This is a genomic window from Streptomyces sp. NPDC104226 (genome assembly GCF_055584085.1).
This window is the reverse complement of sequence record NZ_JBVJMS010000011.1, coordinates 1-111508: the sequence shown is the minus strand read 5'-3', so window position 1 is coordinate 111508 and position 111508 is coordinate 1. Positions and strand designations below refer to the sequence as shown.

General features: G+C 72.0%; 107 protein-coding genes and 1 tRNA gene (1 of these 108 cut by a window edge). 47 read left to right on the top strand and 61 right to left on the bottom strand.

The window, feature by feature from the left end; all coding sequences use genetic code 11:
- The 8 genes from ACZ60J_RS31065 to ACZ60J_RS31030 all read left to right on the top strand — a co-directional run.
- On the top strand, positions 1–3 hold the final stretch of the coding sequence (locus tag ACZ60J_RS31065) for a MarR family winged helix-turn-helix transcriptional regulator (protein ID WP_469687274.1). 435 nt of this gene lie to the left of the window's left edge; only the last 3 of its 438 coding nucleotides appear in the window; its start codon lies off the left edge, out of view; it ends in the stop codon at positions 1–3.
- Positions 4–533: 530 nt separating this feature from the next.
- Positions 534–2315: a serine/threonine-protein kinase gene (locus ACZ60J_RS31060; protein ID WP_469686946.1), complete on the top strand. Its 1782-nt coding sequence runs from the start codon at positions 534–536 to the stop codon at positions 2313–2315.
- A 233-nt stretch (positions 2316–2548) separates the two neighbouring features.
- Positions 2549–3610, top strand: a complete 1062-nt coding sequence (locus ACZ60J_RS31055; RefSeq protein ID WP_469686944.1) for an alpha/beta hydrolase — start codon at positions 2549–2551, stop codon at positions 3608–3610.
- Complete coding sequence (locus ACZ60J_RS31050; RefSeq protein WP_469686942.1) at positions 3603–4904, top strand: acyltransferase family protein; 1302 nt, start codon at positions 3603–3605, stop codon at positions 4902–4904. Before ACZ60J_RS31055 ends, ACZ60J_RS31050 begins: the two co-directional genes overlap by 8 nt.
- Entirely contained in the window at positions 4897–6318 is a 1422-nt protein-coding gene (locus tag ACZ60J_RS31045) for a sensor histidine kinase (RefSeq protein ID WP_469686940.1), read from the top strand. Before ACZ60J_RS31050 ends, ACZ60J_RS31045 begins: the two co-directional genes overlap by 8 nt.
- The gene (locus tag ACZ60J_RS31040; protein ID WP_250748785.1) at positions 6315–6989 is read left to right on the top strand and encodes a response regulator; all 675 of its coding nucleotides are present in this window, start codon (positions 6315–6317) and stop codon (positions 6987–6989) included. The genes ACZ60J_RS31045 and ACZ60J_RS31040 overlap by 4 nt, the downstream gene beginning before the upstream one ends.
- A gap of 89 nt (positions 6990–7078) precedes the next feature.
- Positions 7079–8404, top strand: coding sequence for a sensor histidine kinase (locus ACZ60J_RS31035; RefSeq protein WP_469686938.1), 1326 nt, complete (start codon positions 7079–7081; stop codon positions 8402–8404).
- Positions 8401–9069, top strand: a complete 669-nt coding sequence (locus ACZ60J_RS31030) for a response regulator (protein ID WP_469686936.1) — start codon at positions 8401–8403, stop codon at positions 9067–9069. Before ACZ60J_RS31035 ends, ACZ60J_RS31030 begins: the two co-directional genes overlap by 4 nt.
- A 70-nt stretch (positions 9070–9139) precedes the next feature.
- Here the strand turns inward: ACZ60J_RS31030 and ACZ60J_RS31025 are convergent, their stop codons facing one another.
- Positions 9140–10738 (bottom strand): ABC transporter permease, encoded by a 1599-nt coding sequence (locus tag ACZ60J_RS31025; protein ID WP_469686934.1) that lies wholly within the window; start codon positions 10736–10738, stop codon positions 9140–9142.
- Positions 10735–11661 carry an ABC transporter ATP-binding protein gene (locus tag ACZ60J_RS31020; protein WP_469686932.1) on the bottom strand — a complete coding sequence of 309 codons (927 nt, stop codon included), beginning with the start codon at positions 11659–11661 and terminating at the stop codon, positions 10735–10737. Before ACZ60J_RS31020 ends, ACZ60J_RS31025 begins: the two co-directional genes overlap by 4 nt.
- Before the next feature lie 92 nt (positions 11662–11753).
- Between ACZ60J_RS31020 and ACZ60J_RS31015 the strand changes: the two genes are divergently transcribed.
- Both ACZ60J_RS31015 and ACZ60J_RS31010 read left to right on the top strand, forming a co-directional pair.
- The gene (locus ACZ60J_RS31015) at positions 11754–12260 is read left to right on the top strand and encodes a GbsR/MarR family transcriptional regulator (protein WP_469687273.1); all 507 of its coding nucleotides are present in this window, start codon (positions 11754–11756) and stop codon (positions 12258–12260) included.
- Between the two features lie 82 nt (positions 12261–12342).
- Positions 12343–13041, top strand: a complete 699-nt coding sequence (locus tag ACZ60J_RS31010; protein ID WP_250748778.1) for an alpha/beta hydrolase — start codon at positions 12343–12345, stop codon at positions 13039–13041.
- Here ACZ60J_RS31010 and ACZ60J_RS31005 read toward each other — a convergent pair.
- Positions 13016–13612: a hypothetical protein gene (locus ACZ60J_RS31005; protein ID WP_469686930.1), complete on the bottom strand. Its 597-nt coding sequence runs from the start codon at positions 13610–13612 to the stop codon at positions 13016–13018. The genes ACZ60J_RS31010 and ACZ60J_RS31005 overlap by 26 nt on opposite strands.
- A gap of 79 nt (positions 13613–13691) precedes the next feature.
- The gene (locus ACZ60J_RS31000) at positions 13692–14645 is read right to left on the bottom strand and encodes a diacylglycerol kinase (protein WP_469687271.1); all 954 of its coding nucleotides are present in this window, start codon (positions 14643–14645) and stop codon (positions 13692–13694) included.
- A gap of 184 nt (positions 14646–14829) precedes the next feature.
- Between ACZ60J_RS31000 and ACZ60J_RS30995 the strand changes: the two genes are divergently transcribed.
- On the top strand, positions 14830–16113 hold the full coding sequence (locus ACZ60J_RS30995) for an adenylosuccinate synthase (protein ID WP_243330671.1): 1284 nt from the start codon (positions 14830–14832) through the stop codon (positions 16111–16113).
- Positions 16114–16181: 68 nt separating this feature from the next.
- Here the strand turns inward: ACZ60J_RS30995 and ACZ60J_RS30990 are convergent, their stop codons facing one another.
- Complete coding sequence (locus tag ACZ60J_RS30990; protein ID WP_469686928.1) at positions 16182–16433, bottom strand: hypothetical protein; 252 nt, start codon at positions 16431–16433, stop codon at positions 16182–16184.
- A 190-nt stretch (positions 16434–16623) separates the two neighbouring features.
- Here ACZ60J_RS30990 and ACZ60J_RS30985 point away from each other — a divergent pair, with 190 nt between their 5' ends.
- The 3 genes from ACZ60J_RS30985 (at position 16624) to ACZ60J_RS30975 (ending at position 21862) form a co-directional block, all read left to right on the top strand.
- Positions 16624–20562 (top strand): hypothetical protein, encoded by a 3939-nt coding sequence (locus ACZ60J_RS30985; RefSeq protein WP_469686926.1) that lies wholly within the window; start codon positions 16624–16626, stop codon positions 20560–20562.
- A 148-nt stretch (positions 20563–20710) separates the two neighbouring features.
- The gene (locus tag ACZ60J_RS30980; RefSeq protein ID WP_469686924.1) at positions 20711–21241 is read left to right on the top strand and encodes a GNAT family N-acetyltransferase; all 531 of its coding nucleotides are present in this window, start codon (positions 20711–20713) and stop codon (positions 21239–21241) included.
- A 123-nt stretch (positions 21242–21364) separates the two neighbouring features.
- Positions 21365–21862 carry a carboxymuconolactone decarboxylase family protein gene (locus ACZ60J_RS30975; protein ID WP_469686922.1) on the top strand — a complete coding sequence of 166 codons (498 nt, stop codon included), beginning with the start codon at positions 21365–21367 and terminating at the stop codon, positions 21860–21862.
- 12 nt (positions 21863–21874) lie between these two features.
- Here ACZ60J_RS30975 and ACZ60J_RS30970 read toward each other — a convergent pair whose 3' ends face one another.
- The 11 genes from ACZ60J_RS30970 to ACZ60J_RS30920 all read right to left on the bottom strand — a co-directional run bounded on the left by ACZ60J_RS30970 (position 21875) and on the right by ACZ60J_RS30920 (position 32501).
- A complete protein-coding gene (locus tag ACZ60J_RS30970; RefSeq protein ID WP_469686920.1) occupies positions 21875–22786 on the bottom strand; it encodes an alpha/beta hydrolase in 912 nt (303 codons plus the stop codon).
- A gap of 170 nt (positions 22787–22956) precedes the next feature.
- Complete coding sequence (kynU, locus tag ACZ60J_RS30965; RefSeq protein ID WP_469686918.1) at positions 22957–24234, bottom strand: kynureninase; 1278 nt, start codon at positions 24232–24234, stop codon at positions 22957–22959.
- Entirely contained in the window at positions 24227–25075 is an 849-nt protein-coding gene (locus ACZ60J_RS30960; protein WP_469686916.1) for a tryptophan 2,3-dioxygenase, read from the bottom strand. Before ACZ60J_RS30960 ends, kynU begins: the two co-directional genes overlap by 8 nt.
- Before the next feature lie 183 nt (positions 25076–25258).
- Positions 25259–25672, bottom strand: coding sequence for a DUF3151 domain-containing protein (locus ACZ60J_RS30955; RefSeq protein ID WP_469686914.1), 414 nt, complete (start codon positions 25670–25672; stop codon positions 25259–25261).
- A 127-nt stretch (positions 25673–25799) separates the two neighbouring features.
- On the bottom strand, positions 25800–26822 hold the full coding sequence (gene fbaA, locus ACZ60J_RS30950; protein WP_254382380.1) for a class II fructose-bisphosphate aldolase: 1023 nt from the start codon (positions 26820–26822) through the stop codon (positions 25800–25802).
- A gap of 254 nt (positions 26823–27076) precedes the next feature.
- Entirely contained in the window at positions 27077–27616 is a 540-nt protein-coding gene (pyrE, locus tag ACZ60J_RS30945; protein ID WP_250748753.1) for an orotate phosphoribosyltransferase, read from the bottom strand.
- A gap of 21 nt (positions 27617–27637) precedes the next feature.
- A complete protein-coding gene (locus ACZ60J_RS30940) occupies positions 27638–28426 on the bottom strand; it encodes an aldose epimerase family protein (RefSeq protein WP_469686912.1) in 789 nt (262 codons plus the stop codon).
- 65 nt (positions 28427–28491) lie between these two features.
- On the bottom strand, positions 28492–29364 hold the full coding sequence (locus ACZ60J_RS30935; protein WP_469686910.1) for a CoxG family protein: 873 nt from the start codon (positions 29362–29364) through the stop codon (positions 28492–28494).
- Positions 29365–29419: 55 nt separating this feature from the next.
- Positions 29420–31102 (bottom strand): polyamine aminopropyltransferase, encoded by a 1683-nt coding sequence (locus ACZ60J_RS30930; RefSeq protein ID WP_469686908.1) that lies wholly within the window; start codon positions 31100–31102, stop codon positions 29420–29422.
- A gap of 159 nt (positions 31103–31261) precedes the next feature.
- Positions 31262–31861, bottom strand: coding sequence for a DUF2617 family protein (locus ACZ60J_RS30925; RefSeq protein ID WP_469686906.1), 600 nt, complete (start codon positions 31859–31861; stop codon positions 31262–31264).
- A 376-nt stretch (positions 31862–32237) separates the two neighbouring features.
- Positions 32238–32501: a hypothetical protein gene (locus ACZ60J_RS30920; RefSeq protein ID WP_469686904.1), complete on the bottom strand. Its 264-nt coding sequence runs from the start codon at positions 32499–32501 to the stop codon at positions 32238–32240.
- Positions 32502–32638: 137 nt separating this feature from the next.
- Between ACZ60J_RS30920 and ACZ60J_RS30915 the strand changes: the two genes are divergently transcribed.
- Both ACZ60J_RS30915 and ACZ60J_RS30910 read left to right on the top strand, forming a co-directional pair.
- Positions 32639–33823 (top strand): pyridoxal phosphate-dependent aminotransferase, encoded by a 1185-nt coding sequence (locus ACZ60J_RS30915; protein ID WP_469686902.1) that lies wholly within the window; start codon positions 32639–32641, stop codon positions 33821–33823.
- A gap of 124 nt (positions 33824–33947) precedes the next feature.
- Positions 33948–35129 carry a mannosyltransferase family protein gene (locus tag ACZ60J_RS30910; protein ID WP_469686900.1) on the top strand — a complete coding sequence of 394 codons (1182 nt, stop codon included), beginning with the start codon at positions 33948–33950 and terminating at the stop codon, positions 35127–35129.
- Positions 35130–35194: 65 nt separating this feature from the next.
- Here ACZ60J_RS30910 and ACZ60J_RS30905 read toward each other — a convergent pair whose 3' ends face one another.
- Together ACZ60J_RS30905 and clpB are read right to left on the bottom strand one after the other, a co-directional pair.
- Positions 35195–35746 carry a type III secretion system chaperone family protein gene (locus ACZ60J_RS30905; RefSeq protein WP_407838025.1) on the bottom strand — a complete coding sequence of 184 codons (552 nt, stop codon included), beginning with the start codon at positions 35744–35746 and terminating at the stop codon, positions 35195–35197.
- 209 nt (positions 35747–35955) lie between these two features.
- Positions 35956–38541, bottom strand: a complete 2586-nt coding sequence (clpB, locus tag ACZ60J_RS30900) for an ATP-dependent chaperone ClpB (RefSeq protein WP_469686898.1) — start codon at positions 38539–38541, stop codon at positions 35956–35958.
- 98 nt (positions 38542–38639) lie between these two features.
- Between clpB and ACZ60J_RS30895 the strand changes: the two genes are divergently transcribed.
- On the top strand, positions 38640–39086 hold the full coding sequence (locus ACZ60J_RS30895; RefSeq protein ID WP_469686896.1) for a pyridoxamine 5'-phosphate oxidase family protein: 447 nt from the start codon (positions 38640–38642) through the stop codon (positions 39084–39086).
- A gap of 192 nt (positions 39087–39278) precedes the next feature.
- On the opposite strand, the gene ACZ60J_RS30890 is transcribed toward ACZ60J_RS30895, so the two are convergent.
- Positions 39279–39590: a Rieske (2Fe-2S) protein gene (locus ACZ60J_RS30890; RefSeq protein WP_250748726.1), complete on the bottom strand. Its 312-nt coding sequence runs from the start codon at positions 39588–39590 to the stop codon at positions 39279–39281.
- Complete coding sequence (locus tag ACZ60J_RS30885; protein WP_469686895.1) at positions 39590–39712, bottom strand: hypothetical protein; 123 nt, start codon at positions 39710–39712, stop codon at positions 39590–39592. The genes ACZ60J_RS30890 and ACZ60J_RS30885 overlap by 1 nt, the downstream gene beginning before the upstream one ends.
- Before the next feature lie 190 nt (positions 39713–39902).
- Here ACZ60J_RS30885 and ACZ60J_RS30880 point away from each other — a divergent pair, with 190 nt between their 5' ends.
- Complete coding sequence (locus ACZ60J_RS30880; protein WP_469686893.1) at positions 39903–40922, top strand: helix-turn-helix transcriptional regulator; 1020 nt, start codon at positions 39903–39905, stop codon at positions 40920–40922.
- Positions 40923–41021: 99 nt separating this feature from the next.
- On the opposite strand, the gene ACZ60J_RS30875 is transcribed toward ACZ60J_RS30880, so the two are convergent.
- The 4 genes from ACZ60J_RS30875 to dnaK are packed head-to-tail and all read right to left on the bottom strand — an operon-like array spanning position 41022 to position 45242.
- Positions 41022–41474, bottom strand: a complete 453-nt coding sequence (locus ACZ60J_RS30875; RefSeq protein WP_469686891.1) for a heat shock protein transcriptional repressor HspR — start codon at positions 41472–41474, stop codon at positions 41022–41024.
- A gap of 1 nt (position 41475) precedes the next feature.
- Complete coding sequence (gene dnaJ / locus ACZ60J_RS30870) at positions 41476–42663, bottom strand: molecular chaperone DnaJ (RefSeq protein WP_250748719.1); 1188 nt, start codon at positions 42661–42663, stop codon at positions 41476–41478.
- 39 nt (positions 42664–42702) lie between these two features.
- Positions 42703–43395, bottom strand: coding sequence for a nucleotide exchange factor GrpE (grpE, locus tag ACZ60J_RS30865; protein ID WP_469686889.1), 693 nt, complete (start codon positions 43393–43395; stop codon positions 42703–42705).
- Positions 43395–45242, bottom strand: a complete 1848-nt coding sequence (gene dnaK / locus ACZ60J_RS30860) for a molecular chaperone DnaK (RefSeq protein WP_382975180.1) — start codon at positions 45240–45242, stop codon at positions 43395–43397. Before dnaK ends, grpE begins: the two co-directional genes overlap by 1 nt.
- Before the next feature lie 183 nt (positions 45243–45425).
- Here dnaK and ACZ60J_RS30855 point away from each other — a divergent pair, with 183 nt between their 5' ends.
- Together ACZ60J_RS30855 and ACZ60J_RS30850 are read left to right on the top strand one after the other, a co-directional pair.
- Positions 45426–45992 (top strand): sugar transferase, encoded by a 567-nt coding sequence (locus ACZ60J_RS30855; protein ID WP_469686887.1) that lies wholly within the window; start codon positions 45426–45428, stop codon positions 45990–45992.
- 110 nt (positions 45993–46102) lie between these two features.
- A complete protein-coding gene (locus ACZ60J_RS30850; RefSeq protein WP_469686885.1) occupies positions 46103–48505 on the top strand; it encodes a (Fe-S)-binding protein in 2403 nt (800 codons plus the stop codon).
- Positions 48506–48598: 93 nt separating this feature from the next.
- Here the strand turns inward: ACZ60J_RS30850 and ACZ60J_RS30845 are convergent, their stop codons facing one another.
- Positions 48599–49648, bottom strand: a complete 1050-nt coding sequence (locus ACZ60J_RS30845; RefSeq protein ID WP_469686884.1) for a hypothetical protein — start codon at positions 49646–49648, stop codon at positions 48599–48601.
- A 264-nt stretch (positions 49649–49912) separates the two neighbouring features.
- Here ACZ60J_RS30845 and ACZ60J_RS30840 point away from each other — a divergent pair, with 264 nt between their 5' ends.
- Positions 49913–50839, top strand: a complete 927-nt coding sequence (locus tag ACZ60J_RS30840; RefSeq protein ID WP_469686882.1) for a Yip1 family protein — start codon at positions 49913–49915, stop codon at positions 50837–50839.
- A gap of 73 nt (positions 50840–50912) precedes the next feature.
- Here the strand turns inward: ACZ60J_RS30840 and ACZ60J_RS30835 are convergent, their stop codons facing one another.
- From ACZ60J_RS30835 to ACZ60J_RS30825, 3 genes are all read right to left on the bottom strand, one after another.
- Positions 50913–51437, bottom strand: coding sequence for a phosphoribosyltransferase (locus ACZ60J_RS30835; RefSeq protein WP_469686880.1), 525 nt, complete (start codon positions 51435–51437; stop codon positions 50913–50915).
- Positions 51434–52021, bottom strand: a complete 588-nt coding sequence (gene dcd / locus ACZ60J_RS30830; protein WP_243330723.1) for a dCTP deaminase — start codon at positions 52019–52021, stop codon at positions 51434–51436. Before dcd ends, ACZ60J_RS30835 begins: the two co-directional genes overlap by 4 nt.
- Before the next feature lie 83 nt (positions 52022–52104).
- The gene (locus ACZ60J_RS30825) at positions 52105–52317 is read right to left on the bottom strand and encodes a hypothetical protein (RefSeq protein ID WP_469686878.1); all 213 of its coding nucleotides are present in this window, start codon (positions 52315–52317) and stop codon (positions 52105–52107) included.
- Positions 52318–52496: 179 nt separating this feature from the next.
- Between ACZ60J_RS30825 and ACZ60J_RS30820 the strand changes: the two genes are divergently transcribed.
- Positions 52497–52570, top strand: a tRNA-Gly gene (locus ACZ60J_RS30820).
- Between the two features lie 583 nt (positions 52571–53153).
- Here the strand turns inward: ACZ60J_RS30820 and ACZ60J_RS30815 are convergent.
- The 13 genes from ACZ60J_RS30815 to ACZ60J_RS30755 form a co-directional block, all read right to left on the bottom strand.
- Positions 53154–53432, bottom strand: a complete 279-nt coding sequence (locus ACZ60J_RS30815) for a transposase (protein ID WP_469687270.1) — start codon at positions 53430–53432, stop codon at positions 53154–53156.
- Between the two features lie 322 nt (positions 53433–53754).
- Positions 53755–54795: a hypothetical protein gene (locus ACZ60J_RS30810; protein WP_469686877.1), complete on the bottom strand. Its 1041-nt coding sequence runs from the start codon at positions 54793–54795 to the stop codon at positions 53755–53757.
- 76 nt (positions 54796–54871) lie between these two features.
- Positions 54872–55144 carry a DNA-binding protein gene (locus ACZ60J_RS30805; RefSeq protein WP_469686876.1) on the bottom strand — a complete coding sequence of 91 codons (273 nt, stop codon included), beginning with the start codon at positions 55142–55144 and terminating at the stop codon, positions 54872–54874.
- Positions 55141–55863, bottom strand: a complete 723-nt coding sequence (locus tag ACZ60J_RS30800) for a hypothetical protein (protein WP_469686874.1) — start codon at positions 55861–55863, stop codon at positions 55141–55143. The genes ACZ60J_RS30805 and ACZ60J_RS30800 overlap by 4 nt, the downstream gene beginning before the upstream one ends.
- 14 nt (positions 55864–55877) lie before the next feature.
- On the bottom strand, positions 55878–57902 hold the full coding sequence (locus tag ACZ60J_RS30795) for a hypothetical protein (protein WP_469686872.1): 2025 nt from the start codon (positions 57900–57902) through the stop codon (positions 55878–55880).
- Complete coding sequence (locus tag ACZ60J_RS30790; RefSeq protein WP_469686870.1) at positions 57889–58134, bottom strand: S-type pyocin domain-containing protein; 246 nt, start codon at positions 58132–58134, stop codon at positions 57889–57891. The genes ACZ60J_RS30795 and ACZ60J_RS30790 overlap by 14 nt, the downstream gene beginning before the upstream one ends.
- 229 nt (positions 58135–58363) lie before the next feature.
- Positions 58364–59248: a hypothetical protein gene (locus ACZ60J_RS30785; protein WP_469686868.1), complete on the bottom strand. Its 885-nt coding sequence runs from the start codon at positions 59246–59248 to the stop codon at positions 58364–58366.
- Positions 59245–61245, bottom strand: coding sequence for a hypothetical protein (locus tag ACZ60J_RS30780; protein ID WP_469686867.1), 2001 nt, complete (start codon positions 61243–61245; stop codon positions 59245–59247). Before ACZ60J_RS30780 ends, ACZ60J_RS30785 begins: the two co-directional genes overlap by 4 nt.
- 128 nt (positions 61246–61373) lie before the next feature.
- Positions 61374–62339, bottom strand: a complete 966-nt coding sequence (locus ACZ60J_RS30775) for a hypothetical protein (protein ID WP_469686866.1) — start codon at positions 62337–62339, stop codon at positions 61374–61376.
- A 146-nt stretch (positions 62340–62485) separates the two neighbouring features.
- The gene (locus tag ACZ60J_RS30770) at positions 62486–63154 is read right to left on the bottom strand and encodes a Crp/Fnr family transcriptional regulator (protein WP_469686864.1); all 669 of its coding nucleotides are present in this window, start codon (positions 63152–63154) and stop codon (positions 62486–62488) included.
- A gap of 105 nt (positions 63155–63259) precedes the next feature.
- Positions 63260–63640 carry a hypothetical protein gene (locus ACZ60J_RS30765; protein WP_469686863.1) on the bottom strand — a complete coding sequence of 127 codons (381 nt, stop codon included), beginning with the start codon at positions 63638–63640 and terminating at the stop codon, positions 63260–63262.
- Positions 63641–63879: 239 nt separating this feature from the next.
- Positions 63880–64797 (bottom strand): DUF4396 domain-containing protein, encoded by a 918-nt coding sequence (locus ACZ60J_RS30760; protein WP_469686862.1) that lies wholly within the window; start codon positions 64795–64797, stop codon positions 63880–63882.
- An 88-nt stretch (positions 64798–64885) separates the two neighbouring features.
- Positions 64886–65737 (bottom strand): lysostaphin resistance A-like protein, encoded by an 852-nt coding sequence (locus ACZ60J_RS30755; RefSeq protein ID WP_469686860.1) that lies wholly within the window; start codon positions 65735–65737, stop codon positions 64886–64888.
- A gap of 96 nt (positions 65738–65833) precedes the next feature.
- Here ACZ60J_RS30755 and nhaA point away from each other — a divergent pair, with 96 nt between their 5' ends.
- On the top strand, positions 65834–67753 hold the full coding sequence (gene nhaA / locus ACZ60J_RS30750) for a Na+/H+ antiporter NhaA (RefSeq protein WP_469686858.1): 1920 nt from the start codon (positions 65834–65836) through the stop codon (positions 67751–67753).
- A 49-nt stretch (positions 67754–67802) separates the two neighbouring features.
- Here the strand turns inward: nhaA and ACZ60J_RS30745 are convergent, their stop codons facing one another.
- Positions 67803–69356, bottom strand: coding sequence for a carboxylesterase/lipase family protein (locus ACZ60J_RS30745; RefSeq protein ID WP_469686857.1), 1554 nt, complete (start codon positions 69354–69356; stop codon positions 67803–67805).
- A gap of 95 nt (positions 69357–69451) precedes the next feature.
- On the opposite strand from ACZ60J_RS30745, the gene ACZ60J_RS30740 reads away from it, so the two are divergent.
- Positions 69452–70024 (top strand): TetR/AcrR family transcriptional regulator, encoded by a 573-nt coding sequence (locus ACZ60J_RS30740; protein ID WP_469686855.1) that lies wholly within the window; start codon positions 69452–69454, stop codon positions 70022–70024.
- Positions 70025–70055: 31 nt separating this feature from the next.
- Here the strand turns inward: ACZ60J_RS30740 and ACZ60J_RS30735 are convergent, their stop codons facing one another.
- The 3 genes from ACZ60J_RS30735 to ACZ60J_RS30725 all read right to left on the bottom strand — a co-directional run bounded on the left by ACZ60J_RS30735 (position 70056) and on the right by ACZ60J_RS30725 (position 72575).
- Complete coding sequence (locus ACZ60J_RS30735; protein ID WP_469686853.1) at positions 70056–71351, bottom strand: multidrug effflux MFS transporter; 1296 nt, start codon at positions 71349–71351, stop codon at positions 70056–70058.
- Between the two features lie 378 nt (positions 71352–71729).
- On the bottom strand, positions 71730–72173 hold the full coding sequence (locus ACZ60J_RS30730) for an RNHCP domain-containing protein (protein ID WP_469686851.1): 444 nt from the start codon (positions 72171–72173) through the stop codon (positions 71730–71732).
- A 27-nt stretch (positions 72174–72200) separates the two neighbouring features.
- On the bottom strand, positions 72201–72575 hold the full coding sequence (locus ACZ60J_RS30725) for an RNHCP domain-containing protein (RefSeq protein ID WP_469686849.1): 375 nt from the start codon (positions 72573–72575) through the stop codon (positions 72201–72203).
- 411 nt (positions 72576–72986) lie between these two features.
- Here ACZ60J_RS30725 and ACZ60J_RS30720 point away from each other — a divergent pair, with 411 nt between their 5' ends.
- A complete protein-coding gene (locus ACZ60J_RS30720) occupies positions 72987–73976 on the top strand; it encodes a L,D-transpeptidase (RefSeq protein ID WP_469686847.1) in 990 nt (329 codons plus the stop codon).
- Positions 73977–74209: 233 nt separating this feature from the next.
- Here the strand turns inward: ACZ60J_RS30720 and ACZ60J_RS30715 are convergent, their stop codons facing one another.
- Positions 74210–74935 (bottom strand): DUF4232 domain-containing protein, encoded by a 726-nt coding sequence (locus tag ACZ60J_RS30715; protein ID WP_469686845.1) that lies wholly within the window; start codon positions 74933–74935, stop codon positions 74210–74212.
- 255 nt (positions 74936–75190) lie between these two features.
- Between ACZ60J_RS30715 and ACZ60J_RS30710 the strand changes: the two genes are divergently transcribed.
- Positions 75191–77026, top strand: a complete 1836-nt coding sequence (locus ACZ60J_RS30710) for a helix-turn-helix domain-containing protein (RefSeq protein ID WP_469686843.1) — start codon at positions 75191–75193, stop codon at positions 77024–77026.
- A 79-nt stretch (positions 77027–77105) separates the two neighbouring features.
- Here ACZ60J_RS30710 and ACZ60J_RS30705 read toward each other — a convergent pair whose 3' ends face one another.
- Positions 77106–77795, bottom strand: a complete 690-nt coding sequence (locus tag ACZ60J_RS30705) for a TetR/AcrR family transcriptional regulator C-terminal domain-containing protein (RefSeq protein ID WP_469686841.1) — start codon at positions 77793–77795, stop codon at positions 77106–77108.
- A 141-nt stretch (positions 77796–77936) separates the two neighbouring features.
- On the opposite strand from ACZ60J_RS30705, the gene ACZ60J_RS30700 reads away from it, so the two are divergent.
- Positions 77937–78461 carry a hypothetical protein gene (locus tag ACZ60J_RS30700; protein WP_469686839.1) on the top strand — a complete coding sequence of 175 codons (525 nt, stop codon included), beginning with the start codon at positions 77937–77939 and terminating at the stop codon, positions 78459–78461.
- A gap of 141 nt (positions 78462–78602) precedes the next feature.
- Positions 78603–79142: a GtrA domain-containing protein gene (locus ACZ60J_RS30695; RefSeq protein WP_469686837.1), complete on the top strand. Its 540-nt coding sequence runs from the start codon at positions 78603–78605 to the stop codon at positions 79140–79142.
- A 5-nt stretch (positions 79143–79147) separates the two neighbouring features.
- Here ACZ60J_RS30695 and ACZ60J_RS30690 read toward each other — a convergent pair whose 3' ends face one another.
- Entirely contained in the window at positions 79148–80005 is an 858-nt protein-coding gene (locus tag ACZ60J_RS30690) for a helix-turn-helix transcriptional regulator (RefSeq protein ID WP_469686835.1), read from the bottom strand.
- Positions 80006–80189: 184 nt separating this feature from the next.
- Between ACZ60J_RS30690 and ACZ60J_RS30685 the strand changes: the two genes are divergently transcribed.
- The gene (locus tag ACZ60J_RS30685; RefSeq protein WP_469686833.1) at positions 80190–81032 is read left to right on the top strand and encodes an alpha/beta fold hydrolase; all 843 of its coding nucleotides are present in this window, start codon (positions 80190–80192) and stop codon (positions 81030–81032) included.
- Positions 81033–81087: 55 nt separating this feature from the next.
- Here the strand turns inward: ACZ60J_RS30685 and ACZ60J_RS30680 are convergent, their stop codons facing one another.
- Both ACZ60J_RS30680 and ACZ60J_RS30675 read right to left on the bottom strand, forming a co-directional pair.
- The gene (locus tag ACZ60J_RS30680; protein ID WP_469686831.1) at positions 81088–81483 is read right to left on the bottom strand and encodes a hypothetical protein; all 396 of its coding nucleotides are present in this window, start codon (positions 81481–81483) and stop codon (positions 81088–81090) included.
- Between the two features lie 62 nt (positions 81484–81545).
- Positions 81546–82193, bottom strand: a complete 648-nt coding sequence (locus tag ACZ60J_RS30675; protein WP_469686829.1) for a TetR/AcrR family transcriptional regulator — start codon at positions 82191–82193, stop codon at positions 81546–81548.
- Between the two features lie 207 nt (positions 82194–82400).
- On the opposite strand from ACZ60J_RS30675, the gene ACZ60J_RS30670 reads away from it, so the two are divergent.
- Positions 82401–83390 (top strand): GlxA family transcriptional regulator, encoded by a 990-nt coding sequence (locus ACZ60J_RS30670; protein WP_469687269.1) that lies wholly within the window; start codon positions 82401–82403, stop codon positions 83388–83390.
- A 35-nt stretch (positions 83391–83425) separates the two neighbouring features.
- Here the strand turns inward: ACZ60J_RS30670 and ACZ60J_RS30665 are convergent, their stop codons facing one another.
- On the bottom strand, positions 83426–84379 hold the full coding sequence (locus tag ACZ60J_RS30665) for an alpha/beta fold hydrolase (protein WP_469686828.1): 954 nt from the start codon (positions 84377–84379) through the stop codon (positions 83426–83428).
- A 130-nt stretch (positions 84380–84509) separates the two neighbouring features.
- Here ACZ60J_RS30665 and ACZ60J_RS30660 point away from each other — a divergent pair, with 130 nt between their 5' ends.
- On the top strand, positions 84510–85148 hold the full coding sequence (locus ACZ60J_RS30660; RefSeq protein ID WP_469686827.1) for a TetR/AcrR family transcriptional regulator: 639 nt from the start codon (positions 84510–84512) through the stop codon (positions 85146–85148).
- On the opposite strand, the gene ACZ60J_RS30655 is transcribed toward ACZ60J_RS30660, so the two are convergent.
- From ACZ60J_RS30655 to ACZ60J_RS30645, 3 genes are all read right to left on the bottom strand, one after another.
- Positions 85102–86637: an alpha/beta hydrolase gene (locus ACZ60J_RS30655; RefSeq protein WP_469686826.1), complete on the bottom strand. Its 1536-nt coding sequence runs from the start codon at positions 86635–86637 to the stop codon at positions 85102–85104. The genes ACZ60J_RS30660 and ACZ60J_RS30655 overlap by 47 nt on opposite strands.
- Before the next feature lie 75 nt (positions 86638–86712).
- Positions 86713–87063: a hypothetical protein gene (locus tag ACZ60J_RS30650; RefSeq protein ID WP_469686825.1), complete on the bottom strand. Its 351-nt coding sequence runs from the start codon at positions 87061–87063 to the stop codon at positions 86713–86715.
- 168 nt (positions 87064–87231) lie between these two features.
- On the bottom strand, positions 87232–88518 hold the full coding sequence (locus ACZ60J_RS30645) for a phytase (RefSeq protein ID WP_469686823.1): 1287 nt from the start codon (positions 88516–88518) through the stop codon (positions 87232–87234).
- Between the two features lie 122 nt (positions 88519–88640).
- Between ACZ60J_RS30645 and ACZ60J_RS30640 the strand changes: the two genes are divergently transcribed.
- Entirely contained in the window at positions 88641–89102 is a 462-nt protein-coding gene (locus ACZ60J_RS30640; protein WP_469686821.1) for a histidine phosphatase family protein, read from the top strand.
- Positions 89103–89213: 111 nt separating this feature from the next.
- Here the strand turns inward: ACZ60J_RS30640 and pucL are convergent, their stop codons facing one another.
- The 3 genes from pucL to ACZ60J_RS30625 form a co-directional block, all read right to left on the bottom strand.
- On the bottom strand, positions 89214–90131 hold the full coding sequence (pucL, locus tag ACZ60J_RS30635; protein WP_469686820.1) for a factor-independent urate hydroxylase: 918 nt from the start codon (positions 90129–90131) through the stop codon (positions 89214–89216).
- Between the two features lie 256 nt (positions 90132–90387).
- The gene (locus ACZ60J_RS30630) at positions 90388–91752 is read right to left on the bottom strand and encodes an aminotransferase class III-fold pyridoxal phosphate-dependent enzyme (protein WP_469686818.1); all 1365 of its coding nucleotides are present in this window, start codon (positions 91750–91752) and stop codon (positions 90388–90390) included.
- A 71-nt stretch (positions 91753–91823) separates the two neighbouring features.
- Positions 91824–92576, bottom strand: coding sequence for an SDR family NAD(P)-dependent oxidoreductase (locus tag ACZ60J_RS30625; protein WP_469686816.1), 753 nt, complete (start codon positions 92574–92576; stop codon positions 91824–91826).
- A 297-nt stretch (positions 92577–92873) separates the two neighbouring features.
- Here ACZ60J_RS30625 and ACZ60J_RS30620 point away from each other — a divergent pair, with 297 nt between their 5' ends.
- The 5 genes from ACZ60J_RS30620 to kdpC are packed head-to-tail and all read left to right on the top strand — an operon-like array spanning position 92874 to position 97547.
- Complete coding sequence (locus ACZ60J_RS30620; RefSeq protein WP_469686814.1) at positions 92874–92996, top strand: hypothetical protein; 123 nt, start codon at positions 92874–92876, stop codon at positions 92994–92996.
- Complete coding sequence (gene kdpF, locus ACZ60J_RS30615; protein ID WP_351372351.1) at positions 92993–93082, top strand: K(+)-transporting ATPase subunit F; 90 nt, start codon at positions 92993–92995, stop codon at positions 93080–93082. Before ACZ60J_RS30620 ends, kdpF begins: the two co-directional genes overlap by 4 nt.
- Positions 93083–93087: 5 nt before the next feature.
- Entirely contained in the window at positions 93088–94752 is a 1665-nt protein-coding gene (kdpA, locus tag ACZ60J_RS30610; RefSeq protein WP_469686812.1) for a potassium-transporting ATPase subunit KdpA, read from the top strand.
- Entirely contained in the window at positions 94749–96860 is a 2112-nt protein-coding gene (gene kdpB, locus ACZ60J_RS30605; protein WP_469686810.1) for a potassium-transporting ATPase subunit KdpB, read from the top strand. The genes kdpA and kdpB overlap by 4 nt, the downstream gene beginning before the upstream one ends.
- 54 nt (positions 96861–96914) lie before the next feature.
- Positions 96915–97547, top strand: coding sequence for a potassium-transporting ATPase subunit KdpC (kdpC, locus tag ACZ60J_RS30600; RefSeq protein WP_469686808.1), 633 nt, complete (start codon positions 96915–96917; stop codon positions 97545–97547).
- On the opposite strand, the gene ACZ60J_RS30595 is transcribed toward kdpC, so the two are convergent.
- A complete protein-coding gene (locus ACZ60J_RS30595) occupies positions 97537–97932 on the bottom strand; it encodes a GPI anchored serine-threonine rich family protein (protein ID WP_469686806.1) in 396 nt (131 codons plus the stop codon). The genes kdpC and ACZ60J_RS30595 overlap by 11 nt on opposite strands.
- A 250-nt stretch (positions 97933–98182) precedes the next feature.
- On the opposite strand from ACZ60J_RS30595, the gene ACZ60J_RS30590 reads away from it, so the two are divergent.
- From ACZ60J_RS30590 to ACZ60J_RS30565, 6 genes are all read left to right on the top strand, one after another.
- Positions 98183–99124 (top strand): SMP-30/gluconolactonase/LRE family protein, encoded by a 942-nt coding sequence (locus ACZ60J_RS30590; protein ID WP_469686805.1) that lies wholly within the window; start codon positions 98183–98185, stop codon positions 99122–99124.
- A gap of 42 nt (positions 99125–99166) precedes the next feature.
- Entirely contained in the window at positions 99167–99736 is a 570-nt protein-coding gene (locus ACZ60J_RS30585; RefSeq protein ID WP_469686803.1) for a GNAT family N-acetyltransferase, read from the top strand.
- A gap of 343 nt (positions 99737–100079) precedes the next feature.
- Positions 100080–100766 (top strand): class F sortase, encoded by a 687-nt coding sequence (locus ACZ60J_RS30580; RefSeq protein ID WP_469686802.1) that lies wholly within the window; start codon positions 100080–100082, stop codon positions 100764–100766.
- Positions 100767–100972: 206 nt separating this feature from the next.
- Positions 100973–101311: a hypothetical protein gene (locus tag ACZ60J_RS30575; protein ID WP_469686800.1), complete on the top strand. Its 339-nt coding sequence runs from the start codon at positions 100973–100975 to the stop codon at positions 101309–101311.
- A gap of 123 nt (positions 101312–101434) precedes the next feature.
- Positions 101435–101593 carry a hypothetical protein gene (locus tag ACZ60J_RS30570; RefSeq protein ID WP_469686798.1) on the top strand — a complete coding sequence of 53 codons (159 nt, stop codon included), beginning with the start codon at positions 101435–101437 and terminating at the stop codon, positions 101591–101593.
- A 286-nt stretch (positions 101594–101879) separates the two neighbouring features.
- A complete protein-coding gene (locus ACZ60J_RS30565; protein WP_469686796.1) occupies positions 101880–104648 on the top strand; it encodes a PKD domain-containing protein in 2769 nt (922 codons plus the stop codon).
- Between the two features lie 66 nt (positions 104649–104714).
- On the opposite strand, the gene ACZ60J_RS30560 is transcribed toward ACZ60J_RS30565, so the two are convergent.
- The 3 genes from ACZ60J_RS30560 to ACZ60J_RS30550 all read right to left on the bottom strand — a co-directional run bounded on the left by ACZ60J_RS30560 (position 104715) and on the right by ACZ60J_RS30550 (position 106138).
- On the bottom strand, positions 104715–105131 hold the full coding sequence (locus ACZ60J_RS30560; RefSeq protein WP_469686794.1) for a hypothetical protein: 417 nt from the start codon (positions 105129–105131) through the stop codon (positions 104715–104717).
- Between the two features lie 81 nt (positions 105132–105212).
- Positions 105213–105620: a RidA family protein gene (locus ACZ60J_RS30555; RefSeq protein ID WP_469686793.1), complete on the bottom strand. Its 408-nt coding sequence runs from the start codon at positions 105618–105620 to the stop codon at positions 105213–105215.
- A gap of 14 nt (positions 105621–105634) precedes the next feature.
- Complete coding sequence (locus tag ACZ60J_RS30550; RefSeq protein WP_469687267.1) at positions 105635–106138, bottom strand: RrF2 family transcriptional regulator; 504 nt, start codon at positions 106136–106138, stop codon at positions 105635–105637.
- Positions 106139–106282: 144 nt separating this feature from the next.
- On the opposite strand from ACZ60J_RS30550, the gene ACZ60J_RS30545 reads away from it, so the two are divergent.
- The 4 genes from ACZ60J_RS30545 (at position 106283) to ACZ60J_RS30530 (ending at position 111390) form a co-directional block, all read left to right on the top strand.
- On the top strand, positions 106283–107110 hold the full coding sequence (locus ACZ60J_RS30545; RefSeq protein WP_469686791.1) for a hypothetical protein: 828 nt from the start codon (positions 106283–106285) through the stop codon (positions 107108–107110).
- 93 nt (positions 107111–107203) lie between these two features.
- A complete protein-coding gene (locus tag ACZ60J_RS30540; RefSeq protein ID WP_469686789.1) occupies positions 107204–109312 on the top strand; it encodes an FUSC family protein in 2109 nt (702 codons plus the stop codon).
- Positions 109313–109388: 76 nt separating this feature from the next.
- On the top strand, positions 109389–110117 hold the full coding sequence (locus ACZ60J_RS30535; protein ID WP_469686787.1) for a hypothetical protein: 729 nt from the start codon (positions 109389–109391) through the stop codon (positions 110115–110117).
- Between the two features lie 16 nt (positions 110118–110133).
- Positions 110134–111390, top strand: a complete 1257-nt coding sequence (locus ACZ60J_RS30530; protein ID WP_469686786.1) for a sensor histidine kinase — start codon at positions 110134–110136, stop codon at positions 111388–111390.
- Positions 111391–111508 lie beyond the last annotated feature (118 nt).

The following is a 111508-nucleotide window of genomic DNA, read 5'->3' as shown; positions in this document are numbered from 1 at the left end:
TAGGCCGTCTCCTTCGGATCTTGTCGGCCGAGTCCGCGGTGGCTGGTGCCGTGCCTGGGCGTGCTGCCGGGGCGCTCGCGTACTGGGCGTACTCGGTCGCCCCGGCAGTGCGGCCAGGCGCGGTGCCGGGCGCCGCGGGCCCGGCAAGATCCGAAAGAGACGACCCAGGCCTGTCGTCACAGTCGGTCCGCCTCGCGGGCCCCGGCACGCGCTCTCGCCGCTCCGGGCGGAAGCCTCGTACGTCCGCTTCCGCCCGGCACGCCGCGCAGCCGCCCTCCGTGTCCCGTCGGCGGAGCCCGTGGCGTCTCGGCGTGCTGTCGGGGCGCTCGCGCACGGGTCCGTGCATGGCCGCCCCGGCAGTGCGGCCGGGCCCGAGGTCCGGGCGCCGCGGGCCCGGCGAGGTCCGAACCCGACGGCCTAGGCCGTCCCCGCCGCGGCGGCCCACCTGCGACAACCCCACCCCCGCAACCCGCCGCGCGCCCGGCCGCACTATTGTCGGGCTCCGGCGAGTCCCAGGGGGAGGACCACCTGTCATGGAACAACTGCAGCCGCGCGACGCAGAGCGCATCGGCCCGTACCTCCTGCTCGCCCGCCTCGGAACCGGCGGCATGGGCCAGGTCTACCTCGGCCGCGCCGAACACCCCGCCCCCGCCACGGGCAGCGGAACCGGAGCCGGAAGCGGAACCGGCGCCCCCACCGGCACGCGGACGCGTACAGGCACCCGTACCGCCGCCGTGAAGCTGATCCACCCCCACCTCGCCGCCCACCCCGACTTCCGCACCCGGTTCCGCCGCGAGGCCGACGCCGCCCGCCTGGTCGGCGGGGACTGGACCGTCGCCGTCCTCGACGCCGACCCCGACGCGGAGATCCCCTGGCTGGCCACCGCCTACATCGCCGGGCCGAGCCTGCGCCAAGCCGTCGGCCGCGACTTCGGCCCGCTGCCGGCCGCCTCCGTACGGGTCCTGGGCGAGGGGCTCTCGTACGCCCTCCAGGACATCCACCGCGCCGGCCTCGTCCACCGGGACCTGAAGCCCGGCAACATCCTGCTCACGGCCGACGGCCCCCGCGTCATCGACTTCGGCATAGCCCGGGCCCTGGGCGCCACCGCCGACCCCGCCCTCACCCAGACCGGCGAACTCCTCGGCTCCCCCGGCTTCCTCGCCCCCGAGCAGATCAACGGCACGCCGGTGACCCCGGCCTGCGACGTGTTCGGCCTCGGCGCGGTGCTCTCCTACGCCGCCACCGGCCGGCTGCCCTTCGGGGACCCGGACCAGCCCGGAGGCATCGCCGCACTCCTGATGCGCGTCACGGAAGCGGAACCCGACCTGGCAGGCGTACCGGCCGAACTGCGTGACGTCGTACGCGATTGCCTGCACAAGGCCCCGGCCGCCCGGCCCACCCCCGCCGAGCTCCTCGAACGGCTCGCCGGGAACCGGGAGGACGCCCCGGAGCCCTGGCTGCCCGCGCCCCTCGTCGCGCGGCTCGGGCAGCACGCCATAGCCCTGCTGGACCGCGTGGACGCGGGCCCGGACCGGCCCGAGCCCGTGACCCTGCCCGCCCAGCGCACCGCGGAGCTGCCGGACGCGGACCCGTCCGCCGATGCCGCGGCGCCGGCCACTGCCACGGCCACTTCGCCTGCGCCTGATACTGCGGCCGGTCACACCGCCGTGCGCGGGGCGGACGACGGCTCCGGCTCCCTCGCCGGGACCGGCCCGGACCACGGGCCCGTCGCCGGCCCCTGGTCCGACTCCCGGCGCGGCTCCCGCTCCCGGTCCGTCTCCACGGCCCTGCTCGTCGCGGTCGCCGTGGTCGTCGCCGTGGCGGCGGGCGGCAGCGTGTACACCGTCATGAGCGGAGCCGGCGACGGTGCGCCCCGCTCCGGTTCCGCGGCCTCCCCGTCCGGCGCCTCCGCCGGCGCGCAGGCCACGGGGGGCGCGGCCGCGTCCGGCACGGTCGTCACTCCCTCCCCTTCGGCCCCTTCCGTCCCTCCCGCCACGCTCCCCGAGGCCTACGCCGGCACCTGGCGCACCGTCTACGGCGGGCAGAGCTGGCAGCTCACCCTCACCCCCGGTACGGCCGGCGCCACCGTCATGTCCCTGACCCTCCAGGCCCCCGGACTCAGCTGCGCCTGGACCGCGCCGCTGCGCTCGGCTGCCGCCGACAGCGTCGGGCTCGACCCTTCCACGGTCATCTCCGGTACGCCGCCCTCGTGTTCGCCGGGCGGCCGGAGCACGCTGCGGCTGCTCTCCAACGGGACCCTGGTGCGGGAGCTCGACGGCAGCACCGCGGCGCCGCTCACGTACCGGCGCCGCTGATCGGCCGGGAGGCCGAGAGGCCGAGAGGTCGAGAGGTCTAAGGGCCGAGAGGCCGAAGGGCCGCGGCGGGGTCAACTTGCCTTCCCCGAACCCTGAGTCGCCCCTGTCATACCTGAGAGCTACCCGGGAAGTGGGCTCTCCAGTGTGACGCCGACGAGCACCCCCGATTCCTAACTTCGTGATCAGAGAACACCGCAGCACCGCCCCTCTGGCACGAACGAAGGAACGGACCCATGAGCCGCCGACCCACCGCACGTCCCGACGGCCGCCGCAGCGGCCGTCTGCGCCGCACGCTGCTGGCCGGGCTCGTCGCCGCGGCCGTGGTGGTGCCGGTGTCCGCCGCCGCCTCCCCGAACGTCCCCGCGCCTGCTCCGGCCGTCCTCGGGGAGGGCGCCGCCCTCCCCGACCGGTTCGCCGCCAACCTCGCCAACCTCTCGGAGGCGGCCCGTACGGCCGAAAGCGCCGGCCGCACCGGCCGCGCGGCGAAGCTCCGGGCCATGGAGGCGGGCGGCAGCGCCCGGTTCCTCGTCTTCGACGGGCGCGGCAAGGGCCGGGCGATAGAGGTGTTCGGCGATCTGGAGAGCGCCGACCGGGTCGCGGTCCTGGTCCCCGGGTCGGACACGACGCTCGACACCTACCAGCGTTTCCGCGCCGGAGCCGTCGCCCTCGACCAGCGCCTCCGGGCCGAGCACCCCCGCTCCGCGGTGGTCGCCTGGCTGGGGTACGACACCCCCGGCACGGTCAGCCCGACCGTCCTGACCACGGGCCGCGCCGACGAGGCCGCGGCCGAACTCGGCGCCTTCCTTCCCCGGTTGGCCCGGATGGCCGCCCCGCAGGCCCGCCTCTCGCTGCTCTGCCACTCCTACGGCTCCGTCGTCTGCGCCCGTACCGGGACCGGTTCCGAGGTCAGCGACATGGCTTTGTTCGGCAGTCCGGGCACGGGGGTCGACTCCGCCGCCCACCTGCCGACCCGGGCTCGGGTCTGGGCCGGCCGGGGCGACGCCGACTGGATATCCCGTGTCCCGCACGTCAGCGTCGGCGGGATCGGCTTCGGCGCCGATCCCGTGGACCCCGCCTTCGGAGCCCTGCCCTTCGCGGCCGGTTCCGGCGGCCACAGCGACTACCTCAAGCCGGGCACCGAGTCCCTGAACAGCCTGGCCGGGATCGTGCTCGGCGCCTCCCCGGCGGCGCGGACCGGCTCGTCCCCCACCGCGGCGCCCGCCGCGCCGGCCGCCCCGGCCGCCGTCACCCCGTCCGCCCTCGCCGTCCCGGAGGTCTCCCGTGCGTGTGCGTGAACCGCTTGCCCGCTGGTCCGCTCTCGCGGACCGCATCGACGCCGCAACCCCCGCCCACCGCGACCGCGCCGTGGACGCGCTCCGCGCCTTCGCCATCCTCGGTGTGGTGCTGGGCCACTGGCTGGTCACCGCGCTCACCAGTGCCGACGGCGGTCTCAGAACCACCAGCCCGCTGGCCCACATGAGCGGACTGGCCCCGGTCTCCTGGGTGTTCCAGACCCTGGCGGTCTTCTTCCTGGTCGGCGGCCACGTCGCCGCCCAGGGGTACGAGGCGGCGCGCGGCCGCGGAGTCCCGTACGGGCAGTGGGTCGGGCAGCGGCTCGGCAGGCTGTTCCGGCCGGTCGCCGCCGTCCTGGTCCTCTGGAGCGTGGTGTCCGGCGCCATGCTGCTCGGAGGCGTCGGAACGGACACGGTCCGGACCCTGCTCAAGCTCGTCCTCTCCCCCCTGTGGTTCCTCCTCGTCTTCGCCGCGCTCACCGCCGCGACCCCGCTCGTCGCCCGACTGAGCCCGCTGTGGCCGCTGGCCGTGGTGGCCTCGGTCGATGTCTGGCGGTTCGGGTTCGGCGGGCCCGCATGGATCGGCTGGGTCAATGTGGCCGCGGGCTGGCTGGTGCCCTACACCCTGGGTGCCGCCTGGTCCCGGGGCGCCTTCGCCGGGCGGACTCCGGCCGCCCTGCTGCTGGGCGGTGGTGTCGCCGCCACGGCCGCGCTGATCCTCTGGGGCGGGTACCCGGCTTCCATGGTCGGCGTCCCCGGAGCCGCGATATCGAACCTGAACCCGCCGACGCTGGCCGCCGTCGCGTTCGGCCTGGCCCAGTGCGGGCTGGCGCTGCTGCTGCGGGAGCCGCTGGCCCGGGTGATGAGCCGGCCGCGGGCCTGGGCAAAGGTCGCGCTGGTGAATCTGTCCGCCATGACGATCTTCCTGTGGCACCAGACCTCGATGATGGCCGTCACCGCTGTGGGACTGCTGTTCTCCACCGATCTGCCCGGCCTGCACACCGTGCCCGCCTCCGCGCAGTGGATAGCCGTCCGGCTGCTCTGGCTGCCGGTGTTCGCGGCCGCGCTGGCCGTCTGCTGGGCCGCCTTCCACACCTACGAGCAGGCCGGCGGCCGCCCTCGCGGACGGGCCCGGCGCGGATCCTCCGGGACTCCGGTCACCCCCTCCCGGATCGTCGCCTCCTCCGCCCCGGCCCGGGGGAACGCCTCCCCCACTGCCCGCACCGCCCCAACTCCGGTCGGCGAACGCGCAGTCACCGGCCCTGCAGCCCGCTCCAAGGAGACCCTCCGTGCCTAGGCTGGACGACGTGAACGAGCAGAGCGAGCCCCCGCGTCCGGCCCCGGTCCCCGCCCCGCCACAGCGCCCGGCCGCGGCTGCGACCGCGGCCGGCGGGGAGCGGGGAGGATCTCCCGGCAGGGCGTCGGCCGTGCTGCGGAGCGTGGTCCGCGGGCTCGTGGACCTGAAGGCCGATCCCCTCCCGAAGATGTCGAAGCCGCGCTGGCTGGCCTGGCTCCCGCACGTGGTGCTGGTCTACCTTGCGGTGGCCTTCTACACCGTCACCACGGAGCAGCTCGGCAACCACTACGAGGTCCACGGTTCCGTCCGGCAGTTGCTCGCGACCCTGGTCGGCGGATCCGTCGTGATCGCGATGCGGTGGCCCATGGCCGGGTACTGGCTCGGCCTGATCGGGGCCGGACTGATCGCCGGGGAGATCCACGGCCACGTCGGCCAGGGCCAGAGCTGGCCGTGGCTGCCCGCCGGGATGTTCGCCTTCGCCCCGGTGCTGCTGCTGGTGGCCCTGCGGGTGCCGCCCCGGGTGAACGTCGGGGCGGTCACCGTCGCAGTCGCGTGCACCGGGCTGGCGGAGGGGCTGTTCAGGCCCGAGAACAGCGGTACCAGCGCCCCCGGGACCATCCTCCTGTTCGCCTTCACCGGTCTCCTCGGCTATGCCCTGCGCGCGACCCGGCTGGCCCGGACCCGGCTCGTCGAGCAGGAGACCCTCACCGAGGAGGAGCGTGCCCGCCGCACCCTGCTGGAGGAGCGCAGCCGGATCGCCCGCGAGCTGCACGACGTCGTCGCGCACCACATGTCGGTGATCTCCATCCAGGCGCAGGTGGCCCCTTACCTCGTGGAGAACCCGTCGGAGGAGCTCAAGGAGAACCTGGCCGGGATCCGCGCGAATGCCGTGGAGGCCCTGACGGAGCTGCGCCGCGTCCTGGGGGTGCTGCGTTCCGAGCATCCGGACGGGGAGGCCGAACTGCACCATCCGCAGCCCACCCTCGCCGAGCTCGGCGGCCTCGTGGACAACGTGCGGGCGGCCGGGCTGGAGGTCACCACCGAGATCGCGGGCATCCGCCGGCCGCTGTCCCCGGGCGTGGAGCTCACGGCGTACCGGATCGTGCAGGAGGCGCTGAGCAACTGCCTGCGGCACGCACCCGGCTCCCGCGTGGAGGTCGGCATCGCCTACGGGCCCCGCGATGTGCACCTGTGCGTCGCCAACACGGCTCCCACCCGGGCGGCGCCGCCGACCATGGGAGCGGGGCACGGGCTGCTGGGGATGCGGGAGCGAGCGGGCATGCTGGGGGGCGAGCTGGCCGCCGGCCACCGCCCCGACGGGGGGTACGAGGTGAGCGCCGTGCTGCCGATGGATCCCGTGGCCCCGGGCGGCGCGGCCCCCGCCGGCCTCCAGACGAACGAGAAGGACTCATGACTGCTGCCCCGATCAAGGTGATGATCGCCGACGACCAGATGATGGTCCGCCAGGGCTTCACCGTGCTCCTCGACGCCCAGCCCGACATCGAGGTCGTCGGTCAGGCCGTCGACGGCGCCGAGGCCGTGGCCAAGGTCGCCGAGCTGGTCCCGGACGTGGTGCTGATGGACATCCGGATGCCCGGGATGGGCGGTATCGAGGCGACCTCCCTGATCACCGGCGTCCCGGGCTCCGCGGTGAAGGTGCTGGTGCTGACCACCTTCGACCTCGACGAGTACGTGTACGAGGCGCTGCGCGCCGGCGCCTCGGGCTTCCTCCTCAAGGACGCCTCCGCCGATCAGCTGGCGGAGGCGGTCCGCGTGATCGCGGCCGGCGAAGCGCTCCTCGCTCCGAACATCACGAAGCGGCTGATCACCGAGTTCTCCCGGCTGGGGGCTCCCAGGGCGCCCTCGAAGGCCCGGATCGACGAGCTGACGGAGCGCGAGACGGAGGTGCTGTCCCTGGTCGCCCAGGGCATGTCGAACGCGGAGATCGCCGAGCACCTGATCCTCGCCGAGCAGACGGTCAAAACGCATGTGGGCCGGATCCTGGTGAAGCTGGGGCTGCGGGACCGCACCCAGGCCGCGGTGTTCGCCTACGAAACGGGCCTCATCCGTCCGACGGGCTACTGAAGCAGCCCCGGTAGTACTTGAGAGGGACCCCGGGAAATCCCCTTCAGCGGCGACGCGGGCCAGGCCGGGGCCCGCCTACCGTGGAGAACATGACCGAGACGACCCCCGGGGCGACCCCCCGGACCCCAGAGATCCGACTGGCTTCGGGCTTCATCCAGAGCCTGCGCGAGACTCTGGTCACCGATGCCTTCGCCTACCGCCCGCTGCCCCCGATGCGCACGGACGGGCCCGTGGTCCGGCGGCTTCCGCAGCGGATACGGACGGAGGCCGCGCACCTGCCGCATGCGACCGTCTGCACGGTGGCCTTCTTCGTCGTGCTCTTCGCCACGGTCACGAGCGGACTGCCCCAGGCGGTCTCCCTGGTGATGGGACTGCTGGCGGGCATCCCGGTGATGCTGACCCTGGTGCGGCCGGTGGCGGCGTTCTGGGCGGCCATGGCGGTCACCCTGGTCTTCTCCCTGCCCAATCAGGGCGATTCCAACTGGCCGTGGATCCCGGTGACGTTCGCCTCGTACCTGGCGACCGTGACCCTGGTGTCGATGCGGACCAGCCCGCGCACCGCCGGGTGGATGTGGTTGCTGACGGTCCTGCTCGGCAGTGGGATCTCCCTCGTGCTCGGCAGGGGCCAGACCCTCAACATCGGCCCGATGGCCTTCGCCTCGGCCCTCACCCTGCTGGCGGTGACCATCCGCAACGTCCGCAGGCAGGCCGAGCAGGAGGTGAGCGCGCAGCAGGAGGTCACGGCCGTCGAGCGGGACCGGCGGACCCTGCTGGAGGAGCGGACCACGATCGCGCGGGAGCTCCACGACGTGGTCGCCCACCACATGTCGGTGGTGGCCATCCAGGCGGAGGCCGCGCCCTACCGGGTGAAGAATCCGCCGCCGGAGCTGGAGGCCGCGTTCGTCACCATCCGGGAGAACGCGGTGGCGGCCCTGACCGAGCTGCGCCGGGTGCTGGGCGTCGTCCGCTCCGCGGACTACGAGGCGCCGGACGCCCCGCAGCCGACGCTGGCCTCGCTGGACGGGCTGCTGGCCAATGTGCGGGAGGCCGGGCTGAGTGTGGACAAGACCGTGACGGGCGCGGTCCGCGAACTGCCTCCGGGCGTGGAGCTGTCGGCCTACCGGATCATCCAGGAGGCCCTGAGCAACACCCTGCGGCACGCACCGGGCGCCGGCGCCTCGGTCGAGGTCTCGTACGTACTGGGCGGGCTGGGCCTGCGCATCGTCAACGAGGCGGGCACCGGTGACGTGCGGCCCTCTCCGGGGGCGGGGCAGGGGGTGACCGGGATGCGCGAGCGGGTGGCCATGCTGGAAGGCGAGATGACCGCCGGGGAGCTGGCCTCCGGCGGGTTCGAGGTGGCGGTGTTCATACCCGTGGCGGGCAGCCGCCCGGACCTGGCGAAGGATCCGCTGTGACGATCAGAGTGCTCATCGTCGACGACCAGATGATGGTCCGCGAGGGCTTCTCCGTCCTGCTGAACGCGATGGACGGCATCGAAGTGGCCGGGGAGGCGGTGAACGGACGGGAGGCCATCGCCCAGGTGGCGGCGCTCAAGCCGGATGTGGTGCTGATGGACATCCGGATGCCGGAGATGAACGGCCTGGAGGCGACCCGGGAGATCGTGGCCGCCGACACGGACGCGAAGGTGCTGGTCCTGACGACCTTCGACCTCGACGAGTACGTGTACCAGGCGCTGCGGGCCGGCGCGTCCGGGTTCCTCCTCAAGGACGCCTCCGCCCGCCAACTCGCGGACGGGGTCCGGGTGGTGGCCGCCGGGGAGGCACTGCTGGCGCCTTCCGTGACCAAGCGGCTGATCACGGAGTTCTCGAAGCTGTCGGAGACCCGGCCGCAGGTGGGCTCGGCGGCGGTGACGGAACTGACGGAGCTGACGGAGCGGGAGACCGAGGTGCTGGTGCTGATCGCGCAGGGGTTGTCCAACGCCGAGATAGCGGACCGGCTGATCATCGCCGAGTCCACGATCAAGACGCATGTGAGCCGGATCCTGGTCAAGCTGGGACTGCGGGACCGCACGCAGGCTGCGGTGTTCGCTTACGAGACCCGGCTGGTGACCCCCGCTTAGGACGCTCCGAAAAGTTGTCCACAGCTGTGGACAACTTTTCGGACGGGCATGGATCACGGAGTGCCGGGGCTCAGGCCGTCAGGTCCCGGCGGCGCAGGGCGGTCAGGGCGGCGGCCAGGAGAGCCGCCGCCAGCGCGGTCAGCGTCAGGAGAGGAGCCCAGGTCAGGGCCTCGGAGCCGGGGATCCGGGGCAGGTGGGCGAAGGGGGACAGGTCGAGGACCGCCCCGGGGAGGTCGAGCGCCGGGCCGATCCAGCCGAGGGCCAGCGCAGCCCCGGCCACCGCCCAGCCGGCCGACGCGTAGCCGGGGGCCACGCCGTACAGGAGGGCCGCGACGGCCCCGATCACCCACACTGCGGGGAGCTGCGCGAGCGCGCCCCCGACGGTCTGCGCGAGACCCGCGCCATGGCCGATGCCCAGGCCGAGCCCACCCAGCAGCAGGATCAGCGCCGAGCCGCCGAAGGCGACGGCCAGATGACCGGCGGCCCAGCGCAGGCGGCCGACGGCATGCGCGAGCACGGGCTCCGCGCGCTGCCCCGACTCCTCGGCGCCCAGGCGCAGTACCGCCGACACGATGAAGAGGGCGGCCACCAGCCCCAGCATCCCGGCCATCGTCGCCAGGAAGGCGTCGGTGAGGCCCGCTCCTCCGCCCGCCCCTGCGCCCGCGCCGCCCATCCGCTCGATGATCTCCCGGGTCCTGGCGTTGTCGCCGACCAGCTCGGCGGCCCCGTCCGCCATGCCCCCGAACACCACACCGGCCAGCAGGAATCCGAGGCTCCAGCCGAGCAGCCCGCCCCGCTGCAGCCGCCACGCCAGCGCTCCGGCACCGCCGAGCCGCCCCTCGGGCGGGCCCGGGCGGACCGCCAGGAAGCTCATGCCGAGGTCGCGGCGGCCGGCGAGCAGGTAGGCCGCGGCCGTCTGGGCGGCGAAGGCCGCCGCGAACAGGGCGAGCACCCACCAGCGTTCGGCCGCGAAGGCCCGTACGTGCTCCAGCCAGCCCAGCGGGGAGATCCAGGTCAGCGCCGACGAACCGTCCGCAGAGCCCGCGTCGCCCGCCGCGCGCAGGACGAAGGCCGCGCCGAGCAAGGCCCCGGCGAGCCCCTTGGCGAGTCGCGCGCTCTCGGTGAGCTGCGCCGTGACGGCGGCCGCCGAAGCGAACAGCATCCCGGTGGCGCCGATCCCCAGCCCGAGGGCGAGCGCTCCGCCCGCGCCCCGCCCGGCAAGGCCGGCCGCGACGAGGAGGGCGACCAGGGTGTTGGCGGCGAGGGCCGCCAGCAGGGCGGCCGTCAGCGGGGCCCGGCGCCCCACCATCGCTGCGGACAACAGTTCCTGACGGCTCGTCTCCTCTTCCTCGCGCGTGTGCCGGATCACGATGATCAGGCTCATGACCCCGGCGAGCAGCCCGGCGAAGACCCCGCCCCGCCAGGCGGTCAGCGCCCCGACCGAGTCGCCGAAGGCCGGGCCGTAGAGGGCGCGGAGCGAGCCGTTCGCGCTCATGGTGGCGAGCAGGCGCGCCCGTTCGGCCGGGGTCTCGTACACCGAGGCGAGGGAGGCGGGCAGGCTGAGCACCAGACCGGCCACGGCCAGGATCCAGACCGGCATCATGATGCGGTCGCGGCGCAGGACGAGGCGCAGCAGGGCCCCGGTACCGGCCAGTTGACGGTGGTTCATCGCAGTGCCTCCGTCTCCCCGGACCGGGCGTAGTGCCGCAGGAAGAGCTCTTCGAGGGTCGGCGGGGTCGCCGTCAGGGACCGCACCCCCGAGGCGGCCAGCGACCGCAGTACGGCGTCCAGCTTGTCCGTGTCGGCCTGGAGCCGGATCCTCTGCCCCTGCACCTGCACGTCGTGGACGCCCGGCAGGTGCGCGAGCCCGTTCGGTGGGGCGGCGAGCTCGGCGCTGATCGACGTACGGGTCAGGTGGCGCAGTTCGGCGAGGCTGCCGGTCTCGACCGTGCGGCCCTTGCGGATGATGCTGACCCGGTCGCAGAGGGCCTCGACCTCGCTGAGGACGTGCGAGCTCAGCAGGACGGTGCGGCCGGCGGCCCGTGCCTCGCGGACGCAGCTCCGGAAGACCTCCTCCATCAGGGGGTCGAGGCCCGAGGTGGGCTCGTCGAGGATGAGCAGCTCCACGTCGGCGGCGAAGGCGGCAACGAGGGCGACCTTCTGCCGGTTGCCCTTGGAGTACGTACGCCCCTTCTTGGTCGGGTCGAGTTCGAACCGCTCGATCAGCTCGGCACGGCGCGCCCGGTCGAGGCCGCCTCCGTCTGCGCGGCCGCCGCCGCGCAGGCGCCCGTAGAGGTCGATGACCTCGCCGCCCGAGAGGTTGCGCCAGAGGGTGACGTCGCCGGGCACGTAGGCGATGCGGCGGTGCAGTGCGACGGCATCGGCCCACGGATCGCCGCCGAGCAGTGCGACGGCGCCGGAGTCGGCGCGCAGCAGGCCGAGCAGGACCCGGATCGTGGTGGACTTTCCGGCGCCGTTGGGGCCGAGGAATCCGTGCACCTCGCCGGTGGCGACCGCGAGGTCGAGGCCGTCCAGTGCGCGGGTGCGCCCGAACGCCTTGTGGAGTCCGGCGGCGTTGATTGCCTTCGTCATGTTTTTGAACGTACGCTTCTTTCACAATTTTGTGAAGGTCGGGAATCACGTAAAGTCGGGGGGTGGCGGAAGACGTGAACGACGACGGCGTGATCAACGGTGCGGAGCCCCTGGACCAGCGGGCCGCCCGGGACGACGAGGCGGTCTCGCGCTTCGTCGAGCGGTTCGCCGCGCAGCTGACCGAGGCGGGGATGCAGCGGATGGCGGCGCGCGTGTTCGCGCAGCTGCTCGCGAGCGACGGCGGCGCGATGACCTCGGCGGAGCTGGGCGAGGCCCTTCGGATCAGCCCCGCGGCGGTGTCCGGAGCCGTCTCCTACCTGTCCCAGGTCAACATGGTCAGCCGGGAGCGCGAGCCGGGTTCGCGGCGCGATCGCTACGTGCTGCACAACGAGCTCTGGTACGAGACCTTCACCCGCCGGGACCAGATCCTGACCCTCTGGGAGAAGACCCTCCGCGACGGCGCGGCCGGCCTCGGCCCCGACTCCCCCGCGGGCGCCCGGGTCGCCGAGACGGCGGCGTTCTTCGAGTTCATGCAGGCGGAACTCCTGGGCCTGATGGACCGCTGGCGCACCCACCGCGCCACCCTGAACCTGCCGTAGCCCCTCTCCGGCACTAGCGTGGCCCGGGGGGCCTCCGGCCCGGCACGGGACCGGGGAACACCGGACTCAGGAGCAGAACCTCATGGCCGACACGCCTGCCCGCACCCCCGCCATCGTCCTCGTCCACGGCTTCTGGGGCGGCGCCGCCCACTGGGCCAAGGTCATCGGCGAGCTCCACCGCCGCGGGTACACGGACCTGCACGCCGTCGAGAACCCGCTGACCTCCCTCGCGGACGACGCCGAGCGGACCCGCAAGATGGTCCGGCAGATCGACGGGCCGGTGCTGCTCGTCGGCCACTCGTACGGCGGAGCCGTCATCACCGAGGCGGGCGACCTGCCCAACGTCACCGGGCTGGTCTACGTCGCCGCCTTCGCTCCCGACGCGGGCGAGAGCCCCGGCGGGATCACCCAGGAGAAGCCGCCCGCGGCGGTCGAGAACATCGCGCCCGACTCCGACGGCTACCTGTGGGTCAGGCAGGACAAGTTCCACGAGAGCTTCGCCCAGGACCTCACCCCCGAGGAGGCCCTGGTCATGGCCGTGACCCAGAAGGCCCCCCTCGCCTCCACCTTCGGCGACGCCGTCACCGCGCCCGCCTGGCGCGCGAAGCCGTCCTGGTACCAGGTCTCCACCGCCGACCGCATGATCCACCCCGACAACGAGCGGCGCATGGCCGCCCGCATGAACCCCCGCAAGACCGTCGAGCTCGACGCGAGCCACGCCTCCCTCGCCTCACTCCCCGGCCCCGTCTGCGACCTCATCGAGGCGGCCGCCTCCGCCTGAGCCCGCCCCGCCGCCACAGCCTGCGCGCCCGGCCCAGCTCCCGGGCGCGCGGGGCCCACACCACGGCCCCCGGCCCGGGATCCCCGGCCAGCCACACGAAGCGTTCCGGCGCCTGCGACTCGGTACGGGGCCACGCGCGCGGCGGCAGCACCCGCCGCCCCAGCAGCCCCAGGGTCAGCACCCACGGCCCGCGACGGCCGCGGCCCCCGGAGCCGCTGCGGAGCACCAGCAGCGGCGGCAGCCCGTACCCCCGCAGCACCCGGACGTCGTACGGGGTCCAGCGCAGCTCCGGGTCCCTCAGGGCACGGCGCACGCGCCGGACGACGCGGAGCTCCCGGACGGCGACGAGCACGGGCACGCACAGCAGCCCCAGCAGGGCGGCCCCCAAGGGCGCGGGGCGGGTGACCAGCGCCCCGATCAGCGCGGGCCAGCAGAGCACCGGCAGCAGCAGGACCAGCAGCGCATCCTGCCGCCAGTCCGCGAGCGCCTCCCGGACGGCAGCCTCCCCGGGCGGCCCGGGCACCGGCGGCTCACCGTCCTGCCCGCCCGCAGGCTCATGCTCCCCGGTCACCACACGAAGACTCCCGGTCCGGGCCATCCGCCCCGCCTCCCCGTCCCCCTGGTCCCCCTGGTCCCCCTGGTCCCCCTCGTCAGCGTTGCAGCGGCAGTGTCAGCCCCCAGGCGCCCGGGTGCAAGGTCCACGTACGGCGTCGGACCGGGCCGGTGACGGCGACGTCCGACCGGTAGCGGAAATCCTCCCCGGACACGGTCACGGCCGAGGCCCGCACCCGCACCACCCGGCCCGCCCCGGGACCGGAGCCGGACCCGGAAGCCGGTCCCGACCCGGGGCCGGCCCCGGAACCCGACCCCGCCCCCGCCATCCGGACCAGCACGTCCGCCAGCCCGTCGCCCTCCCGGGCCGACACCGCGACGTCCTCGACCATCCCGTCCACCACGTCCGCCAGGACCACCCCGTCCGCCTCCACCCGCAGCCGGTGCCCGCGACCGGACCCGCCGCCGGCCGAAGCCCCGACCGGCGGGCGGCCGAACGTACGGACCAGGGAGCGGTACGCGTTCCACACCGACGGCCCGGCCGGCCGCGGCACGCCCCCGGACCCGGCCCGTGAGCCCGGCCGGGGCCCGGATCCGGCCCCGACGGGCGGCGGCGGGATGCCGATCCCGCCCAGCACCACCCCGTCGCTGTCGTCGACCAGCAGGTCCCGCATGCCGACGGCCCCGTCCAGGACCGCCCGCGCGGCCGACACGGCCGACAGCGGCACGCCGAGCTGCAGCGCCAGGGCGAGCGACCCGGCCGGCCCCACCGGAATCAGCGAAACGGCCCCCGAGGACAGCGCCCGCTCACGGTGCAGCAGCCCGACGGCCCGTACGAGTGCGCGATCGTCGCCCACGATCACCGGCTGCCGATGACCCCGGCGGGCGAGGGCCCGCGCAAACTCCTCCTGTGAGTCCGGGAGGCAAATCTTCGCCGCCGCGCCCGCTGACAACACATCTTTCGCAATTCGCACGGACTCGCCGTCAAGACGGCGGGCGACCGGGTCGACGAGCACGAGCAGGCCGCCTACCGGCGCGCCCGCATGGCTCATGGTGGGCTCTGGAGCCGACACCTCGGTCCTTCCTCGGGTAGCATCTTTGTGCAAGAGGCCCTTGCGCTATTGCGCCAGGGCCTTCGTCTATTCCGGGGTACCGGTCCGACGGCTCAGCCTGCGGTGTACATCGTCGTACGCCCCCTGACCTTGGACATGCCCCATCCGGAAGAGGTGTACGCCTGTGCCCGCTCTTGTGCTGCTCGGAGCTCAGTGGGGTGACGAGGGCAAGGGAAAGGCCACCGACCTGCTCGGTGGATCCGTTGACTATGTAGTGCGTTACCAGGGCGGCAACAACGCCGGCCACACGGTCGTCGTGGGCGACCAGAAGTACGCGCTGCACCTTCTCCCTTCCGGCATCCTCTCCCCCGGATGCACCCCGGTCATCGGCAACGGTGTCGTCGTCGACCCGGCCGTCCTGCTCTCCGAGCTGCGCGGCCTGAACGAGCGCGGCATCGACACCTCGAAGCTGCTGCTCAGCGGCAACGCGCACCTGATCACGCCGTACAACGTCACCCTCGACAAGGTCGGCGAGCGCTTCCTCGGCAAGCGCAAGATCGGTACGACCGGCCGCGGCATCGGCCCGACGTACGCGGACAAGATCAACCGCGTCGGCATCCGCGTCCAGGACCTGTACGACGAGTCGATCCTCACCCAGAAGGTCGAAGCGGCGCTGGAGGGCAAGAACCAGCTCCTCGCGAAGCTGTACAACCGCCGCGCGATCGACCCGGCCCAGATCGTCGAAGAGATGCTCCAGTACGCGGAGCAGATCAAGCCGTACGTCGCCGACACCACCCTGATCATCAACAACGCGCTCGACGAGGACAAGGTCGTGCTCTTCGAGGGCGGCCAGGGCACGCTGCTCGACGTCGACCACGGCACGTACCCCTTCGTCACCTCCTCGAACCCGACCGCCGGTGGCGCCTGCACCGGTGCCGGCGTCGGCCCGACGAAGATCAGCCGCGTCATCGGCATCCTGAAGGCCTACACCACCCGTGTCGGCTCCGGCCCGTTCCCGACCGAGCTGTTCGACGCGGACGGCGAGGCCCTGCGCCGCATCGGCGGCGAGCGCGGTGTGACCACCGGCCGTGACCGCCGCTGCGGCTGGTTCGACGCCCCGATCGCCCGCTACGCGACCCGCGTCAACGGCCTGACGGACTTCTTCCTCACCAAGCTGGACGTGCTGACCGGCTGGGAGGAGATCCCGGTCTGCGTCGCGTACGAGATCGACGGCAAGCGCGTCGAGGAGCTCCCGTACTCGCAGTCGGACTTCCACCACGCGAAGCCGATCTACGAAAACCTCCCCGGCTGGTCCGAGGACATCACCAAGGCCAAGACCTTCGCGGACCTCCCGAAGAACGCCCAGGCGTACGTCAAGGCCCTGGAGGAGATGTCGGGCGCCCCGATCTCCGCGATCGGCGTCGGCCCCGGCCGCACCGAGACGATCGAGATCAACTCGTTCCTCTAGGAGCGACCGGAAAGGGGCGGTGCGCCGTACGGCGCACCGCCCCTTTCCGTGTGTGCGGCGCCTGCCGATCAGTTCTTGTCGTAGAAACCGAGGCAGTCGACGACCACGTCGACGGGCTTCCAGCCCTGGTTCCAGAAGTCGATGACGTCGCCCTTGCCGCCGGACGTCTGGACCAGGTTCGGCACGGTCTGCCCGGCCGTCCAGTGCAGGGACGAGGAAACGGGCCGGGGCGGCAGAACCCGCCGCCGGGCCGTTCCCGGAACGAGCCCCGCACTCGCCGCCACGAGGACGGCGGATATTACGGGTCGGCGATTGCGCACCGGCCCCCACTTCTGTTGATCTCGATCGAGCTTTGCGATCTCAGCCACCGCACACAATCCCTTTTCGGCCATGCCCCACGGCGGGATATGCTCCGCCCTGCCCGCGCGCTCCCGACGTCACAACGGAGCCGGGCCTGCTTGAACTGGGGGGTTCATGAGCTTGCTGCCACGTGGCAGAGGTATGTCTGCAATGTCCGCGACCAGGGGGAGGGGCCGTACGGCCCTCGCCTCCGGCGCCCTTCTGCTCGCCGTGCTGACGGCGTTCACCGGCCAGAGCGGGTCCGCCCTCGCGGCCCCGTCACCCGGCACCACCACCACCGATCCGGCCACCGCACCTGCCGCCGCGCCGCGGGCTTCCGGCCCGCAGGCCGCGCCGAAGCCGGACCCGAAGGCGGACCGCGCGGCCGCCGTACGGTCACTCGCGCAGGCCGACCCGTCGGGCCCCTGCCCGACGACGCTGAAGCCGCACGAGATCGCCGACTGCGCCGTCCCGTCGGGCACGACCGTCCGGATCGCGCTGACCCTGCCGCAGCAGAAGGACCTGGTCCTCATCCAGGCCGTCGCCGCCCAGGGATCGCTCTATCCCCGGCTCCTCGCGCCCGACGACTCGCCCGTCACCTGCGAGTCGGTCCGCCCGTCCAGCGATGGCGCCCTGCGCTGCCCCACCACCACCGCGGGCACGTACACGCTGACGCTGATGAACAACAGCAGCAACGAGACCGGCGCCTCCGTCGCGTACGCCCCGCTGCTCTCCAGCACCGCCTGCGTTCCGGTCGGCGCCGCCGACTCCAAGCTCGGCGCCCCGACCGTGTTCCAGCGCTCGCTGCCCGCCGGCTCCGCCGGTGACTGCTACACGCTGGGCCTCGCCGCGAACGACGTGGTGCGCACCCACGCCACCTCCTACCGGGTGCTGGAGAGCGTCTTCGACGCCTCCGGCAAGGAGATCTGCACCTCCCTCAACCGCGAGGGCGACGCGCTCGACTGCACGCTGACCGGCCCCGCCCCGTACCGGGTGTCGGTCCTGCAGTCCTACGGCTCGGCCGAGCCGTACACCTTCACCGCCGCCCGGTTCTCGAAGCCCGAGGGCTGCCCGGTCGTCGAGCCCCAGGCCTACGGGGTCTCCCCGGACGTGACCTCCGCCGTGCGCTGCCGCGTGCTGCGCGTCCCGTCGGCGGGCGCGTACACCTACGCCCCGGTCTCCACCGGCTCCGTGCCCTACGGTCAGCTGTACACGGCCGCGGGCACCCAGGTCGGCGACTGCGCCACGGGCTGCACCCTGGCCGCCGGCGACTACACCTGGGCGGTCGACCCGCGCACCGGCGACACCGGCGCCTTCGGGATGGCCTTCCACTCCGCGAAGGAGACCCGGGGCTGCACCGCGACCCGGGACGACGGCCTGGTGTCCGGCCCGGTGACCGGCACCTTCGGCGGTCCCGGGCAGCAGCACTGCCTGACCCTGCCGACGGCCACCGGCAAGGGCGTGTACCTCCTCGGCCGGCCCCCGGCCGACGGCGACCACGCCCGCACGGCCGTCTACGACGCCTCCGGCGCCCAGCAGTGCGAAGGCATCGCGGAGGTCGTCTGCAAGCTGGCCGGCACCGCCCCGTTCCGCGTGGTGCTGAGCGGCGAGCCCGCCGAGGCGTACGGCCTGGTGGTCCACCGCACCGGTGAGGCCACCGGCTGCGCCCTGTGGCCGCAGACCGTCTTCGGCGCCTCCACCGGCGCCCGGGTCGACCTGCCCGCCGAGGTGCGCCAGGCCTGCCTGAGCCTGCCCGCCGACAAGCACGCGGCCGCCGAGCTGCTCGACTACACCAACAACCAGAACAAGCTGAACGCCACGGTCCGGATCGTCGATCCCCAGGGCAACGTGGCGTGCGAGACGACGTACGCCAGCACCACCACCAGCTGCCTCCTCACCCCCGGCACCGCCTACACGGCCCTGCTGGTCGGCTGGGGCGGAGCGGACACGTACACGCTGGTGCGCCGCGACGTCTCGCCGACGGCGAACTGCGCCGCGCCCGGCTCGACGAAGGTGGGCGGTCCCTCCACCCCCTTCGACCTGACCTCGGCCCTGGACGCCCGCTGCCTGCGCGTTCCCGCTGCCGCCACCGACAAGATGTGGCTCAGCGCGCGGACGCTCGGGGGACGGTACGACCCGACCACCACGGCGGCCGTCCTCGACCCCACCGGCAAGATCGTCTGCTGGCAGCGCGGGGTGTCCTGCCAGGTGACCGGCTCGACCTCGTACCTCGTGGTCCTGACCGCAACCGGCTACACGGACAAGCCGATCCACACCAACGTGGACACCTGGAAGGTGGGCACGGCGGCCGGATGGGCTCCGGAGTGCACGGCCAACCGGGTCTCCCCCGAGGGCTTCCCGGCCCGTAGCGCGGTGCTCTCCGAGTCCTCCACGGCCTACTGCGCCGTACTCGACATGAAGGGCGGCCAGGCCTTCAACGTCGTCGGGACCACCAGTGCCACCAACGGTGAGCACCCCTTCACGGACGTGCTCGCCGCCTCCGAGTGGAACAACGAGATCCACAAGTTCGACTGCATCGGCTCCGTGGGCCAGTTCAACGTGCGCTGCTCGGCCGGTTACGGCACCCCGGCCGCCTCGACGGTGCTGCTGGTGAGCCCCCGCAAGGCCTCCACCCCCGTCGAGTTCACCATGGAGGGCGTCTGCGACAGCGGCTGCACTCCCGCCTCGGCCCAGCTCCCGACCGGCATCAGCCCCGCCACGAGCGTCACCGGCACGCGGTCCCAGGCCGTCGTCGGCGGTACGGGCCTCACCCTGGGCACGAAGCTCAAGCTGCTGGGCGGCGGCCGCGAGCGGCCCCTGATCCCGGTCTCCGTCAACGCCGAGGGCACCGCCCTGAACGTCCAGGTGGACACCACCGATCTGCCCGCGGGCACCTACGACCTGCTCCGCGAGGGCGTCGGCTACACCGACGGCGTGCCCTCGCCGGGCTACCTCCCGAAGGCGTACACGGTCACGGCCGCCTCGACTCCGGGCAAGTCCCGCTACGTGCCGCTGACCCCGGCCCGGTTCCTGGACACCCGGGACGGCACCGGCGCGAAGAAGCAGCGCGTCGGCGCGGGCGGCGTGGTCACCCTCAAGGTCGCGGGCGTCAAGGGCGTCCCGGCCACCGGAGTCACCGCCGTCGTCATGAACGTCACCGCCGTCCAGCCGACCCAGCCGGGCCACGTCACCGTCTACCCCAACAGCCGCCCGCTGCCCGGGGTGTCGAACATCAACTACGCGGCCGGGCAGATCGTGCCCAACCTCGTGACGGTGCCGGTGGTCAACGGGAAGGTGGACCTGCGCAACAGCGCCGGCACCGTCGACCTGATCGCCGACGTCACCGGCTACTACACCGACAAGGCCGGTACGGGCTCCTCGTTCACCCCGATCACCCCGTCCCGGTTCCTCGACACCCGTGACGGCACCGGCGCGAAGAAGCAGCGCGTCGGTACGGGCGGCGTGGTCACCCTCAAGGTCGCGGGCGTCAAGGGCGTCCCGGCCACCGGAGTCACCGCCGTCGTCATGAACGTCACCGCCGTCCAGCCCACCGAGGCGGGCCACGTCACGGTCTACCCGAACGGTCAGCCCGTGCCCGGGGTATCGAACCTCAACTTCACGCCCGGACAGATCGTGCCCAACCTCGTGGTCGTCCCGGTGGTCAACGGAAAGGTGGACCTGCGCAACAACTCCGGCTCGGTCGACCTGATCGCCGACGTCACCGGCTACTACGCGGCGACCGGTTCCACGTTCTCCTCGGGCTCCCCGGTCCGCCTCCTGGACACCCGCAACGGCACCGGCGCCCGCCCCGGCCCCGTGGGCTCCGGCGGGCTGGTCAGCCTGCAGGTGGCCGGGGTGGAAGGCGTACCGGCGCAGGGGGTGACCGCGGTCGTCCTGAACGTCACGGTCACCAACCCCACGTCCGACAGCCACCTGATCGTCCACCCGCACGGGGCGGCCCGCCCCAACGTGTCGAACCTCAACTTCACGGCCGGCAAGACCGTCTCCAACCTGGTGGTGGTCCCGGTGGTGGACGGCCGGGTGACGTTCTTCAACAACTCCGGCTCGGTGGACGTGATCGCCGACCTGAACGGCTACTTCACCTCGTGAGGTCGAGCGCCCGGCGCTGAACACCGACTGCAATGCGAAGGTCCCGCCCGGTCTCACGACCGGGCGGGACCTTCGCTCGTAGGCCAAGGAGTCCCGGCAGGCCGTAAAGCGGTGGACAGCCCCAGCCCGCCGGGTGAGCATCACCCCGATGAGTACTGAACTTCCTCCCAAGCGCGTCCGCTTCGTCAAGCTCGACGCGAAGGCCCTGAGGGCGCTCGCCGACGGTGATCTCGCAGGTGGCAGCGCCGAGGCCGGGGTGGCACTGGACCCCTACTTCGTCTCCGAGCGTGCCCGCTGGATCTTCGGCTACCGCGCCGACCAGCTCGCCAAGGACCCCTCCGCCGCCCCCTGGACCACCCGGGCCGCAGTGTCGGAGCCGGACGGGACGGTCATCGGCGACGCAGGGTTCCACGGCCCGCCGAGCGCGGACGGTGTGGTCGAGGTCGGCTACAGCGTCGTGGCCGCCTACCGCCGCCAGGGCTACGCCCGCGCCATGCTGGCCGCCCTGCTGGCCAGGGCCGCCGAAGAGCCGGACGTCCGCACCGTCCGGGCCACGATCCGGTCCGACAACACCGCTTCCCTCGCCACCGTCGCGGGCTTCGGTTTCACCCGCGTCGCCGAGCGGGGCAACGAGACCGACGGCATCGAGCTCGTCTTCGAACTCCCGGCCAACCCCTAGCGAAGCCGAGGGCCGAGGGCCGAAAAGAAAAATCCGCGAACCTGTCACATCCGCACCCCCGCATCCGTCAGTGCTGTGAGACGCCGACACCGGCCCCGCCCGCCCCGAAGGAGCACAGCACTCATGGACACGACTCCCACCACCCACATCTCCCGGATGGCCAACCCCACCGACTTCGTCCCCGAGCTGGCCGACGTCAGCGCGGCCCTCTTCCGGGCCACCGGGAACCGGTCCGTCCCCCGCAGCACGATGAGCCTCGTCCACCTCCGGGCGGGGCAGATCGTCGGGAACACCTACCTGACCGTCCTGAACACCGCCTTCCTGCGCAAGGCCGGGGAGAGCGAGGAGCGGATCACCGCCGTCTCCTCCTGGCAGGACGCGCCCTACTTCACCCCCGCCGAACGCGCCGCCCTCGCCCTGGTCGAGGCGACCCTCCAGCCGGCCCCGTACGGCCGGGAGCGCGTCACCGACGAGCTGTACGCGGAAGTGGCCGCGCACTACGACGAGAAGGCGCTCGCCACCCTCACCATCGCGATCGGCCAGATCAACTTCTTCATCGCCCTGGCCGTCATCGGCAAGCCCGCCCCGGTGAGCTCCCTGGCGGACGAGCAGTGGGACTGACCGGCCACGGGGTCACCAGGCCAGTTGTGAGATTTCCTCGGCGACGACCGCACAACCGTCCGCCGCCGGGTCGATCAGCGGGAAGTGGCCGACCCCGTCCAGCAGGGTCAGTCCGACCATCTCCCCCGCCAGTGCGGCCGCCGCGACGTACGCCTCCGACACCGACTCCGGGACCACGATGTCGCTCCGCCCCTGGACCACCGCCGTCGCGATGCCGGTCGGGAGCAGTGCCGCCGGGTCGGCGTACGGGCGTCGCGCGATGAACGGCCGCTCCCCGCCCAGGAGTTGCGCCGAAGCACCTCCGCACACCCCGAGCTCTTCCGCGACCGTGAAGTCCGCGATCGGGGCCAGCGCCACCACTCCGCGCAGCAGCGGCGGCGAGGGCAGCCTCCAGCCGGCCGGGGCGTCCTGCGGGAGCACGTGCCGGGCCGCGGCCCACAGCGCGAGGTGGCCTCCGGCCGAGTGGCCGGTCAGCACCATGCGGCGGGGGTCGGCCTCGGGCAGGCAGCCGGCGGCGAGTTCCGGGAGGGCGTCCATGGCGGCGGCCACGTCGTCGAAGGTATCGGGCCAGCGGCCGGCCACCGGGCCCTCGGCGTCCTGATGCGGCAGCGGCTGCGATTCCCGGGTCTGGCCGCGCCGGTACTCCACGTTGGCGACGGCGAAACCCTGCCGGGCCAGGAAGTCCGCGAAGGGGGTGATGTGCTGCCGGTCGTACGGGGCGCGCCAGGCCCCGCCGTGCAGGACGACGACCAGCGGTGCGGAACGCGCGACGCCGGGCTGCGCCCGCTCCCCGCGGGGGGCGTGGAAGTCGACGATCTGGTCGGGGTGTTCGCCGTAGGCGGCCGTCGCGTCGGGGGCTACGGGCGGATGGGAGAAGGCCGAGGCGGCCTCGGCGGCGTCCCGTTCGACTGCGGGGTCCGTCATCGGCTCAACCTCCGGTAACGCGAGGGACAAGGGGGACTGGTGTTCCGGTGTTGCGGCAGAGCGGGACCGTATCAGGCCGGAACGGCCCCCTCCGTGGCAGGCCGGGGAGATACCGGCGCGGGCGGGGCCTTAGCCCCGCCCGCGCGGTGATGTGACGTTTCGCTACCGGTTCACCCGAAGATGTGACCCAGTACGCGCGCCGCACGCTCCGCGTCCGCGAAGCCGACGTACAGCGGGGTGAATCCGAACCGCAGGACGTCCGGGGCCCGGAAGTCCCCGATCACACCCCGCGAGATGAGCTCGCGCATGACCTCGTCCGCGTTCTCCGTGCGCAGCGACACCTGGCTGGCGCGCCGGTCGTGCCCGGTCGGGGTGACCAGCTCGACCTTGCCCGCGGGGACGTACGCCGCCACGCAGTCGAGGAAGAAGTCGGTCAGCGCGAGGGACTTCGCGCGGACGTCCTCGACCGCGACCCCGTCCCAGGCGTCGAGGGCGGCCTCCAGCGCGAGCATGGACAGGATGTCCGGGGTGCCGACGCGGCCCCGCGCCACACCCTGCGCGGCCTCGTAGGAGGGGGTCATCGCGAACGGGTCCGCATGGCCGTTCCAGCCCGGCAGCGGGGAATCGAAGGCGTGCTGGTGGCGGGCGGCGACGTACAGGTACGCGGGGGCGCCGGGGCCGCCGTTGAGGTACTTGTAGGTGCAGCCGACCGCGAGGTCCACCGCGTGCGCGTCGAGGCCGACGGGGAGCGCCCCGGCGGTGTGGCACAGGTCCCAGACGACGAGCGCCCCGGCGGCGTGCGCGGCCGCGGTGAGGCCGGGCAGGTCGTGCAGGCGGCCGGTGCGGTAGTCGGCGTGGTTGAGGAGGACCACGGCGGTGTCCGGGCCCATCGCCGCCGCGGCGGCGGCCGGGTCGACCGGGACGACGCGCAGGCCCGTCATCCGGGCCGCCGACTCGGCGATGTAGCCGTCGGTGGGGAAGGTGGCGGCGTCCACGAGCAGCTCGGTCCGGCCGGGTGCGGCCAGCCGGGCGGCGCCGACGAGGGCCTTGAAGAGGTTGACGCTGGTGGAGTCGCCGACGACCACCTGGCCGGCTGCGGCGCCGACCAGCGGGGCTATCCGGTCTCCTATGCGTTCGGGGGCGTTCCACCAGTTGGCTTCGCCCTCGGTCCAGGAGCGGATCAGGCGGGTGCCCCACTGCTCCGTGACGACCTCGGCGACGCGGGCGGCCACCCCTGCGGGGAGCGCGCCGAGGCTGTTGCCGTCGAGGTAGACCACGCCCTCGGGGAGGGTGAAGCGGTCGCGGAGCTTGCCGAGCGGGTCGGCCGCGTCGAGCGCTTCGGCGCGGGCGGCGAGATCGGCGGCGGCGAGATCGCGGGCGGCGAGATCGGCGGCGGCCAGGTCGCGGGCCGCGAGGTCGGGGGTCTCGTTCACGGTCGGCTCAGACATGGCTGCGCGCCGTCCACAGCTCGGGGAAGACGTTCTTCTGCGCCCGCTTCTCCAGCCAGGTCACGCCGGCCGAGCCGCCGGTGCCCGTCTTCGCGCCCATCGCGCGCCGGGTGGCGACCAGGTGGTCGTTGCGCCAGCGCCAGACCAGCTCGGCGACGTCGGTGAGGACCTCGCCGAGGCGGTGCAGGTCCAGGTGAGTGTCCGGGGTCGCGTACAGGGACGTCCAGACGGCTTCGACCTCGGGCGAGGGCTCGTAGCGCTGCGAGAGGTCGCGGTCGAGGACGTGCGCCGGGACGGGGAGGCCGCGGCGGGCGAGGAGGCGCAGCACCTCGTCGTAGAGGCTGGGCTCCTGGAGGGCCTTCTCCAGCTCGGCGTGGACGCGCGGGGCGCCGCGGTGCGGGACCAGCATGGAGGCGGCCTTGTCGCCGAGGAGGAACTCCATCCGGCGGTACATCGCCGACTGGAAGCCGGAGCCCTCGCCGAGGGCGGCGCGGTACGCGTTGAACTGGCCCGGGGTCAGCTGGGCGAGGGGGCGCCAGGAGGCGTTGAGGGCCTCCAGCTCGCGGAGGGATCGTTTCAGCGCGTCCATCGCGACGGGGAGCTCGTCCTCGCGGAGCGCCTTCGCGGCGGTCTCCCACTCGTGGACGATGACCGTGAACCACAGCTCCATGACCTGGGTGGTGACCAGGAAGACCATCTCGCCCGGGTCGTCCGAGCGCGGGTGCTGGAGGTGGGTGAGGACGTCCGCCTGGACGTAGTCCTCGTAGGGGGTCGTGCCGGCGAAGTCGAGGTTCGGGGTGTCCGAACCGCCGTCTCCGGAGGCATCAAGGGCGTGCGACATCGCTGTCTCCTCGATACGTGCTTCCGGGTAGCGGTCCGCTCCTTCCGTGAGGTGAGTGGAGCTCCGGTCCCCTGCCCGCATCATAGGTCCGTCGTGCCGCAGGGCTTCAATAGTCAGTGGCGTACGTCACGTCCCGCCACCGGGCGGGCCCGTGAGGAGCCCACCCGGGCGGGAGCGTCCGCGTCAGGCGCCGAGGACGTCCGCAGCCGTCTCGGAGGAGTCGCGCAGGAAGGTCGAGCAGCGCTCGTACTCCTCCTTCTCGTCGATGGCGCCGGCCGCGCGGGCCAGGGCGTTCAGGGCGCGCAGGAAGCCGCGGTTCGGCTCGTGCTCCCACGGCACCGGGCCGTGGCCCTTCCAGCCCGCGCGGCGCAGCGCGTCGAGGCCGCGGTGGTAGCCCGTACGGGCGTACGCGTACGACTCGACCGTGCGGCCGGCCTCGAAGGCCTCGTCGGCGAGGAGGGCCCAGGCGAGGGAGGACGTCGGGTGCGCGGCGGCCACCTCGACGGCCGGGGTGCCCGCGGCGATGGCGGCGATGCCCGGCTCGTCGGGCAGGTGGGTGGGGGCGGGACCCCCGAGGAGGTTCTGGTGAAGAGACATGCGCCCCAGTCTGGCGGATGGCGGACGCCGGCATGCGCGAAGGGCCCGGCCCCGCCGTCCGTGGACGATGGAGCCGGGCCCTTCCGGTAGGCCGCCGCGGCGCGAGCCGCTGCCGCTCTGAGCGCTGCTACTTGAGCTTCGTGCCCGTGGAACGCAGGTTCGCGCAGGCCTCGGTGACGCGCGCGGCCATGCCGGCCTCGGCGGCCTTGCCCCACGTGCGGGGGTCGTACTTCGACTTGGTGCCGACCTCGCCGTCGACCTTCAGGACCGCGTCGTAGTTGCGGAACATGTGGTCCACGACCGGGCGGGTGAAGGCGTACTGGGTGTCGGTGTCGAGGTTCATCTTCACGACGCCGTTCTCCAGCGCGGTGGCGATCTCCTCGGCCGTGGAGCCCGAGCCGCCGTGGAAGACGAAGTCGAACGGCGAGGACTTGCCGTACTTCTCGCCGACGCCGGCCTGGAGGTCCTTGAGGAGCTCGGGGCGCAGGACGACGTTGCCCGGCTTGTAGACGCCGTGCACGTTGCCGAAGGAGGCGGCCAGCAGGTAGCGGCCCTTCTCGCCCAGGCCCAGGGCCTCGGCGGTGCGCAGCGCGTCCTCGACGGTGGTGTACAGCTCGTCGTTGATCTCGTGGCTGACGCCGTCCTCCTCGCCACCGGTCGGGGTGATCTCGACCTCGAGGATGATCTTCGCGGCGGCGGCCTTGGCGAGCAGCTCCTGGCCGATGGCCAGGTTGTCGGCCAGGGTCTCGGCGGAGCCGTCCCACATGTGCGACTGGAACAGCGGGTTGAGGCCGCGGGCCACGCGCTCGGCGGAGATCTCGAGCAGCGGGCGGACGTAGCCGTCCAGCTTGTCCTTGGGGCAGTGGTCCGTGTGCAGCGCGACGGTGATGTCGTACTTGGCGGCCACGATGTGCGCGAACTCGGCCAGGGCGGCGGCGCCGGTGACCATGTCCTTGTTGTACTGGCCACCCAGGAACTCCGCACCACCGGTGGAGATCTGGATGATGCCGTCGCTCTCGGCCTCCGCGAAGCCGCGCAGTGCAGCGTGCAGGGTCTGGGTCGAGGTCACGTTGATCGCCGGGTAGGCAAACTTGCCTGCCTTCGCCCGGTCGAGCATCTCGTTGTAGACCTCGGGGGTTGCGATGGGCATCTGTCCGCTCCTTGGATGTGCGGGGAGTGTGCTTATTGCGGGCCCTGACCTGGGGGCGACGTTGCCGTCGTGCCCATCTTTCCAGACTCGCGCCCCCACTCCACCTCCACGACGGCACCGCGAGCCCCGATCCGGGTGGAGTGTTTCACGTGAAACACTCCACCGAACCGCAAAGGCGCAGGTCAGGGCCTACTTCCGGAGGTCCGGGGACCTAAGTCACCAGTTGTGCGGAAGCACGACCCACCGTCCAAGGGTTAGGACAAACCGAGGTCGTCCAGCTGGTAGCCCGTGAGGTAGGGCAGGCCGGCGGCCGCGATGGCGTCGGCCGCGCCGCGGTCGACGATCGTCGCGACGGCGACGACCTCGCCGCCGGCCTCGCGGACCGCCTCGACGGCGGTCAGCGGGGAACCGCCGGTGGTCGAGGTGTCCTCGACCACCAGGCAGCGCTTGCCCTTCACGTCGGTGCCCTCGATGCGGCGCTGCATGCCGTGCGCCTTCTGCGCCTTGCGGACGACGAAGGCGTCCAGGCGGGCGCCGCGCGCGGCGGAGGCGTGCAGCATCGAGGTGGCGACCGGGTCGGCGCCCAGCGTCAGGCCGCCGACGCAGTCGAACTCCAGGTCGGCGGTGAGGTCGAGCATGACCTGGCCGACCAGCGGGGCGGCCTCGCCGTCCAGGGTGATCCGGCGGAGGTCGATGTAGTAGTCGGCCTCACGACCGGAGGAGAGGATCACCTTGCCGTGCACGACGGCCTTGTCCTTGATCTGCTGCAGAAGCGCATCGCGTACGTCACTCATGGCCCCGAGCTTAATTGGGCACTACCCGAGCCGCCGCCACGTCCACGTCGTGGAGATCTCCAGCGGGTCCACGGGGGTGACCAGCTGGGGGAGGCTGTTCAGCCCGTTCGGCGGACCCGACTGCGGTTCCACGCAGACGGCCTCGGGCTCCTCGTCGTAGACGACCACCCATTCGGAGCGGCTGGTGACCTTCAGCTCCAGCGCGTCGGGCCAGGTGAGGGTGACGTCGACCCCGTACGGCATGCCGAAGCAGTCGTCCCAGGGGCCGGGCTTGGGGTCGATGCGGTTGCCGGTGGGCAGGTGGTCGGCTCCGCGCTCCTCCTGCCAGGCGGCCTCGAAGTCGATGCGCACGTCGGACCCGCCCTCGGTGAGGCTGCGCCGGAACCAGGGGTGCCAGCCGGCCTGCGCCGGGAAGGAGTCCCCGTAGGTCTCGATGCCCATCGTCAGCGTCAGTGCGTTCTCGCCGAGCTCGAAGATCTGGGTGACCAGGCCCTCGTACGGCCACGGATCGGCGAGCGGGTACGTGAAGGCGGCCTCGGTGGCGGTGGCCCGGGCGCGGCTCCAGGCGGCGTCGCGGCCGAAGCCGTGGATGGCGTGCGGCGGGTGGTTGAGCGGGAGCTGGTGCAGGGTCGCACCGTCCTGGAACTGCCCGTCCCTGGTCCGGCCGCACCACGGGACCATGGGGAAGGACCCGTAGTGGTCCCCCTGCCTCAGCAGCTCCGTCCCGTCGATGCGCAGACTGCTGATCCGGCAGCCGTTCTCCTGGTCGATGGTCACCTCGGCGCCGCCGGCGCGCAGTTGCGTACTCATGCCATGACCTTAGTCAGCCCGGCGGGGTGATCAGGGCCGTGCGGGGATGCGGGCGGGTCCCCGGGTCAGCGGCGGCGGCGCAGGGCGCGGCCCAGGAGGACCGCCGAGGCCACCGCCACGGCGGCGGCCGGGGCGATCCAGCGCAGGCCGGCACCGGCCGAGGCGGAGGTGGGGGCCGGGACCGGGGCGTAGCGACCGCGTGGGGGCGCGTGGTCGACCTCCTCCGCGCTGCGGCCGATCATCGTGCGGCGGGCGTGCGCGGCCTCGGCGGGCGGGCGCGGGGGGCCGCCGAGGTCCCCCAGGTCGGCCATGCCCTCGAAGGTGCCCTCCAGGAACGGGTCCAGGGACGGGGGTGGGACCTCTGTGTCGAACACGGACGCGGTGACCTCGGTGAACCCCGGGCCGGGGTCCTCCCGGTCGGAGTCGGAGTCGGGGCCGGCGTCGGAGTTCACCGGGTCGGCTCCCGCGTCCACGTCCGCCCCCGCGTCGGCGGGCCCGGTGCCGCCGTCGACCGCGAGGGCCGCGAGGTGCCCGGCGGCCCGGTCCAGGAGGCGGTGCGCGGCCGTGGCGGCCGCGTCGGGGGCGAAGGCGGCGGCGCGGCCGTCGGCGGCGGCCTCGGCGGTGAACTCCAGCAGGGTGCCGCCGTCCGCCCCGGTCAGGAGCAGCGCGAGGGCGAGCTTCACGGTCCCGCTCCCCCGCACCTCGGTGCCCTCGCCGGTCAGGGTGAAGCGGTCCGGGTCCTGCTCGGTGACGGACAGGGTGCCGCGGTAGGTGACGGTGTGTCCGCCGACCCGCACCTTCAGCCGGCCGGACAGCGGCCCGGCCTCCGTATCGGCGTCCTGCTGGAGCCCCGGCACGCATCGCGCCAGCCGGGCGGGGTCGCGCAGCACGGCGCGGACGTCGGCGGAGGGGACCGGTACGAACACCTGATGCTCCATGCGAACGAGCCTACCGACGCGGCAGCCCGGCCACGAGTACCACGACCACCCCGGCCTACGAGTACCTCGGGTGCGGCAGCGTCGACGGCGGAAGCCCCGCCACCCGGGTGCGCTCCGTGTCCCGGGCCGCGTCGGCCAGGGACTGCGTGGACAGGGAGCGCAGGACGGGCGTCTCCCGGTCCACCCGCAGCGGGGGCACGCCCTCGCGGGCGGCCAGCACGAAGCCCCAGTCCTGCGGGAGCTTCGCCGCGGAGGCGGCGGTCGCGCCGAGCACCCGGTCGGGGCCGGCGGCGAAGCCCGAGAGGCGGCCGCCCGCGCTGTACGGGGCGGTGCGCAGGCCGGCCGCGCGCAGGGTGGCTTCGACGGTCCAGTAGGTACGGGGCCTGGTGCCCGGGGGCCCCGCGTGGACGGCGAGCCGCCCGCCGGGGCGCAGGGCCCGCGCGGCCAGCCCGTAGAACTCCTGCGAGTACAGCTTCGTGCTGGGGGTGATCCCGGGGTCGGGCAGGTCGGAGACGATGACGTCGAAGCGGGCCCGGGCGGCGGGTGCGCGCAGCCAGCGGAAGGCGTCGGCGGTGACGACGTCGAGGCGGGGGTCCTCGTAGGCGCGCCCGTTCAGCTCGGAGAGCTTCGGGTCGGTGCGGGCGAGCCGCACGACGCCGGGGTCGAGCTCGACGACGGTGACGGAGGCGACGTCGCGGTAGCGCAGCACCTCGCGGGCGGCGAGGCCGTCGCCGCCGCCGAGGACGAGGACGCTGGCGTGGGTGCCGGTCATCGCGGGGTGCACGAGGGCCTCGTGGTAGCGGTACTCGTCGTAGCCGCTGACCCGCAGGCGGCCGTCGAGGAAGAGGTCGAGGGAGCGCGGTGAGCCGTTCGGGGGACCGGTGAGGACGAGTTCCTGCACTCCGGTCTGGACGGCGACGCGGACCTCGCCGCCGTAGACGGCGCGGCGGGCGACGCGTTCGAAGTCGTCGGCGAGGACGGTGGCGCAGCCGAGGACGGCGAGGACGGCGAGGTTGACGGCGACGAGCAGCCAGCGGGCGCGGCGGGTCAGGTCCCGGCGGAACAGCCACAGGACGAGGCCGCCGCCGGCGACGACGTTGACGGTGCCGGTGAGCATGGCGCCGGTGAGCTGGCCGAGGACGGGCAGCAGCAGGAAGGGGAAGGCGAGGCCGCCGACGAGGGCGCCGACGTAGTCGGCGGCGAACAGGTCGGCGACGGCGCCGCCCGCGTCCTGTCTGCGGATGCGCTGGATCAGGACCATCAGGAGCGGGATCTCCGCGCCGATGAGCACACCGATGGCGAAGGAGAAGGCGACCAGTGCGGGCCGGGACTCCCCCAGCCAGGCGAAGCTGGCGTAGAGCGCCAGGGCGGAGAGTCCGCCGAGCAGGGCGAGGCCGGCCTCCACGAGGGCGAAGCCGAAGGCGGGGCGGGTGCGCAGGGCCTTGGCCAGCAGGGATCCGACGCCCATGGCGAAGACCATGACGGACAGCACGACCGACGCCTGGGTGACGGAGTCGCCGATGAGGTACGAGCCGAGGGCGAGCAGCTCCAGTTCGTATACGAGCCCGCAGGCGGCGCAGACGAACACGGTGGCCAGGACGAGGAGTCGGCCGGTCCTGGGCCGTACGGGCAGGGTGGCCGGGACACCGGGGGCGCGGCCCACCCCGCGCGGCTCCGGGGCCGGGGGGCGGCGCCACCGGGTGCGGAGCACCCCGCGCGGGGCGGAACGGTCGATCATGAAGCGAACCGTACGTCACCGCCCGCTCACATCCGGTCACCCACATGGGTGTAAGTGGCGCACTGATTCGGGCAGTTGGCGTAACCGTCCGGCAACTCCGCGACCCCGTGACCCCGAGACCTCCGGATCCGCGCCGGCGCCCGGGGCGGCCCTTCCGGGCTAGATCAGCACCGGAGACTCCGCGGCCGCCTGCGCCGTGGCGGGTGCGGAGGCGCCGGCGCCGGCGCTCCCGCCCGGAGCCGCCGCCTGGCCGGACGCCCGTACGCCGACCCGGGTGCGCGTCGCCACCAACTGCCCTTCCTGCGGGTACGCGTGCCAGGTCCGCCACCGCACCTGGCCCTCGTAGCGCTGCGCGAGCATGGCGGTGAAGGCGTGCGGGCTGCCGGGGAAGGTGCCGGCGAGTCCGTTCGGGTGGTCCGCGACCAGCGCGAGCAGTTCCTGCGCCCGCCCCGCGAAGGAGCCGCGCGAGAGGTTCTCGACCCGCGCGGCGAACTCGTACTCCCAGTCGCCGACGCGCTTGGCCACGCCGAGCGGAAGCGGGGTGCTGCTGCCGGGCATACAGGCGACGGTCTCGGAGCAGAGCACGTCACCCTCCTCCAGAAGCACCTGGTGGGAGGCCCCGAGCAGGCGCAACTCCACTTTCGCGCCATCCAGTTCGAGGTTCAGTACGGCCAGGGCGGGCAGCCGCTCCCGACCCAGGGCCCAGGCGAGATCGGCGGCACGCGTGTCGGTATAGGTGGTCTGGAGGGTCGTGAGCATGAGTCGGCTCCGCAAACGCGCGAGGGAGATGGGCCGGGGCCCGCCAGCGGTAGTCAACGGGTGGGGGGACACCGGCACGGGTCCACAGGAAGTCCCGGGAGGTCCGGGGACTGGTCTACTCAACCGAGGGAATCATGAAAGGCACGGCACTCACAGCGTTTTTACCCAAGTTGCAGGGGTTTACATCCCCTCGGGGGCTACACAGTTCACGTGTTCAGCAACATGCCGCCCGTACGCCGTAATGCGCGGCCGTGACGTCCGAACAAGAAGACGCCCGACGGAAGTTGTGCCCGGCGGGCGCCTCACCTATGCAGGGCGCGGTACGAAGTGGTCCGGCGTCGGAACCCATGGATCCATGAGTCCATGCTGCCCCGTGTCAGCTGGAACCGCATCCTCCGCCGCCACCGCAGGACGAGGAGGAGCCGCAGCTGGACGAGGAGGAGCCACAGCTGGAGGAGGAAGAACCGCAGCTGGACGAGGAGGAACCGCAGGAGGAGTGGCCCGAGGAGCCGCTCCCGGCCCACCAGCCCGCGTCCCCGCTGCCACCGCCGCGGCCACTGCCGCCCCCACGGCCCGCCTTGACCGCCACCACGACGATCACCACGACCACCGCCACGAAGATCACTATTCCGAGGATCATCCCCCGACCCCTCTCTGCTCCCCCGGTTCCCCGGGGTGCGGGATCCCCTTCGTCCCGCGTGCTGGGGGGATTCCCGCGCCCTGCGCGGCCCAAAGCACACTTGAGCAAGTCCAGAGCTTCCCCGCAGGATTGCGCCCATGAGCGATCCCGAGCACCCCGGCCTCCCCGCCCGCCCCTTCCTCAACCGCAAGCTGGCGGCCTTCGGCACCACGATCTTCGCGGAGATGTCCGCCCTGGCCACCGCCACGGGAGCGATCAACCTCGGGCAGGGCTTCCCCGACACCGACGGCCCCGCCGAGATCGCCGAGGCGGCGGCGCGCGCGATCCGCGACGGCCGGGGCAACCAGTACCCGCCCGGCCCCGGCGTTCCGGAGCTGCGTACGGCGATCGCCGTCCACCAGCAGCGCTTCTACGGCCTGGCCTACGACCCGGACACCGAGGTGCTCGTCACCGCCGGGGCCACCGAGGCCATCGCGGCCTCGCTCCTCGCCCTCCTCGAACCGGGCGACGAGGTCATCGCCCTGGAGCCCTTCTACGACTCCTACGCCGCCTGCATCGCGATGGCCGGGGCCGTCCGGGTGCCGCTGACGCTGCGCGCCCCCGACTTCCGCCTCGACGTGGACGCCCTGCGCGCGGCGGTCACCCCGCGCACCCGCCTCCTGCTCCTGAACACCCCGCACAACCCCACCGGCACGGTCCTGACCCCCGCCGAGCTGGCCGCGGTCGCCGACCTCGCCGTCTCCCGGGACCTCCTCGTCATCACGGACGAGGTCTACGAGCACCTGGTCTTCGAGGGCGCCCACACCCCGCTGGCGAGCCTGCCGGGCATGCGCGAGCGCACCGTCACGATCTCCTCCGCCGGCAAGACCTTCTCCTTCACGGGCTGGAAGGTCGGCTGGGTGACGGGGACGCCCGAGCTGGTCACGGCGGTGCGCTCGGCGAAGCAGTTCCTGACGTACGTGTCCTCGGGCCCCTTCCAGTACGCGATCGCCGAGGCCCTCGCCCTGCCCGACGCGTACTACGACTCCTTCCGCGCGGACCTGGCCGCCAAGCGCGACCTCCTCTCCGACGGCCTCGCGGCGGCCGGCTTCGAGGTCTTCCGCCCGCAGGGCACCTACTTCGTCACCACCGACATCACCCCCCTCGGCGAACGCGACGGCCTGGCCTTCTGCCGGTCCCTGCCGGAACGCTGCGGGGTGGTGGCCATCCCGAACCAGGTCTTCTACGACGACAAGGCCGCCGGAGCCACCCACGTCCGCTGGGCCTTCTGCAAGCGCACCACCGTCCTGGAGGAGGCGGTGGAGCGACTGCGGCGGCTCTGAGCCGGCTTCGCGCCGGGGCCGGCCGGGCACGCCGGGGCCGGCCCCCGGGGGGACGGGGCCCGGCGTCGTAGGGTTTCTGCATCGTGGCGGCTTCGGCCGGGAGCCCTCCAGAGAGTCGGGACGCATGGCGACGACGCAGACGCTGCCGAGCGGCGCACGGCCCGGGCAGCGTCTCGGCCGGGGCGGCCGGATGCCCGCTCCGCTGCTCGCGCTCGGGGTGTACGCCGCCGTGCGCGGGGCCGGGGTGGCGGCGGTCGCCGTGGTGGCCTGGTGGTCCGGTCGCAGCCCCCTGCGGGTGCTCGGGGAGTCCTGGGACTCCGTCTGGTACCTGCGGATCGCCGAGCACGGCTACGGGCGGACCCAGATCTATCCCGGCATCGGGTCCGTGCAGAGCGACTCCGCGTTCTTCCCGCTCTACCCCGCCTTGATCCGCTGCGCCTCCGCCGTCCTGCCCGGCCCGCTGACCGTCGCCGCGCTGGCCGTCGCCTGGATCGCCGCGGGCGCGGCCGCCGTCGGGGTGTACCGGGTCGGGGCGCACCTGCTCGGGGCCCGCGCCGGGCTGCTGCTCGTCGCGCTGTGGGCGGCGCTGCCGCACGCCCTCATGCTGACCCTCGCCTACACCGAGCCCCTGCTGGCCGCCTTCGCCGCCTGGGCCCTGTACGCCCTGCTGCGGGGCCGCTGGGGGTGGGCGGCGGGGCTCGCCGTACTCGCGGGGCTGACCCGGCCCACCGGGATCGCGGTCGCCGCGGCCGTGACGGCGGCCCCCGCGTACGAGATCTGCCGGCGGCGGGGCCGCGCACCCGCGGCGGTGTGGGCGGCCGGGCTGGCCGCTCCCGCGGGCTGGGCCTCGTACGTCCTGCTCGTCGGCGTGCGCCGGGGGGATCCGCTCGGCGGCTACTTCGCCGTCCAGAGCGGCTGGGGCTCGCGCTTCGACTTCGGCGCGGGGGCGCTGCGCTCCGCCCGGCACGCGCTGGGCTCGCCCGGGAGCGTGGAGCTCGCCACGCTCGTGACGGTGGTCCTGCTGGCGGCCGCGCTGGTGCTCGCCGGGCTGCTGGCGGCCGACCGCGGGATCCCGCTGCCGCTGCTCGTGTACACGGGCGTGCTGCTGGTGATGACCTACGGCGGCGCGGGCTTCTTCGAATCGAAGCCGCGCTTCCTGCTGCCCGCGTTCCCGCTGCTGCTGCCGGTGGCGGCCCTCATGGCGAAAGCCCGGCCGCGCACCGCGGTCGTGGTGACCGGGGTGCTGGCCGGGCTCTCGTACGCATACGGGCCGTACCTGCTGCTCGCGTCCGGGGTGGCGCCGTAGGGCGGGCCCCACGAGGGGCCGGACGCGGGCCGTCGGGACGTACCCGGGCCGGGGACCGCGGAGACCTAGTTGGTCTCGCTGTCGCCGCCCTCTTCGTCGTCCTTCTTGTCGGCGGAGTCGACTTCCTTCTCCAGGCCGAACTGCTCGACGAGCCACTTGTCGAACTCGATCGACGCGCGGACCCAGCTGACCGTGGAGGACACGAAGTGCTCCAGGTTCACGCCGGTGCCGATCAGCATCTGCGCCTCGCCGATCAGGCGGACGGAGCCGTCGTCGTGCGTGTGGCTGTAGACCTTGGGCCACAGGGTGCGGCGGTTCCAGTCGTCGATGGACTCGAGGAGCTGGGCCTTCTCCTCGATCTTGTGCGGGCGGTCGTAGAACGTCCGCACGGAGAAGACCTGCTGCTCGTCCTCGCCGCGGAACATGAAGTACGTGCGGAAGTCCTCCCACGGCGCCGCGAGGTCACCCTCGTCGTCGACGACGTACTTGAGCTCCATCTGCTCCAGGAGCTGCTTGACCAGATCCTGGTCGGGGACGACGGGGCCCGCCGGTCCAGTGGCCTGCGGGTCGGGCTGCTGCCCTCCGAAGTTCGGAATCGAGGCCGGGTCGATGCTCACCGTGTGACTTCCCTTCGTGCGGATGCAGCCATCCTCCCCCATCGCGCCCACCCCGTGTCCACCCCGGAAGGGCCCGATCCGCGCAGGGCGGACAGGAGTATGGCCCGGGTGAGCCGGGCCCCGGGCGGGCCGGGGCCCGGCTGAGGCGGTATTGCGCCGGATTACTGCCATACAGCCCGGGCCATGAGCCCGGGGCGGTACGGCCCCGGTTACAGCGCCTTGCCGACCAGCAGGTCGTCGCCCGCCACCGAGACGCGGACGGTGTCGCCGTCGCGGACTTCGCCCGCGAGGATCTCCTTGGCCAGGCGGTCGCCGATGGCCGTCTGGATCAGGCGGCGCAGGGGGCGGGCGCCGTACGCCGGGTCGTTGCCCTTGTCCGCCAGCCAGGCCAGGGCCTCGGGGGTGACGTCGAGGATGAGGCGGCGTTCGGCGAGGCGCTGGGCCAGGCGGCCGATCTGGAGCTCGGCGATGTGGGCCAGCTCGGCCCCGCTCAGGGCGGAGAAGACCACAAGGTCGTCGAGGCGGTTGAGGAACTCCGGCTTGAAGGAGGCCCGCACCACGTCCAGGACCCGGGCCTTCTTCTCCTCCGGATCCGTGGACGGATCCATCAGGAACTGGCTGCCCAGGTTCGAGGTCAGGATCAGGATGGTGTTGCGGAAGTCCACGGTGCGGCCCTGGCCGTCCGTGAGGCGGCCGTCGTCGAGGACCTGGAGCAGGACGTCGAAGACCTCGGGGTGGGCCTTCTCGACCTCGTCCAGCAGGACGACCGAGTACGGGCGCCTGCGGACGGCCTCCGTCAGCTGGCCGCCCTCCTCGTAGCCCACGTAGCCGGGCGGGGCGCCGACGAGCCGGGCCACGCTGTGCTTCTCGCCGTACTCCGACATGTCGATGCGGATCATGGCCCGCTCGTCGTCGAAGAGGAAGTCGGCGAGGGCCTTGGCCAGCTCCGTCTTGCCCACGCCCGTCGGCCCGAGGAAGAGGAACGAGCCCGTCGGCCGGTCCGGGTCCGCGATGCCCGCGCGGGTGCGGCGCACGGCGTCGGAGACGGCGCGCACGGCCTCGCCCTGGCCGATCAGGCGGCGGCCCAGCTCCTCCTCCATGCGGAGCAGCTTCCGGGTCTCGCCCTCCAGGAGGCGGCCGGCCGGGATCCCCGTCCAGGCGCCCACGACGTCGGCGATGTCGTCCGGGCCGACCTCGTCCTTGACCATCGTGCCGCGGGTGGCCTCCGCCTCGGCCTCGGTGGCGTCCGCGAGCTCCCGCTCCAGGGCCGGGATCTCCCCGTAGAGCAGCTGGGAGGCGGTGTCGAAGTCCCCGTCGCGCTGGGCGCGCTCGGCCTGGCCGCGCAGGTCGTCCAGGCGCTCCTTGAGCTCGCCGACCCGGTTGAGGGACTGCTTCTCCTTCTCCCAGCGGGCGGTGAGGCCCCGCAGGTCCTCCTCCTTGTCCGCGAGGTCCTTGCGGATCCTGTCGAGGCGTTCGCGGGAGGCCGGGTCGGACTCGTTGTTCAGGGCCAGCTCCTCCATGCGCAGGCGGTCGACCGAGCGCTGGAGCTCGTCGATCTCCAGCGGGGAGGAGTCGATCTCCATGCGGAGCCGGGACATGGACTCGTCGACGAGGTCGATGGCCTTGTCGGGGAGGAAGCGGGAGGTGATGTACCGGTCGGAGAGGGTGGCGGCGGCGACGAGCGCGCTGTCGTTGATGACCACCTTGTGGTGGGCCTCGTAGCGGCCCTTGAGCCCGCGCAGGATCGCGATGGTGTCCTCGACGCTCGGCTCCGCGACCAGCACCTGCTGGAAGCGCCGCTCCAGCGCCGGGTCCTTCTCGATCCGCTCGCGGTACTCGTCGAGGGTGGTCGCGCCGACCATCCGCAGCTCGCCGCGGGCCAGCATGGGCTTGAGCATGTTGCCCGCGTCCATGGCGGAGTCCCCGCCGGCGCCCGCGCCGACGACGGTGTGCAGCTCGTCGATGAAGGTGATGATCTGGCCGTCGCTGGACTTGATCTCCGCGAGGACCGTCTTGAGCCGCTCCTCGAACTCGCCGCGGTACTTGGCACCGGCCACCATCGCGCCGAGGTCCAGGGAGACCAGCCGCTTGTTCTTCAGGGACTCGGGGACGTCGCCCTTGACGATGCGCTGGGCCAGGCCCTCGACGACGGCGGTCTTGCCGACGCCGGGCTCGCCGATGAGCACCGGGTTGTTCTTCGTACGGCGCGAAAGCACCTGGACGACGCGGCGGATCTCGTGGTCGCGGCCGATGACCGGGTCGAGCTTGCCCTCGCGGGCGGCCGCCGTGAAGTCGGTGCCGAACTTCTCCAGGGCCTTGTACTGGCCCTCGGGGTCGGGGGTGGTCACCCGCCGCCCTCCTCTTGCGTTCTCGAAGGCCGCGCGCAGCTTCTTCGCGGTCGCGCCCTGTCCGGAAAGGAGCTCGCCGGCCGCGCCGCCCTTGGCGGCGACGGCGATGAGCAGGTGTTCGGTGGAGAGGTACTCGTCGCCGAGCTTCCCGGCCTCCGCGTCGGCCTCGGCCAGTACGGCGAGCAGCTCGCGGCTGGGCTGCGGGGGCGCGACCGTGGATCCCGTGACGCTGGGCAGGGCGGCGAGCAGCCGGTCCGCCCCGGCGCGTACGGCGGCCTGGTCGGCGTCGGTCGCGGCGAGCAGGTCGGTGATGTTCTCGTTGTCCTCGCCGGCGAGCAGCGCCAGCAGCAGGTGCGCGGGCGTCAGGTCCGCGTGCCCGTCCTTGACGGCCCTGGTCGTGGCCGCGTTCAGCGCGTCCCGGCTCCTGTTGGTCAGCTCGGCATCCACGTGCGCCTTCTCCCTTCCCTACGTCGTGTGCTTCACATGAGTAACCTGCACAAAGTTGAGTCTATTCCACTCAAGGTGGAGGGACGTACCCTTCGCGCATGTCGACTCCCAGCCCGGCCGGCACGGCCCGCCCACCCCAAGACGTACTCAACCCGACGCCGGAGTACCTCGCCTTCTGGCGGGAGCGGCACATCTGCACGCTGACCACCCACCGCCCCGACGGCAGCCCGCACGTGGTCCCGGTGGGCGTGACCTACGACCCGGAGGCCGGGCTGGCACGGGTGATCAGCAACAAGCACAGCAAGAAGGTCCGCAACGTGCTGGCGTCGCAGGGCGGCCCGCAGGGCGGGGCCCGGGTGGCGGTGTGCCAGCTGGAGGGGCGGCGCTGGGCGACCCTGGAGGGCCGCGCGGTGGTGCGTACGGACGAGGCCTCGGTCGCGGAGGCGGTACGGCGCTACGCGGAGCGGTACGGGCGGACGCCCTCGCCGAACCCGGACCGGGTGGTCGTGGAGATCAGCCTGGACCGGGCCATGGGGCGCGCGTAACGCGCACGGCCGGCCGCGCACGGCCCGGCGGCACCCCGCTCGGGCGTACCGCGCCCGGCCACGCCCCGTTCGACGATGTCCGGTTCAACCACTGGACACGGACATCACAGCGACGCCATCGTGGTCAGGTCCACGATGGCGTCGCTGTGTGGGGGTAGTGCCTGAGCGATCTGCGACGACAGGGGAATCGCTTCAGGCACTGCGGGGGGTGGCGGCGGATTCGGGCTCGAAAAGTTGGTGATCACGCTGGTCCAGATTGACGAAGACCATGCCGTACCGGATCTCGCAGCGGACGGGCTGCGGTGCGCCTCGGGGGCGGCGCAGACAGCGGTAGGCCCGGACGTCCTCGTCCTCTTCCCGCACCACGATGATCGGCTGGCCGAACAAGGTGACCTTCAGCGAGTCACCGACGTAAGGGATGGCGCTGGTGAGATCGATGAACTGCCAGCCGGAGCGGTAGGCAGATGCCATTTCACGGCGGAAGCCGTGGTCGTCGGGCGTCATCAGTCCCAGCCGAGGTCGTTGGTCGACGCGGTGGTCGAGTCCCAGCCCAAGTCGTTGGGCGCCGAATCCCAGCCCAGATCGGGCTTGCCTATCGACACGGCGGGCGCGTCGGTACCCCCCACGTCCCCACCGAAGGCGTTGACTGCCCCAATGACCGCAGCGGCGGAGAACCCAATGGCAAGTACCGAGCGAAGCATTCTCTTGTACATGGTCGGCTTCGTCCTCACTTGATGGAAATCTTCTCCCCCGCGTGTCAGACGATGGCTTATTCGGGCACGTCGCTGCCACAGGGACGATGCATCATGTTCTTGCATGTTCAGGACCCTGGGGGGTGGAGATTTGCCCAGAAACAACACAAAGCCGACACATCCCCACCCCGTCACGTCCATGTGCGCGGAGGGGACGCGTCTCTACACGGCGGCGCTGAGCACCGGCCGGGTGAGCCGCGGCGAGGTCGAGAACGCCCCCTGCCTGCTCGAATTCGCTCTCCTGAGGCCCGACCCCGATGACGCGAACCAGCTCCGCGCGGTTCCCCCGTCCGTCGCGCTCGCCCAGCGGCTCCATCCGCTCGAACGGGAGATTCAGGACCGGCGCCGGGACACCATAGATCTCACCGACGCATTCGAGCCGTTTCTGGCCATCAGCTCCCAGAGCCCCTCGAACACCCACGCCATCACCGTGCTGGAGGGCTTCGACCAGATCCACACCGCCCTCGACCAGGCCACCGCGGAGTGCCGGACCGAAGTGCTGACCGTACAACCGGGCGGCGCCCGGTCCACGTCGGTCCTCACGGAGGCACTGGAGCGCGCCGCTCCCCTCGTCAACCGCGGGGTGCGCATAAGGACGCTCTACCAGCACACCGTGCGGCACAGCCAGGGCACGCTCGCCTACGTGGACCGGATCTCCGCGGGGAAGGTCGAGATCCGCACGCTCGAAGAGCTCATGGAGCGTCTCATGATCTTCGACCGTACGGTGGCCTTCATCCCCACGAGCGACGACCGCAGGACGGCCCTGGAACTGCGCCACCCCGGGCTGGTCGACTACCTCATCAAGGTCTTCGAGCAGCTGTGGCACCGTGCCGTGCCGCTGTCGGCGGAGGTGACGTACCAGCACACCCCCGGCGGCATCTCGGGCGTGCAGCGCTCCATCGCGCAGCTCCTCATCGAGGGACACGTGGACGAGGCCATCGCGCGCCGGCTGGGAATGAACGTCCGGACCTGCCGCGCCCACATCGCCAAGCTGGCGGCCTCCCTGGGCAGCGGCAGCCGGGCACAGCTCGGCTTCCTCATCGCCCGCTCGGGGATGCTGGAGGACCCGGAGCGCCGGCTCTGAGAGCCGCGCAGAGGCCCCCCAGGGCGCCCTGACGGATGCGGAAGGCCCCGCCCGGTATCAACCGGGCGGGGCCTTCTTTTCGCGTCCGTACGGGCGCGCTCAGTCCATCGGGCGCTTGGGCGCCGGCCGCCAGACGACCAGGGCGCTGCCCGGCTGCGGGGGCTGGTACGGGACCAGGTCGCGCCGGTACGAGGCGTGCACCTGGGCCTCGCGCTGCCGGAGCACCGCGGCGGCGCCGTCGACCGCGGTGGAGAGCTCGGCCACGCGCTGCTGGAGCGCGGCGACCTGGTTCTCCAGCTCGATGATCCGCTTGATGCCGGCCAGGTTGATGCCCTCTTCCTGGGACAGCGCCTGCACCGTGCGGAGCAGTTCGATGTCACGGGCCGAGTAGCGCCGGCCGCGCCCGGCCGTACGGCCCGGGGAGACCAGGCCGAGACGGTCGTACTGGCGCAGGGTCTGCGGATGCAGGCCCGAGAGCTGGGCGGCCACCGAGATCACGTAGACCGGGGTCTCATCGGTGAGCTGGTACTGGCTCCTACGGCGGCCGTCCATGTCATGCTCCCTTCGCGGACTCGAACAGTGCGGAGCGCGGGTCCTCGGACTCCGTCGCCTCGCGGTACAGCTCCATGGCCTCGCGGGCCTTGTCGTTCAGCTCGGTCGGAACGGCGACCTCCACCGTCACGAGCAGGTCGCCGCGGGTGCCGTCCTTGCGGACCGCTCCCTTGCCGCGGGCCCGCATCGTGCGGCCGCCCGGGGTGCCCGGGGGCAGCTTCAGCGTCACCGAGGGGCCGTTCAGGGTCGGGACCTTGATGTCGGCTCCGAGCGCCGCCTCCGCGAAGGTGACCGGAACGGTCACCGTGAGGTTGTCGTCCTTGCGGCCGAAGACCGGGTGCGCGTCCACGTGCACGACCACGTACAGGTCGCCGGCCGGGCCGCCGCGCTCGCCCGGGGCTCCCTTGCCGCGCAGCCGGATCCGCTGGGAGTCGGAGACTCCCGCCGGGATCCGGACCTGCATGGTCCGGGAACTGCGGGCCCGGCCGCTGCCCTTGCAGATGTCGCAGGGGGTCTCGGCGATGAGGCCGCGGCCCTTGCAGTCCGCGCAGGGGTCGGTCAGCGAGAAGCCGCCGCCGCTGCCGCGGGACACCTGGCCGGTGCCGACGCAGGTCGGGCACACGCGGGGCGTGCCGTTCTTGTCGCCGGTGCCCGAACAGGCCTTGCAGGGCGCCTGCGAGGACATCCGGAGCGGGACCGTGGCCCCGTCCACCGCCTCCGTGAAGGAGAGGGTGACCTCCGACTCGATGTCCTGGCCGCGGCGCGGCTGGGTACGGGTCCCCGCACCTGCGCCGGCGCCGCCGCGGTTGAACAGGCCGCCGAAGACGTCGCCCAGACCGCCGCCGCCGAAACCGCCGCCCGCGCCGCCCTGCTGCTGGCCTCCGAAGAGGTCGCCGAGGTCGAAGTTGAACGAGCCGCCGCCCCCGCCGGGACCGGGGCGGAAGCCACCGTTCCCGAACAGGGCGCGGGCCTCGTCGTACTCCTTGCGCTTCTTGGCGTCACCGAGGATGTCGTTCGCCTCGGAGATCTCCTTGAAGCGCTCCTCGGCCGAGGCGTCACCCTTGTTGGCGTCCGGGTGGAACTCGCGGGCGAGCTTCCGGTACGCCTTCTTGATCTCGGCCTCGGTGGCGTCCTTCGGGACACCGAGGACCTTGTAGTAGTCCTTCTCGACGAAGTCCTTCGTGCTCATCCCCGGTGTCCCTCCTCTCGTGCCTCTACGTGGTCAACCTCAGCCGTTGTCGGCTGCATCCGCGTCCTTGCCGGACGGGTCCGACGGGTCCGACGACGAGTCGGCCTCCGCCGCCTCGGACTTCGGCGCCGCGCCCGGCTGGGGCTCGGCCACCGCGACCCGCGCGGGACGGATCGTACGCTCGCCGATCCGGTAGCCCGGCTGCAGGATCGCCACGCAGGTGTCCTCGGTGACGTCCGGCGCGTACGAGTGCATCAGGGCCTCGTGGATCGTCGGGTCGAAGGGCTCGCCCTCCTTGCCGAACTGCTGCAGGCCCATCTTGGCCGCGGCGGTCTCCAGCGATTCGGCCACCGACTTGAAGCCGCCGACCAGCTCGCCATGTTCCCGCGCCCGGCCGATGTCGTCCAGGGTCGGGAGCAGCTCCGTCAGGAGGGACGCGACCGCGATCTCCTTGACGGCGATCCGGTCCCGCTCCACCCGGCGGCGGTAGTTCTGGTACTCCGCCTGGAGCCGCTGGAGGTCCGCGGTGCGCTCGCCGAGCGCGGTACGGGCCTGGTCCAGCTGGGCCAGGAGGGCGGTCTCCTGGCCGGACTGTGCTGCTCCGGAGTCCCCGGCCGGGGCCGCGGCCTCCTCCTTGGAGGAAGCTGCGGCCTTCGGCTCGGCGGCGTCGTCAGGCGTGCCGTCGGCGGGGACTTCGGGCTTCTCGTCGAAACCCGGGGTCTCCTCCGACATCAGGCAGCGCCACCCTTCGGCTTCTCGTCGTCGACGATCTCGGCGTCGACGACGTCGTCGTTGGCGTCGGCGGCCTGCTGGGCACCCTCGGCGCCGGCGGCACCCTGGGCGGCCTGGGCGTCCGCGTAGATCGCCTGGCCGAGCTTCTGGCTGACGGCACCGAGCTTCTCGGTCGCGGTGCGGATCTCGGCGGCGTCCTCGCCCTTGAGCTTCTCCTTCAGCTCGGCGATGGAGGCCTCGACCTCGTCCTTGACGTCGGCCGGAACCTTGTCCTCGTTGTCCTTGACGAACTTCTCCGTCTGGTACACGAGGCTCTCGCCCTGGTTGCGGGACTCGGCGGCTTCCTTGCGGCGCAGGTCCTCGTCCGCGTACTGCTCCGCCTCCTGGCGCATGCGGTCGACCTCGTCCTTGCCGAGCGAAGAGCCGCCGGTGACGGTCATCTTCTGCTCCTTGCCCGTGCCGAGGTCCTTGGCCGTGACGTGCATGATGCCGTTCGCGTCGATGTCGAAGGAGACCTCGATCTGCGGGACGCCACGCGGAGCCGGCGGCAGGCCGGTCAGCTCGAACATGCCGAGCTTCTTGTTGTACGCCGCGATCTCGCGCTCGCCCTGGTAGACCTGGATCTGCACGGACGGCTGGTTGTCCTCGGCCGTCGTGAAGATCTCGGACCGCTTGGTCGGGATCGTGGTGTTGCGCTCGATGAGCTTGGTCATGATGCCGCCCTTGGTTTCGATACCCAGGGACAGCGGGGTCACGTCGAGGAGCAGGACGTCCTTGACCTCACCCTTGAGAACGCCCGCCTGGAGGGTCGCGCCGATGGCGACGACCTCGTCCGGGTTGACGCCCTTGTTGGCGTCCTGACCGCCGGTGAGCTCCTTGACGAGCTCGGCGACGGCCGGCATGCGGGTGGAGCCGCCGACCAGGACCACGTGGTCGATCTCGGACAGGTTGATGCCCGCGTCCTTGATGACGTTGTGGAACGGGGTCTTGCAGCGGTCGAGCAGGTCCGCGGTCAGCTGCTGGAACTGGGAGCGCGTGAGCTTCTCGTCCAGGTGCAGCGGGCCCTCGGCGGAGGCCGTGATGTAGGGCAGGTTGATCGAGGTCTCCGTGGAGGAGGACAGCTCGATCTTCGCCTTCTCGGCGGCCTCGCGCAGGCGCTGGAGCGCCATCTTGTCCTTGGCCAGGTCGACGCCGTGACCGTTCTGGAACTGCTTCACCAGGTAGTCGACGACGCGCTGGTCCCAGTCGTCGCCACCGAGGTGGTTGTCACCGTTGGTGGCCTTCACCTCGACGACGCCGTCGCCGATCTCCAGGAGGGACACGTCGAAGGTGCCGCCACCGAGGTCGAAGACGAGAATGGTCTGGTCGTCCTTGTCGAGACCGTAGGCCAGGGCGGCGGCCGTCGGCTCGTTGACGATGCGCAGGACGTTCAGGCCCGCGATCTCACCGGCCTCCTTCGTCGCCTGACGCTCGGAGTCGTTGAAGTAGGCCGGGACGGTGATGACCGCGTCCGTGACCTTCTCACCCAGGTAGGCCTCGGCGTCGCGCTTCAGCTTCTGCAGGATGAAGGCGCTCATCTGCTGCGGGTTGAAGTCCTTGCCATCCAGGTTGATCTTCCAGTCAGTGCCCATGTGGCGCTTGACGGAGCGGATGGTCCGGTCCACGTTCGTGACCGCCTGGCGCTTGGCCACCTCGCCGACGAGGACCTCGCCGTTCTTGGCGAAGGCGACGACGGACGGCGTGGTCCTGGCGCCCTCGGCGTTGGTGATGACGGTGGGCTCGCCGCCTTCCAGAACGCTGACGACGGAGTTAGTGGTGCCCAGGTCGATGCCGACCGCACGTGCCATTTTGATTCCTCCAGCTGACTTGAGTGGAACAGACTCAAGAGTGCACCACCCCTCCGTCCGTGTCAACAGAGGTGAGTCGAGGGGACTCAACCTTTAGGCCACCCTTACGCTCAGGGCGCCATTCGGGGCACCACGGCCGCGCGGCACCGCACCGCCGCCGGAGGCGTGCGGCACCGTGCAGGCATGCCTCTGCTGCTACGCCTCCCCGCCCGGCCGGGGCCCCGCCTCCGGCTCCGGTCCTGGCCGTGGCCCCGGCCCGCCAGGCCTTCGGCCAAGCGGGTGCTCGACCTCGCCGGAGCGGCGCTCCTGCTCGGGGTGCTCCTCGTCCCGCTGCTGCTGGCCGCCGGACTGCTGTACGCGACCCAGGGCGCGGGCGTCCTCGTACGCGAGCCGGCGGCGGGCCTGGCCGGGCGCCCCTACCGCGCGTGGCGGCTGCGGATCGGCAAGGGCCGGGCCGGGGCGGCGCTGGAGCGGTGCGCGCTGGACGGACTGCCGCAGCTGCTCAACGTGCTGCGGGGCGAGATGTCACTGGTCGGACCGCGCCCCGGGAACGGCCTGACGGACCGGCCCGAGCGGCTCCTCGTACGGCCCGGGATGACCGGGCTGTGGCAGGTGAGCGCACGTTCGGACCTGCCGTGGGAGGAGATGGACCTGCTCGACCGGCACTATGTGGAGAACCACTGGCTGGGGATGGACCTGGCGATCCTCGCGCAGACCCCGCGGGCGGCCTGGCGGCACAGGCAACCCTGAGCGACGCAGATCACCGCACGCTCGGCTACATTGCGGCGTCGGGACTGGGTAACCTCAAGCCTTGACTGGATAAGTTACCGCTTAGTAAGTGCCGCCCGAGGAGCCCTCCCATGCAACTCGCCGCGATCATCGTGTCGCTGGTCCTGACCGTGGTCGGCGTCGCGCTGCTCGCCCGAGCCGTGGCGCAGATCTACCGCTTCGTGAAGCTCGGACAGCCCGTACCGGCAGGCAGCCGTACGGACGACCCGAAGTCCCGAACGATCACCCTGGTCCGGGAGTTCCTCGGCCACAGCCGGATGAACCGCTGGGGCCTCGTCGGCTTCGCGCACTGGTTCGTCGCGATCGGCTTCCTGACCCTGCCGCCCACGCTGCTGCAGGCGTACGGGCAGCTCTTCCAGGCCGACTGGGTGCTGCCGATCGTCGGCGGCTTCCTGCCGTTCGAGCTCTACATCGAGTTCATCGGCCTGATGACCGTGCTCGGCATCCTCGTCCTGATGGGGATCCGCCTCGCGTCGCTGCCCTCGCGGGCCGGCCGCAAGTCGCGCTTCGCCGGCTCGAAGGCCTGGCAGGCGTACTTCGTCGAGTACATCATCCTGACCATCGGCCTCGCGATCCTGTGCCTGCGCGGCCTCGAAGGCGCGATCCACCACGTGGACTCGTACGAGCCGGCGTACTTCGTCTCGTACCCGCTGGTGCTGGCGTTCAAGGGCATGTCGCTCGGCGCGCTGCAGAACGCCATCTACTTCACCGCGATGATCAAGATCGGCACCTCGCTGATCTGGATGATCGTGGTCTCGCTCAACACCAACATGGGTGTCGCCTGGCACCGCTTCCTCGGCTTCCCGAACATCTGGTTCAAGCGGAACGCCGACGGCGCGACGGCGCTCGGCGCCCTCCAGCCCATGACCAGCGGCGGCAAGCCGCTCAACTTCGAGGACCCGGGCGAGGACGACGTCTACGGCGTCTCCCAGGTCGAGCAGTTCTCCTGGAAGGGCATCCTCGACTTCTCCACGTGCACGGAGTGCGGCCGCTGCCAGTCGCAGTGCCCGGCCTGGAACACCGGCAAGCCCCTCTCCCCCAAGCTCCTGATCATGTCGCTGCGCGACCACGCGCACGCCAAGGCCCCGTACCTGCTCGCCGGCGGCGGCAAGGACATGGAGGGCAACGAGAAGGCGACGCCGGAGCAGCTGGCCAACGTCCCGGCCGCGGCCCTCGCCGAGGCCGAGCGCCCGCTGATCGGCACCGCCGAGGAGAACGGGGTCATCGACCCCGACGTCCTGTGGTCCTGCACGAGCTGCGGTGCGTGCGTCGAGCAGTGCCCGGTGGACATCGAGCACATCGACCACATCGTCGACATGCGCCGCTACCAGGTGATGATCGAGTCCGCCTTCCCGTCGGAGGCCGGCACGATGCTGAAGAACCTGGAGCGCAAGGGCAACCCCTGGGGCATGGCCAAGAAGCAGCGCGTCGAGTGGACCAAGGAGGTGGACTTCGAGGTCCCGATCATCGGCAAGGACGCGGAGGACCTCTCCGAGTTCGACTACCTGTACTGGGTCGGCTGCGCGGGCGCGCTCGAAGACCGGGCGAAGAAGACCACGAAGGCCTTCGCCGAGCTGCTGAACATGGCGGGCGTCAAGTTCGCGATCATGGGCGGCGACGAGAAGTGCACGGGCGACTCCCCGCGCCGCCTGGGCAACGAGCCGCTCTTCCAGCAGCTGGCGCAGGAAAACGTCGCGATGCTGAACATGGCGTTCGGCGAGGACGACGACGACCCGGAGACGAAGAAGCCGAAGTCGGCGAAGCGCATCGTCTCCACCTGCCCGCACTGCTTCAACACCATCGCGAACGAGTACCCGCAGCTGGGCGGCGAGTACGAGGTCATCCACCACACGCAGCTGCTCCAGCACCTGATCGACGAGGGCCGCCTCACGCCGGTGACCCCGGTCGACGGGCTCATCACGTACCACGACCCCTGCTACCTGGGCCGGCACAACAAGGTCTACACGCCGCCGCGCGAGATCATGTCGGCCGTGCCGGGCCTGCGCCAGCAGGAGATGCACCGCCACAAGGAGCGGGGCTTCTGCTGCGGCGCCGGTGGCGCGCGGATGTGGATGGAGGAGCGGATCGGCAAGCGCATCAACAACGAGCGCGTCGACGAGGCCCTGTCCCTGAACCCGGACATCGTCTCCACCGCCTGCCCGTTCTGCCTCGTCATGCTCACCGACTCGGTGAACGGCAAGAAGAACGACGGCCAGGCGAAGGAACACGTCACGGTGGTCGACGTGGCGCAGCTGCTGCTGGAGTCGGTGAAGACGCCGGAGCCGGTGGTCGAGCCGGAGCCGGAGCCGGTGGTCGAGCCCGAGCCGGTGGTCGAGGCTGAGGCTGCGGCTGCGGCGGAGGCCGTGGAGCCCGTCACGGAGCCGAAGGCGGAGGCCAAGACGGAGGCCGCCGAGGCCGCTGCTCCGGCCAAGGCCGAGGAGCCCGCGCCGGAGACCGACGCCGAGGCGAAGTAGCCCCCGCAGCACCGCACGCCGGAACGGCCCGCCCCCTTTGGGGGGCGGGCCGTTCCGCTGTTCCGGGGCCGGTCAGGCCCGGGTCCTACCCGGTCAGGCCTGGTCGGACCGGTTGCGGCGCAGCATCGCGAAGCCGAGGCCCGCGGCGCCCACCGCCGCCATGCCCCCGCCGGCGGCCAGCATCAGCGTGCCGTCGCCCTCGCCCTGGGCGGACACCGGAGCGACACCCTCCGCACCGGCCTTCACGCCGCCCTTCGGCACGACCCGCTCGACGGTCTTCTTCTCGGCCGGCTTCTCGACCGGCTTGGCGAGGGGCTTCGCGTCCTTCGTGACGGCCTTGCGGTCCACCTCGTACTTCTCGATCAGCGTGCCGCTGGTGAAGTCGTAGACCCAGCTGTTGCCGCCGTTCTTGCCGTCGATGACGACGAACTTCACGCGCTTCCCGTCCTGGACGAGCTTGTACGTCCAGCCGTCGTTCGTCGCGGTCGGGTGCTTCAGGTCGATCGTCCCGAGGAGGTTCCCGTTCGGCATGGAGATCTCCACGCGCTTGCCGTTCGGGCCGTCGATCAGCTTCGCGTTGCGCCCGTCGGGCATGGCGACGTTGACGACGTTCTCCTTCTTCGCCTCCTTCTTCGTCTCCTTCTTCTCCTCCGGCTTCGGCTTCGGCTTGGTGTCGCCCTCGACCCACGAGGTGACGGTGCCGTTCGGCTGGAGGACCACGTGCAGGCCGTTGTTCTGGCCGCTCGCGGGCTTGCCGCCCTTGCTGACCAGGGTGTCCAGCTTGACGCCGCCGGCGAGGATGTCGGCCTCGAAGTGGCCCTCGCCGATCTTGTAGACCTTGGCGACGGATCCGTCGGCCAGCTTCACGGTCGTGACGTACGCCCGGACCGAGGGCTTCACCGGCGGGGTGGTCGGAGGCGTGGTGGGCGGGGTGGTCGGCGGCGTGGTGGGAGGCGTGGTGGGAGGCGTGGTCGGCGGGACGCTCGGGTCCACGGACGGCTGCTCGACGCCGGGCAGGACCTGCGCGTCCGGTACCGCCGGGGAATCCGCGAAGGCGGACCCCACCGGAAGGGCGAGGACGGCGGCCGCACCGGCCACGACGGCGGCGGTACGGAGGGAGGTGCGACGGTGCGGGCTACGCATGAGGGGCTCTTCTCGTGCTCGTTCGGCTTCGTGGCGGTGGCTACGTCTACGAAGCTACGGGCCGGTTATGTCCGTATTCCGTCGGAGATGTAACGGCCATCGGCAGACTGCCGCGCAGCCACGTAACCCGCCCCGATCCCCCACTCCCCCACCCTGAGGAGCCCCTCCAGGTACCCCCTAGGGGATGTCACAGCTCAGCCGCAAAGGGGGCTTCTTGCCCCGGCCCGGCCACTCGCCCGCCCTGGAGCGGGTACTTTCGATCACGTGGCTGGATTCAGGATCGGACGCGGCCGGGACAACAACCGCACCCCGCAACAACCCCCGCGGCAGCAGCCGTACGGCTCGCAGCAGGCGCCCCAGGCGCCCGCACCGTACGGCCAGCAGCCCTACGCACCCCAGCAGTGGCCGCAGCAGGCCGCTCCCGGGGGCCACGGCGAGCCCGAATACTTCGACCCGCACGGCGGTCACGCCGGGCAGGGTCCGGGTCAGGGCCAGGGATACGGCTACGACCGTCCCCCCGCCCACGGAGCCGGCGGCCCGAGCGACTCACCCGGGTACACCCAGGCCTTCGCCATCGGCGAGGACCCGTACCCGTACAACCAGGGCGGGACCTATCAGGCGGGCGCGACCCAGTCCGCCGCCCCCACCGGTCCGCGGCTGCCGTGGAAGGACCTGATCCGGGGCATCGTGACCCGCCCGGGCCCGACCTTCCTGCAGATGCGCGACTACGCCGTCTGGGGGCCGGCGCTGATCGTGACCTTCCTCTACGGGCTGCTCGCGGTCTTCGGCCTCGACGACACCCGCAAGGACGTCATCAACGCCACCCTCTCCAAGGCCGTCCCCATCGTGCTCTCGGCGGGCGTGGCCTTCGTGATCTGCGGCCTGGTCCTCGGCGCCGTCACCCACACCCTGGCCCGCCAGCTGGGCGGCGACGGGTCGTGGCAGCCCACGGTGGGCCTGTCGATGCTGGTCATGAGCCTGACGGACGTACCGCGCCTGCTGTTCGCCATGTTCCTGGGCGGCGACAACATGCTCGTCCAGATCCTGGGCTGGGCCACCTGGGTGGCGGCCGGCGTGCTCTTCACCTCCCTGATCCGCACCTCGCACGACCTGCCGTGGCCGAAGGCCCTGGGCGCGTCGGCGATCCAGCTGATCGCCCTGCTCTCGATCATCAAGCTGGGCACGATCTAGCCCCACGCACGCCCACGCACACACGGAGGGCCCGCCGCGCACCGCGCGACGGGCCCTCCGGACGTTCACACGCTCAGGCGTCGAGAACCTGTCCCTCGCGCTTCACGACGGGCGGTTCGACCGACCAGGGGAAGTTGACCCACTCGTCGGTCTTCTTCCACACGTACTCGCACTTCACGAGCGAGTGGGACTTCTCGTAGATCACGGCGGACCGGACCTCGGCGACGTGCCCGAGGCAGAAGTCGTGCACCAGCTTGAGCGTCTTGCCGGTGTCGGCGACGTCGTCGGCGATCAGCACCTTCTTGTCGGTGAAGTCGATCGCCTCCGGCACGGGCGCCAGCATGACCGGCATCTCCAGGGTGGTCCCCACCCCGGTGTAGAACTCCACGTTCACCAGGTGGATGTTCTTGCAGTCGAGCGCGTACGCAAGCCCGCCGGCGACGAACACACCACCCCGGGCAATGCTCAGGATGATGTCCGGCTCGTAGCCGTCGTCGGCGATCGTCTGCGCCAGCTCCCGCACGGCCCGCCCGAAGCCCTCGTAGTCGAGGTTCTCGCGCACTGCGCCGCTCACTCCGCCACTCGCTCCGTCACTCATGCCTCGTGCCTCACCTGGGTCCGGTGGAAGTTCTGGAAGGACCGCGAGGCCGTCGGGCCGCGCTGGCCCTGGTACCGCGATCCGTACCGCTCGCTCCCGTACGGGAACTCTGCGGGCGAGCTGAGCCGGAACAGACACAGCTGCCCGATCTTCATACCCGGCCAGAGCTTGATCGGCAGCGTGGCGAGGTTCGACAGCTCCAGCGTCACGTGCCCGGAGAACCCCGGGTCGATGAACCCGGCGGTCGAATGCGTCACCAGCCCCAGCCGACCGAGACTGGACTTCCCCTCCAGTCTGGAGGCGATGTCGTCGGGCAGCGAGATGACCTCGTAGGTCGACGCGAGGACGAACTCACCCGGGTGGAGGATGAACGCCTCGTCCCCCTCGGGCTCGACCATTCGGGTCAGGTCGCTCTGCTCGACGGCGGGGTCGATGTGGGCGTAGCGGTGATTCTCGAAGACCCGGAAGAACCGGTCGAGACGTACATCGATGCTGGAGGGCTGCACCATCGACTCGTCGAAGGGGTCGATGCGAACCCGTCCGCTGTCGATCTCGGCCCGGATGTCTTTATCAGAGAGAAGCACGTCCCGAGGATACGCAGAGCGCGCGGGCCGCCCCAATCGAGGCGGTCCCGCGCGCGCCGGTGTCTACCGCTGTCTCCCGCTGTCTACCGCTTCGGCGCCGCTACCACGGGCACGGCATGCCGCAGCCGCGCACAGCGCGGGCACCGCAACAGCCGCCCCGGCCCGATCCGGCCGGCACCGAGGTGCTGCAGCGGGAACGAAGCGGTGCTGAACACGTGCCCTTCGGCACAACGGACGACGGTGTGCTCCATCGAGTCCCTTTCCCCAACCAGCCGTACTGCGATGAATCGCCACATTAGGGGATGAACAAGACCCACTCCAGCCGCCGCTCCGCACACACACGGTACGCCCCAACTCCCGCCCCCACGCCCCTCCGTACACCTCGGACGCGACACCACCCCCGGGACGAATTCACCAGGGGAAGATCATGGGGTAGAGTGAGGGAAGATAGCGCTCCAGGCAACTGGTCCACTATGCGGATGTAGTTTAATGGTAGAACATGAGCTTCCCAAGCTTATAGCGCGAGTTCGATTCTCGTCATCCGCTCCACAACGAAGCCCCAGGTCAGCGACCTGGGGCTTGTTTGTTGTCTAGACCTATCGAGACTCGCGTGCCATCTGAGCAACTACGAGCTGGTGTGGCCGACATCGCTGTTCGTGTCGCAAGGGGAACGGATCCTGAGGACCGAGGGCTCCCAGCTCTCGTGGGAAGAACACGTGGAGTGCTCCTGACGAAGGCCCTGGTCGGATCGACAGCCGTGACGGACTCCCAGGAAGTCGAGACTCTCCATTTCGACTGGGGCCCACGAAGGAAAGCCGGTACAGAGGAGACACCCGGGCGGACTGGTTCTCGGAACTCATTAGCCGTGCTTCGGAGATCCGGCCGCAGTCACGCCTTGACCGCACTGGCCTCAGCGCCAAGGGCGCGGCTCGTCTGCCACCGGGAGCGCCCCGGCCCAGGCGCCCGCCAGCACCGTCGGCCGTCGCCTGGGCCGGCCGACCAAACCCGCGACGGACGGAACTTTGGCGATCAGGGGCATCGACTGGGTGACATCGTTGCGGTACGCCGGTCAGCGACACGGCGAGCGGGATGCTCTGTCCGTCGACGAGGACGTGGTGCTTGCTGCCCGGCCCTACTTGGTCGACCGGGCTGGGCCCGCTTCTGGGCCGCGTCGAGCGGCCCGGACATGGCTTGAGTCTTTCCCCCGTCCGCGACCAGTCGAGCTGTCTGGCCAACCGCAGCTTCTTCGGCAGGACCAGGTGGAGCCGGGTCCCACACACAGGTACTCCCACTGGATCCCGGCATGGAGCACGAACAGGATCCCGCACAGAGCCTGCCGGTCCGGCACCGGAGGCCGCCCCGCCAGCAGCTTCGACGCCGGAACCGGAACCGGGAACAACGGCGCGACCAGCCACCGGCGATCGGCGACCGGCGTTCGGCCGCGACGACGGCGATGAGGGTCTAGCAGCCCCAGTGGGGAAGCCCTGGAGAATCGGCCTGCCGCACGGGCCCACCCGGGCAGGGGAGGCGGAGACCAGGGTCTCCGCCTCCTCGTTGCGGCTCAAGGTGCCGAAGGCCGTTACCAGGGTCGACAGGGCGAGCGAACCCACCACTGCCGGATGGTGTTGAGCAGGAGGGGGAAGCGCACACGCCCCCTTCGATTCAACGTCGGCCACCGCCGTGATGGTTGGCGAGTTCGACAACGCCAGGGGCCCCGCCGCGGGGGGCACTATTCAGGAGCGGCGCAACTCCACTGCCTTGGACTGCAGTTCCTTCATCATGGCGATGCTGTGGAGCATTTTCCGGAAGGCCGACGTGATCCTGCGTACAGGGCGGCGCATGAGGCGACTGGCGGCACCGAACATATTGATCATGGCCATGCCCTCCTGGACAGAAGCCGATTCGATCTCGGCGCCCCAGTCCGTCAGGGCGATTTGCTCCAGCACTCCCTCCGCGTCCTCCGACCATTCAGCGCGAGGAGTGGTGGCCAGCCAGTCCAGGAACACCTGGAAGGCGGTGCAGGAGGTGCGCATGCGTTCGGCAATGCGGTCCGCCGCAGCCTCCAGCTCTCCGGTCGGTCCCTCGATAGCCTTGGCCAGGCGGTTCACCACGGCCATCATCTTGTTCGCCGTGGCCCCGGAGTGGTTGACCCGGGTCATTTCCTCCCCGAGGAGCATCATGAGCTCAGCGAGGTCCGACATGGCCGCTTCCACGTCGGCCATGTCGTCGGCGAGCGCCTCCATCTGGGCCTCGGCCTCCACGATCAGATCGAACATGCCCGGGAGGTTGTCGTCGGGGCCGCTTTCCGCTCCGGTCGCGGAGCCCGTCTCGTTCAGGCCGTCCGTCCGCACCGGGTCTGCCACCAGCACATCCAGCAGTTGCTTCCGGGCAGTCGCCGTGCTGTCCGGATGGGACGGGAAGACCAGGCGGAGCACCGTCCGGGGGGTGGGACGGCACTCGGCGTCCTGGGTGACGTGGACGGTGCGCCGGCCGAGGGCGTGGCGCGCGCCGAGGGCGAAGGCCAAGTCCGGGTCGGAACCGCCGAGGTCCGCGACGACGACGTCCGCCTCAGTGAGCAGATGCAGTAGCTGGTCCAGGGGCAGACCGGCCTCGGCGAGGCTGCCCGCCCTCAACAGGGTGAGGCCGAGCTGTTCGCACACCGGGCGCACGATCTCCTCGTGGAGGACGGCGGACCGGTGCCGCTCCTCCGGGAGGCAGGCGGTGGCGGAGTAAGTGGTGGTCGCGGTCCCGTCGATGACGAGGCAGGTGGGCATGGTGGATTCCTTTCGGTGGCGGTCCGGGAGTGGGGCTCTGCCGGCGGCCTCGACCGCCGGCAGAGCGGGAGAGGAATCAGTCGAAGAGCGTGAGTGCCACGCCGTCGGCGACCTCGTCGGCGAAGACAGGACGCTCCTCAATGCCCAGCGCGGCCAGCAACTCCACGGTCCGCACCCGGTGGCGGCGGCCGACGGGCACCGTGGGACAGGGGAACTCGTCTCGGGCGACCAACCGGTAGGCGGTGCCCATGCACATACCGAACGCCCGGGCCGCCGTGCGCAGGTCGACGCTCACCGGCAGGTCGAAGATCTCGCGGAAGGTGAGGGGGGTGTCGCGGCAGTCGCTCATCCCTCCCTCCCGAGCCGGCGCAGGGAGAGGGCGGCGACCTGGCGGCCCCGTCCGGAGTACCCGACGCTCGTGGCCGTACCGGCCACGCCCCATGCACTGGCGAGAGCGCCGATCCGTACGCCTTCGACACGGTGCGCGGGTACGGAGATCCGCAGGCTCGCGGAGAGCCCCGAACGGCGCGGGGTCGGGTCGTAGTCCGCCCGCCAGACGTCGTCCCTGCCCGCACCGGGGGAAGTACCGCCCGCGTGTTCCACGTCCTCCACCGCGTTCTCGCGGTGCGTGTCGCGCCAGACCTCCCAGGCGCGGGAGCAGGCCGACCGCAGCACCGCACTCGCGGGTTCCGGGTCCCGCGGGTCCAGCTTCGCCAGTTCTTCGAGGTAGCAGGTGACGAGCTCCGCCTCGACGTCCTCGCGGTCGGCACGGCGGGACCGGGTGATCCGGAATGCGTTGCGGCGCAGTCCCGGGAGCCCCAGCCACACCACCGCCTCCCGCCAGTCGGGCCCTCCGGTCCGGAAGCGCTCCGCGACCTGGTGCCACACGGAAGCCCGTGCCAGAGAACACGCCGTGCGGTCGTAGAGCAACACACGGGCCCGGTCCAGGGAAAGGGGTATGCCCGCCGGTTCCGTGCCGTCGAACAAACGCAGCGGGGGCGTCGGTTCGTTTCCGGCGCAGCGGCGCTCGACGGTGGTGAGGATGCCGGGGCGAGAGAAGAAAGTCATGGGTCGCCTCCTGTTCAACCAGCCTGCGAGGCCGGGGTGTTGTCTCGCCAGGTCTTCAGCGCGCGGGCGGCGGGTGCCTTGCCGGGCATCGCGTCCGGGCCTCTTTCCACGGCCAGGAGCCAGCGGAGGACGCCGGGCTCCCGAGCGGTCACCAGCCCGTCGAGGAGCCGGGCGACCGCCCGGGACCGGCCCTTGGCGCCGACCGCCCCGGCGCACCAGGTGAGCAGGGCATCTCCCATGCCGGAGAAGGTGACCGACTCGTTCAGGGAGTGTCCGACGAGGTGGACGGTGACCGCCGCCGAGCCGGCGCGGGCCAGAGCCCGTCCGCTCCACCACAGGGAGTCGGTGCGGGCCATGACGGGAAAGGCGCAGGCGGTCAGCAGGCCGGCCGTGCCGTCGGTCCGCGCCCAGTCCCGCATCCGGTGCAGGACGGTCACCCTGGTGGTGTGGGCGCCTCTTTCGAAGCGTCGTACGAGTGCCCCCTTGGTGGCCTCGAAGACGGAGAGGTCGTCCGGTCCGGCGCCCAGGGTCTCGACGAGCTGTTCCAGCAGTCGCAACGCCTGCTCGTCTCCGAGCCCCTCGGGCTCCTGGCAGGCGTACGCCACAGCGTGCTTCAAGGAGGCTTCGGGCGTGACGCTCCACAGGTCCAGCAGGTCGGCCGCCGTCTGTGCCACCTCCCGGTCCCGGAAACGTGTCGCCAGGCATCGCCCAGCCACCCGCGGGGCGGGGAAGACCGGAGTGGAGGCCAGCGCGGGCAGCAGTTCCAGGGACTTGCCGCTCGTGGCCTCCGCCAGAGCGGCGACGGCCCGGCCGGCCCGCTCGATCTGGTCCTCCTCCGGGCCGGGGTCGGCGAGCCAGGCGTGTACCACCGGCACGAGGTCCGCACGGTCCCGGCACAGGCCGTCCCACACGGCCCCGCTCACGGCGGGCCAGAAGAAGGACACCGTGTCGGTGGCCTCGTCATCGGCGCGGCTCACACGATGGGCTCCGAGGATCCGCAGGACTTCGGCTGGCGGCCTCGTAGGAGGCTCCTCGCCCGGATGACCATAGGAGCCGGGTCCCCGCATCCTGTCCGGGCCCGCCAGCCGCAGCAGTTCTCGCGCCCGTTCCATCACCACGGCACGGTGCAGTCCCCCGTAGACGCCGAGGGAGAGCAGACAGGCCAGGAGGGCGGGATCTCGCTGGGCCCGGGCCAGGATCTCGGGACCCTCGGCGCCGGCCAGGATGCGCATGAGCTCCCCCGGGGCCGGGCCGCCCGCCGCCCCCAGGCGCCGCAGGGTGGCCGCGGCCTGTGCGGCGTGGCGTGGCGGCAGGCCGTCGGGTAACAGCTCGTCGAGATCGCCGGGTTCCAGGGCCCGCAGCAACCGGGCTCGTACTGCCTCGTCGGGGCAGCCGTCCGCGAGGTGGGTGGTGAAGACCTTCCGGGGGTCCGGCGGCCGGTGGCGCAGGACCGGCACGCCGAGCTGGTCCTCCAGTGCGCCCACCAGGCCGGGGGCCTCCACCAGGACGATGACGAGGCGGGCGCCCGCCTCCGTCAGGAGCCCTTCGAGGCGGGCCAGGTCCCACGCCCGGAGCGCGAAGGGATCCGCGAGCTCTGTCACCAGGTATCCGTCCACGCCCTGGGCGCGCGGCGACCACCGGGAGAGGTTGGCCGTTCCGTCGACCTGGACAAGCACGGGGGCCTCGTGGCCGTGTGCGAGCAGGTTGAGCGCGTGTGTCTCCCGCCCCGTCCCAGCCTCGCCGACGAGCACCACGATGCCGGATTCGCGCACCGCAAGCGCTTCCTCGAAGCCGGGCGGCGCCACGAAGCACCGCCGCGCCGCCTGCACGTGTTTCGCCCGTACGGGGCCTTGCCGCATCGGCCCCGGGACCGCGCCGCCCTCCACCGAAGGTGCGAGCCGCTGGTGCTGGCCGCCGGTCAGCAATCCGGTGTTGATGACGCCGTTGGGGGCCCAGATCGCCGGCCCCCGGCCCGCCACAGCCATCGCGAACTTGGCGAAGTCGGGCTCGGTCTCGTCGGGGAGATCAACTGTCGCCATCGGTTCCTCCGCCGGTGTGGCCGGAGAATTCGATGGTGGTGACGTGCTGACCGCCTTGGACGGTACCGGTGTTGATGATGCCGCGCTCGGCGTTCAGCACCGTCGCGGGGGAGATCGCCGCCCGAGAGGCGGCGCCCGGGGCCGCCTCGGGCTCGGGCGCCGGGCCTGCGGTTTCCCGTCGCTGACGGAATGCCATGACATTGTCCGGGGTCTGAGGTTCTTCTGCTCGCATGTCGCCCTTTCCTTCCGTGGACGCCCGGGAATCGTGCGGACGCCCTCCTTTCGACACGTCGAGATTCCCGCGGATTCATCCCCGGCGCTGCTCCGGAGGACCAGGAATCAAGTAACCCGAGTCACACACAGAAAGGGTTTGCGGAGCGGCACGAACAAGAAGAGCGGGTGCGTCACCGAAAGCGACACACCCGCCCATAGATTCGATATTCGAGTACATCTCCACAGGGTCAGATGTACTCGCGAGGAACCGGCCTCCCGAGCGCCCCGATCCGGTCACGCAGCAGGCCGGAGAGCTCCTTGCGCTCCTGTTCGGTCAACGTGCCCAGCAGGGAGGCCAGCTCCTCTTGCCAGTCGGAACGCGGCGGAGTCAGCAGATCCTGGTGGCCAACCGCCCAGTCCAGCACCTGCCGCACTTCTTCGGGGTGACGAAGCAGCCACAGTGCCGCCAGCGACACCGGGCCGGCGTGGAGTGCCTGGAGACAGAACTCGTACTCGCCCCGACGGCTGGCCGTCCAGGAGTAACGGACCCCGTCGCTTTCCCGTCGGCCGAGAAGCAGTTCCTCACCGTTCTCCCGGAGCCGCACGTCGAACACCCGGTAGCTCAGACCGTGCTCCTCCAGGCGCTGCGGCAGGCCCAGATGCTGCATGATCTCCGGCGCCCCCAGCCCGTTGTCGGAGGCGGCCTGGGCCTCCGACAAGTAACGCAGGACAGAGGCGAGATGGGTCCGTACCAGGTGCCAGCCGTGCAGACTTCTTGCACGGACGACGCGTACGGGGTCGTGGACCCACCAGGAGACCCAGAGGTCGACCGACTCTGTGCCGTAGACCGTGGGGAGGCCGACCGCCCGCGTGTCCACGTGCTCCGTCGTGTCCACCCGGAAGACGTCGCTGTACTTCCCGTTCAGGTGGGGAGCGGGGGCCTCGTCCACCAGGGGTGGATAGGCGCCGGAACCCTCCGGGTTCCCTCGCCGGCCGAGGAAGGAGTACTCCCCCGCCTCGTCCCTGAGCACCAGTGCCCAGTCCTTCGGCGCGGACCAGCGATGGCCGAGGATCTCCCGCCAGGGCGCCCTGTCCAGCCGGTGAAAGAGACGGTCTGTGGTGTCGTCGTTCATGCTGCCTCCCTGTGCGCGCCGGTCCGCCACCGATGGAGTGCGTCGCGGGCGGTGACGAGGCCGGGCCAGCCGTTCGCGCCCGCCTGGTCCATTTCTACGAACAATCGGAATTCACCGGAGCGCACGGACTGGGCCATGGCCGCGAACAGGTTCTCGACGGCCCGGAACTGTTCGTCGTCCCACTGGCCCGACTCCGCCCAGCGCAGCAACGTCCGGCACGTCGTTTCGAAGGAACTCTCCGTGTTCAGGGCGCGGCCCGTGAAGTCAGCCAGCACCTGCCCCTGCGGCGTCCACAGGGCGAGGTTCCTCATGAACCACTGGGGAGACCAGAGCATCCGACTGAAGAGCGAGAGCACCTGCTCTTGGTCGTACCGCTCGTCGTCCAGCCACTTCCGGAGCAAGTCGAATACCTTCGTCTCGTTGCCGGCCTGGAACAGCCGCAGGATCGCCGCTTCCACCGCCACCTTCACTTGGTATTCCTCTCCCTCCTGGACCTGTGCCGCGTGGAAGAGGCTTTGAAGGAGCCGCAGGGCCAGGTCGGGGCGGGCCAGACCGAATTCCTCGCCGCATGCGTGCGCCACCGTCGTCCTGAGACGGAAGTCGGTCGCCGTGCTCCAGCTATGCAATCGGTAACGAACCTCAGCGACGAGCACGGGGTCCTCGGCCGCGACACCCAGCGCGTTCGCCACGACGAGCCGACTGGTCGCACGATCCGACCGGGCAAGTTCCCGAAGGTGCACCAGGGCGTTGCGCCCGCCGCCCCAGCTCGCCACCCGCCCCATAGCCCGGCCCGCCGGTTCGGCGAGCCCGCCGGACCGGGGTACGTCCCGCAACCACTCGACGAGCAGTTCTGACAACTGCCCGTACTCACGCCACACATGTCTGAGAACGGCCTCGGCCTGGCGATGCCTGATGAACGCCACAGCCTCCACACTGTGCGAGTAGGCTCCCTCCGCCCGGATCTCGCGGTCCTGACGGACCGCACGCACGGCGTGCAGCAGTTCTGTCAGGGAGTGCCGGAAGACGAACTTCGGATTGGGCCGGTCCTGTTTCGCGGCCCCGTCGGCATCTGTGCCGGGCAGCACCGCCGTCAGTCGATCGCCCGCCAGCTTGGTCAACCGGTCGGCCTCGTTCCTGACGATCTGCTGGTCCAGCCCCTCGTAGACCGAAGCGGCCAGCAGGAAGGCAAGTGATTCCGGCTCGTCACACAAACTCTTGATGAGCTCCGGGACCTCCCGCTCGGCCCGGTAGCTCAGCCGGAGCCCCAGGTCGCCGAGAGCCTCCGGATCGCCGTCGGCCTCAACGAGGGCCGTCACCAGCTCCACCACTTCGGCGGGTACCAGCTCCGGCACCAGAAGTTCGCCCAGGTCATGACGGCTGGCAAGCGCGGACAGCAGCCGGTCCCGCTCCCACCGGTCCGGCACCACCGCCGCGAAGCGGCTGCCGAACACCAGGGAGGGTGACGGCGGGGAGCACACGGTGGGGCTGATGTGGAGGTCCCGTTCAAGGCGGTGCAGCAGGGCCGTGTCGTCGGGCAGGACGATCACCATGCACGCTTGAGCCTTCTTGAGCAGCTCCCGCACGTTTCTCAGCATGACCGGGGAAAGGGGGCGGGAGGGGAACAGGCCGTCTATGAGATAGCCCCGCGCCGATGTGTCGGTGGGCTTCCAGCGGTCCAGTTCGGTGATGCCGTCCAGTGCCCGCAGTGGCGCACCCGCCCCGCAGCTCTCCCGCAGCAGGTTGAGCGCCGTGGTACGACGGCCTGTTCCTGGTCGGCCGACCAGGAACAGGGGCCCCTGCTTCAGCTTCGCGAGGGCTGTCTCGAACCAGTCGGGGCGTGCGAAACCGAGCGCGGCGGCCTCTCTCTCCATGTCCGGGATCGGGCCCTCACGCACTCTGCCTTCCCGTAGCCGCCCTTCCGGCCTGGAGCCGTTGCGTACGCCCTGCCCGCCGTACACGGAACCGTTGTTGATGTTCCCTCCGGGGGCGTAGATCACGGACGCCCACTCCTTGGCCCCGCCGACCAACTCGCTGATGTCGTAGTCCGCTTCGGAACGCGGCGTCCCTTCCTCGGGCAGGGGTCCGGGGTCGGGCAGCCCGGCCGCCCCCACCCTCCCGTCCCCCGTCACTTATGCCCCTGGCGCTTGTCGCCGCGGACCTGGTCGCCCTGGAAGCGGCGAATCTTGCCGATCTTGTGGCCCTCCACGTAGTCACCGGCGATCCGGTCGCCCGCCACATGGTCACCGGCCACGTGATGGTTGCTCACGCTCTGACCGCCGTGGACAGTGCCGGTGTTGATGTTGCCGCGGGGGGCGGCGATGGCATCCGTGCGGCGGGCCGTCGTGTCGTAGCCGGACGAGTCCGCGGCCTGCGGGGAGGGCTCCTGCGCGGGCTCCGGAGCGGCGTCCTCAACGGAGGTGCCCTCGTAGAGGGGGCCGGAGGGCTGGGGGACGTAGAGCCATGCCCGTCGGGAGAACGACTTGCCCTCGACCGTCGCGGCCACCTCCACGAAGTGGTCGGGGTGGCGCCCGGTGTACCCGCCGGCGACCGCGTCCTCGTAGCACCGCTCGGAGAGGATGGCCGCGACGTGGGTGATGTTCTCGTTATGGGAGGTGAGCACGGCCTTGACGGGGCGCGAGTCGAGCAGCCGGTGCGTGTCGTTGCGCGCTGTGCCGTTGCCGCCGAACTCGTCCCCGGTCTCCGGCAGCGGGCCGACGTGCAGACTGACCCTGAGCCTGATCGGCACCGCCCCGTGGGAGAGGACGTTGAAGTCGGTCAGGACCTCCTGGAGGGTGAGCAGGAGGGGGTGGATGACGAAGGGCATGCGTGCCGGGTCGAACCCGAAGACATAGCCGTCCCCGGTGGTGGCCGGAAACGTACGGTCCTCCCACAGGTCTCCGAGGTCGGACCTGTGCAGCGCGGTCTTCAGGAGTTCGGGGACGACCCGGCTGACGGCCTCGTGCTCGATCGCCGGGCGGCCCGTGAAGTCCTTCGCGTCGACGGCCAGAATGCCCCGGTAGGGAGGCAGTGGCCTGCTGTGGGTGTACGGGGCGGCGATCCGCTGGGGCAGGGCGCTGCTGAACTCGGGCATGTCACTCCTCCGTGAAGCCCGCCCGGCCGCTCTCGGGCCGGGCGGGAACGCTGTCGCGTGACGTCGAGCTTCACAGCGGGCGGGGAGCCGTTCCGTTCCCCAGGACCCGATAGGGAGTGATGAGGACCACATCTCCGACGGGGGTGTCAGCCGCCCGCATGGCCGTCGGCCACCTTGCGCAGGCCCTCCACGCTGACAACCTCGATTCGGCGGTTTCCCACGCTCACGCAGTCGGGGCCGAGCCGTTCCAGCGCCTTGCTGACGGCTTTGCGGCCCACATCGATGTGCTGGGCCAGCTCCTCCCTGGTGAGGGAGAAGCAGTGCTTCCCTTGCTTTCCTTCACCGGCTGCCGCAACCAGGCGGAGCAGGGCCAGGGCGAGACGTTCATGAACTGCCCCCTCGCACAGCTCGGCCTGTTCGCGCATACGATTCCAGGCTAATTCAAAAATAGGGCGGGCGAGCTTGGCCTCTTGGACGAAGCGATGGAAATCCTGTGCGGGCACAATGCATGCCCTGCTTTTCCTCAGCGCCCACACATCGGCCATCCGGACGCTTTCGGGCTGAAGAGCCATCTCTCCCAGGATCTCGCCCCGTCCCCGGAAACCGAGCAGTCGCTGCCGCCCGTCGGACTCGGTCCTGACGACCTTCACCAGCCCGTCCACCAGAGCAAGCACATGCGTCCCCCGCTCCCCCTGCCGCAACAGGGCGCGGCCCGCGAGGTAGGTCTGCTCCGGATACCGCGTCAGTCGTGCCCACTCCTCGTCCGGCACCAGAGCACACAGAGGAGCTGACGGAAGGGAATCATCTTCGCTCATGCGGTCAAGCTAGAGGAGAAAAACTTCGGATAGACATGGAATTCACGATTCGGCGCGCGCATCACAAATAGAACGGCCGGATTTTTTCTGTTTAGCCGCCCGGCATCATCCCGCCACCCCTGAGCCGTTCCGGGTGAGGATCTGGTTGCCCCAGGCGGGCGGGAGCCCGTCGGCGCGGGCGAAGAGCGCCTTCTCGGCCGGGTCCGCCCGGGCGAGGAAGGCCTGGATCTCCTGGTCGACCTCGTTACGACTGGCGGTACCGAAGACGGTCACCAGAATGGAGAGGCCCAGCGAGCCGCCGACCTGCTGGGTGGCGTCGAGGAGGCCGGGCCACGCCGGACTCGACGGGCCGGACGTCGGAGAGAAGGCCAGCGAGACGAACATCATGCCCATAGCCGCGCTGAACACCAGCACAGGGCCGAGGGTCGAGCCCGCGTAGGTGAAGTGGGCGTCCGCCAGGGCCAGGCAGAGTGAGCCCAGGACCATGAAGGGCTTCGAGCCCTACTTCGCCAGGAGTTGGGAGGTAAGGCCGACCACCACTGCGATCACCGCACTGACCGGGAGGACAGCGGGGCCCGCCTCCAGCAGAGCAAAGTCCTCGCATGTTCAGTGTCATACGGAGCCCTCGGGGAGGCTCAGCTCCGCAGCCTGCAGCTCTACGGCCCCTTCCGGTTTCGGGGGGCCGGGTTGTGGTCGGGGGCTGGTCGGGGGTGGGGGCTCGGGGCTCACATGGTCAGGTGGCCGAAGATGCCGGCGATCACGACGCCTGCGGCGAGGACGAGGAAGCTGACCACGGTCATGGCGGCGAGGCGGCCGCGGCCGACCTTCGGGGCCATGGAGTGGTGGTCGTGGCCGCCGTGGCCGCCGGTTCCGGCAGTCGTCGGGTGTGAGGGCGGGGCGGTGTGCTCGTGCGTCGCGTGGCTCGGTGGCGGCTCCGGGCGGGAGAGGGCGGCCCCGGCCAGGGCGATTCCTGCGGCGAGGGGGACCGGCTCGTCGCGGCGGACGGTGAGCATGCCGTGCTTGAGGCCCTTGTCGACCAGCCACCAGTTCATGGGCAGGGCCACGAGGAAGCCGGCGCACAGCGAGATCGACATGATGAACCAGAAGGTGGGGCCGGTGGGGCTCGGGTGGGGCATGGTGTTGGTCATCCACGGGATCATGACCGCCGTCATGCCGCCCATGACCGCGTTCATGGAGAGCAGTTCGGCGATGAAGGTCTTCTTCATGGATTCGCGGTAGCTGCCGAACATGCTCTTCATGAAGAGGGCCTGGAAGACCATCCAGCCGAAGAGGAACCCGAGGAGGTACTCCCACACCAGCTCCGCCCAGGGCTGGACACCGAGGGTGTACGTGATCACCGCGGCGGCGAGGATGCCGATGCCGTCACCGGCCACGCAGTGCATGGTCGACCCGACGACCTGGCGCCATTTCGCGGCCACGTACTGCTCGTGCGTCCCGGGCAGCGGTTCGCGGCAGGCGAGGACGTAAAGCAGGGCGCCGAAGAGCCCGCTGAAGGCGGTGACGATGACGAAGCCCCATTTCATCACCGTGGCTTCCGGGGTCCGCTGGATGTCCACGGCGACGAAGACCACCGCGAGGGCGACCTGGAGGAACCACAGCAGCATCACACCGTCGAGAAGCACGGGAACCTCCGGTGATCGTTTGCACCAGCCTGACAGCATCGGCGGGGGCCGACCACTCGGAGCGGGTGCGCCGGCGCTCAGCCGCAGGTCAACGCGTCGTGTCCGCAGAGGTGGGGATGCGGCCCTTCACGAGGAAGACCGCCACGACGGCGAGGACGACGATGAGGATCGTGGCGGCGACGGAGACGGCCGACCACGCTCCGGCGCTACCGGACGCCACGGCCTCGTCCACGCCTCCGGAGGCGAGGAAGGTCGTCGGGTCGGTCAGCGCGTGCAGCGCGACGGCGGCCCAGATGGTGCCGGTGACCCGCATCGTGAGGTACATGCACACGCCGAATCCGAAGGTGTAGACGACGGTGGCCGCCACGGTGGCGGGGGTCATCCCGGACAGCAGGTTGACCGTGTGCATGAGCGCGAAGAGGAGGGACGAGCCGATCATCACGTACCGCTCGGTGTGGCGGGCGTCGCGCAGGACCTTCACGACCAGACCCCGCGTGATCAGTTCCTCCGCGAGGCCGATGCAGACGCCGGCCGCCGCGAGCGCCGCGATCCTCCCGGCCGACCAGGCGCTCCACTCGATGGTGCCGACATGGCCGACGATCGCGAGGCAGACGAGCGCCGGGGCCAGCCACATCCAGCGCGGCCCACGATCGGACCTGCGGCCGAAGACGCTCCGGGTCCAGCCGACGGCACGGGTGAAGCCGACGAGCGTCAGGGCTCCGATCCCGATCGGCAGGACCAGCGCGAACAGGATGCTCGCGGCGGTCGCCAGGACGTCGCCCGCGACGATCCGGTCCCCCGCGAAGGTGCCGATGACCCAGCCCACGAGCAGGTAGTAGGCGAGGTAGGCGACCACGATGCCCACGGCCAGCCCGGTCGACGGGCGGACGGTCTTCCGTGGACGCGGGTGGGATGCCGGATTGCGATGCCGATCACTCATGTCGTAAATGTCCTGTTAGGGATCCTTTGCTATCAAGGGGCGAAAGGCCCCTCCTCCGGGCGGCCGCCGCGACGCCCACCGACCGCGAGAGTGACGATGCCCCTCGAAGCCAAGGGCTCCGGCCCCCCGGACCCCCACGCCTCCGCCGACTACACCGGTCAGACCCCGTGCACGAACACCTCGCCCCTGCGCGCCTTCCTGCGCACCGAGACCGGCAGCACCGTCGTCCTGCTGGCCGCCGCGCTCGCGGCGATCGGCTGGGCCAACGCGGCACCCGGGGCGTACGCGTCGTTCTGGGACACCCCCCTCTCGCTGCGCGCGGGCTCGTACGAGATCTCACTCGGCCTGCGCGACTGGGTGAACAGCGGGCTGATGACGCTGTTCTTCTTCGTCGTCGGGCTGGAGGCCCGGCGCGAGTTCGACCGGGGAGAGCTCCGTGAGCGCCGACGGCTGGCGCTGCCGCTGGCTGCCGGGATCGGCGGGATGGCGCTCCCGGTCGTCCTGTTCCTCGTGGTCAACGCGGGCCACGGGACGGAAGGCGGGTGGGGCGTCGCGATGTCCACCGACACCGCCTTCGCGCTGGGACTGCTGGCCGTACTCGGGCGCCGCATGCCGCCGGCACTGCGCGTGTTCCTCCTCATGATCGCCGTGGTCGACGACTTCGTCTCCCTCGTCGTCATCGCCTTCGCCTACAGCGAGCGCGTCGCCGTGCCGGCGCTGCTCGCCGCCGCCGGGGCGCTGCTCCTCATGCTCCTGGCGCGCCGGCTGGGCGTGCGCAGCGGTGCCGTGGACGCGTTGTTCGGCGCCGTCGCCTGGGTGGCCGTGCTCGAATCGGGGGTGGAGCCGGTCGTGGTCGGGCTCGTGCTCGGCCTGCTCACCTCTGCCGCGCCCGCCACGCGGACCGACCTGGAGCACGCCAGCGGAGTGTTCCTGTCGTTCCGGGAGCAGCCGACGCCCGAGCTGGAGCGGACCGCCCGGGCCGGGATCGCCTCCGCGGTCTCCCCCAACGAGCGCCTGCAGCGCGCCTACCACCCGTGGACGAGCCACGTGGTCGTTCCGCTGTTCGCCCTGGCCAACGCCGGCATCGAGATCAGCGGCGACCGGCTGGTGGACGCGTTCACCTCGCCCGTCACCCTGGGCATCCTCCTCGCCTACGCCGTCGGCAAACCCCTCGGCATCGTCGGCGGCGCCGCGCTGGTCACCCTCGCCTCCCGCGGCCGGGTCCGGCTTCCCGTCGGCTGGGGGTCCGCCCTCACCAGCGGCACCCTGTCGGGAGTCGCGTTCACGGTCTCCCTCCTCATCGCCTCGCTCGCCTTCAGCGGCCCCCGGCTGGACGAGGCCAAGATCGGCGTCCTCAGCACGCTGCTCGTCTCGCTCCTCGCCTCCCTCGCGCTGACCGCCCTGATCGGCTTGCTGCCGTCCGCCGTGCGGGCCCGGTTGCTGCTGGGGAAGGCCGAGACCATCGTCGATCTCGCCGTCCCCGTCGACCCCGACCGCGACCACGTCCGGGGTCCGCGGCACGCGGCGATCACGGTCGTGGAGTACGGCGACTACCAGTGCCCCCACTGCGGGAAGGCCGAGCCCGTCGTCCGCGAACTCCTCCGCGATTTCGGGGACGTGCGGTACGTGTGGCGCCACCTCCCGCTCACGGACGTGCACGTCCACGCCGAACTCGCCGCCGAAGCGGCCGAGGCCGCCGCGCGCCAGGGCCGGTACTGGCAGATGCACGACCTGCTCCTCAGCCGTCAGGGCGACCTGCGCATCGAGGACCTGCGGGCCTACGCCGCCCTCATCGGCTTGGACGCGGACCGCTTCCGGGAGGACCTGGAGGACCGTCGCGGGGCCGCGCGGATCGCCGAGGACGTCGAATCCGCCGACCTCAGCAGCGTGGCGGGCACACCGACCTTCTTCGTCAACGGCCGCAGACACCACGGCGCGTACGACATCGAGGGCCTCACCACAGCGATCCGGGCCGCCCGCGAGCGCGCCGGCGCGGAGGCCTCACGACGCCGGTGAAGGGCTCCGGGCCGGCGGCCTCGGGTTGGCAACTTCGGGTCGGCGGTCCTCAGTGGCTGTTCTGCCAGAAGGCGGTGTTGTGGTCCGCCGCGAAGTCGGCGCGCTTCCAGGTGGTCGAGGACAGGGTCTGGACGTAGTCGCGGCCGGTGCGGAAGTCGGGCCAGTCGGTCGTGCCCGTGGCGGCGAAGCGGGTCCAGGTACGGAGCATGCGGGTGCGGAAGCGGGCCTGGTCCGAGGGGACTTCCTCGAACAGCGGCGGGCGGTCGAAGAGGTAGGGCAGCTCCGTCATGTGCGCGGCGCGCTGCCGGAAGCTGGGGGTCGGGAAGCCCTCGAACCACGGGGTGTCGCGTTCGGAGAACTCGTACGTCCGGGTGGGGGTCCAGCGGGAGAGGAGCCGGGCCGTCTCCAGGGTGGGCGTGGACCAAGCGGAGTCGGTGAGGGCGGCGGCCAGTGCCTCGCCCGCGGAGCCGTACGCGGTGAGCGGGTAGCGGGAGAGGACGGCGTCGGCGCCGGAGCCGAACTGCCGGCGGACGGCCGGCTCGTACTCCTCGGGCTTCATCGGTGTGCCGGAGGCGAGTTCCTGGCCGAGCATCCTGCCGCGTTCCTCGTCGTGGTTCACGCCGACGAGGACGGGGACCCGGTTGAACCTGCCGGTGCGCAGGGCTTCGGCCGGGGAGAGGGGCATGAGCGCGGTACCGGTTACCGGGCGCGGTTCGTTGTACGGGCCGTAGGCGGCGAGGAGTTCGGAGACGGGCTTGTCGCGCAGGCAGTCGGCGGTGTTCGTCTCGCAGCCCAGGGCGGCGACGACGCGCCGGGCGTCGGCCTCGGCTTCGGCGCGGGTGCGGGATCCGCCGGTGGCGCAGGGGGCGCTCTGGACGACGGCGCGGTGGAAGAGGCCCGCGGAGGCGGGTGAGGCGAGGTGGCCGCAGACGCTGTAGCCGCCGCCGGACTGGCCCGCGATCGTGACGTTGTCCGGGTCCCCGCCGAAGGCGGCGGCGTTGGCCTTCACCCAGCGCAGGGCGGCCTGCTGGTCTTCCAGGCCGAGGCCGTCGGCGCCGGGCCGGGAGGGGTCGCTGAGGAAACCCATCACGCCCAGGCGGTAGTTCATCGTGACGACCACCGCGCCCTGCTCGGCCAGGCTCGCGCCTCCGTACTGGTGGCCGGCGCCGTACATGAGGCTGCCGCCGTGGATCCATACGATCACCGGCCGCTTCCCGGCCCGCTTCGCAGTCGGGGTGGTGACGTTCAGGTAGAGGCAGTCCTCGTTGTCGTTCGGGATGCCGATCGGAATCCCGACGGGCTGGGCGCAGGCCTGGGCGGGGGCTGCCGCTTCCCGCACTCCGGTCCAGCGCGCCGCGGGCTGCGGGGACTTCCAGCGCAGGTCTGCGACGGGGGGTGCGGCGTAGGGGATGCCCTGGAAGGTGAGGACCCCGCCGTCGGCGGTACCGCGGACCTTGCCGTTCGTGGTGGCGACCACCGTCCGGTCGACCGCGGCGCCCACGGGGGCGGCGTGGGCGGGGGCCGGGGCGGTCAGGGCGAGTCCGAGGCCCATCGACACGGCGACGACCGCCGACCACTTCGAAACGATCTTGGTGTTCGTCATGGAAGGAACAGTAGAGAGGTTTACTCGACCGAGCAATACGTTTGTATAGATCGATCGAGTGAGTCGTTCGGGCAACGAGTGCTAGCGTCCGTCGCATGGGAAACCGCGAAGCCCTCCTCGTCGGCGCGAAGGCATGCCTGCGGGAGAAGGGGTACGACCGCAGCAGCATCCGGGACATCGCCACCGCCGCCGGGGTGAGCACGGCCGCGATCGGCTACCACTACGGCTCCCGCGAAGCCCTGCTGAACCAGGCGCTGTTCGAGATCCTCGACGAATGGGGCGACGCCATGGGGCGCGCCATCGTCCCGGACGCCGACGGCTCCACCGAGCACGACTTCGCGCGGATGTGGCAGAGCCTGATCGACGACTTCGCAGCCCACCCCGACCTGTGGCTCGCCTCGATGGAGCTGTTCATGCAGGCCCAGCGCCAGCCCGACCTGCGCACCGCCCTCGCCGGCGGCGCCGCCCAGGGGCGGCGGGGCATGGCCGCCATCCTGGAGGGCGTCCCCGAGGACCAGGTCCCCGAGGCCACCGTGCGAAGCCTCGGCGGCGTCCAACTGGCCCTGATGTCCGGCCTGATGATCCAGCACCTCAGCGACCCGGCGAACGCCCCCACGGCAGACGAGATCCTCGCCGGGCTCCGCGCACTGGCCAAGTTCGCGAACTGAAGGTCGCCCACGGGTTCCGCCGGGGGTGGGGTTACTGACGGGCCGCGGAGAGGCTGCGGTGGGTGAGGGTGGTGAAGGCGATCAGCGATGCCCCGGCGATCGTGGTCTGGATGAGGGCCATGGGGACGGCACTGGCGGAAAGGCCCGCGAGGGGGGACACCAGGGCGCCGACGAGGAAGCCGGTGGCGCCGAGGAGGGCGGAGGCCGATCCGGCGGCGGTGCGGGTGCGGTTCATCGCGAGGGCGTTGGCGTTGCCGACGAGCAGGCCGAGGCTGGCCACCAGGACGAACAGGACGGCGCACACGGGGAGGAGCCCCGCGTCACCGAACAGTCCGGAGGCCAGGGCCAGCATGCCCAGGCCCGCGAGGGTCAGGAGGGCCAGTCCGGCGGTCACGATCGCGTGGACGGGGAACCGGCGGACCAGGTAGCGGCCGTTGAGCTGGCCGACTCCGACCATGCCGGCGGCGTTCAGACCGAACAGCAGGGCGTACGCCTGGGGGGTGGCTCCGTAGAGGTCCTGGAGGACGAACGGGGAGGCGGCGAGATAGGCGAAGAACGCGGCGAACGCCCCGCTCGCGGCGATCAGACAGCCCGCGAAGACACGGTCCGCGAGCAGCTCCCGCATCTGCGCGAGCCCGACCCCCCGCACCCGGCGCGCCGCCACGGGCAGGCTCTCGGGCAGGCCCACCACGATCACCGCGGTCAGCAGGGCGCCGAGCACGGCGAGTGCGGCGAAGATCCCGCGCCAGTCGGTGAAGTGGAGGAGCTGCGCGCCGAAGAGGGGGGCGACGACGGGGGCGACGCCGGAGATCAGCATGAGGGTGGAGAACACCTCGGCGATCTTCACGCCTTCGTAGAGGTCCCGGATGATCGCGCGGGCGATCACGATCCCGGCCGCGCCCGCCGCGCCCTGGAGGAAACGCAGGCCGATCAGCGCGTCCGCGGTGGGGGCGAGGGCGCAGGCGATCGAGGACGCGGTGTAGAGGGTCATGCCGGCGACGAGGGGGCGGCGGCGGCCGAGGCGGTCGGAGAGGGGGCCGACGGCGAGCTGGCCCAGGGCCATGCCGATCAGGCAGGAGGTCAGGGTCAGCTGGACGACGACCGCGGTGGTGTCGAAGGTGCCGGCGACGTCGGGAAGCGCGGGCAGGTAGATGTCGGAGGACAGCGAGGGCAGGGCCGTGAGTGCGGCCAGGACCAGGAAGACGAGGAGCCGTCGCCGGGCGGGTGCGGGGGTGGGTTCCGGGGTGGGCGTGGGGGTGGTTTGCAGGGTGGGGGTGGGGGTGGGTTCCAGGGTGGGGGCAGCCGCGTTTCGGGCAGGGCTGGACAAGGATCGCTCCAGGGGGTGGGGGTGGGGGGAATCCATTGAATCTATCGCGTTATCGCAGGTCAGGGCGGTGGCTGAGGCCCTGACGATGCGCTGGAAGCGCCGCCGTCGCACGCAGGGGTACGACCTGGACCCTCACCCTGCGGACGGGCTCAGGGAGGCGCCAGGGGCCGCTTGAGGGCCCCGTGGGGGGCTTCCCGCGCAACGCTCAGGCGGGTTTCTTGTGACGCGAGGGAGGCCTCTGCCGGATCACGCCAGAAGCCTCCCTGAGAGCCTAAACCACCACCGACGTGGAGGGGATAGGACATAGGTCCCGCGAGACGCCACAGGCCACCTGTGAGCCTTCTGGCCGCCAAAGCACTCGTCGGTGCGCCGTCCGCGTTACAGAGTGAGCAGGGCGCGGCCGGCGGCCTTGGCGTCGGCGAGGGGTCTGAGGGCCAGCCGGACCAGGGCGAGCGGGTTGTCGTCGCCCGCGATGCGGTTGGCGGAGAGCTCGCCGCAGGTGGCGCACTGGTGGATGATCAGCCACTCGCCGTCGGTACGGACGGACATGCCCAGTGCCTCCATCCGGCCCCGGCAGTCGGCGTCGCGGTCGCCGGGGATCTTCCGGTCGACGTGCAGGCTGGCCAGACAGTGGGGGCAGTGGTTGCGGTGCGCGGTGCCGGGGGCGTCCAGCGAGACGTCCAACCGGCAGGAGACGCAGCGGAAGTCGTGCGACCGGTGGCCGCCCCGGGTGTGCAGGACGCCCTTGTGCCGCTGCGGGCGGCGCTGCTGACGGCGGCTGTTGCTGCTGCGGCTGTTACTGCGGCTGTTCTTGCGTGACATGGCCGTACTCCTTTCCCGTCCGGGCGGTCAGAGGGTTCCGAACGCTTCGAGCGAGAAGGGCGGTTGGGCCAGCGGGCGGACCGCCATGCGCATCAGAATGAGCTGGTTGTCGTCCCCGCAGACCGGGTGGGAGGTGAGCTCGTCGCACCGTACGCAGCGGTGGATCACCATCCAGTCACCGGTGCGGAGCACGGCGATGGCGATCGGGGACATCCGGCCCTCGCAGTCGCTCGGACCGCCCTCGACGTGGTCGAGGACGTGCCGGGAGTGCAGGCAGGACGGGCAGTGGTTGCGCGGCACGCCGTCGGCGGCGTACGCGGACACGGTCAGACCGCACCACGCGCAGGCGAAGGTGCTGAGGCTGAGAGTGTTGTTGCTGGTGTTGGCGGTGTGGCTGGACACCCGGATGCTCCTTGCTGGGAAGTGGTCAAAGCAGCAAGAGCAGGCCGAGCGGCCTCGTCAGAGGGCAGCCCGATGATGCCGCGCAGGGCGGCGCACGGGCAGGTCAGAGCACCGGAGGACACGTCCGGGAGCAGCCCGGGGAAACGGGCGGCGGGAAGCTGCGGACGGTTACGCGGTGTGGCGAGGCGCACTCGGCGCGGGCCGGGACATCAAACACCCTTTTCCAGGGCACACGGGCCCAGAAGGAATCAGAACGACGGCGTCAGGCTAACAGGGCGCCTTCGGAGGGCGTCAACGCATTTACGGGACTGCCGTTCGTCACACAACGGTCATAAGCAGATAAGAACCGGACGGCCTCCGACAGCCGTCCTCACGGCTGTATCAGTCCTTTGCAGAGAAGAGCCGTCCACCATGATGCGTGTCCGCCGTGTCCGCCCCCGTCCCTCCACGGCCCCGCTGTTCGCCGTCGCCACGGGGCTGTTGCTGCTCACCGCCTGCGGCTCCGGCGGGGACGCGGTGCGGGCGGACGACGCGAAGGCGTCCGCCGACGTGGCGGGCGTGCACGCCGCTGCGCCGGAGCCGGCCGTTCCGCCGAAGGTGACCACCGGAGCCCTGCTGGACTTCGACCTGATTCCGGCGGCGGGGAAGACGGTGGGCACCGGGCAGCCGGTGTCCCTGGAGTTCGAGAAGCCGGTGAAGGACAAGGCCGCGGTGGAGAAGGCTCTGACGGTCACCGCGTCGACCCCGACCGAGGGTTCCTGGGGCTGGGTGACCACGCCCTCGGGCCGCGACCGCCTGGACTGGCGCCCCAAGGACCCCTGGAAGCCCGGTACGGACGTCACGGTCAAGGGCACGCTCACCACGGTCGACCCCGGCGGCGCGCACTTCGACCGGGACCTGGACCGCACGTTCAAGATCGGCCGTGACCAGCAGCTGACCGCCGACCTCGACACGCACCGCCTCATCGTCGAGCGCGACGGCAAGGTGGTGAAGTCCCTCCCCATGTCCGGCGGGCAGCCCGTCAAGGGCCGCCAGTCCCGGCTGGGCACGTACGCCCTCAAGTCCCAGGAACCCAAGGTGCACATGACCTCCGCGTCCGTGGGCGGGCCGGTGGACTACGACGTGGTGGTCAACTGGGGCATGCGGGTGACCGACACCGGCGCCTACATGCACGAAGGGGTTCCGGAGGCGCAGAAGTACGTCGGCAACACCAACCACAGCGCCGGCTGCATCGGCATGACCCCGGCCGACGCGAAGTGGCTCTTCGACAACACCGTCCTCGGCGACCTCCTCACGATCAAGGGCCGGGAAGCCATCAAGAACGTCGACGGCCCCGGCAACGGGTACGCCGACTGGAGCATCTCCTATGACGAATGGAAGAAGCTGAGCAAGGTCGTCTGACCCACGCTCAGGCGGGCAAGCCGCGCAGCCGTCGGGGAGCCGGGTACGACGGTGCAGGCGACGAGCAGTCCGGCGGCCGGCCCGCGCCGGGCGGGTCAGGTCCCGCAGGTGCGCCTGCCCGCTGATGCCTACGCCGTCGTCCATGCCCATGCCCGTGAGACCAGGGGGTGGCTCGGGGCCGGGCCTGGTACTGGCAGACCCAGGGAGACCGGTGCCCGGCCCCGGAGGTGCGTTCAGAACGCGGTCAGTGCGTCACGGGTGCTGGCGCGGTACAGGCCGACCTTCGGGGCGGCCACGCTGCCCGGCTTGGCCAGCCGGAGGCTGACGCCGTCCGCGTTCGCCATGTGCTCCGCGTCCGCCAGGACGTTGAGCTCGTCGGCCACGGGGCCGTTGGCACCCGACGGGTTGAGGTTCACGGCCGCGTACGCGGTCGCGCCGGGCCGTACCGGGTACGCCGGGGCGCCGCCCAGGCCGCCGGGGGCGGTGGCCTGGAGACCGAGCGCGCTGCCCTTGGCGCTGAAGCCGACGGTGGGGAAGTAGTCCAGGCCGCAGGAGGTGGAGCCGTTGTTCGTCACGGTGATGATGCGGACGGTGGCCGGAGTGCCCGCCGGGGACGTGACCTTGACGGTCAGGTTGCGCGCCGAGCAGGGGTGGCCGTAGGCGTAGGCGTCACCGGTGGTGTCGCCCGTGCCCTTGTTCTTGCCGGCCGGACCGGCCTTCGCCGGGGTGACGGTGGCCGCGCCGTTTCCCGTGGCCTTGCCGTCGGAAGGGGCGGCGGAGGCGCCGTCCCCGGACGGGGTCGCGGTGCCGGCCGGGGCCTGCTGGTCCGTGTGCGTGGTTGCGGCCGGGTTCACGGTCGGCCCGCCGGCGCTGTCCGAGCCGCCGCAGGCGGTCAGGGCCAGAGCGAGGCCGGCGGTGACGGTGGCCAGGGCGGCGGTGCGGAGTCGGTAGGTGCGCATGGGAACTCTCCGTGTCGGTCGGTGCGGTGGGGTGGGGGCCCGCGGTGGGGCCCTCCGTAGCGACTGCGTCATCAGGCCGTCGGTCCGATCGGCGGAGCGGCGGGTTGATGACGCCACTGTGGGGCGGGTTTTGTCCCAGTGGTGGCTGGACCGGGATAGTAGAAACCCTGGAACGCTCCCGACCCCTCTCACCTGGGCAATCGGGTGAGCCTGGAACGCGCGTCCGGGATGAGCCGGGATGAGGGGGAGGCTGGAATGGCCACGGAGACGGAGCGGTTCGCGGAGCTGATGCGCGGATTCAAGGAGCGCTCGGGGCGTAGCTACGGCACGCTCGCGAAGCGGCTGCACTCCAGCAACTCGACGCTGCACCGCTACTGCAGCGGCGCGGCGGTGCCCACGGACTACGCACCGGTGGAGCGGTTCGCCCGCGTCTGCGGCGCCTCCGCCGAAGAACTGCTCGCGCTGCACCACCAGTGGCTGCTGGCGCTGGTGGAGCGGCGGCGGGGGACGACGGAGGGACCGGCCACGGCGCCGGCAGCGGCAAACGCGGAGACCCTGCGGGGCGGTGACGTCGCGGCGGGGGTGCCGACTGCGCCTGCGGAGGTGGTGGCCGGGCAGGCCGGGGAGCCCGGGGAGACTTCGCAGGCCGGGCAGGCCGGGCAGATTTCGGCGGCCGGGCAGGCCGGGGAGGTCCGGCCTCAGGCAGGGGCCGGCGGCCCCGCAGCGGGCCCGGCGACCGCAGCCGGGTCCGCCTCGGCGCCCGGGCCTGCCGCTGCGGAGGCAGCCGCCCCGGCACCTGTCCCTGCTCCCGCGGCGGCGAAGGCCGCGACACCGGCCTCGGCATCGGCGGAGGCACCGGCACCCGCCCCGGAGCCCGGACCCGCCCCTGCGGAGGCACCCGCTCCAGCACCTGGCTCCGCTCCCGCGGCGGCACCCGTAGAGACACCGGCACCAGCGGCGGGGGCAGAGATAGCGGCAACGGCAGCGGAGGCGGCACCGGCACCGGCACCAACAGCGGAGGCAGAGATAGCGGCACCAGCAGCGGAGGCGGCAGCCGCAGCGGTACCCGCCGCGGGGCCAGGGCCGGAGGCCCCCGCGCATGTCGGCGGCGGCCGCCCCCGGGCGGGCTCCGCCCGGGGGGCCGTGCCGGGGGCCCGGCGGCGGTCTCGGGTGCTGCTCGCCCTTGCGGCCGCCGTGGCCACCGCCGCGGTGGCGGGGACCGCCGCCGCCGTCTCCTCCATGGGAGGTACGGGGCACGGGGGCTCGCGCCAGGGCGCCGTCCAGCCGCCCTCGGGCGAGCGGGCGGCGGCGGGCCCGGCCCTGGCGTCCGGCGGGGCGTCGGCGCCCACGCCGCCCGCTACCGAATCCGCACCCCCGTCCGGCCCGGCACCGTCCGCATCCGCATCCGCGTCCGACTCCGCACCGTCCGCGTCCACCTCACCGGCCGCCGCCGGGGAGGGGGCCTCCCCCGCCGCCCCGTTCACGGTCAACGTCCTGCCCGACAACTGGGACAGCCCCTGCGACCAGTGGTTCGCCCTGAACAAGGCCCCCGGCACGGTCCCCCCGCCGCCCGCCGGGCAGGCCACCGAAGGCTGGGCCCGGGCCCTGGGCGCCGTACCGGCGGGGCACCTGCGCATGCAGCTGACCGTCCAGGGCACCGAGGGCAAGGCCGCGGTCCTGCACGCGCTGTACGTCCGCGTCGTCAGCGGCCGCAAAGCTCCCGGCTGGAACGCGTACACCATGGGATCCGGTTGCGGCGGCGCACTGGTGCCGGCCTCCTTCGCCGTGAACCTGGACGACCCCGCCCCGAGGGCCCGGCCCGTACCCGGCAAGGAGGGCGAGCGGACCACGGCCTCGACCGACTTCCCGTACAAGGTCTCCGCCACCGACCCCCAGGTGCTGAACGTCGACGCCGCCACGCTCGGTCAGGACGTCAGCTGGTACCTGGAGCTGGCCTGGAGCAGTGGCGACCGCAAGGGCACCACCCGCATCGACGACCACGGTCGCCCGTTCCGCACGGTCGCCCTGAACACCGGCCACGACTACTGGTACAACGCGAACGACAACGCCTGGCTCCCGTACACGGAATGAGACGAAGGCCGTTCGCACCAGGTCCCGGTGCGGGTCACCAGTCGGTGACGAGGGCCGGGGCCGGTTCGTGCTCCCGCGGTCACACGGCGGCGGGGGTCCCGGGGATTCGGGCCGCCAGGCCGTCCAGCAGCGCCTGGAGGCCGAAGTCGAAGGTGTCGTCCGGGGCTTCGGCGTAGTCGGGGGCGGAGGCGGACTCGATCCGGTCCCGTAGCCGGGGGAACTGCGAGGCGGCCTCGGTCGCCTGCCGCATGACGGCGCCGAAGACCTCCCCGGCATCGCCGCCCTCGCGTTCGATCCGGCGGGTGAGGGAGGTGGTGGCGGCGGACGGGGCCGCGTTGCCGAGGACGTACGTGAAGACGGACGCGGCGGCCCGGTCCGCCCGGGGGCCGTCGAAGCCGGCCTTCTCGTAGACGGCGAGCGTGTGGTCGTCGTGGCGGGCCTTGCCGACGCCGTGGAAGAGGTGGGTCGCGAAGGCCTGCACCAGCCAGGGGTGCCGGGTGAACATCCCGTACAGGTCGCCGGCCATGGCGGTGGCGGCGGCGCGCCAGTCGACCGCGTCGAGGTCGGGCAGCCGGACCTCGTCCCACACCTGGTCGCCGGCGAGGGTGAGCAGGTCGTCCTTGTTCTTGACGTGCCAGTAGACGGCGGTGGCGGCCGAGTTCAGCCGCTTGCCCAGGGCGCGCATGTTGAGGCCTTCCAGGCCTTCGGCGTCGAGCAGCTCGACGGCGGTCCGGACGATCTGTTCGCGGGTGAGCGTGTCGCGTGGCATGGGCTCACGATAGGACATCAAAGCCCCTCTTGCACAAAGTTCAAGAAGGGACTTGCACAGCGTTCAAGTCGCCCCCTACAGTTCTCGTTGTCGGGACTTGAACAACGTAAAAGTCCTCACGCCGCCGAGAGGGAGAAGCCCATGAACACGCACACGCTCGCCGCCGTCGCCCAGATCCTCGTCGCCGCCGCCTTCGCCTCGATCCCGCTCCTGCGCCACCGCTTCGGCGCCGTCGCCAAGGCCGCCGCCGTCACCGAGCTGCAGCGCCAGGGGATCCGCCCGGCGGTCCTGGAGGAGAACAAGCTCCGCTTCGACGCCAGCGGCCACGAGTGGTGGGCCCCGGGTTCCTTCGCCGCCGCGAGCCTCGCGGCCGCCGTCCTCAACCTGGCCGGCAACCCGCTCGGCACCACCCTGACCTGGATCTTCTCCACGCTCGCCCTCCTCGCGAACGTCCTGATCCTGCAGAGCCAGCTCGGCGCCGTGAAGTCCGTGCAGGCCGCGTTTCGCCGCAAGGGCGACTCCGAGCTGCTGCGCGTCGACGTCCCCGCCTTCCTCAAGGCCGCGGAGGGCGCGTTCCCCTCCTGGACCCGGGTCCTGCAGAACGTCCGCCACACCGTGGTCTTCGCCGGCTCCGCGCTGGCCCTGACCGTCGCCGCCTTCGCCTGACCATCCCGATGGCGCCACTCAGGGCAGGCGTAACGCCATAACGCCTAGTAGTGGTGCCATCATGGCGCCACTACGGCGCACCTGACGGGTGCGCGGCCACAGCCCACGCGTTCACGGGGTCACCGTCGGAGGGGTCGGATCATGGAGACAGTGCAGAGCGGGAAGCGGCCCGCGACCGGCGCCCTCACCGCCTTCACCCGCTTCGTGGTCTGCGGCGGAGGGGTCGGGGTGGCCTCCAGCTTCGCCGTCGCGGGCCTCGCCTCCTGGATCCCCTGGGTCCTGGCCAACGCCCTGGTCACCGTGGCCTCCACGCTCCTCGCCACCGAGCTGCACGCCCGCTTCACCTTCGGCGCCGGCGGACGGGCGACCTGGCGCCAGCACGCGCAGTCGGCCGGATCCGCGGCGGCCGCGTACGGGGTGACCTGCGCGGCCGCACTCGTCCTGCGGCAGTTCGAGGCCTCGCCCGGCGCCGTACGCGAACAGGTCGTCTACCTCTCCGCCTCCGCGCTCGCCGGAGTCGCACGGTTCGCGGTCCTGCGCCTCGTCGTCTTCGCGCAGCACCGCTCGAAGACCGCGGCCGCCACGTCGGTCCCGTCCACCCCGTCCACCCCGTCCGCCGTGCACACCGTCCGCACCCACCGCACGGCCCCCACGGCCTCGGACCTGTGCCGCGCGGCCTGACGGCCTCAGGACCGCGTGAACTGTTCCGTGCCGACGACCCGGAGGAGGCTCAGCCGGTCGGCCGAGTCCGTTCCGGGCGGGGGTGTCAGGAACACGAGGCGCTGGTCGCCCTCCGGGGCGAGGAGCACCTGGCAGTCGAGGTCCACCGGTCCTACGACCGGATGGATCACCCGCATGCGGCTGTGCCTACGCACGGCCACCTCGTGGAGCTCCCACAGGGCGGCGAACTCCGCACTGGCCTCCCGCAGGCGCTCGACCAGCCGGGTGGAGGCCGGGTCCGAGGAGCGCCGGCCGACGGCCGCCCGCAGGTCCGCCACGTGGAGGCGGCTGTACTGCTCGTGCTCCTCGGCCGGGTACGCGGCCCGCGCGGCCGGATCGGCGAACCAGCGCCAGACGACGTTGCGGCCGTGTTCGGACACCGTGCACACCCCGCCCAGGAGGGTGCGGGCCAGCTCGTTCTGGGCCAGTACGTCGCCCAGGTCGCTGAGGACCTGCGCCGGAATGCCGGGCAACTGGTCCAGCAGGTGCAGGAGCCCCGCGCCGACCTCGTCCCCGGTGACCCGCGCCGCGGGCGGGCGGTGCCCGGCCAGCAGGTGGAGGTGGTCGCGCGCGTCGTCGTCGAGGCGCAGGGCGCGGGCGAGGGCGGCCAGCATCTGCGGTGAGGGCTGGGGGCCGCGGGCCTGCTCCAGCCGGATGTAGTAGTCGGCCGACATGCCGGCGAGCTGGGCCACTTCCTCGCGCCGCAGCCCCGGCGTACGCCGTCGGGGCCCGGCGGTGAGGCCCACGTCCTGCGGGCGCACCCGGTCGCGCGAACGGCGGAGGAAATCGGCGAGCCCAGGGCGGTCGATGATCATGCCGGTCATCCTGCCGGACGCCTACGGCGCGGCCCACGCGGTGATCACGTCGTGGACGGAGCCGCCGCCCATCCTGGGATCGCCGGTCCCAGGTTCGCGGGGTCTCTCCCGCCGCCCGCGGCCCGACGGCACTGTTGGTCCCGCCGGAGGGAAGACGCCCCCGGCGGCCCCACCACCAGGAGGAACAGCAGCCATGTCCACCGCCACCCTCATCGCCCCCGCCGACACCGCCACCACCCTGAGCGCCACCGTGCGCGTCGCCGACGCCGAGGTCTACTACGAGCGCACCGGCACGGGCCCCGCACTCGTCCTCGTGCACGGCACCGGCTCGGGCGGCTCGGCCGTCAACTGGGGGCAGACGCTGCCCCGTTTCACCGCCGGCCACACGGTGATCACCCCCGACCTCTCCGGCACCGACCGCACCCGGGACGAGGGCGGCCCGCTGACCGTGGAGGGGCTGGCCGCGCAGGTCATCGCCGTCATCGAGGACGCGGGCACCGGGCCGGTGGACCTGCTCGGCTTCTCCATGGGCGCGCCGGTGTCCGCCGCCGTCGCCGCGCTGCGCCCGGACCTCGTGCGCCGGCTGATCCTGGTCGCCGGATGGGCCCACACCGACGGGGACGAGTACCTGCGCAACATCTTCACCCTGTGGAAGCAGCTCGGCGTCTCCGACCCGGCCGCCTTCGGCCGCGCCGTGGCCATGACCGGCTTCAGCCGGGGCTTCCTCAACGCGATCGGCCGCGACCAGGTCGAGCTCCTGGTCCCGAACCTGCCCCCCACCCCCGGCACCCTGCGCCACGTCGACCTCGACACCCGCATCGACATCCGCGCGCTGCTGCCGCTCGTCGAGGCGGAGACCCTCGTCATCGGCGCCACCCTGGACATCACCGTCCCGGTGGAGAACAGCCGCGCGCTGCACGCCGCGATCGCGCACAGTTCGTACGCCGAGATCGAGGCCGGGCACGTCGCCTTCTTCGAGAAGGAGGACGAGTTCGTCGCGCTGGTCGACGGCTTCACCCGCGGGGAGCGGGCGTAGGCCGTCCCTTCGGGCCCGGGGCCGCACGGCCCGGGACCGCTCGGCCCGGGACCGCTCAGCCCTGTACGGCGAGCACGATCCGGAGCACGCACCCCGCGAGCACGGCGCCGGACACGATGCTGGTGACGCCCAGCCCGCGCGTGCCGCGGGGCAGGCGGTCCGGCAGGGTCACCGTCTGCGGGCGCCTGGGGTCGTAGATCACGTCCATCCGGCCGCCGACCTGCACCGGCGGGAAGACGAACGGGCCCACGGTGTACCGGCGTGCGGGTGCGCCCACCGGGGTGTACTCCAGCATGATCATCGAACCCGCCGCGACCTGGCCCACGTCGACGCAGACGGCGGAGTGCCGGACGCCCCGCTTCAGCAGCGGGCGCGCGTGGAGGTGGATCCCGAGCGAGACGCAGAGGACGACCAGCGCGACGAGCGCGACGAGAAAGACCCAGTTGCTCACCGACAACGCCCCCGCCCGACGGAAAGACCAGATCATCGCCGACCGCGGGCAGGGCCGCAAGGTCAGGCGGGTGACGGCTCCCCGTCCGCCGGCGCCGACCCGGTGAGCGTGTCGACCAGAGCCTGGGCGAGGACGGTCGCGGCGCCGATCCTGGTGTCCTCCCGCTCGTCGCCGGTGACCTTGCCGATCACCGCGTCGCGGACCGACACCGAGACGTCCGGGCCCCCGTACAGCTCGGGGAAGGACAGGGCCATGAGGCAGACGCCCACGTTCGCCGAGAGGATCGACTGTCCGGCCAGCTCCGGCGTCGTGCGCAGCCGGCCGGCGTCGCGGCACCGCCCCACGGCCGTCAGGAGCAGGGCCTGCGCCTCCCCGATGGCCTGCGGCCTGGCCGTCCCGGACGGCGTGAACATCAGCCGGTAGAGGTGGGGGTTGCCGAGGGCGAACGCGACGTGGCTGTCCCAGGCCGCACGCAGGTCCGCCACCGGGTCGTCGGTCTGCGGATTGCGCCGCTTGTTGGCGAGGAAGCGCTCGAAGCCGATGTCGGCCACCGCGGTGAGCAGCCCTTCCTTGTCGCCGAACTGGCGGTAGATCTCGGGCATGCCGACCTTGGCCCGGTCGCAGATGGCCCGGGTGGAGATCGCCGCCGCGTCCTTGGTGGCGAGCAGCTCCTCGGTGGCTTCCAGCATGCGCTCTCGGGCCGTTGACATGACGTCGATGGTAGCAGCGCTCACATGGAACGTAATCATCGCTTACGCTCCATGTGAGCGCTGCACACACCCGCTCGCGAGCGCGCACCGAGAAGCACCCACGGAGACGTCATGGAGAGCTGTGGACACCGGATGGACATCGGTTCCGAGGAGTACGCGGAGCGCTCGGAGCCTGCGCAGTGCTCGGAGCACGCGCAGTGCCCGCCCCTGGGGCCCGTCGCCCGGCTGATCGTGATCGTGCTCTTCGAGGGCGTCGACCTGCTGGACGTCACCGGACCCCCGGAGGTGTTCTCCCTGGTGCCGCGGGAGACGCAGGACGCGGCCGGCTACCGGGTGGTCCTGGCCGCACGGACGCTCGACCCCGTCACCACCTCGGCCGGGGTGCGGATCCTGCCGGACCTGACCTTCGACGAGGCCGCCGCGCGGAGCATCGACACGCTCCTGGTGCCCGGCGCGGTCGAGCTGGACGCCGAGCGCCGGGTCCGCGCCCTCACCGACCCGGAGGTCGTGGACCGGGTGCGGACGCTCGCCGCGCGCTCACGCCGGGTGGCGTCCGTCTGCGTGGGGGCCCATCTGCTGGCCGCGGCCGGGCTGCTCGACGGCAAGCGGGCCACCACCCACTGGTCCACCGCGCAGCAGCTCGCCGCCGACCACCCGGAGGTCGAGGTGGACGCCGACCCGATCTTCATCCGGGAGGGCGAGGTGTGGACCGGCGCCGGGATCAGCGCCTGCCTGGACCTCTCGCTCGCCCTGGTGGCCGAGGACTTCGGCGAGGTGGTCGCCCTGCGCGTGGCCCGGCAGCTCGTGATGTACCTGAAGCGGCCGAGCGGGCAGAGCCAGTTCAGCGTCCCCCTGGAGCCCGTCTCCGCGACGCGGCGCGGCGAGGACCTGCGGCACTTCATCGGGCGGCACCTCGGCGACCGGCTCAGCCTGGCCGACATCGCCGCCCACGCGCACGTCAGTGAGCGGCAGTTGGCCCGGATCTTCAAGTCCGAGCTGGGCATGACCCCGGCCGCCTACGTGGAGTCGGCCCGCGTGGAGCTGGCGCGGAGCCAGCTCGAAGCCACCGACGCCACGCTCGAACGGATCGCCTCCGCCTGCGGGTTCGGCACGGCCGACACCCTCGTGCGGGCGTTCCGTCGCACGCTCGACACCACGCCGACGGAGTACCGGCTCCGCTTCCGGACCGCCGTCTGAGCGGCTCCGGCTCCGCTACGCGGACCTACGCGGACCTACGCGGCCCTGCGCGCGGCCGGGTCGAGGGAGTCGGGCGAGTCGAGGGAGTCGACGTCCTCGAAGAAGCTGAGCATCCGCGCGTTGACCAGCTCGGGGTGGTCGATCTGCGGCCCGTGCCCCGTCGCGGAGACGATCTCGGCGCGGGCTCCGGGAATCACCCGCGGCACCCGCTCCAGCTGGCGCTTGGGGTGTACGAGCAGGCTCCGCTTGCCCATGATCAGATAGAACGGCGTCCGGACCGTGCCCAGTTCGGCGTCCGACAGCGGCAGCGGGGCGGGCCGCTTGATCCGGAAGGCCCGGACGCCCGTCTGGATCATCCGGCGCAGTTCGGGGACGACCAGGACCGGCTGCTCCAGCCACTTGGCCAGGCGGGGGCGCATCCACTTCGGCGCGAAGGTCGCGAAGAGGCTGGCGAAGATCCACACGAAGAAGCGCAGCCCGACCTTCTCCAGGCCTCCCGGGTCCAGGGCGGTGACCGAGGCGAGCCGGCCGGGGCGCAGGTGCACCTGGTTGATGACGAGCCAGCCGCCGTAGGAGGACCCGACCAGGTGGACGCGGTCCAGGCCGAGCGCGTCCAGGGCCTCGTCCATCCACTGGGCGGCGCGCTCGGGCTGCCACATCACCTCGCGCTGGACGCTGCGGCCCGGGTCGCCCGGGGTGTCGAGGGCGTAGACGGGCCGGTCGGCGCTGAGGGCGACGGTGTTGGGGTACCACTGGGCCGAGCAGCCGCCCGACCCGTGGATCAGGACGACCGGCGTACGGGATTCCGCCGCCGGGTTCGCGGGTCCGTACCGGTAGACGTGCGTGGTCCCGAAGCTCGTCTCGACGTCCGTCTCGTAGCGGGCGGGCGCTCCCTTCGCGTACAGGGCGTCGCAGGCGGCGAAGTAGCGGTCGCGAAGCTCGTCGCTCACGTAGCGGCCGATGTCTCGGCGGGGCTTGTTCTGGGGCACGGGGCACCTCCTGGAGGACCGGGGATCCGTTCTTCGTGATACGACCGTACCATGATGTTGGTACGGCGGTACCATGAAAACGAGCCGCGGGCCCCTCACCCACCGGCACCGACGGGCGGAGACACAGAACATGCCGAAACGCGTGGACCACGAGGAGCGGCGCACCCAGATCGCCGAGGCACTCATCCGCGTCGCCGGACGCCGCGGGCTGCACGCGGTCGGCATGCGCGACGTGGCGGCCGAGGCGGGGGTCTCCCTGCGCCTGGTGCAGTACTACTTCCAGACCAAGGAGAAGCTGCTCTTCTACGGGCTCCAGCACCTCACCGACCGCTTCACCGCCCGGGTCGGCGCCCGCCTCGCCGCCGCCGGCCCCGCCCCCGGCCCGCGCGCTACGGTCGAGGCGCTGCTGCTGGCCTCCCTGCCGACGGACGAGGAGGGCCGCACCTTCCACCTCCTCTACAGCTCCTACTCGATCCTGTCCGTGACCGACGAGGCCCTCGCCGCCCAGCCCTTCATCGACAACCCCGACGCCGCCGAGAACGCGGTGGCCGGGCTGATCACCCAGGCCCAGGAAGCCGGCCTGGCCGACCCGGACGCCGACGCGCGCATCGAGGCGATCAGCCTGCTCGCCATGGCGGCGACCATGGGCACCAGCATCCTGGTCGGCCAGCGGGGCCCCGAGTCGGCCGTCGCCGTGCTGCACCACCACCTGGACCGGATCTTCAGGACGCGCACGCCGAGTCCCGGAGCGGACGCTGCCCCGTCCTGAGGTACGCGGTGACCGTGCGGTCGGAGCAGGCGTTGCCGTTGCCGAGGTAGACCCCATGGCCGCCGTGGTCGACGGTGAGCAGCCGGGCGCGCGAGCCGAGGGCTTCGCGCATCTTCAGGGAGGCGGCGTACGGGGTCGAGGGGTCGCGGAGGTTCTGGACCATCAGGATGTTCGAGGGACCCCGGTCGGTGATGCGGGTGGGGCGTTCGGCGGGGGCGTCCTTCCAGAAGGAGCACGGGGTGATGTTCGCCGGCATCCCGGCCGTCAGGGGGTGCGCCGCACGGTCCGCGGCCACGGCCCGCTCGTACCCGGAGACGTCCTCGGGCCAGGCCACGTCGTTGCAGATGACCCCCACCATCAGCGACGCGTCCGAGTCGGGGAGGACCGCGGCAAGATCCCTGGGCAGCTCCGGGACCGCCGCGGGGTCCCGGGCCTCGCGGACGAGGCGGGCGAAGGCGGGGAACTGGGCGTCGCCGTAGAGGGCGGTCTGCAGGGCCTGGCGCAGCATCGTGCCCGTCAGCGGCAGACCGGGTACGTTCGAGGGCTTCGGCGACCGGTCCAGCTCCGCGGCGAGCTCCAGGAACAACGGGCGTACATCGTCCGGGCGTTCGGCGAGCCGCAGCCCCTCCCCCGCCCGCGCCGGGTCCGCCGCCCAGGCCGCGAAGTCGGGGAAGCGGTCGTCGGCGCCCTGCGCCATGTTCGCGAGCCAGCCGCGCGCGACCCGCGTCGGATCGGGGTCCCCGCTGCTGTCCAGCACCAGGCGGTCGGTGCGCTGCGGGAACTTCTGCGCGTACACCGCCGTCACGTAGGTCCCGTAGGAGACGGCCCAGACCGAGAGCTTCCGCTCGCCGAGGGCCTCCCGGAAGCGGTCCATGTCGCGCGCCTGGTTGGCGGTGGTGAAACTGCGCAGCACCGCGCCGCCGTTCGCGGCGCAGGCCTCGGCCACCCTGCGGGAGCGGTCGACGTTCTCCGCGATCCCCCCGTCGGCGCCGGGCCAGGAGCGCAGGGTCGTCAGGCGCCGGTCGGCGGCGTCCAGGCCGCATGCGGCGGTGACGCTGCCGCCGACCCCGCGCGGGTCGAGCGCGACGAGGTCGTACGCGCCGTCCATCTGCCCGGCCAGCGCGGCCCCCTTCTGCGAGAGCCGCTGCACGCCCGAGCCGCCCGGTCCGCCGGGAACCACGGCCAGCGACCCGCGCCGGGCGGCGGGACGGGTGCTGGGCAGCCGGGACACGGCGAGGTCGACGTGCGGGCCGGCCGGGTCGGCGTAGTCGAGGGGGACGGACAGCTTCGCGCACTGCTGGCCGTCGAGGTGGCCCGGGTGGGTGCAGGCCGTCCAGGCCAGGGCGGGTGCGGCGCTCCGGGTGGCGGCAGTCACGCCGCCGGAGGTCGCCGGGCCGGCGGCCGCGGCGCCGGCGGTGCCGGTCAGCGTGGCCGCCACGGCCGTGGCGCAGAGGGCGACGATTGCGGTCTTGCTGCGGTAAGTGGTCATGGAACGAGGATGGTTGAGCATCCTCGGCCGTCACATCCGGTGACCGGTAAGGCCGTTCGGGGGGCTAGCCCCCTGTCAGACCACCACGACCGTCACCGCCGCCGCGCCCATCAGCACGGCGGCGGAGTGGATGGCCGCATGGCCGTAGTCGCCCGACCAGAGGTGGCGGGCCAGGCCGCCCATGGCGGTCAGGCCCGCGATGATGCCGATCTGCGCGAGCAGGGGGGCGGCGGTGAAGGGGGTCAGCAGCAGGATCACCGCGTTGAGCCAGAACGGCGCGGCGCCCGTCCAGCCCCGCCACTCCCGCACCTCCCGCCACTGCTGCCGGTCCGGCAGGTGCGCCGGACGCAGATACGGGCGGCGCGGCGCCTCCCGGCGGTCTTGGGGTCTTCGGTGGTCCCCGAGCTCTCGGGTCGCCGTCGTCACCGCGCCGTCACCAGCCTTTCAGTCACTTGCACGCGAGACGTCAACTCGCAGGCTGTACAGCCTCCTTGGGAGTTCCGGCGGGGACAAGAGCCCGTTCGGCAACAAATCCGAAAGCCAGGCCGAAAGTGCGCCACGCGACGGCCCGGAGGCCGCCGCGAGCCTACGGCCTCAGCCGATGGCGTCGACCACCTTGCCCAGGTCGACGAACTTGAAGCCGGTCGCCTCGCGGTCGCCGTCACCGGGGGTTTCCCGGCCGTCCTGGACGACGAGCAGGCCGCGGGGGTAGCGCGCGCCGAGAGGGGCGTTGAGGGCGGCGGCGCCGTCGCAGACCTCGGAGCCGTCGAGGGCGGCGGAGGCCGCGGTGATGCGGAAGGCGCCCTCGAACTCGTTGTGCTCGGCGCGCTCGCGGTCGTAGGCGACGAAGGTGTCGTCCCCCTGGCTGGAGGCGAGCAGGTAGCCGTCGCCGCCGGCTTCGGTGACCAGCGTCAGGCCCTCCACGTCGGCCTTCAGGCGCTTGCCGCCGTAGCCGGGGTCGGCGCCGGGCGTGCACTCCTCGGTCGCCTCGTCGTAGGTGCCGGGCACTCCGTACTCGCGCACCTTGTCGATCAGCTTCGGCGTGCCGGAGAGGCCCGCGTCGATGCGCCAGATCCCGACGTCCTCCTGCCCCGCGTACAGGGTGCCGTCCGCGGGATCGACGACCATGCCCTCGATCTGCGGCAGCTCGCCCGGCTCGGCGCAGGGTGTCCAGGCGGCGCCGTTCGGCAGGCGGAAGGAGGACGGCAGGTCGAGCGTGCGGACCTGGCGGTAGCCGACCGTGCCCGCGGGGGTGGCGACCAGCTCCAGCAGGGCGATCCGGGTCCGGTTGCGCTGGCTGACCACCGCGTAGGACCGGCCGGTCCTGCGGTCCGTCCAGGTGGCCAGGCCGTACGCGGTCTTCTGCTCGTTGATCTCGGCCTGGTCGGCGGAGAAGACCGGGCGCGCCGCCGGGTCGGTGACGTCGGTGAGCGGGCCGCCGGGCCGGTTGCGGTCGATCCGGTAGATCCGCAGCCGGTCGTTGCCCCGGTCGCTGACCACCGCGACGTCGGCCCGGGCGCCGCCCAGGCGCAGGCCGGTGACCAGGTCGACGTTGTTGAAGCGGCCGGGTGCGTCGTCGGCGCCCGGTCCGGCCGGGGCGGGCAGCGACTGCACCTGCCGGGCCTCCAGGTCGTAGACCCGCAGGCCCCCCTGCTTGGCGGTGGCGATCACCAGGCTGCGGCCCGGGTCTGCGGCGTTGCGCCAGATCGCGGGGTCGTCCGCGTTGGCGTCGCCGCCGGCCTCGTCGTCGTACAGCGGCGCGGTCTCGGCCCGGGGCCGGATGGCGGCGATCGAGGAGGCCTGCGCCGGGAGCGCGAAGGATGTCGCAAGTGCCGTGCAGAGCACGAGTACGGAGGCGCGGGCGGCCGAACGTAGGGTCAATGTTCTTCCTTTGCAAGGGTTTTGCCCTGGGTGGGAAGACGCTCGCCGGGTTCATTGTCATGTCTGCGCCCGGCAGGTGGCCGGTGGTTGAACGCGGTGCGAAAGCCCGGCACCATCGGACGGTGCACCCCACCACCGTACGAGTCCGCCTCGTGGTTCCGCCTCTGGAGCAGTCCGGGCCCCATCCCCGCTTCCCGCACGCGGAACCCTGCCCCGGCCACGAAGGACTGAGCGGGCAGGAGCACGGCGCCTGGGCCGGCCGGACCATGGACGAGGTGGCCGCGGAGGACCCCGAGGGGCTGCGGCGGTGGATGACCGACACCTCGTACGCGCCGCCGGGCGGCGGGGAGTCGGTGGAGTCGCTCGTCGCCCGGGTCGGCGCACACCTGGGCGCGCTGGAGCCGGGGACGCACTGTGCGGTGGTGGCCGGGCAGGGCGTCGTACGGGCGGCCGTGGTGTGGGCCCTGGAACTGCCGGCGGCGGCCTTCTGGCGGCTCGACGTACGCCCTGGGTCGGCGACCACGCTGACGGGGCGCTCCGGACGCTGGAACCTGCTCGTGGGTCAGCCGGAGCCACCCGCCTAGGACGCGGAAGTGCGGACACGCGGAAGCGCGGACACACTGAGCCTGAAATACGGAACGGCCCGGACCCCGCGACGCGGTCCGGGCCGAACTGCCGTGTGGGCGGATCGGGCGCTACGCCACGATCCAGTCGCTCGTCGCGATGACCGGCTGCACGCCGTCACGGTGCACGGTGCCCTCGATGAGGCCGTACATGCGGTCGGCGGCGAAGTAGACCTCGTTGTCGTTCTTGAGGCCGAAGGGCTCCAGGTCGACGAGGAAGTGGTGCTTGTTGGGGAGGTTGAGGCGCACCTCGTTGACCTTGGGGCAGTTGTCGAGCACGCGCTCGGCCATCTGGTTCAGGGTCTGCTGCAGGGAGTACGAGTAGGTCTCCGCGAAGGCTTCCAGCATGTGCTTGCGGACCTTCTTGTACGACTGGTCGTAGTCGTAGTCGGCGTCGTCGGCGGCGAGCGCCGAGTGCGCCCAGCGCGCGGTGACCTTGGTCGCCAGGATGCGGTCGTACGCTTCCTTCAGCGTCGTGTACTTGTCCTTGATGAAGCCGTGGAACTCGGAGTTGGTCGAGTTCATCACGGTCAGGTCCTTCAGACCCGAGATCACCTGGAGACCGGCGTCCTCGCTGTACGTGATCTGCGCGGTGCGCACCTCGGTGCCCTTGAGGACGAAGGAGTGCTGCTCCTTGCGCGTCGGGACCGGGATCCGCTCCCAGACGAACTCCTCGATGCGGATCTGCGCCCCGCGGATCGGGGCCTGGGAGGAGACGAAGTGCTTGGCGAGCAGGATGCCGAAGGCCTCCGGGGACTCGACCCCGTACTCCTTGGAGAACGCGTACACCGTGTTCTTGGTGGTGTCGGTGGGCAGGCAGTTGGCGTTGTCGCCGGTGAGGTGGACGTCGCTGAACTCGCCGCGCAGTGCGACGGAGACGTTGAGGTCGCGGATCTCGTGCCAGGAACCGTCGCTGCCCTTGCGGGTGACCTTGACGATGCGGTTCTCGGCCTTGCCGTACTGGTTCTGGCCGAGGATGTGCTTGCTCATGCGCTGTCTTCCTTCGGGTACTCGGGAACACGGAGTCCGGTCGTTCTGGATCCCGTACGCCCGGCGTCCGGCGGACGCGCAGCCCGCCCCCCGCCGTTCGGTCACGCCGATTCCCCGCGTGGACCGCCCCGGGACTGACGTGCATCCCGGTCCGTAGGTGCCTGTTGATTCCAGCACGTTCACATGCCGTTCGTAAGAGAGCGGATCCTCCGAGAACAGGCACCCACGGTTTGGGCGACCCTATGAGCGGCGCAGGTCAGACGGTGTGCGCATCGGCCACCGTCAGGGCCTCGTCGATGATCCGCAGCCCCTTGGCCACGTCCTCGGCCGACACGTTGCAGGGCGGCGCGACGTGGATGCGGTTCCCGGCGAGCAGCGGCCACAGGCCGGCCTTCTTCAGGGCCGCCCCGAACTCGGCCATCGGCGCGTTGTCGGCGCCGGCGGCGTTGTACGGCACCAGCGGCTCGCGCGTCTCCTTGTTCCGTACGAGCTCCAGGGCCCAGAACGTGCCCAGACCCCGCACCTCCCCGACGGACGGGTGGCGTTCGGCGAGGGCGGCGAGGCCCGGCCCGAGCAGCTCCGCGCCGGTGCGGGCCGACTGCTCGACGACGCCCTCCTCCTCCATGACGTTGATCGTCGCGACGGCGGCGGCGCAGGCCAGCACGTGCCCGGAGTACGTCAGCCCGCCCGGGTAGGGCCGGCGGGCGAAGGTCTCGGCGATGGCGGCCGAGATGGCGACCCCGCCGAGGGGGACGTATCCGCTGGTCACGCCCTTGGCGAAGCAGATGAGGTCGGGGGTGACGTCCCAGTGCTCGGAGGCGAACCACTTCCCGGTGCGGCCGAAGCCGACCATGACCTCGTCGAGGATGAAGACGATGCCGAAGCGGTCGCAGAGCGCGCGGACCCCGGCCAGGTAGCCGTCGGGGTGCACGAGCACGCCGGGAGCGCCGCCGACGGTCTCCAGGATGATCGCGGCGATGGACTGCGGGCCTTCAAAGACGATGGTGTCTTCCAGGTGGCGCAGGGCGCGCTCGCACTCCTCGGCGGGGGTGGCCGCATAGAAGGGCGAGCGGTAGGCGAAGGGGCCCCAGAAGTGCACGACGCCCGCGGTGGCGGTGTCGTTGCCGAAGCGGCGCGCGTCCCCGGTGAGGTTGATCGCGGTGGAGGTGGCCCCGTGGTACGAGCGGTACGCGGACAGCACCTTGGGGCGGCCGGTGTGCACCCGGGCCATCCGGACGGCGTTCTCCACGGCCTCGGCGCCCGCGTTGGTGAAGAAGATCTTGTCGAGGTCGCCCGGGGTGCGCTCGGCGATCAGCCGGGCCGCCTCGGAGCGCACGTCGACGGCGAAGCCGGGCGCGACGGTGCAGAGCTTGCCGGCCTGCTCGGCGATGGCCGCGGCCACCTTGGGGTGCTGGTAGCCGATGTTCGTGTAGACGAGCGCGCTGGAGAAGTCGAGGAAGCGGTTGCCGTCGTAGTCCCAGAAGTAGGAACCCTCGGCGCCGGCCACGGCGAGCGGGTCGATGAGCTCTTGGGCCGACCAGGAGTGGAAGACGTGGCTGCGGTCGTCCTGCTTCACGGTGGCTTTGGCGGCGGCGTCGCGTGCGTCGGCTTCTGCGTTCATATTCCGAGGGTAGTTGTCCACGATGTGGAATCCGGTGGGGATGGCCGGGAGCGGGCGGGGCGCGGGGCGCGTCAGACGACGTGCCGGCCGCCGTCGACGGTGAGCACGTCGCCGGTCGTGTAGGCGGCGTCGACCAGGTAGAGGGCGGCGTCGGCCACGTCCTCGGGGGTGCCCACGCGGCGCAGCGGCGTGTTCTGCGTGATCCACTCCCGCGAGCTCTCCCAGACCTGGTCCTCGCCCTCGTACCAGGGGGTGTCGATGAGGCCGGGTGCGATCGCGTTCACCCGGACGTCGGGTCCGAGCTGGGAGGCCAGCAGCCGGGTCATGTGGTTGACCGCGGCCTTGCTGACCGCGTAGGGGATCGAGCTGCCGAGCGCGCGGGTCGCGGAGACCGAGGAGATGTTGACGATCGAGGCCGGTGAGCCGTTCGCACCGGATTCCCGCAGGTGGGGGGCGGCAGCGGTGATCATCTGCCAGGTGCCGATCACGTTGACCTCGAAGATCTCCCGCCAGGCCTCGGCGTCGGCCGCTTCCAGGTCGCCCAGGGGGACGAAGCGGGTGACGCCCGCGTTGTTGACCAGGATGTCGAGCCGTCCGTACGTGTCGATCGCCGTCCGGACGATCCGCCGCGCGTCGTCGGCGTCGGCGACGTCGCCCCGTACGTAGACCGCGTCGGGCAGTTCGGCGGCGAGCGCCTTGCCCGCGTCCTCGCTGCGCGCCGAGTTCAGGACCACGCGGATGCCGGCCGCGGCCAGCCTGCGGGCGATGCCGGCACCGATTCCGGAGGAGGAACCGGTGATCAGGGCGACACGACTCTCGGACACGGCATTCCTCCTGGCAGGGGTCGGCCGTCCGGGTACGGACGGACGGCCAGAGCATACGTGAATACCGTATGACGGAAAATGATTTCCGAGCTGTGGAATTCGATCTTCCGCCCCTTCCGCGCTGCCGCCCTTCGCGCACCGGCCCGACGCCGACGTCACACCGCTCCGACGCCGCCGTCCTCGCGCCCCGGGGCCCCCGCGCCCACCCGCGTTAGGGACCCGTCAAGGCCGTACCGAAGGGCGTATGGGGCCCGTCAAGGACGGCTGTGAACGGCCGAAAAGGCGCTCCACTCGGAGGTGTCCGAAAAAAGCACTCGCACCCTCCGGGAGCTCACGATGGCCGATCTGGCCTTCGTCGTCACCACGATCGCGGTCTTCGCGCTGGTGGTCCTCGTCGCCAAGGGGGTGGCCAAGCTGTGAACGCCGAGAACATCGTCGGTCTGCTGGTCGCCGTCGCCCTGCTGGGCTACCTCGTCGTCGCCCTCGTCTTCCCGGAGAGGTTCTAGCTCCGATGAGTCCCGTCCTCGCCGGGGTGCTCCAGCTCCTCGCGCTCATAGCGGCCCTGGCCCTCGCCTATCGCCCCCTGGGCGACTACATGGCCCGCGTCTACTCCTCGAAGAAGCACTACGCCCCCGAGAAGTGGATCTACAAGGCGGTCGGCGCCAATCCGAACGCCGAGATGCGCTGGCCGGCGTACCTGCGCTCGGTCCTCGCCTTCTCGGCGGTCAGCGTCCTCTTCCTCTACCTGCTCCAGCGCCTGCAGGGCCACCTGCCCGGCTCGCTCGGCTTCGTCTCCATCAAGCCGGACCAGGCCTTCAACACGGCCGCCTCCTTCGTGACGAACACGAACTGGCAGTCGTACGCCGGTGAGCAGGCCATGGGCCCGCTCGTGCAGACCGGCGGCCTGGCCGTGCAGAACTTCGTCTCCGCAGCCGTGGGCATGGCCGTCGCGGTGGCCCTCGTACGGGGCTTCGCGCGCTCCCGCACCGGCGAGCTCGGCAACTTCTGGTCGGACCTGGTGCGCGGCACCGTCCGCATCCTGCTGCCGCTCGCGGCGGTCTCCGCCGTCGTCCTGGTGGCCTGCGGGGTCATCCAGAACTTCTCCGGCATCCACGAGGTCGGCCAGTTCTTCGGCGGTACCCAGCAGTGGAACGGCGGGGCGGTCGCCTCGCAGGACGCCATCAAGCAGCTGGGCACCAACGGCGGCGGCTACTTCAACGCCAACGCCGCCCACCCCTTCTCCAACCCGACCCCCTTCTCGAACCTCTTCGAGATCTTCCTGATGGTGGTCATCCCCTTCGCGCTGACCCGCACCTTCGGCCGGATGATCGGCTCGGTCAAGCAGGGCTACGCGATCCTCGCCACGATGGTCACCATCTGGGTCGGCTTCACCGCCCTGATGATGTGGACGGAGTTCGCCCACCACGGTCCGGCACTGCAGGCCGCGGGCGGGGCGATGGAGGGCAAGGAGACCCGCTTCGGCATCGCGGGTTCCGCGATCTTCTCGGTCGCCGCGACGCTGACCTCGACCGGCACCGTCAACTCCTTCCACTCCTCCTACACGGGACTGGGCGGCGGCATCCAGCTGCTGGGCATGCAGCTCGGCGAGATCGCACCCGGCGGCGTCGGCTCCGGCCTCTACGGCATGCTGATCATGGCGATCATCGCGGTGTTCATCGCCGGCCTGATGGTCGGCCGCACCCCCGAGTACCTGGGCAAGAAGATCGGCACCCGCGAGATCAAGTTCGCGGCCTGCTACATCCTCATCACCCCGGCCGTGGTGCTCGGCTTCACGGCCCTGGCGATGGCCCTGCCCACCCCCGTCCACTCGATGTCGAACGGCGGCGCGCACGGCTTCTCCGAGGTCCTCTACGCCTACACCTCGGCCGGCAACAACAACGGCTCCGCCTTCGCCGGCCTGAACGCCAACACCCAGTGGTTCAACACGACCACGGGTCTGGCCATGCTGCTCGGCCGCTTCCTGCCGATGGTCTTCGTCCTGGCCCTGGCCGGCTCCCTCGCCGAACAGCAGCCGGTCCCGGCCACCGCGGGCACCCTGCGCACCGAGAAGCCGCTGTTCACCTTCCTGCTCGTCGGCACGATCCTCATCGTCACGGGCCTCACCTACTTCCCGGCCCTGGCGCTGGGCCCGCTCGCCGAAGGGCTCGCCTCATGAGCACCGTCACCCCCACCGTCACCCCCGGCCGAGCCCCGCACGGGGACCTGCCCAGCGGTCACAAGCCCGAGAGGGCCAAGATCGGCGGCGGCATCTTCGACCCGAAGCAGCTCCTGAAGTCCTTCCCGGACGCCGTGCGCAAGCTCGACCCCCGGGTGATGGTCAAGTCTCCGGTCATGTTCGTGGTGTTGATCGGCTCCGTACTGACCACCGCGCTGGCGATCACCGACCCGGGCAACCTCTTCGGCTGGGCGATCACCGCCTGGCTGTGGCTGACCACGGTCTTCGCCAACCTCGCCGAAGCCGTCGCCGAGGGCCGCGGCAAGGCCCAGGCCGACACCCTGCGCAAGGCCAAGACCGACACCGTCGCCCGCCGCCTCAACGGCTCGACGGAGGAGCAGGTCCCGGGCACGGAGCTCCGTATCGGCGACCTCGTGGTCTGCGAGGCCGGCGACGTCATCCCCGGCGACGGCGACGTCGTCGAAGGCGTGGCCTCCGTGGACGAGTCCGCCATCACCGGCGAATCCGCCCCGGTCATCCGCGAGTCGGGCGGCGACCGCAGCGCCGTCACGGGCGGTACGAAGGTGCTCTCCGACCGGGTCGTCATCAAGATCACGACCAAGCCCGGCGAGACCTTCATCGACCGCATGATCAACCTGGTCGAAGGCGCGGCCCGGCAGAAGACCCCCAACGAGATCGCGCTCAACATCCTGCTGGCCTCGCTCACCATCGTCTTCCTGCTCGCCGTCGTCACCCTCCAGCCCTTCGCCGTCTACGCGCACGCCAAGCAGTCGATGATCGTGCTGACCGCCCTGCTGGTCTGCCTCATCCCCACCACCATCGGCGCACTCCTCTCCGCCATCGGCATCGCCGGCATGGACCGGCTCGTGCAGCGCAACGTCCTGGCCATGTCCGGCCGCGCGGTCGAGGCCGCCGGCGACGTCTCGACGCTGCTGCTCGACAAGACCGGCACCATCACCCTCGGCAACCGCCAGGCCTCCGAGTTCGTCCCCGTCACCGGCGCCGTCGCCGCCGAACTGGCCGATGCCGCCCAGCTCTCCTCGCTGGCCGACGAGACCCCCGAGGGCCGCTCGATCGTGGTCCTCGCGAAGGAGAAGTACGGCCTGCGCGAACGCCACCAGGGCGAACTGACCGGCGCCGAATGGATCCCCTTCACCGCACAGACCCGCATGTCGGGCGTCGACGTGGACGGCCGCAAGGTCCGCAAGGGCGCGGCCGGCTCGATCATCGCCTGGGTCGGCGAACAGGGCGGTACGGTCGCCCCCGACGCGCGCGCGAAGGTGGACGAGATCTCCGGCGCCGGCGGCACCCCGCTGCTCGTCGCGCTGGAGGACGAGAAGGGCGCCCGGGTCCTCGGTGTCATCCACCTCAAGGACGTGGTCAAGGAGGGCATGCGCGAACGCTTCGACGAGCTGCGCCGCATGGGCATCAAGACCATCATGATCACCGGCGACAACCCGCTCACCGCGAAGGCCATCGCGGAGGAAGCGGGCGTGGACGACTTCCTGGCGGAAGCGACGCCCGAGGACAAGATGGCCCTCATCAAGCGGGAACAGGCCGGCGGCAAGCTCGTCGCCATGACGGGCGACGGTACGAACGACGCCCCGGCCCTCGCACAGGCCGACGTCGGCGTCGCGATGAACACCGGCACCTCGGCCGCCAAGGAGGCCGGGAACATGGTGGACCTCGACTCCAACCCCACCAAGCTCATCGAAATCGTCGAGATCGGCAAGCAGTTGCTGATCACCCGAGGCGCCCTCACGACGTTCTCCATCGCCAACGACGTCGCCAAGTACTTCGCGATCATCCCCGCGATGTTCGCCGTGGTCTACCCCGGCCTCGACAAGCTCAACATCATGGGCCTGCACTCCCCCGAGTCGGCCATCCTCTCCGCCGTCATCTTCAACGCACTGATCATCATCGCGCTGGTCCCGCTCGCCCTGAAGGGCGTCCAGTACCGGCCCACCAGCGCCGACAAGATGCTCCGGCGCAACCTCACCCTCTACGGACTCGGCGGCCTCATCGCCCCGTTCATCGGCATCAAGCTCATCGACATGGTCGTCTCCCTCATCCCCGGCCTGCGCTGAATCAGGGCTCTGCCGAACCAGGGCCCTGCTGAATCTAGGAACGTGCTGATCCCCATGAACAACTCCGTAGGCAACACCGCCCGCCTGCTCGGCGCCGGACTGCGCGCCCTGCTCGTCCTCACCGTGCTCTGCGGGGTGCTCTACCCGCTCGCGGTCACCGGCATCGCCCAGGCCGCCTTCGGCCACAAGGCCAACGGCTCCGAGGTGGAGGACGCGAGCGGCAAGGTCGTCGGCTCCTCCCTGATCGGCCAGTCGTACGGGGACGACCTGCGCTGGTTCCAGGGCCGCCCGGCGGCGGGACTCGCCAAGAACACCGTCAACACCCAGTACGAACTGCAGGTCTCCGGCGCCACCAACAAGGCGGCCGACAGCCCGGAGCTGCTGAAGTCCGTACACGAGGCCAAGGCCAAGGTCCTGCTCGACAACACCGTCCCGGGCTACACCCCGCGGCCCGACGGAATCCCGGCGGACGCGGTGACCTCCTCCGGCTCCGGCCTGGACCCGGACATCTCCCCGGCGTACGCGGAGCTCCAGACGGCCCGGGTCGCCCAGCGCAACGGCCTGCCGGTCGAGGAGGTGGCGAAGCTGGTGAAGGCCCACACCGAGGGCCGCACCCTCGGCTTCATGGGCGAGCCGCGCGTCAACGTCCTGGAGCTGAACACGGCCCTGCGGGACCTCAATCGGTGAGGGTGACCGGCCTGCTGTAGGCGTCGAGCCCGCCCGCGGCGGCCGTGACCAGGACGAGGTAGCGGCCCGGGGCCAGGTCGGGGACCGTCACCGTGGCGCCGGTGTGGTGGGTCTGGATCCCGGTCGCGAGGACGGCTTCCGTCCTCGCCTGGCCGCCGTCCATCGTGACGAGCTCGATGTCCACCACGTCGCCGGCCGCGCCCACCACGTACCAGGCGACGGCCTGCCTGCTGCCCCGCGGCCAGACCGCGCCCTGACCGGGGGTGTGCACCAGGAGGTTCTCCGGCTCCAGGAGCACTGCGGCGGCGGGGCGGTTCAGGCCCCGCATGACGCGCCGGGCCAGGGCCTTCAGGGAGGAGGCGGGGGAGGAGGGGGTCGCTGACATGGTGCTCCTTCGCTGGGTGCCGGGCCGGCCGCGGTGTCTTTACTTCCCTTTGAAGAATGACCGGCGGAGTCCTCGTCCCGCCTCGTCCTTTCGGCCGGGACCGGTCGGCCCCAGTGAGAAGGCGACCCCTGTGATCCACACCTCCATCTTCGGAATGGCATTGCGCACGCCATACACAATCTTGCAGTGTTGCCATTGAGCCGAAGGACATTCGGCCTCTGATGGTTCATGCGGGATGAGGGGGAATCTCATGTACGAGATGTTCGACGACCGGTTCCGGACCGGACGGTGCATGAACGGGGACGCCGCGCTCGAGGTCCTGCACACCGGCAGCCGCTGGGCCGAGGGACCCGTCTACGTACCCGCGTGGCGGCAGGTGGTGTGGAGCGACATCCCCAACGACCGGATGCTGCGCTGGGACGAGGAGACCGGAGCCGTCTCCGTCTTCCGGCGGGGCGCCGGGCACACCAACGGCAACACCCTCGACGGGCAGGGCCGGCTGGTCACCTGCGAGCAGGGCAACCGCCGGGTGACGCGGACCGAACACGACGGCACGGTGACGGTGCTGGCCGACCGCTGGCAGGGCAAGCGCCTGAACAGCCCGAACGACGCCGCGGTCAGGTCCGACGGCTCGATCTGGTTCTCCGACCCGGACTTCGGCATCAACAGCGACTACGAGGGCTACATCGCCGAGAGCGAGATCGGCTCCAACAACGTCTACCGCATCGACCCCGGCACCGGTGAGGTCCGCCTGGTCGCCGACTGCTTCGAGGCCCCGAACGGGCTCGTCTTCTCCCCCGACGAACGGCAGCTCTTCGTCTCCGACACCCGCGGCGGCCGGATCCGCGTCTTCGACGTGCGCGAGGACGGCACCCTCTCGGACGGCACGGTCTTCGCCGACGCGGCGGCCCGCCCGGGCGCCCGCTTCGACAACCTCCGCTTCGATGCCGGCGGCCGGCTCTGGGCGGCCGCCATGAGCGACGGCGTGCACTGCTACGACCCCGACGGCACCCTGATCGGGCGGCTCGCCGTCCCCGAGACGGTGTCCAACATCGCCTGGGGCGGAGCCAAGCGCAACCGCCTCTTCATCACCGCCGAGACCAGCCTCTACTCGACGGTCATGGCCGTCACCGGCACCCACCCGACCGGACCGGGGCGCAGGCCCTGGCTCGACGCCTCCGGCCGGCCCTGAAACCCCGGTGCCGGGCGGCGTCCGCGCTGGCAGACTCCCCGGATGGACGCCACCGCCGCGGATGAGCTCCGCCCCCGGATACACGTACGCGTACGCGAGATGACCGAGCCCGACATCGACGCCGTCGCCGCCGTGCGCGTGAGCGGGTGGCAGCACGCCTACGTCGGGCTGATGCCCCAGGCGCACCTCGACGGCCTCAGCGTCACCGCGTACGCCGGGCAGCGGCGGGCCGCCTTCGCCGATCGAGCCGGGGCCGTGACCAACCTCGTGGCTGAGGGCCCCGACGGGGCGGTCGTCGGGTGGGCCGCCTTCGGGCCCGCCCAGGACACGGATCCCGAGGGCGCGGAGCCGGCCGAGGCCGAGCTCTACGCGCTGTACGCGCGGCCCGACGTCATCGGCACCGGAGTCGGCCGGGCGCTGTTGACCGAGGTGCTGCACCGGTCGGCGCGCTACTCCGCAGTGCGGCTGTGGGTGCTCGAAGGCAACGCCCGGGCCCGCCGGTTCTACGAGCGCGCCGGCTTCCGCCCCGACGGCGGTCTCTCCGTCGACGAGGTGGACGGCTTCCCGGTACCCGAGGTCCGCTACCGCAGGGCGGCGCCCTCCGGGCACTGAGCGGGCTCACGGCAGCCGGTCCGCCAGGGCCCGGGCCATCGCGATGGTCGGGCCGACGACCCGTCATATCGTCCTGTCTGGCAGGTTTTCGCATGTGGCAGAACGTGCCGTCGATCCGACATTCCCGAGGTTCGCCCTGGACGTTCTCACCCGTTCGGGCGCACGTCCTCCCCACCCGGTCCGGCCCCGGCCCACCGGCCTCCAGCTGCGAAGACGTGCCCCCGGAAGACCGCCACGACGATGACGTGACGTCAGTTCGCGGTGTTTCGCGCGCCGACGGGGGGCAGGGAAGGGTCCACTGCTCTCGGGACCGGCCGCCCGAGCCGGACCAGGAGGGAATCCCATGCCCCGCGCCCACTGGGTGGTCGGCGTACTGACGGCGGCTCTGCTGTGCACCGGCCTGGGGGTGTTGCGCACCACCGAAGGCGGGCGGCCGGCCGCCCCGACCGCCGGCGACGCCCTGCCCTCGCGGGTCCTTGGGCTGTCCGGCCCGCGCCGGTTGGCCCGGCAGATGGAGCACTCCGGCGGGCACACCACCGGCAAGGGCGCCCGGCGGCCCGGGCGGTCGGGGGTCACCGCCCTGCCGGCCTCGCCGCCGCTGCGCCTGCTCATCCCGGCGCTCGGAACGGACGTACCGCTGACGGCCGGTACCCCGGCCGACGGGGCGGACGCGGGGCCGGGCGGGCCGGACGCACCGGGCGGCCCGTACGCCGCGGACCGCGAAACCGGCGCCGCCGACGCCAAGCCCCACGTCCAGGACAGCGCCGTGTGGGACTCCGCGGGCCCGGCCCCGGGCGCGGCCGGCACCGCCGTGGTCTCCGGAGACCTGCCGCGGCTCGGCGAACTGCGACGCGGGCAGTCGATCGAGGTGGCGCGCGCGGACCGGCGTACGGCCGTGTTCACCGTGACCCGGGTCTCCCCCGGGCTCGCCGGACGGGGCGGCCCGTCCGGCCGCGCCCAACTCCGGCTGATCAGCGGCGAGACGGCCGTCCTGGCCCGGCTCACCGACCACCGCCGCACCCCGCGCTGACCGGCGGGCGACCCCCGGAAGACGGACACCCCCTGCGGCCACCTGACAGCCGTGGGGGGTGTCTTCGTCCCCCGGTCGGGGGACGCTGCTGTCCCGGAGGAGAGTTGGCCCGCGTGTCGGGGCACACCCTCCGCATGAGCAGGACGCCGCAAACGCCGCATGCGCGGCACGCGCGATACGCGCGGACGGCACCGGGCAGGGCCCTGATGACGGTCCTGACGGTGCTCTGCGCCGTGCTGCTGTGCCTGTTCGGCGTCGGCGGATCCGGCGGCCCGTCCACCGCGACGGCCGAAGGCTCCCGCTCCGCCCCCACCGCCCCGGCCGAGCCCACCGAGGCACCGGCCGATCCGGCGGGCGATCCCGAAGTACGGGTGGCCGTACGGGTTCCCGCGCGCAGCGTCCCCGGCGTCCGGGGCCTGCAGCGCCCGGCGTTCCACGTGAAACCTCCCCGGTCAGGCCCCCCGGCGGCGCTCCCGCACCCGTCGGCGGCCGCCGCACCGGCGGCATCCCTGCGGGCGGTACGGAGTGTGGTCCTGCGCTGCTGACGGCGCCGAGCGTCCGAGCAGCAGCACCGCGCACCCGACACCGGGCACACCCGGCAGTTCCCCCTGCCCCCGGGCACCTGGGCGCGCGTCCCCCCACACCCCCGAACACCGTGAGGTTCCGCCATGCCCTTCGACCCGTACCTCGCCCTGAACGCCATGCTCCGCGCCGAGGCCGCCCGCTACTCCCCGCCGGCTCCGCCCGCCCCGCCGGTCCGCCGACCGGAACCCGATTCCGCCAAGACCGCCGCCGAGGACCCGGCCGGAGACGACACGGCCGCGTAGGTCCGGCCCCGCGCAGGGGCGTCAGGACACAAGCACATGAGGAGGCACCGGTTCCCGCGCCCTCGGCAACGGAGAGTGGTCACGTGAGGTTCGACCACGGAGCACGGGAACCGGCGCCTCCACCAGCATCAGCCACCACCCCACCCCACCACCTCGGCCTTTTGTCCGGATATGCCCGGCCGAAAGTACCGACCCCCGCGAACATCCGATCCCCGTACAACCTTCCGGCGACACGAGCGGTCCCAGCACCGACCGAAGTACGCGTCTCGTCGAAGGAAGTCACCCGTTGCGTCCCAGTCGTGCGCTGGTCCTGCTCACCGCAGGCCTGGTCACCTTCATCGGCATGCCGGCCGCCACCGCCGCCGATCTCCCGACCGACCTGTACGTGGAAAACGTCATGAACTGCGAGGACGGCGGGAGCGGCACGAAGGCCGTCCCGTTCTGCACGTTCGCCGCGGGGGTCAAGGCGGCGAAGCCCGGGCAGACGGTGCACGTCAGCCGCGTTCCCTGGCAGCAGGAGGACGATCTCACGGTCAACCGCTCGGGCGAGCCGCGCAAGCCGGTCACCTACGTCTTCACGTACGGGGACCGGGACCACCAGAGCGCCGCCGAGGTGCTGACCATCAGCGGAGCCTCCCACGTCGTGGTCAAGGGGATGTGGGTACGCGGAAGTGTGAGCGTCGCCGACTCCCACGACGTCGCGCTGCAGGAGGTCGTCGACGAACCGAAGTGGGGCGGAGCTTCGCTCGACATCGGCGGGGGAAGCACGGACGTGCGCGTCAGCCGCAGCTCGTTCCGCAAGGCCGTGATCGGAGGCGGCGCCCAGCGCACCGTCCTCAGCCGCATCACACTGCGGGGCACGGGGCCGCTCTCCGTGGTGGACGCGCCCGGAACCGTCATCACCAACAACCACATCGACAACGTCACCAGCACCCAGGGAACGGGGGCCTGCAAGAAGACCGTCTCCGTCAGCGGCACCTCGACCGGCTCCTCGGTCTTCAACAACGTGCTCACGGCCTCCGGCAACACCGCCTGCACGACCCCCCAGCTCTCCGTGGAGCAGAGCGCGACCTCGGGCACCCGCGCCGACTCCAACCTGATCGCGGGCTCGGAGGGTTACTCGACGGTCGCCTACGAGTGGGCCGGCACCACGTATCCGACCGCGGCGGCGTTCCTGGCCGCCAGCGGGCAGGGCGCGCGCGACATCCTGCTCCCCACGACCGCGAGCCTCTCCGGGCCCGACTCGCCGGCGATCGACTCCGCCGACGCGACGGCGCCGGGCGTCCTGCCCGTCGACAAGAACGGCATTCCCACCACGGACGACCCGCGCGTGCCGAACACCGGCAAGAACGGCGGCTACCTCGACCGCGGGACCACCGAAACCCACGACGGCCTCACCTCGGCGTGGATGGGGATCGACAACCCCTGGGCGCCGACCGGAACCAAGGTGACGTTCAAGCCCGGTTCGGACAGCACGTGGCCCGCGACGATGACCTACACGGTGGACTTCGGAGACGGGACCGCACCGGTCGTCGTCCGCCCGGGCGACGCGGCCGCCGGCGCCACCACGCACACGTACGGCTCACCGTGCGCGTGCGTGGTCAAGATGACTGCGACCTCCGGCAACGGCCGGAAGGCCGTCAAGGAGCAAAGGATCCGGGTGACCGTCCCCGGTGAACTGGCCACCGCCGTCGCCGTCGTGCCGATCCTGCCGGCTCCGGACCACGGTCGGTACCACCTCCTCCGGCCGCTGACCTTCTGGGTCGACCCCAGCAGGACCGTCGCCCCCTGGGGGGTCGAGTTCGTGGACGTGGACTTCGGTGACGGCGACCGCGAGAGTCATGGGACCCTCCAGACCCGCAGGCACACGTACAAGCAGCCCGGCACGTACGAGGTCAAGGTCACCGTGACGGACGTCAAGGGGGTGAAGTCCACTGCGACCCGGTCCGTGAAGGTGGACTACGCCCCCTCCGGGTACGTGTCCGCGCCCACCAACCCGTTCCGGCTGCTGGACACCCGTACCGACCGCTCCCCCATCCGTCACGAGTACCCCCGTACGGTGCCGGTGTTCGACGGCGTCCACTTGGGGCACCGGTTCCCGGCCGGGGCCGTGGCCTCCGTCGTCCTGAACGTGACCGTCACCGATGCCACTCAGGACACCCACCTCTCGGTCTGGCCCTCGGGCCAGGCACGTCCGGCCACCTCGAACGTGAACGTCCGCGCGGGCGGCACCTCGTCCAACACGGTCACCGTGCCGGTCGGCGCCGACGGACAGATCCTGGCGCAGCTGAACGCCGGCCAGGCCTCTCTGATCGTGGACTTCGTCGGCTACTACCAGCCCAACGCCGGCGACCGCTTCTCCCCGCTGACCCCGACCCGCGTCCTGGACACCCGCAAGACAGGCGGTGCGCTGGGCGGCGGCAAGCGCCGCACGGTGAAGGTCGCCGGAGTCAACGGCATCCCGGCGGACGCCAAGGCGGTCGCGCTCAACCTGACGAGCACCGGCGCGAAGGAACAGGCGCACGTCATCGCCTATCCCGACCCGGCCAAGCGCCCCGCCACCTCGAACCTGAACGTCGAGCCCGGCAAGGACAAGTCCAACCAGGCCATCGTCCCCGTCGGCCCGAACGGCACCATCACCCTCTACACGAACGCCGGCTCGACCCACCTGGTGCTCGACGTGGTGGGGTACTACGGCGCCAAGGACGCCAAGGCCCTGTTCACCCCGGTCGTCCCCAAGCGTCTGGCGGACACCCGCACCACCGGCAAGCTCGCCCCCGGCGCCACCACCACGGTCTCGGGCCTCCCGGCCAACGCCGTCGGCGCGGTCCTGAACGTCACCGCGACCGACACCCCCGCGCCGGGCTTCCTGACGGCTTACGCCTTCGGCGGCAAGCTCCCGGCCGCCAGCAGCCTCAACACCCTCCCGGGCCGCACGGTCCCGAACCACGTGACGACCCCGGTCGGCCCCGGCGGCAGGGTGAGCATCTTCAACAGCTACGGCGGCCCCAACCACGTGATCACCGACCTCCTCGGCTACTTCACGACCGGCTGACCCGCCCCGGCACACACGACGGAGCCCCGGCCCCCGCAGCATGCGGGAGCCGGGGCTTCGGTACGCCTAGGCCGAGCTCCGGCTGTGGTAGCGGTAGAAGGCCGCCACGCCGACGCCCGCGCCGACGAGCAGGCCCAGCCCCGAGCTCTTCAGGATGGACTCGCCGGCCAGGCTGTACAGGTAGCCGAAGGAGATGCCCGCGAAGATCCCGTACGCCGCCGCGTGCGGCTCCTGCGCCAGCCGCGGGCCGATCCGGGCCAGGACCATCAGGCAGGCGGCGAAGATCGCGCCGCACAGGATCCCGTAGAAGACGTTGCCCGCGTCGACGGGCCCCATCTGACGCTTCATGAAGGCGGCGTAGACGCCGTAGACCAGTCCCATGAGCAGCGGTCGCGCGAGGGCCGACTTGCTGATCGTGTGGGCCGCCGTACCGGACGCCGGCTGCCGGTGCCCCCGGGGGGCGGTGGGTGCCGCATGTGCCATGACGGGCTCCTCTCTCCCATCCTCCAGGGCACACCCGCAACCCGGGACCGGCAACCGGAGCAGTCCGCGGCAGGGCCCCCGCTACGCGCCGGAGCGCGCCCGTACCGCCACCGCGTCGATCTCGAAGAGCATGTCCGGCAGGGCGAGCGCGGCCACGCCGATCAGGGTCTGGGCGGGCAGTTCGGTGCCCCAGGCGGCGTGCAGGTGCTTCAGCAGCACCTCCAGCTTCTCCTGGTCGTGCCCGACGACGTACGTCCCGATCCGGACCACGTCGCCGAGGCCCAGGCCGACGGCCTCCAGGGCCGTGCGGAGGTTCGCGAAGGCCTGCCCGACCTGGGCGTCGAAGCCGCCGGAGACCACGTGGCCGGTCGGGTCGGATCCGTACTGGCCGGCTATGAAGACCTGCTCCCCGGGCGCGGAGACGGCGTGGCTGTAGCCGTAGCCGGTGGGGTCGTGGAGTTCTGCCGGGTTGGTGATGCTGCGCGTCATTCCAAGCTCCTGGGTCAGTTGTCCGATGTCCGATGTACGGCGGGGGCGGCGGGGGCGGCGAGCCAGTCGCGGAGGCGTTCGGGGGCCTCGGGGGCCTGCCGTTCGGCCTCCTGCCGGATCTCGTCGAGGGTCTGCGCGGCCAGTGCGCGGCGCCAGGCCAGCTCGGCCCGGCCCATCGCGTGTGCGATGGCGCAGTCGGCCGCGGGCGGCTCCTCGTCGCGGCCGGGGCCCTGCTGCCGGATCTCCACGCACCGGAAGGCCTCGTCGGGCCCTTCGACGGCGGCGACCACGTCCATGAGCGTGATCGAGTCCAGCGGGCGGGCGAGGCGGAAGCCGCCCCGCGGGCCGGGGGTGGAGCTGACGATGCCGGCCCGCGCCAGGGCCTGGAGCTGCTTGTTCAGGTACGCGGCGGGCAGCTCGTGCCAGGCCGCCAGCCGGGCCGCCGAAACCGCCCGGCCGTCACCGCTCCAGGCCAGGTTGAGGCAGCTGTGCAGGGCCCATTCGACGCCCTCGCTCATCTTCATAACCTGGATATTAGATGTCCAGATTACCGACGGCAAGAGGAACGCGCCGGAGCACACCGCCCCGCGCGCGCCGAGCCCCACCACCCGCCCGCAGCAACCCGGCTCGCGCCGCGCGCCCGGCCCCCTTTCCCTGGTGACGTGCGGACCTTCCTCTCGGCGGTACTCATCGCGCTCGTGGCCCTGCTGGTGCCCGCGAGCGCCGTCGCGTACTGGGCCGACCACGAACTCGGCAGCGCCGACCGCTACACCGCGGCGATGTCCCCGCTCGCCTCGGATCCCGCCGTGCAGAACGTCGTCGTCACCCAGGCCGGCCGGGCCCTCTCCGGGCAGATCGACGCCGGCCCCTTCCAGGGCGGGGTCGACGCCCTGCTCGGCGAGGCCCTGCACTCCTTCGTCGGCACCCCGGCCTACCGGACCGCCTGGGACGCGGCGAACCGCGCCGCCCACGGAGCCTTCTTCCAGGCGCTCACCACCGGTGACGGCAACGCCGTGACCATCGATCTCGCGCCCGTGATCGCCAGCATCAAGGGCGATCTCGTCGCCAACGGGGTGCCCTTCGCCGACCGCATCCCGGAAACCCACCTCTCGGTGAAGGTCATGGAGTACGACAACCTCGGCGCGCTCCGGAAGGGATTCCGCATGCTGCAGATCGCCGGGGTCTGGCTCCCCGTGCTCACCGTGGTGCTGGCCGCGGTCGCGATCGCCGTCGCCGTCCGGCGCCGCCGGGCCGTCCTGGCCACCGGACTGGGGCTGGCAGTGGGGGCCCTCCTGCTGTGGGCGGCCGTGGCCCTGTGCCGCAGCCTCACCCTGGACGACCTGCCGGCCGACATCGACCGGGCGGCCGCCGAAGCGGTGTACGACGCGCTCACCGCGTTCCTGCGGACCACCGTCTGGGTGGTGCTGGCCGTCGGACTGGCCACCGCGCTGGCCGCCTGGCTGACGGGCCGACTGCGGCGCACCCCATAAGCTCGGAACGGGCGGATTGGCACGCAAATCCGTAGAAGAATCCTTAGAGCAGCACAGAAGAACCGATTCACGAGCGGCGGCACGGAAGCGGGAATGAGCACCGAACGCACCGAAGACATACCGCCCGGGCGGGCCGGACGGCGCGGGCCGACCGGACAGCGCGGGCCGACCGGAGAGGCCCGGGCGGCCGGACGGGCGGGGCCGACCGGACGCACCGGGGCGACGGCAGCCGGACGGTTCGGACCGCTGGCACCGCCCGCCTGGCTGCTGAAGGGCCTGCGGCCGAGCTCCGCACCGATCCCCTGGGCCGCGGCGCTGCGCGCGGCCGTGGCCCTGGCCCTGCCGCTGGCCGTCGGCTTCGCCCTCGACGAGCCCGAGTACGGCGCGCTCGTCTCGATGGGCGCCCTGTCCGGGGTCATCGGCGACACCGCGGACGCCTACCGGATGCGGATCCTGAACATCGCCGTGCCACAGCTCTTCGGGGCCGTGGGCGTCGCCCTGGGCACCCTGGTGTTCGGGCACGGCTGGGTCGCGGTCGGCGTCCTCACCCTGATCGCCCTGGTCTCCGGGATGATCTCCTCCATCGGCACGGTCGCCTCCGTCTCCGGGCTGCTGCTCCTGCTGAACGCCGTGGTCGGCGCCGGCCTGCCGATGCCCAGCCCCTGGTGGACGGCTCCGCTGCTGCTCAGCGCCGGCGGCCTGTTCGTCCTCCTGCTGACCCTGCTCGGCTGGCCCCTGCGCGGACGGCAGCCGGAGCGGGCCGCCGTCGCCGCCGCCTACCGCGCCCTGGCCGACGCTCTGGAGGCGGCGGGCGGTCCGGGACCCGCGTACGAGGAGCGCCGCCAGCAGCTCACCCAGGCCCTGAACCAGGCCTACGACCTGGTGCTGGGCCGCCGGGCCCGGGTGCACGGCCACAGCCCCTCGCTCGTGCGGATGCTGGCCCAGCTGAACGTGCTGATCCCGCTCGTCGAGGCCGCGCCGGCCGCGCACCTGCGCCGCAGACCCCTCTCCCCCGCGATCCCGGCGGCCGTACGGGAGCTGGCGACGGCCGTAGAGGAGGGCCGTACGGACATCCCCGTACTGGACCTGCCCGCGCCCGACGGCCAGTCCGAGCGGGCCATCGACGCGGCCCTGCGGCACGCCGCGACGATCGTTCCACTGGCCGAGCCGGACATGCACAACGTCGACGACCGGCTCGGCCGCCCCGCCGCACTGCGGGTCCGGGCCCGCCGGTCGGTGCGCGACATGATGTTCTCCGAGGCCTCCTGGCGGTACGGGCTGCGGCTCGCCCTCTGCATCGGGCTGGCACAGTCGCTCGTCTCGGTGGTGGAGATCGAGCGCTCCTACTGGGTCGCGCTGACCGTCACCTTCGTCCTCAAGCCCGACTTCGGCTCGGTGTTCTCCCGGGCCGTGCTGCGCGCGCTGGGCACCGCGGGCGGGCTCGTCGTCGCGGCCGCCGTGCTCTCGGAGGTGCCGCGGGGGTGGTGGGACGTGCCCGTCATGGCGGTCCTGGCGGCCCTCATCCCGGTCTTCTCGGTCAAGGGCTACGCCTTCCAGACCGCGGCGATCACCCCGGTCATCCTGCTCCTCTCCGACCTGCTCAACCACCAGGGCTTCGACCTGGTCCGGCCCCGGCTGCTCGACAGCCTGATCGGCTGCGCCATCACCCTGATCGCCGGGTACATGCTCTGGCCCGAGAGCTGGCACACCCGGCTCGGCGACCGGCTCGCCGACACGGTGGACGACGCCGCCCGGTACGTGGAGCGCGCCTTCGGCCCCGTCCCCGACACCGACGCGGGCCTGCAGGCGGCCCGCACCGCCCGGCTCCAGGCCCGCCGCCGCATCTACCGGGAGCTGTCCGGCGTGCGCAGCGAGTTCCAGCGGGCGCTGACCGAGCCGCCGCCGACCGGGGAACGGGCCGCCGTGTGGTGGCCGCTGGTGGTGGCCGTCGAGCGGATCGTCGACGCCACGACGGCCGCCCGGGTCCGGGTCAACCACGGCGCGCAGCCCCCTGCCCCCGGGGAGGCCGAGGCGATCGCCGAGGACCTCCGCGCCCTGGCCCGGGGCGTCCGCCGCACCGACACCCCCACCCAGCTCCGCCCCACCCCGCCCCCCGAGGTCGACGAAGCCTCCGTCCTCTCCCCGGTCCACCAGGAACTCACCGCAGCCAGAGCCATCGCCAACCCCACGGACTCCCCGTAGGGGAAACGGCGCCGCGCCGTCCCTCCAATGGCCCCGCCCCCGGGCCGCCCCGCTCACGGCGGGAGAGCATCAGCACATGAGGCCCTTCCTCCGGCGCAGCCGGATACTCCTCGTGGCGGCCGGCCTCGCGGCAGCGACGGGCTGCGCGGACGTGGAGGGCCTCACGAACGACGGCGACCTCGGCACGGCCCACGCCCCCCGCACCCTGTGGAAGGACATCCGTCCCGACCCGCCGGCCCCCGGCCAGCAGGCCGGTACCGCCACCGCCGTCCCCGGCCTCGCCAAGGTCCCCTCGCTGTCCATGCAGGGCGTGAACGCCGTGGACGTCGTACGGGCCGACATCACCGCCGCCAACGCCGCGGACGCCGGCACCGGCCGGCTCGTGGACCCCCGGGCGATCCAGCGCATCGCGCTCTGCACACAGGCTGTGGACGGCGGTCCCGACTGCCCCGTCCGGCCCGCGGTGGTGGCCGACGTGACGGGCAACGGCCGGCCTGAGCTGATCACCGCCCTGGACATCGACGGCCGGCTCAGCGAGCTGCGCGTGTACTCCGTCCAGGACGACGGGACCATCGTCCGCATCCTGTCCCGGCGCGGAGTCCTGGAGGGCGTGGAGGTGGCCGCGGAGCACCTGGCCGTGCGCGAGCCGACCTCGAACCCGAAGAAGGACTCCATCTCCGACTACGTGTGGGACCCGGAGGCCGGGATCATGAACCTCTCCCAGCTCACCCTCGACGAGTGCCCGAACCGGGGCGACGACGACGCCCCCTGCCCGGCCGCGGGCCCCGGCGCCGGACACGGCTGAGGAGGCCGGATCCCCGATGCGCCGAACGAGCAGCCTGCGCTGGAAGATCGCCATGACCACCACGGCGGTGTGCTGCGCCGTCGCGGCCGCGCTCGGGATCCTCGTGCACAACGTGGTCGCCCGCCAGCTCGTCGGCGAGGTCCGCAAGGACGTGAACCGCGATCTGGACTACGCCCTGTCCCAGTACGAGTACGGCACCTCGCGCGGCGACGGGAACAGCGCCGTCGACCCGCCCGGGCTCCCGGCCCCGCTGCGCGAGCTCGTCGCCCGCGGGGAGACGGGCAGCATGACCGGCACCCACGACGGCAAACCGGTCATGTGGGCGGCCGGACCGGCCGACGGCAAGCCCCTCGCCGTCTGGGTCCCCTACGACAGCACCCGCGCCCGGCTCCGGGAGATCGACACCGCCATCCTGGTCTCCGCCGTCCTCGCCGCCGGGGTGGTCGCCCTCGCCGGCATCTTCCTCGCGGGCCGCATCAGCCGCCGCCTCGCCACCACGGCCGCCGTGGCCCGCCGGATCAGCGCCGGGGACCTCGACGCACGCGTCGGCTTCCCGGCCGACGGGGAGGGGCCGCGCCCGCGCTCCCGCGACGAGGTACGGGACGTGGCCCAGGCCCTCGACTCGATGGCGGCCTCGCTGCAGGCCCGGCTGGAGGCGGAGAAGCGGTTCACGGCGGACGTCGCGCACGAGCTGCGCACCCCGCTCACGGGATCCCTGGCCGCGGCCGCGCTGCTGCCCGAGGGCCGACCCAAGGAGATGATCAACGACCGTCTCCAGGCCCTGCACCTGCTCACCGAGGACCTGCTGGAGATCTCCCGGCTGGACTCGGGCGTCGAACGGGCCGACCTGGCCCGGGTCGAGCTCGGCCGCGCGGTGGAGCGGGCGGCGGCGAGCACCCGGCTGGACGTCGAGGTACGGATCGAGCGGGACGCGGTGGTGCTCACCGACCGGCGCCGCCTCGACCGGATCCTGGCCAACCTGCTGGTCAACGCCCACAAGCACGGGCGGCCGCCGGTCGAAGTGACCGTCACCGGCCCGCTGGTGACCGTACGCGACCACGGGCCCGGCTACCCGGACGAGCTGATCGAGCAGGGGCCGCGGCGGTTCCGCACCGGGGATCCGGGACGCGGACGGGGCCACGGGCTCGGTCTGACCATCGCCGCCGGGCAGGCGGAGGTGCTGGACATCGAGCTGCGCTTCTCCAACGCCCCCGGCGGGGGCGCGGTGACCACGCTCCTGCTGCCGGTCGGGCGTCTGGCGGACAGCAGTTGAGCGGGGGCGGGGGGGGGGTTCCCCTGGAAAACCCCCCCCCCCCCCCCCCCCCCCCCCCCCCCCCCCCCCCCACCCCACCCCCCCCCCCCCCCCCCCCCCCCCCCCAAACACCCCCAGC

Bases quoted from the DNA above. Each gene is read 5' to 3' on its own strand.
- ACZ60J_RS30785 (WP_469686868.1), bottom strand. From the start codon at position 59,248: ATGAACGACGACACCACAGACCGTCTCTTTCACCGGCTGGACAGGGCG.
- ACZ60J_RS31040 (WP_250748785.1), top strand. From the start codon at position 6,315: ATGACTGCTGCCCCGATCAAGGTGATGATCGCCGACGACCAGATGATG.
- ACZ60J_RS31000 (WP_469687271.1), bottom strand. From the start codon at position 14,645: ATGAGCCATGCGGGCGCGCCGGTAGGCGGCCTGCTCGTGCTCGTCGAC.
- ACZ60J_RS30875 (WP_469686891.1), bottom strand. From the start codon at position 41,474: ATGGACGGCCGCCGTAGGAGCCAGTACCAGCTCACCGATGAGACCCCG.
- ACZ60J_RS30985 (WP_469686926.1), top strand. From the start codon at position 16,624: ATGTCCGCGACCAGGGGGAGGGGCCGTACGGCCCTCGCCTCCGGCGCC.
- ACZ60J_RS30895 (WP_469686896.1), top strand. From the start codon at position 38,640: ATGTCGACTCCCAGCCCGGCCGGCACGGCCCGCCCACCCCAAGACGTA.
- ACZ60J_RS30590 (WP_469686805.1), top strand. From the start codon at position 98,183: ATGTACGAGATGTTCGACGACCGGTTCCGGACCGGACGGTGCATGAAC.
- ACZ60J_RS30835 (WP_469686880.1), bottom strand. From the start codon at position 51,437: ATGAGTGACGGAGCGAGTGGCGGAGTGAGCGGCGCAGTGCGCGAGAAC.
- ACZ60J_RS30715 (WP_469686845.1), bottom strand. From the start codon at position 74,935: ATGCGCACCTACCGACTCCGCACCGCCGCCCTGGCCACCGTCACCGCC.
- ACZ60J_RS30720 (WP_469686847.1), top strand. From the start codon at position 72,987: ATGATGCGTGTCCGCCGTGTCCGCCCCCGTCCCTCCACGGCCCCGCTG.
- ACZ60J_RS30890 (WP_250748726.1), bottom strand. From the start codon at position 39,590: ATGACGCCCGACGACCACGGCTTCCGCCGTGAAATGGCATCTGCCTAC.
- ACZ60J_RS30855 (WP_469686887.1), top strand. From the start codon at position 45,426: ATGCCTCTGCTGCTACGCCTCCCCGCCCGGCCGGGGCCCCGCCTCCGG.
- ACZ60J_RS30795 (WP_469686872.1), bottom strand. From the start codon at position 57,902: ATGGCGACAGTTGATCTCCCCGACGAGACCGAGCCCGACTTCGCCAAG.
- pyrE (WP_250748753.1), bottom strand. From the start codon at position 27,616: ATGAGTGACGTACGCGATGCGCTTCTGCAGCAGATCAAGGACAAGGCC.
- ACZ60J_RS30685 (WP_469686833.1), top strand. From the start codon at position 80,190: ATGTCCACCGCCACCCTCATCGCCCCCGCCGACACCGCCACCACCCTG.
- ACZ60J_RS30730 (WP_469686851.1), bottom strand. From the start codon at position 72,173: ATGTCACGCAAGAACAGCCGCAGTAACAGCCGCAGCAGCAACAGCCGC.
- ACZ60J_RS30960 (WP_469686916.1), bottom strand. From the start codon at position 25,075: ATGTCGCACGCCCTTGATGCCTCCGGAGACGGCGGTTCGGACACCCCG.
- ACZ60J_RS30800 (WP_469686874.1), bottom strand. From the start codon at position 55,863: ATGACTTTCTTCTCTCGCCCCGGCATCCTCACCACCGTCGAGCGCCGC.
- fbaA (WP_254382380.1), bottom strand. From the start codon at position 26,822: ATGCCCATCGCAACCCCCGAGGTCTACAACGAGATGCTCGACCGGGCG.
- ACZ60J_RS30955 (WP_469686914.1), bottom strand. From the start codon at position 25,672: ATGTCTCTTCACCAGAACCTCCTCGGGGGTCCCGCCCCCACCCACCTG.
- ACZ60J_RS30915 (WP_469686902.1), top strand. From the start codon at position 32,639: ATGAGCGATCCCGAGCACCCCGGCCTCCCCGCCCGCCCCTTCCTCAAC.
- kdpC (WP_469686808.1), top strand. From the start codon at position 96,915: ATGAACAACTCCGTAGGCAACACCGCCCGCCTGCTCGGCGCCGGACTG.
- ACZ60J_RS30560 (WP_469686794.1), bottom strand. From the start codon at position 105,131: ATGGCACATGCGGCACCCACCGCCCCCCGGGGGCACCGGCAGCCGGCG.
- ACZ60J_RS30570 (WP_469686798.1), top strand. From the start codon at position 101,435: ATGCCCTTCGACCCGTACCTCGCCCTGAACGCCATGCTCCGCGCCGAG.
- ACZ60J_RS30595 (WP_469686806.1), bottom strand. From the start codon at position 97,932: ATGTCAGCGACCCCCTCCTCCCCCGCCTCCTCCCTGAAGGCCCTGGCC.
- ACZ60J_RS31035 (WP_469686938.1), top strand. From the start codon at position 7,079: ATGACCGAGACGACCCCCGGGGCGACCCCCCGGACCCCAGAGATCCGA.
- dnaJ (WP_250748719.1), bottom strand. From the start codon at position 42,663: ATGAGCACGAAGGACTTCGTCGAGAAGGACTACTACAAGGTCCTCGGT.
- ACZ60J_RS30575 (WP_469686800.1), top strand. From the start codon at position 100,973: ATGACGGTCCTGACGGTGCTCTGCGCCGTGCTGCTGTGCCTGTTCGGC.
- ACZ60J_RS30920 (WP_469686904.1), bottom strand. From the start codon at position 32,501: ATGATCCTCGGAATAGTGATCTTCGTGGCGGTGGTCGTGGTGATCGTC.
- ACZ60J_RS30790 (WP_469686870.1), bottom strand. From the start codon at position 58,134: ATGCGAGCAGAAGAACCTCAGACCCCGGACAATGTCATGGCATTCCGT.
- ACZ60J_RS30935 (WP_469686910.1), bottom strand. From the start codon at position 29,364: ATGGAGCATCAGGTGTTCGTACCGGTCCCCTCCGCCGACGTCCGCGCC.
- ACZ60J_RS30805 (WP_469686876.1), bottom strand. From the start codon at position 55,144: ATGAGCGACTGCCGCGACACCCCCCTCACCTTCCGCGAGATCTTCGAC.
- ACZ60J_RS30675 (WP_469686829.1), bottom strand. From the start codon at position 82,193: ATGTCAACGGCCCGAGAGCGCATGCTGGAAGCCACCGAGGAGCTGCTC.
- ACZ60J_RS30585 (WP_469686803.1), top strand. From the start codon at position 99,167: ATGGACGCCACCGCCGCGGATGAGCTCCGCCCCCGGATACACGTACGC.
- ACZ60J_RS30705 (WP_469686841.1), bottom strand. From the start codon at position 77,795: ATGCCACGCGACACGCTCACCCGCGAACAGATCGTCCGGACCGCCGTC.
- ACZ60J_RS30850 (WP_469686885.1), top strand. From the start codon at position 46,103: ATGCAACTCGCCGCGATCATCGTGTCGCTGGTCCTGACCGTGGTCGGC.
- ACZ60J_RS30825 (WP_469686878.1), bottom strand. From the start codon at position 52,317: ATGTGGCGATTCATCGCAGTACGGCTGGTTGGGGAAAGGGACTCGATG.
- ACZ60J_RS30940 (WP_469686912.1), bottom strand. From the start codon at position 28,426: ATGAGTACGCAACTGCGCGCCGGCGGCGCCGAGGTGACCATCGACCAG.
- ACZ60J_RS30775 (WP_469686866.1), bottom strand. From the start codon at position 62,339: ATGCCCGAGTTCAGCAGCGCCCTGCCCCAGCGGATCGCCGCCCCGTAC.
- nhaA (WP_469686858.1), top strand. From the start codon at position 65,834: ATGCCCCTCGAAGCCAAGGGCTCCGGCCCCCCGGACCCCCACGCCTCC.
- ACZ60J_RS30580 (WP_469686802.1), top strand. From the start codon at position 100,080: ATGCCCCGCGCCCACTGGGTGGTCGGCGTACTGACGGCGGCTCTGCTG.
- dnaK (WP_382975180.1), bottom strand. From the start codon at position 45,242: ATGGCACGTGCGGTCGGCATCGACCTGGGCACCACTAACTCCGTCGTC.
- ACZ60J_RS31010 (WP_250748778.1), top strand. From the start codon at position 12,343: ATGGCCGACACGCCTGCCCGCACCCCCGCCATCGTCCTCGTCCACGGC.
- ACZ60J_RS31055 (WP_469686944.1), top strand. From the start codon at position 2,549: ATGAGCCGCCGACCCACCGCACGTCCCGACGGCCGCCGCAGCGGCCGT.
- ACZ60J_RS30555 (WP_469686793.1), bottom strand. From the start codon at position 105,620: ATGACGCGCAGCATCACCAACCCGGCAGAACTCCACGACCCCACCGGC.
- ACZ60J_RS30930 (WP_469686908.1), bottom strand. From the start codon at position 31,102: ATGATCGACCGTTCCGCCCCGCGCGGGGTGCTCCGCACCCGGTGGCGC.
- ACZ60J_RS30745 (WP_469686857.1), bottom strand. From the start codon at position 69,356: ATGACGAACACCAAGATCGTTTCGAAGTGGTCGGCGGTCGTCGCCGTG.
- ACZ60J_RS30910 (WP_469686900.1), top strand. From the start codon at position 33,948: ATGGCGACGACGCAGACGCTGCCGAGCGGCGCACGGCCCGGGCAGCGT.
- kynU (WP_469686918.1), bottom strand. From the start codon at position 24,234: ATGTCTGAGCCGACCGTGAACGAGACCCCCGACCTCGCGGCCCGCGAC.
- ACZ60J_RS30925 (WP_469686906.1), bottom strand. From the start codon at position 31,861: ATGCTCACGACCCTCCAGACCACCTATACCGACACGCGTGCCGCCGAT.
- kdpA (WP_469686812.1), top strand. From the start codon at position 93,088: ATGAGTCCCGTCCTCGCCGGGGTGCTCCAGCTCCTCGCGCTCATAGCG.
- ACZ60J_RS30690 (WP_469686835.1), bottom strand. From the start codon at position 80,005: ATGACCGGCATGATCATCGACCGCCCTGGGCTCGCCGATTTCCTCCGC.
- ACZ60J_RS30880 (WP_469686893.1), top strand. From the start codon at position 39,903: ATGTTCAGGACCCTGGGGGGTGGAGATTTGCCCAGAAACAACACAAAG.
- ACZ60J_RS31025 (WP_469686934.1), bottom strand. From the start codon at position 10,738: ATGAACCACCGTCAACTGGCCGGTACCGGGGCCCTGCTGCGCCTCGTC.
- ACZ60J_RS30540 (WP_469686789.1), top strand. From the start codon at position 107,204: ATGAGCACCGAACGCACCGAAGACATACCGCCCGGGCGGGCCGGACGG.
- ACZ60J_RS30740 (WP_469686855.1), top strand. From the start codon at position 69,452: ATGGGAAACCGCGAAGCCCTCCTCGTCGGCGCGAAGGCATGCCTGCGG.
- ACZ60J_RS30980 (WP_469686924.1), top strand. From the start codon at position 20,711: ATGAGTACTGAACTTCCTCCCAAGCGCGTCCGCTTCGTCAAGCTCGAC.
- ACZ60J_RS31020 (WP_469686932.1), bottom strand. From the start codon at position 11,661: ATGACGAAGGCAATCAACGCCGCCGGACTCCACAAGGCGTTCGGGCGC.
- grpE (WP_469686889.1), bottom strand. From the start codon at position 43,395: ATGTCGGAGGAGACCCCGGGTTTCGACGAGAAGCCCGAAGTCCCCGCC.
- ACZ60J_RS30810 (WP_469686877.1), bottom strand. From the start codon at position 54,795: ATGCCCACCTGCCTCGTCATCGACGGGACCGCGACCACCACTTACTCC.
- pucL (WP_469686820.1), bottom strand. From the start codon at position 90,131: ATGAGCAAGCACATCCTCGGCCAGAACCAGTACGGCAAGGCCGAGAAC.
- ACZ60J_RS30970 (WP_469686920.1), bottom strand. From the start codon at position 22,786: ATGACGGACCCCGCAGTCGAACGGGACGCCGCCGAGGCCGCCTCGGCC.
- ACZ60J_RS31060 (WP_469686946.1), top strand. From the start codon at position 534: ATGGAACAACTGCAGCCGCGCGACGCAGAGCGCATCGGCCCGTACCTC.
- ACZ60J_RS30765 (WP_469686863.1), bottom strand. From the start codon at position 63,640: ATGGTCCTGGGCTCACTCTGCCTGGCCCTGGCGGACGCCCACTTCACC.
- ACZ60J_RS30770 (WP_469686864.1), bottom strand. From the start codon at position 63,154: ATGAGCGAAGATGATTCCCTTCCGTCAGCTCCTCTGTGTGCTCTGGTG.
- ACZ60J_RS30700 (WP_469686839.1), top strand. From the start codon at position 77,937: ATGAACACGCACACGCTCGCCGCCGTCGCCCAGATCCTCGTCGCCGCC.
- ACZ60J_RS30710 (WP_469686843.1), top strand. From the start codon at position 75,191: ATGGCCACGGAGACGGAGCGGTTCGCGGAGCTGATGCGCGGATTCAAG.
- ACZ60J_RS30530 (WP_469686786.1), top strand. From the start codon at position 110,134: ATGCGCCGAACGAGCAGCCTGCGCTGGAAGATCGCCATGACCACCACG.
- ACZ60J_RS30660 (WP_469686827.1), top strand. From the start codon at position 84,510: ATGCCGAAACGCGTGGACCACGAGGAGCGGCGCACCCAGATCGCCGAG.
- ACZ60J_RS30535 (WP_469686787.1), top strand. From the start codon at position 109,389: ATGAGGCCCTTCCTCCGGCGCAGCCGGATACTCCTCGTGGCGGCCGGC.
- ACZ60J_RS30755 (WP_469686860.1), bottom strand. From the start codon at position 65,737: ATGAGTGATCGGCATCGCAATCCGGCATCCCACCCGCGTCCACGGAAG.
- ACZ60J_RS30550 (WP_469687267.1), bottom strand. From the start codon at position 106,138: ATGAGCGAGGGCGTCGAATGGGCCCTGCACAGCTGCCTCAACCTGGCC.
- ACZ60J_RS30655 (WP_469686826.1), bottom strand. From the start codon at position 86,637: ATGACCACTTACCGCAGCAAGACCGCAATCGTCGCCCTCTGCGCCACG.
- kdpB (WP_469686810.1), top strand. From the start codon at position 94,749: ATGAGCACCGTCACCCCCACCGTCACCCCCGGCCGAGCCCCGCACGGG.
- ACZ60J_RS30975 (WP_469686922.1), top strand. From the start codon at position 21,365: ATGGACACGACTCCCACCACCCACATCTCCCGGATGGCCAACCCCACC.
- ACZ60J_RS30630 (WP_469686818.1), bottom strand. From the start codon at position 91,752: ATGAACGCAGAAGCCGACGCACGCGACGCCGCCGCCAAAGCCACCGTG.
- ACZ60J_RS30845 (WP_469686884.1), bottom strand. From the start codon at position 49,648: ATGCGTAGCCCGCACCGTCGCACCTCCCTCCGTACCGCCGCCGTCGTG.
- ACZ60J_RS30695 (WP_469686837.1), top strand. From the start codon at position 78,603: ATGGAGACAGTGCAGAGCGGGAAGCGGCCCGCGACCGGCGCCCTCACC.